At 72.3% G+C, this 110,812-nt stretch carries 107 protein-coding genes and 2 riboswitches (1 of these 109 running past the window's edge); of the genes, 64 read left to right on the top strand and 43 right to left on the bottom strand.

Annotated features, from left to right (window positions below):
* From FED44_RS30745 to FED44_RS30735, 3 genes are all read right to left on the bottom strand, one after another.
* Positions 1-320 (bottom strand): biotin/lipoyl-containing protein (locus FED44_RS30745; protein WP_341868639.1); only part of this gene is annotated, 320 nt, incomplete at its 3' end.
* Between the two features lie 31 nt (positions 321-351).
* Positions 352-1,731 carry a dihydrolipoyl dehydrogenase gene (lpdA, locus tag FED44_RS30740; protein WP_138462869.1) on the bottom strand — a complete coding sequence of 460 codons (1,380 nt, stop codon included), beginning with the start codon at positions 1,729-1,731 and terminating at the stop codon, positions 352-354.
* A gap of 146 nt (positions 1,732-1,877) precedes the next feature.
* The gene (locus tag FED44_RS30735; protein ID WP_138462868.1) at positions 1,878-3,386 is read right to left on the bottom strand and encodes a leucyl aminopeptidase; all 1,509 of its coding nucleotides are present in this window, start codon (positions 3,384-3,386) and stop codon (positions 1,878-1,880) included.
* 135 nt (positions 3,387-3,521) lie between these two features.
* Between FED44_RS30735 and FED44_RS30730 the strand changes: the two genes are divergently transcribed.
* The 3 genes from FED44_RS30730 (at position 3,522) to FED44_RS37810 (ending at position 6,049) form a co-directional block, all read left to right on the top strand.
* On the top strand, positions 3,522-3,872 hold the full coding sequence (locus FED44_RS30730) for a GntR family transcriptional regulator (protein WP_244302415.1): 351 nt from the start codon (positions 3,522-3,524) through the stop codon (positions 3,870-3,872).
* The gene (locus FED44_RS30725) at positions 3,869-4,870 is read left to right on the top strand and encodes a DUF1648 domain-containing protein (RefSeq protein ID WP_138462867.1); all 1,002 of its coding nucleotides are present in this window, start codon (positions 3,869-3,871) and stop codon (positions 4,868-4,870) included. Before FED44_RS30730 ends, FED44_RS30725 begins: the two co-directional genes overlap by 4 nt.
* Before the next feature lie 93 nt (positions 4,871-4,963).
* Positions 4,964-6,049, top strand: coding sequence for a CPBP family intramembrane glutamic endopeptidase (locus tag FED44_RS37810; protein WP_244302414.1), 1,086 nt, complete (start codon positions 4,964-4,966; stop codon positions 6,047-6,049).
* Positions 6,050-6,155: 106 nt separating this feature from the next.
* On the opposite strand, the gene FED44_RS30715 is transcribed toward FED44_RS37810, so the two are convergent.
* Both FED44_RS30715 and FED44_RS37805 read right to left on the bottom strand, forming a co-directional pair.
* Positions 6,156-7,103 carry an adenosylcobinamide-GDP ribazoletransferase gene (locus FED44_RS30715; RefSeq protein WP_244302413.1) on the bottom strand — a complete coding sequence of 316 codons (948 nt, stop codon included), beginning with the start codon at positions 7,101-7,103 and terminating at the stop codon, positions 6,156-6,158.
* A gap of 88 nt (positions 7,104-7,191) precedes the next feature.
* Positions 7,192-8,472, bottom strand: coding sequence for a bifunctional adenosylcobinamide kinase/adenosylcobinamide-phosphate guanylyltransferase (locus FED44_RS37805; RefSeq protein ID WP_138462865.1), 1,281 nt, complete (start codon positions 8,470-8,472; stop codon positions 7,192-7,194).
* Positions 8,473-8,603: 131 nt separating this feature from the next.
* Here FED44_RS37805 and FED44_RS30705 point away from each other — a divergent pair, with 131 nt between their 5' ends.
* Entirely contained in the window at positions 8,604-8,810 is a 207-nt protein-coding gene (locus FED44_RS30705) for a hypothetical protein (RefSeq protein WP_117409166.1), read from the top strand.
* A gap of 74 nt (positions 8,811-8,884) precedes the next feature.
* On the opposite strand, the gene FED44_RS30700 is transcribed toward FED44_RS30705, so the two are convergent.
* Positions 8,885-9,883: an aldo/keto reductase family protein gene (locus tag FED44_RS30700; protein WP_117409167.1), complete on the bottom strand. Its 999-nt coding sequence runs from the start codon at positions 9,881-9,883 to the stop codon at positions 8,885-8,887.
* 63 nt (positions 9,884-9,946) lie between these two features.
* Here FED44_RS30700 and FED44_RS30695 point away from each other — a divergent pair, with 63 nt between their 5' ends.
* The gene (locus FED44_RS30695; RefSeq protein WP_138462864.1) at positions 9,947-11,083 is read left to right on the top strand and encodes an SMI1/KNR4 family protein; all 1,137 of its coding nucleotides are present in this window, start codon (positions 9,947-9,949) and stop codon (positions 11,081-11,083) included.
* A 98-nt stretch (positions 11,084-11,181) separates the two neighbouring features.
* Here the strand turns inward: FED44_RS30695 and FED44_RS30690 are convergent, their stop codons facing one another.
* Positions 11,182-11,799, bottom strand: a complete 618-nt coding sequence (locus tag FED44_RS30690) for a DUF3043 domain-containing protein (RefSeq protein ID WP_138462863.1) — start codon at positions 11,797-11,799, stop codon at positions 11,182-11,184.
* 148 nt (positions 11,800-11,947) lie between these two features.
* On the opposite strand from FED44_RS30690, the gene FED44_RS30685 reads away from it, so the two are divergent.
* From FED44_RS30685 to FED44_RS30665, 5 genes are all read left to right on the top strand, one after another.
* Positions 11,948-12,748 (top strand): PspA/IM30 family protein, encoded by an 801-nt coding sequence (locus FED44_RS30685; RefSeq protein ID WP_117409170.1) that lies wholly within the window; start codon positions 11,948-11,950, stop codon positions 12,746-12,748.
* Entirely contained in the window at positions 12,745-13,023 is a 279-nt protein-coding gene (gene pspAA, locus FED44_RS30680) for a PspA-associated protein PspAA (protein ID WP_117409171.1), read from the top strand. The genes FED44_RS30685 and pspAA overlap by 4 nt, the downstream gene beginning before the upstream one ends.
* Entirely contained in the window at positions 13,023-13,913 is an 891-nt protein-coding gene (gene htpX / locus FED44_RS30675; protein WP_117409172.1) for a zinc metalloprotease HtpX, read from the top strand. Before pspAA ends, htpX begins: the two co-directional genes overlap by 1 nt.
* An 82-nt stretch (positions 13,914-13,995) precedes the next feature.
* The gene (gene pspAB / locus FED44_RS30670) at positions 13,996-14,544 is read left to right on the top strand and encodes a PspA-associated protein PspAB (RefSeq protein ID WP_117409173.1); all 549 of its coding nucleotides are present in this window, start codon (positions 13,996-13,998) and stop codon (positions 14,542-14,544) included.
* A 24-nt stretch (positions 14,545-14,568) separates the two neighbouring features.
* Positions 14,569-15,315 (top strand): maleylpyruvate isomerase family mycothiol-dependent enzyme, encoded by a 747-nt coding sequence (locus tag FED44_RS30665; RefSeq protein ID WP_138462862.1) that lies wholly within the window; start codon positions 14,569-14,571, stop codon positions 15,313-15,315.
* 47 nt (positions 15,316-15,362) lie between these two features.
* On the opposite strand, the gene nadA is transcribed toward FED44_RS30665, so the two are convergent.
* On the bottom strand, positions 15,363-16,517 hold the full coding sequence (gene nadA / locus FED44_RS30660) for a quinolinate synthase NadA (protein ID WP_138462861.1): 1,155 nt from the start codon (positions 16,515-16,517) through the stop codon (positions 15,363-15,365).
* Positions 16,518-16,713: 196 nt separating this feature from the next.
* On the opposite strand from nadA, the gene erpA reads away from it, so the two are divergent.
* Both erpA and FED44_RS30650 read left to right on the top strand, forming a co-directional pair.
* On the top strand, positions 16,714-17,067 hold the full coding sequence (erpA, locus tag FED44_RS30655; protein WP_117409175.1) for an iron-sulfur cluster insertion protein ErpA: 354 nt from the start codon (positions 16,714-16,716) through the stop codon (positions 17,065-17,067).
* 170 nt (positions 17,068-17,237) lie between these two features.
* Positions 17,238-18,224: a carbohydrate kinase family protein gene (locus FED44_RS30650; protein ID WP_117409176.1), complete on the top strand. Its 987-nt coding sequence runs from the start codon at positions 17,238-17,240 to the stop codon at positions 18,222-18,224.
* A 70-nt stretch (positions 18,225-18,294) separates the two neighbouring features.
* Here the strand turns inward: FED44_RS30650 and FED44_RS30645 are convergent, their stop codons facing one another.
* Both FED44_RS30645 and FED44_RS30640 read right to left on the bottom strand, forming a co-directional pair.
* Complete coding sequence (locus tag FED44_RS30645) at positions 18,295-18,597, bottom strand: sulfurtransferase TusA family protein (protein WP_117409177.1); 303 nt, start codon at positions 18,595-18,597, stop codon at positions 18,295-18,297.
* Entirely contained in the window at positions 18,597-19,730 is a 1,134-nt protein-coding gene (locus FED44_RS30640; RefSeq protein WP_138462860.1) for a cysteine desulfurase family protein, read from the bottom strand. Before FED44_RS30640 ends, FED44_RS30645 begins: the two co-directional genes overlap by 1 nt.
* A 188-nt stretch (positions 19,731-19,918) precedes the next feature.
* Between FED44_RS30640 and ctaC the strand changes: the two genes are divergently transcribed.
* The 5 genes from ctaC (at position 19,919) to FED44_RS37800 (ending at position 24,645) form a co-directional block, all read left to right on the top strand.
* Positions 19,919-20,749, top strand: coding sequence for an aa3-type cytochrome oxidase subunit II (gene ctaC, locus FED44_RS30635; protein ID WP_117409179.1), 831 nt, complete (start codon positions 19,919-19,921; stop codon positions 20,747-20,749).
* Entirely contained in the window at positions 20,746-22,410 is a 1,665-nt protein-coding gene (gene ctaD, locus FED44_RS30630; protein ID WP_244302410.1) for an aa3-type cytochrome oxidase subunit I, read from the top strand. Before ctaC ends, ctaD begins: the two co-directional genes overlap by 4 nt.
* A complete protein-coding gene (locus tag FED44_RS30625; protein ID WP_117409181.1) occupies positions 22,407-22,802 on the top strand; it encodes a cytochrome c oxidase subunit 4 in 396 nt (131 codons plus the stop codon). The genes ctaD and FED44_RS30625 overlap by 4 nt, the downstream gene beginning before the upstream one ends.
* Positions 22,803-22,965: 163 nt before the next feature.
* Entirely contained in the window at positions 22,966-24,135 is a 1,170-nt protein-coding gene (locus tag FED44_RS30620) for a L,D-transpeptidase (protein WP_117409182.1), read from the top strand.
* 333 nt (positions 24,136-24,468) lie between these two features.
* Positions 24,469-24,645 (top strand): response regulator transcription factor, encoded by a 177-nt coding sequence (locus FED44_RS37800; protein ID WP_396698904.1) that lies wholly within the window; start codon positions 24,469-24,471, stop codon positions 24,643-24,645.
* Positions 24,646-24,756: 111 nt separating this feature from the next.
* Here the strand turns inward: FED44_RS37800 and qcrB are convergent, their stop codons facing one another.
* The 4 genes from qcrB to ctaE are packed head-to-tail and all read right to left on the bottom strand — an operon-like array spanning position 24,757 to position 28,908.
* Positions 24,757-26,388: a cytochrome bc1 complex cytochrome b subunit gene (gene qcrB, locus FED44_RS30605; protein WP_117409183.1), complete on the bottom strand. Its 1,632-nt coding sequence runs from the start codon at positions 26,386-26,388 to the stop codon at positions 24,757-24,759.
* Positions 26,388-27,464 (bottom strand): cytochrome bc1 complex Rieske iron-sulfur subunit, encoded by a 1,077-nt coding sequence (gene qcrA / locus FED44_RS30600; RefSeq protein ID WP_117409184.1) that lies wholly within the window; start codon positions 27,462-27,464, stop codon positions 26,388-26,390. Before qcrA ends, qcrB begins: the two co-directional genes overlap by 1 nt.
* On the bottom strand, positions 27,461-28,273 hold the full coding sequence (gene qcrC, locus FED44_RS30595; protein ID WP_117409185.1) for a cytochrome bc1 complex diheme cytochrome c subunit: 813 nt from the start codon (positions 28,271-28,273) through the stop codon (positions 27,461-27,463). The genes qcrA and qcrC overlap by 4 nt, the downstream gene beginning before the upstream one ends.
* Positions 28,274-28,290: 17 nt before the next feature.
* Entirely contained in the window at positions 28,291-28,908 is a 618-nt protein-coding gene (gene ctaE, locus FED44_RS30590) for an aa3-type cytochrome oxidase subunit III (protein ID WP_117409186.1), read from the bottom strand.
* Positions 28,909-29,070: 162 nt separating this feature from the next.
* Between ctaE and FED44_RS30585 the strand changes: the two genes are divergently transcribed.
* From FED44_RS30585 to FED44_RS30575, 3 genes are all read left to right on the top strand, one after another.
* Positions 29,071-29,466 (top strand): response regulator transcription factor, encoded by a 396-nt coding sequence (locus FED44_RS30585; RefSeq protein WP_117409187.1) that lies wholly within the window; start codon positions 29,071-29,073, stop codon positions 29,464-29,466.
* 64 nt (positions 29,467-29,530) lie between these two features.
* Positions 29,531-30,583, top strand: coding sequence for an anthranilate phosphoribosyltransferase (gene trpD / locus FED44_RS30580; protein WP_117409188.1), 1,053 nt, complete (start codon positions 29,531-29,533; stop codon positions 30,581-30,583).
* Positions 30,584-30,841: 258 nt separating this feature from the next.
* Positions 30,842-31,558: a sensor histidine kinase gene (locus FED44_RS30575; RefSeq protein ID WP_167521634.1), complete on the top strand. Its 717-nt coding sequence runs from the start codon at positions 30,842-30,844 to the stop codon at positions 31,556-31,558.
* A gap of 24 nt (positions 31,559-31,582) precedes the next feature.
* On the opposite strand, the gene FED44_RS30570 is transcribed toward FED44_RS30575, so the two are convergent.
* Positions 31,583-31,870 carry an Lrp/AsnC family transcriptional regulator gene (locus FED44_RS30570; RefSeq protein ID WP_117409190.1) on the bottom strand — a complete coding sequence of 96 codons (288 nt, stop codon included), beginning with the start codon at positions 31,868-31,870 and terminating at the stop codon, positions 31,583-31,585.
* Positions 31,871-32,005: 135 nt separating this feature from the next.
* Here FED44_RS30570 and FED44_RS30565 point away from each other — a divergent pair, with 135 nt between their 5' ends.
* Positions 32,006-32,200 carry a helix-hairpin-helix domain-containing protein gene (locus FED44_RS30565; protein WP_138462857.1) on the top strand — a complete coding sequence of 65 codons (195 nt, stop codon included), beginning with the start codon at positions 32,006-32,008 and terminating at the stop codon, positions 32,198-32,200.
* Positions 32,201-32,331: 131 nt separating this feature from the next.
* On the opposite strand, the gene FED44_RS30560 is transcribed toward FED44_RS30565, so the two are convergent.
* From FED44_RS30560 to FED44_RS30535, 6 genes are all read right to left on the bottom strand, one after another.
* A complete protein-coding gene (locus FED44_RS30560; protein WP_138462856.1) occupies positions 32,332-34,254 on the bottom strand; it encodes a caspase family protein in 1,923 nt (640 codons plus the stop codon).
* Complete coding sequence (locus tag FED44_RS30555; RefSeq protein WP_138462855.1) at positions 34,241-34,600, bottom strand: effector-associated constant component EACC1; 360 nt, start codon at positions 34,598-34,600, stop codon at positions 34,241-34,243. Before FED44_RS30555 ends, FED44_RS30560 begins: the two co-directional genes overlap by 14 nt.
* A 257-nt stretch (positions 34,601-34,857) precedes the next feature.
* Entirely contained in the window at positions 34,858-36,579 is a 1,722-nt protein-coding gene (locus FED44_RS30550) for a DEDD exonuclease domain-containing protein (protein ID WP_138462854.1), read from the bottom strand.
* Between the two features lie 125 nt (positions 36,580-36,704).
* Complete coding sequence (locus FED44_RS30545) at positions 36,705-37,550, bottom strand: right-handed parallel beta-helix repeat-containing protein (RefSeq protein WP_244302408.1); 846 nt, start codon at positions 37,548-37,550, stop codon at positions 36,705-36,707.
* Positions 37,447-38,328, bottom strand: coding sequence for a cellulose-binding domain-containing protein (locus tag FED44_RS37795; RefSeq protein ID WP_244302406.1), 882 nt, complete (start codon positions 38,326-38,328; stop codon positions 37,447-37,449). Before FED44_RS37795 ends, FED44_RS30545 begins: the two co-directional genes overlap by 104 nt.
* 247 nt (positions 38,329-38,575) lie before the next feature.
* Entirely contained in the window at positions 38,576-39,160 is a 585-nt protein-coding gene (locus tag FED44_RS30535; RefSeq protein ID WP_138462853.1) for a GNAT family N-acetyltransferase, read from the bottom strand.
* 298 nt (positions 39,161-39,458) lie between these two features.
* Here FED44_RS30535 and FED44_RS30530 point away from each other — a divergent pair, with 298 nt between their 5' ends.
* The 5 genes from FED44_RS30530 (at position 39,459) to FED44_RS30510 (ending at position 45,381) form a co-directional block, all read left to right on the top strand.
* Positions 39,459-40,775: an NYN domain-containing protein gene (locus FED44_RS30530; RefSeq protein ID WP_138462852.1), complete on the top strand. Its 1,317-nt coding sequence runs from the start codon at positions 39,459-39,461 to the stop codon at positions 40,773-40,775.
* A gap of 153 nt (positions 40,776-40,928) precedes the next feature.
* Entirely contained in the window at positions 40,929-41,870 is a 942-nt protein-coding gene (locus FED44_RS30525) for a C40 family peptidase (RefSeq protein ID WP_244302405.1), read from the top strand.
* Positions 41,871-42,178: 308 nt separating this feature from the next.
* Positions 42,179-42,339, top strand: a riboswitch (cyclic di-AMP (ydaO/yuaA leader).
* Between the two features lie 70 nt (positions 42,340-42,409).
* The gene (locus tag FED44_RS30520; protein ID WP_244302403.1) at positions 42,410-42,961 is read left to right on the top strand and encodes a C40 family peptidase; all 552 of its coding nucleotides are present in this window, start codon (positions 42,410-42,412) and stop codon (positions 42,959-42,961) included.
* Positions 42,962-43,038: 77 nt separating this feature from the next.
* Positions 43,039-44,148: a hypothetical protein gene (locus FED44_RS30515; RefSeq protein WP_138462850.1), complete on the top strand. Its 1,110-nt coding sequence runs from the start codon at positions 43,039-43,041 to the stop codon at positions 44,146-44,148.
* A 123-nt stretch (positions 44,149-44,271) separates the two neighbouring features.
* On the top strand, positions 44,272-45,381 hold the full coding sequence (locus FED44_RS30510) for a glycosyltransferase family 4 protein (RefSeq protein ID WP_138462849.1): 1,110 nt from the start codon (positions 44,272-44,274) through the stop codon (positions 45,379-45,381).
* Positions 45,382-45,554: 173 nt separating this feature from the next.
* Here FED44_RS30510 and FED44_RS30505 read toward each other — a convergent pair whose 3' ends face one another.
* The 3 genes from FED44_RS30505 to FED44_RS30495 form a co-directional block, all read right to left on the bottom strand.
* Positions 45,555-46,973, bottom strand: coding sequence for an Nramp family divalent metal transporter (locus tag FED44_RS30505; RefSeq protein ID WP_244302402.1), 1,419 nt, complete (start codon positions 46,971-46,973; stop codon positions 45,555-45,557).
* 125 nt (positions 46,974-47,098) lie between these two features.
* Positions 47,099-47,998, bottom strand: a complete 900-nt coding sequence (locus FED44_RS30500) for a manganese catalase (protein WP_117409201.1) — start codon at positions 47,996-47,998, stop codon at positions 47,099-47,101.
* A 577-nt stretch (positions 47,999-48,575) separates the two neighbouring features.
* The gene (locus tag FED44_RS30495) at positions 48,576-50,366 is read right to left on the bottom strand and encodes an AMP-dependent synthetase/ligase (RefSeq protein ID WP_138462848.1); all 1,791 of its coding nucleotides are present in this window, start codon (positions 50,364-50,366) and stop codon (positions 48,576-48,578) included.
* 282 nt (positions 50,367-50,648) lie between these two features.
* On the opposite strand from FED44_RS30495, the gene FED44_RS30490 reads away from it, so the two are divergent.
* The 7 genes from FED44_RS30490 to FED44_RS30460 all read left to right on the top strand — a co-directional run bounded on the left by FED44_RS30490 (position 50,649) and on the right by FED44_RS30460 (position 56,605).
* Entirely contained in the window at positions 50,649-51,416 is a 768-nt protein-coding gene (locus FED44_RS30490) for a metallophosphoesterase family protein (protein ID WP_117409203.1), read from the top strand.
* 15 nt (positions 51,417-51,431) lie between these two features.
* Positions 51,432-51,869, top strand: a complete 438-nt coding sequence (locus FED44_RS30485; RefSeq protein WP_117409204.1) for an SRPBCC family protein — start codon at positions 51,432-51,434, stop codon at positions 51,867-51,869.
* On the top strand, positions 51,866-53,026 hold the full coding sequence (locus FED44_RS30480; RefSeq protein ID WP_117409205.1) for an ArsA family ATPase: 1,161 nt from the start codon (positions 51,866-51,868) through the stop codon (positions 53,024-53,026). The genes FED44_RS30485 and FED44_RS30480 overlap by 4 nt, the downstream gene beginning before the upstream one ends.
* Entirely contained in the window at positions 53,023-53,514 is a 492-nt protein-coding gene (locus FED44_RS30475; RefSeq protein WP_117409206.1) for a DUF5304 family protein, read from the top strand. The genes FED44_RS30480 and FED44_RS30475 overlap by 4 nt, the downstream gene beginning before the upstream one ends.
* Positions 53,515-53,611: 97 nt before the next feature.
* Positions 53,612-54,553 carry an ROK family glucokinase gene (locus FED44_RS30470; protein ID WP_117409207.1) on the top strand — a complete coding sequence of 314 codons (942 nt, stop codon included), beginning with the start codon at positions 53,612-53,614 and terminating at the stop codon, positions 54,551-54,553.
* Positions 54,531-55,436, top strand: coding sequence for an endonuclease/exonuclease/phosphatase family protein (locus FED44_RS30465; protein ID WP_244302401.1), 906 nt, complete (start codon positions 54,531-54,533; stop codon positions 55,434-55,436). Before FED44_RS30470 ends, FED44_RS30465 begins: the two co-directional genes overlap by 23 nt.
* Positions 55,433-56,605, top strand: a complete 1,173-nt coding sequence (locus FED44_RS30460) for a hypothetical protein (RefSeq protein WP_138462847.1) — start codon at positions 55,433-55,435, stop codon at positions 56,603-56,605. Before FED44_RS30465 ends, FED44_RS30460 begins: the two co-directional genes overlap by 4 nt.
* Positions 56,606-56,639: 34 nt before the next feature.
* Here the strand turns inward: FED44_RS30460 and FED44_RS30455 are convergent, their stop codons facing one another.
* Together FED44_RS30455 and FED44_RS30450 are read right to left on the bottom strand one after the other, a co-directional pair.
* Positions 56,640-57,161, bottom strand: coding sequence for a hypothetical protein (locus tag FED44_RS30455; protein ID WP_117409209.1), 522 nt, complete (start codon positions 57,159-57,161; stop codon positions 56,640-56,642).
* A 12-nt stretch (positions 57,162-57,173) separates the two neighbouring features.
* Positions 57,174-57,938, bottom strand: a complete 765-nt coding sequence (locus FED44_RS30450; protein WP_138462846.1) for an alpha/beta hydrolase — start codon at positions 57,936-57,938, stop codon at positions 57,174-57,176.
* A 116-nt stretch (positions 57,939-58,054) separates the two neighbouring features.
* On the opposite strand from FED44_RS30450, the gene FED44_RS30445 reads away from it, so the two are divergent.
* Both FED44_RS30445 and FED44_RS30440 read left to right on the top strand, forming a co-directional pair.
* Positions 58,055-58,753, top strand: a complete 699-nt coding sequence (locus FED44_RS30445; RefSeq protein WP_117409211.1) for a lysophospholipid acyltransferase family protein — start codon at positions 58,055-58,057, stop codon at positions 58,751-58,753.
* Between the two features lie 93 nt (positions 58,754-58,846).
* Positions 58,847-60,448, top strand: coding sequence for an MDR family MFS transporter (locus FED44_RS30440; RefSeq protein ID WP_244302399.1), 1,602 nt, complete (start codon positions 58,847-58,849; stop codon positions 60,446-60,448).
* A 69-nt stretch (positions 60,449-60,517) separates the two neighbouring features.
* Here the strand turns inward: FED44_RS30440 and mmuM are convergent, their stop codons facing one another.
* The 3 genes from mmuM to FED44_RS37790 all read right to left on the bottom strand — a co-directional run bounded on the left by mmuM (position 60,518) and on the right by FED44_RS37790 (position 65,228).
* A complete protein-coding gene (mmuM, locus tag FED44_RS30435; RefSeq protein WP_138462845.1) occupies positions 60,518-61,372 on the bottom strand; it encodes a homocysteine S-methyltransferase in 855 nt (284 codons plus the stop codon).
* 392 nt (positions 61,373-61,764) lie between these two features.
* Positions 61,765-64,392 (bottom strand): VIT domain-containing protein, encoded by a 2,628-nt coding sequence (locus FED44_RS30430; RefSeq protein WP_138462844.1) that lies wholly within the window; start codon positions 64,390-64,392, stop codon positions 61,765-61,767.
* On the bottom strand, positions 64,389-65,228 hold the full coding sequence (locus tag FED44_RS37790; RefSeq protein ID WP_138462843.1) for a helix-turn-helix domain-containing protein: 840 nt from the start codon (positions 65,226-65,228) through the stop codon (positions 64,389-64,391). The genes FED44_RS30430 and FED44_RS37790 overlap by 4 nt, the downstream gene beginning before the upstream one ends.
* A gap of 487 nt (positions 65,229-65,715) precedes the next feature.
* Here FED44_RS37790 and FED44_RS37785 point away from each other — a divergent pair, with 487 nt between their 5' ends.
* Positions 65,716-67,140 carry an alkaline phosphatase PhoX gene (locus FED44_RS37785; RefSeq protein WP_244302397.1) on the top strand — a complete coding sequence of 475 codons (1,425 nt, stop codon included), beginning with the start codon at positions 65,716-65,718 and terminating at the stop codon, positions 67,138-67,140.
* A 63-nt stretch (positions 67,141-67,203) separates the two neighbouring features.
* On the opposite strand, the gene FED44_RS30415 is transcribed toward FED44_RS37785, so the two are convergent.
* Entirely contained in the window at positions 67,204-67,809 is a 606-nt protein-coding gene (locus FED44_RS30415) for a trypsin-like peptidase domain-containing protein (protein ID WP_167521633.1), read from the bottom strand.
* A 244-nt stretch (positions 67,810-68,053) separates the two neighbouring features.
* Positions 68,054-68,950: a bifunctional helix-turn-helix transcriptional regulator/GNAT family N-acetyltransferase gene (locus FED44_RS30410; RefSeq protein WP_244302396.1), complete on the bottom strand. Its 897-nt coding sequence runs from the start codon at positions 68,948-68,950 to the stop codon at positions 68,054-68,056.
* A gap of 277 nt (positions 68,951-69,227) precedes the next feature.
* On the opposite strand from FED44_RS30410, the gene FED44_RS30405 reads away from it, so the two are divergent.
* From FED44_RS30405 to thiI, 4 genes are all read left to right on the top strand, one after another.
* Positions 69,228-70,253, top strand: coding sequence for a 6-phosphofructokinase (locus FED44_RS30405; RefSeq protein WP_117409215.1), 1,026 nt, complete (start codon positions 69,228-69,230; stop codon positions 70,251-70,253).
* A gap of 228 nt (positions 70,254-70,481) precedes the next feature.
* Positions 70,482-71,777, top strand: coding sequence for a MacS family sensor histidine kinase (gene macS / locus FED44_RS30400; protein WP_138462840.1), 1,296 nt, complete (start codon positions 70,482-70,484; stop codon positions 71,775-71,777).
* Between the two features lie 216 nt (positions 71,778-71,993).
* Positions 71,994-72,644: a response regulator gene (locus FED44_RS30395; protein ID WP_138462878.1), complete on the top strand. Its 651-nt coding sequence runs from the start codon at positions 71,994-71,996 to the stop codon at positions 72,642-72,644.
* A gap of 146 nt (positions 72,645-72,790) precedes the next feature.
* Positions 72,791-73,987 (top strand): tRNA uracil 4-sulfurtransferase ThiI, encoded by a 1,197-nt coding sequence (thiI, locus tag FED44_RS30390; protein ID WP_138462839.1) that lies wholly within the window; start codon positions 72,791-72,793, stop codon positions 73,985-73,987.
* Between the two features lie 46 nt (positions 73,988-74,033).
* Here thiI and aroF read toward each other — a convergent pair whose 3' ends face one another.
* On the bottom strand, positions 74,034-75,134 hold the full coding sequence (gene aroF / locus FED44_RS30385) for a 3-deoxy-7-phosphoheptulonate synthase (protein WP_138462838.1): 1,101 nt from the start codon (positions 75,132-75,134) through the stop codon (positions 74,034-74,036).
* A gap of 342 nt (positions 75,135-75,476) precedes the next feature.
* Between aroF and FED44_RS30380 the strand changes: the two genes are divergently transcribed.
* Positions 75,477-76,097, top strand: coding sequence for a sulfite oxidase-like oxidoreductase (locus FED44_RS30380; protein WP_117408377.1), 621 nt, complete (start codon positions 75,477-75,479; stop codon positions 76,095-76,097).
* A gap of 27 nt (positions 76,098-76,124) precedes the next feature.
* Positions 76,125-77,405: a sensor histidine kinase gene (locus FED44_RS30375; RefSeq protein ID WP_244302394.1), complete on the top strand. Its 1,281-nt coding sequence runs from the start codon at positions 76,125-76,127 to the stop codon at positions 77,403-77,405.
* 16 nt (positions 77,406-77,421) lie between these two features.
* On the opposite strand, the gene FED44_RS30370 is transcribed toward FED44_RS30375, so the two are convergent.
* The gene (locus FED44_RS30370) at positions 77,422-78,831 is read right to left on the bottom strand and encodes a sensor histidine kinase (RefSeq protein ID WP_138462837.1); all 1,410 of its coding nucleotides are present in this window, start codon (positions 78,829-78,831) and stop codon (positions 77,422-77,424) included.
* Between the two features lie 317 nt (positions 78,832-79,148).
* On the opposite strand from FED44_RS30370, the gene FED44_RS30365 reads away from it, so the two are divergent.
* Complete coding sequence (locus FED44_RS30365; RefSeq protein ID WP_117408382.1) at positions 79,149-79,877, top strand: LytR/AlgR family response regulator transcription factor; 729 nt, start codon at positions 79,149-79,151, stop codon at positions 79,875-79,877.
* A gap of 476 nt (positions 79,878-80,353) precedes the next feature.
* Here FED44_RS30365 and FED44_RS30360 read toward each other — a convergent pair whose 3' ends face one another.
* Positions 80,354-81,193: a deoxyribonuclease IV gene (locus FED44_RS30360; protein WP_138462836.1), complete on the bottom strand. Its 840-nt coding sequence runs from the start codon at positions 81,191-81,193 to the stop codon at positions 80,354-80,356.
* A gap of 147 nt (positions 81,194-81,340) precedes the next feature.
* Here FED44_RS30360 and uraD point away from each other — a divergent pair, with 147 nt between their 5' ends.
* The 10 genes from uraD to FED44_RS30310 all read left to right on the top strand — a co-directional run bounded on the left by uraD (position 81,341) and on the right by FED44_RS30310 (position 90,343).
* The gene (uraD, locus tag FED44_RS30355; RefSeq protein ID WP_138462835.1) at positions 81,341-81,814 is read left to right on the top strand and encodes a 2-oxo-4-hydroxy-4-carboxy-5-ureidoimidazoline decarboxylase; all 474 of its coding nucleotides are present in this window, start codon (positions 81,341-81,343) and stop codon (positions 81,812-81,814) included.
* Positions 81,811-82,158, top strand: coding sequence for a hydroxyisourate hydrolase (uraH, locus tag FED44_RS30350; protein ID WP_111700290.1), 348 nt, complete (start codon positions 81,811-81,813; stop codon positions 82,156-82,158). Before uraD ends, uraH begins: the two co-directional genes overlap by 4 nt.
* A gap of 2 nt (positions 82,159-82,160) precedes the next feature.
* Entirely contained in the window at positions 82,161-83,057 is an 897-nt protein-coding gene (pucL, locus tag FED44_RS30345; RefSeq protein WP_138462834.1) for a factor-independent urate hydroxylase, read from the top strand.
* A gap of 3 nt (positions 83,058-83,060) precedes the next feature.
* Positions 83,061-83,969 carry an FAD binding domain-containing protein gene (locus FED44_RS30340; protein WP_138462833.1) on the top strand — a complete coding sequence of 303 codons (909 nt, stop codon included), beginning with the start codon at positions 83,061-83,063 and terminating at the stop codon, positions 83,967-83,969.
* Positions 83,966-84,535 carry a (2Fe-2S)-binding protein gene (locus FED44_RS30335; protein ID WP_138462832.1) on the top strand — a complete coding sequence of 190 codons (570 nt, stop codon included), beginning with the start codon at positions 83,966-83,968 and terminating at the stop codon, positions 84,533-84,535. Before FED44_RS30340 ends, FED44_RS30335 begins: the two co-directional genes overlap by 4 nt.
* A gap of 67 nt (positions 84,536-84,602) precedes the next feature.
* Positions 84,603-85,970 (top strand): 8-oxoguanine deaminase, encoded by a 1,368-nt coding sequence (locus tag FED44_RS30330; protein WP_244302393.1) that lies wholly within the window; start codon positions 84,603-84,605, stop codon positions 85,968-85,970.
* Between the two features lie 64 nt (positions 85,971-86,034).
* On the top strand, positions 86,035-87,195 hold the full coding sequence (locus FED44_RS30325) for a glycerate kinase (RefSeq protein WP_138462831.1): 1,161 nt from the start codon (positions 86,035-86,037) through the stop codon (positions 87,193-87,195).
* A 48-nt stretch (positions 87,196-87,243) separates the two neighbouring features.
* Positions 87,244-88,602 carry an allantoinase AllB gene (gene allB / locus FED44_RS30320; protein WP_244302392.1) on the top strand — a complete coding sequence of 453 codons (1,359 nt, stop codon included), beginning with the start codon at positions 87,244-87,246 and terminating at the stop codon, positions 88,600-88,602.
* On the top strand, positions 88,599-89,588 hold the full coding sequence (alc, locus tag FED44_RS30315) for an allantoicase (protein ID WP_138462830.1): 990 nt from the start codon (positions 88,599-88,601) through the stop codon (positions 89,586-89,588). The genes allB and alc overlap by 4 nt, the downstream gene beginning before the upstream one ends.
* A 167-nt stretch (positions 89,589-89,755) precedes the next feature.
* The gene (locus tag FED44_RS30310; RefSeq protein WP_165900627.1) at positions 89,756-90,343 is read left to right on the top strand and encodes an NYN domain-containing protein; all 588 of its coding nucleotides are present in this window, start codon (positions 89,756-89,758) and stop codon (positions 90,341-90,343) included.
* A gap of 145 nt (positions 90,344-90,488) precedes the next feature.
* On the opposite strand, the gene pknB is transcribed toward FED44_RS30310, so the two are convergent.
* From pknB to thiO, 4 genes are all read right to left on the bottom strand, one after another.
* On the bottom strand, positions 90,489-92,495 hold the full coding sequence (pknB, locus tag FED44_RS30305; protein ID WP_138462829.1) for a Stk1 family PASTA domain-containing Ser/Thr kinase: 2,007 nt from the start codon (positions 92,493-92,495) through the stop codon (positions 90,489-90,491).
* 155 nt (positions 92,496-92,650) lie between these two features.
* Positions 92,651-93,439: a thiazole synthase gene (locus FED44_RS30300; protein ID WP_138462828.1), complete on the bottom strand. Its 789-nt coding sequence runs from the start codon at positions 93,437-93,439 to the stop codon at positions 92,651-92,653.
* Positions 93,436-93,636 carry a sulfur carrier protein ThiS gene (gene thiS, locus FED44_RS30295; RefSeq protein ID WP_138462827.1) on the bottom strand — a complete coding sequence of 67 codons (201 nt, stop codon included), beginning with the start codon at positions 93,634-93,636 and terminating at the stop codon, positions 93,436-93,438. Before thiS ends, FED44_RS30300 begins: the two co-directional genes overlap by 4 nt.
* Positions 93,633-94,769: a glycine oxidase ThiO gene (thiO, locus tag FED44_RS30290; RefSeq protein WP_244302390.1), complete on the bottom strand. Its 1,137-nt coding sequence runs from the start codon at positions 94,767-94,769 to the stop codon at positions 93,633-93,635. Before thiO ends, thiS begins: the two co-directional genes overlap by 4 nt.
* A riboswitch (TPP riboswitch) is annotated at positions 94,758-94,867 on the bottom strand. Its footprint overlaps the gene before it by 12 nt.
* A 173-nt stretch (positions 94,868-95,040) precedes the next feature.
* Between thiO and FED44_RS30285 the strand changes: the two genes are divergently transcribed.
* Genes FED44_RS30285 through thiE form a run of 3 tightly spaced genes read left to right on the top strand, consistent with a single transcriptional unit; the run spans position 95,041 to position 97,319 of the window.
* Positions 95,041-96,219, top strand: coding sequence for an NAD(P)/FAD-dependent oxidoreductase (locus FED44_RS30285; RefSeq protein WP_138462826.1), 1,179 nt, complete (start codon positions 95,041-95,043; stop codon positions 96,217-96,219).
* Between the two features lie 43 nt (positions 96,220-96,262).
* A complete protein-coding gene (locus FED44_RS30280) occupies positions 96,263-96,640 on the top strand; it encodes an Rv2175c family DNA-binding protein (protein ID WP_111700302.1) in 378 nt (125 codons plus the stop codon).
* A 28-nt stretch (positions 96,641-96,668) separates the two neighbouring features.
* Complete coding sequence (gene thiE / locus FED44_RS30275) at positions 96,669-97,319, top strand: thiamine phosphate synthase (RefSeq protein ID WP_244302388.1); 651 nt, start codon at positions 96,669-96,671, stop codon at positions 97,317-97,319.
* A gap of 160 nt (positions 97,320-97,479) precedes the next feature.
* Here the strand turns inward: thiE and FED44_RS30270 are convergent, their stop codons facing one another.
* Positions 97,480-98,547 carry a polyprenyl synthetase family protein gene (locus FED44_RS30270; protein ID WP_111700303.1) on the bottom strand — a complete coding sequence of 356 codons (1,068 nt, stop codon included), beginning with the start codon at positions 98,545-98,547 and terminating at the stop codon, positions 97,480-97,482.
* Between the two features lie 165 nt (positions 98,548-98,712).
* Between FED44_RS30270 and metF the strand changes: the two genes are divergently transcribed.
* Complete coding sequence (gene metF, locus FED44_RS30265; protein WP_138462825.1) at positions 98,713-99,639, top strand: methylenetetrahydrofolate reductase [NAD(P)H]; 927 nt, start codon at positions 98,713-98,715, stop codon at positions 99,637-99,639.
* 16 nt (positions 99,640-99,655) lie between these two features.
* Here the strand turns inward: metF and FED44_RS30260 are convergent, their stop codons facing one another.
* Positions 99,656-100,228, bottom strand: a complete 573-nt coding sequence (locus FED44_RS30260) for a GNAT family N-acetyltransferase (protein ID WP_138462824.1) — start codon at positions 100,226-100,228, stop codon at positions 99,656-99,658.
* Between the two features lie 42 nt (positions 100,229-100,270).
* On the bottom strand, positions 100,271-100,747 hold the full coding sequence (locus FED44_RS30255; protein WP_138462823.1) for a YbaK/EbsC family protein: 477 nt from the start codon (positions 100,745-100,747) through the stop codon (positions 100,271-100,273).
* A gap of 124 nt (positions 100,748-100,871) precedes the next feature.
* Here FED44_RS30255 and FED44_RS30250 point away from each other — a divergent pair, with 124 nt between their 5' ends.
* Both FED44_RS30250 and FED44_RS30245 read left to right on the top strand, forming a co-directional pair.
* The gene (locus tag FED44_RS30250) at positions 100,872-101,756 is read left to right on the top strand and encodes a L,D-transpeptidase family protein (protein WP_244302386.1); all 885 of its coding nucleotides are present in this window, start codon (positions 100,872-100,874) and stop codon (positions 101,754-101,756) included.
* Positions 101,757-102,147: 391 nt separating this feature from the next.
* On the top strand, positions 102,148-102,585 hold the full coding sequence (locus FED44_RS30245) for an SAV_6107 family HEPN domain-containing protein (protein WP_117408560.1): 438 nt from the start codon (positions 102,148-102,150) through the stop codon (positions 102,583-102,585).
* 46 nt (positions 102,586-102,631) lie between these two features.
* Here FED44_RS30245 and FED44_RS30240 read toward each other — a convergent pair whose 3' ends face one another.
* Positions 102,632-103,876, bottom strand: a complete 1,245-nt coding sequence (locus FED44_RS30240) for an arginine deiminase (RefSeq protein ID WP_117408561.1) — start codon at positions 103,874-103,876, stop codon at positions 102,632-102,634.
* Positions 103,877-103,993: 117 nt separating this feature from the next.
* Complete coding sequence (bldD, locus tag FED44_RS30235) at positions 103,994-104,488, bottom strand: transcriptional regulator BldD (RefSeq protein WP_117408562.1); 495 nt, start codon at positions 104,486-104,488, stop codon at positions 103,994-103,996.
* A 403-nt stretch (positions 104,489-104,891) separates the two neighbouring features.
* Between bldD and pyrR the strand changes: the two genes are divergently transcribed.
* The 5 genes in view from pyrR to carB are tightly spaced (at most 26 nt apart) and all read left to right on the top strand, a layout consistent with a single transcriptional unit that may run on beyond the window.
* Positions 104,892-105,449 carry a bifunctional pyr operon transcriptional regulator/uracil phosphoribosyltransferase PyrR gene (gene pyrR, locus FED44_RS30230; RefSeq protein WP_117408563.1) on the top strand — a complete coding sequence of 186 codons (558 nt, stop codon included), beginning with the start codon at positions 104,892-104,894 and terminating at the stop codon, positions 105,447-105,449.
* Complete coding sequence (locus FED44_RS30225; protein WP_117408564.1) at positions 105,446-106,381, top strand: aspartate carbamoyltransferase catalytic subunit; 936 nt, start codon at positions 105,446-105,448, stop codon at positions 106,379-106,381. The genes pyrR and FED44_RS30225 overlap by 4 nt, the downstream gene beginning before the upstream one ends.
* Before the next feature lie 26 nt (positions 106,382-106,407).
* Positions 106,408-107,709, top strand: coding sequence for a dihydroorotase (locus tag FED44_RS30220; RefSeq protein ID WP_117408565.1), 1,302 nt, complete (start codon positions 106,408-106,410; stop codon positions 107,707-107,709).
* The gene (carA, locus tag FED44_RS30215) at positions 107,706-108,821 is read left to right on the top strand and encodes a glutamine-hydrolyzing carbamoyl-phosphate synthase small subunit (RefSeq protein ID WP_117408566.1); all 1,116 of its coding nucleotides are present in this window, start codon (positions 107,706-107,708) and stop codon (positions 108,819-108,821) included. The genes FED44_RS30220 and carA overlap by 4 nt, the downstream gene beginning before the upstream one ends.
* On the top strand, positions 108,814-110,812 hold the 5' portion of the coding sequence (gene carB / locus FED44_RS30210) for a carbamoyl-phosphate synthase large subunit (RefSeq protein WP_117408567.1). 1,280 nt of this gene lie beyond the right edge of the window; only the first 1,999 of its 3,279 coding nucleotides appear in the window; it begins with the start codon at positions 108,814-108,816; its stop codon lies off the right edge, out of view. Before carA ends, carB begins: the two co-directional genes overlap by 8 nt.

Below are 110,812 nucleotides of genomic sequence, written 5' to 3'. Positions count from 1 at the left end.
GCGGGCTGCGGCTCGGGTTCGGGCTGCGGGGCCGGCTCGGGCGCGGCCGGCGCCGGCTCGGCGGCGGCCGGAGCGGCGCCCGCCTCGGAGTCGATCAGCGCGAGCTCGGCGCCGACCTCGACCGTCTCGTCCTCAGCCACAATGATCTTGGTCAGGTAGCCGGCGGACGGCGAAGGGATCTCGGTGTCGACCTTGTCCGTCGACACCTCGAGCAGCGGCTCGTCGGCCTCGACGCGCTCGCCTTCCTTCTTCAGCCAGCGGGTGACGGTGCCCTCGGTAACGCTCTCGCCGAGCTGGGGCATGGTTACGGAGACCGGCATGGTTTCTTCTCTCGCGTTCGCTAGGAGGGCTTCAGTTGTGGACGTGCAGCGGCTTGCCGGCCAGGGCCAGCATCGCCTCGCCGAGGGCCTCGGACTGGGTCGGGTGCGGGTGGATCAGCTGGGCGACGTCGGTGGCCGTGGCCTCCCAGTTGAAGATCAGCTGGGCTTCCGCGATCAGCTCGCCCACCCGGCTGCCGACCATGTGGACGCCGAGCACCCGGCCGTCGCGCTCGGCGACGACCTTGACCTCGCCCTGAGTCTGCAGGATCTTGCTCCGGCCGTTCCCCGCGAGGTTGTAGTTCAGCTCGACGACGTCGTGGCCGCGCTCGCGGGCGACCGACGTGGCGACGCCGACCGACGCGACCTCGGGCTCGGAGTAGGTGATGCGCGGGACGCCGTCGTAGTCGATCGGGACCGGGTTGAGCCCGGCGATGTGCTCGGCCACCAGGATGCCCTCGGCGAAGCCGACGTGGGCGAGCTGCAGCGTGGGGATCAGGTCGCCCACGGCGTACACGCCCGGCACGCTGGTCTGGCAGAACTCGTCGACGAGCACGTAGCCGCGCTCCGTCGAGACGCCGTTCTCCTCGTAGCCGAGACCGGCCGAGACCGGGCCGCGGCCGACCGCGACGAGCATGATCTCGGCGTCGAGGGTCTTGCCGTTCTCCAGCGAGACGACGACCCCCGTGCCGGTGGTCTTGACGCTCTCGAACCGGGCGCCCAGCTCGTACTTGATGCCCCGGCGGCGGAAGGCGCGCTCCAGCAGCTTGGAGCTCGACTCGTCCTCCAGCGGCAGCAGGTGCGGCAGCGCCTCGACGATCGTGACCTCGGCCCCGAACGAGCGCCACACGCTGGCGAACTCGACGCCGATGACGCCGCCGCCCAGGATGACCACCGAGGACGGCACCCGGTCCAGGACCAGCGCGTGGTCGCTGCTGATCACCTTCTCGCCGTCGATGTCGAGGCCGGGCAGCGACTTCGGCACCGAGCCGGTCGCCAGCACGACGTTGCGGCCCTCGAAGACCTGGTCGCCGACCGCCACGCGGTTGGGGCCGGCCAGGCGGCCCTCGCCCTCGACCACGGTGATCTTCTTGCTCTTGATGAGCCCGGCGAGGCCCTTGTAGAGGCCCCCGATCACCTTGTCCTTGTACGCGTGGACGCCGGGGACGTCGATGCCCTCCAGCCGGGTGCGCACACCGAACGACTCGCCCTCACGGGCCTGGTCGGCCAGCTCGGCCGCGTGCAGCAGCGCCTTCGTGGGAATGCAGCCGCGGTGCAGGCAGGTGCCCCCGACCTTGTCCTTCTCGATGAGGACGACGTTCATGCCGAGCTCGGCCGCCCGCAGGGCACAGGCGTAACCACCGCTACCGCCACCTAGGACGACGATGTCGTAGGGGCCGCTGCCATCAGCCACTGGAATGCTCCTTGGTCGTATTCACTCCGCCGGATGAGTCCGGCGGCATCTTCTCACTAGTCCCAGGCGATCATGGCCCCGGCCCGCGGGCACGCCGCCACACGCCGTCTTCTGTCGGTCCGGCCTGGTGTCAGGCCGTCTTCCTGTTAAACAGCCCGCTCGGACGTGCCGTTCCCGGCGTACCGCTCCGCGATCGCGACGAGCGTGCGGGTCAGCGCGCCGGTGCCGCCCTTGGGGGTGTAGCCGTGCGGCTCGCCCTTGTTGAACGCGGGCCCGGCCATGTCCACGTGCGCCCACGGGACGCTCTGCGGCACGAACTCCCGCAGGAAGATGCCCGCGGCGAGCATGCTGCCCCAGCGCTCGGGCTGGAGGTTGGCGATGTCGGCGACCGCGGAGTCGAGCCCCTTGCGCAGCTCGGCGGGCAACGGCATGCCCCAGGCGCCCTCGCCCTGCTCGCCGGCGATGCGGACGACCTCCTCGCGCAGCGCGTCGTCGTTGGCCATCACCCCGGACGTACGCCAGCCCAGCGCGACGATCTGGGCGCCGGTGAGGGTGGCGACGTCGATGATCACGTCGGGCGCGTCCTCGATGGCGCGGGCGATGCCGTCGATCAGCACCAGGCGGCCCTCGGCGTCGGTGTCGAGCACCTCGACGGTCTTGCCGCTGTAGGTGTGCAGGACGTCGGAGGGGCGCTGGGCGCTGCCGGAGGGCATGTTCTCGGCCAGGCAGAGGTAGCCGACCGCGTTGACGGGCAGGCCCAGCCGGGCGATCGCGAGGAGCGCGCCGAACACGGCGCCCGCGCCGCCCATGTCGGACTTCATCCAGTCCATCGCGGCGCTGGGCTTGAGGGACAGGCCGCCGGAGTCGAACGTGATGCCCTTGCCGACGAAGGCCACCTTGCGGGAGGCCTCGGGGTGGCTGTAGGCGAGACGGACCAGGCGGGGCGGGTTGACCGAGCCCTGGCCGACGCCGACGATGCCGCCGAACCCCTCCTCCTTGAGCCGGACCTCGTCCCAGACCTCGACGGAGAGGCCGGCCTCGCCGCCCTTCTCCTGCGCGATCTCGGCGAAGCGCGCGGGCCACAGGTCGGACGGCGGCGTGTTCACCAGGTCGCGGACGAGGGTGACCGACTCGGCGACCGTCGCCGAGCGCTCGGCGGCCTCCTCGGCCCCGGCCGCGCCGGACAGGACGACGATCTCGCCGACGGGCGGCTTGCGGTCGCCGCCGGTGCGGTATCGCGTGAAGTCGTAGGCGCCCAGCAGGCCGCCCAGCGCCACGGCCGCCGCCTCCGCGGCCGTGCGGGCGGGCAGGGCGAGCGCCGCGGACGGCGTGCCGGCGAGCGACCGTACGGCCGCTCCGGCCGCCCGGCGCAGGGTTTCCTGGTCGTAGTCGCCTTCGGGCGCCTCGCCGAGGCCGACGGCGACGGCGACGGGCGCGGGCAGCGCGCCGAAGGTCGGAATCTTCACGACCTCCTCGGCCTTGCCCGTGAACCCCATCGTCGTGAGGATCTCGGTCAGCCGCCCGTTCAGGGCCTGGTCGAGGCCTTCGCCGCCCGGGGCCGTGCGTGGGCCGTCGGGGGTCGTGTGGATGCCGACTATGAGGGCGCCGGTCTCGGTCGAGACCGCGTCAGACGCGTTGATACGCACTGTGGTCACGTGAGCCGATGCTAGCTGGGCTTACTCGGCTACGCATAAACGAGGGTTCATCCCATCTATGGGCGCGCTCGATGGTGCTGATGGAAACAGCACCAAACGGCAGATAATGCTAATGTGGTTAGCACCATGTTGCTCATGCTCGATCTCAACGACCCGCGTCCCCTGCACGAGCAGGTGAGCGCGGCCATCAAGCGCGCCATCACCACCGGGGACGTCGCGCCGGGCGACCGGCTGCCACCGGCCCGGGACCTGGCCGCCGCGCTGGGAGTCAACGCCAACACGGTCCTGCGGTCGCTGCGCGAACTGCGTGACGAGGGCCTGCTGGAGTTCCGCCGGGGGCGCGGCGTGTCCGTGCTCCGGCGGCCCGACGGGCGTGCGGCGCTCCGCGAACGCGTGCGTGACCTGCTCGACGAGGCCGCCCAATACGGGGTCGGTCCCGAGGACGTCCTCGGCATCGTCAAGGAACTCATGAAGGAATCGCCATGACCCACCCGCACCGGACCTCCGACACGGGCGTGCGCGCCCGCTTCCTCCTGGCCACCGCGGCCTGGACCGTCCTGGTCGCCGCCGTGCTCGTGGCGGTGCCGCTGGCGTTCGCCGGCCGGCTCCCCGATCCCGTCGCGAGTCACTGGGGGCCGTCCGGACAGCCCGACCGGTCCATGCCGCCGGCCGCGCTGACGCTCTTCGCCCTGGTGTGGGCCGTCGTCGCGGGGACGAGTCTCGTCGGGCTGGCGCGGACGCGGGGGGAGATCCGCAGGGCGACGCGCGTGTGGTTCGCCGCCGGGCTGGGCTGGACCGGCGCCTTCCTGATCGGCGTCCAGGCCGTGACGGTCGCCGCCAACCTCGGCCGGGACGACTGGAGCCGGGCGGCCTCGCCGAGCTGGGAGATCGTGGTGGTCGTCGGCGTCGCGTTCGCGGTCGGGGCGCTGGGCCGGTTCGCCGGGCGGCTCGGCCCGGACGACGCGCCGCCGGAGCGGGAGCGGCCGGGTCCGCTGATCGACCTCGACACCCGGAAGCGGCCGGTATGGGTGTCCACCGCGACGGCGCCCTGGGCGGTGGGACTGGGGGTCGTGGCGTTCGCCGCGGCGCTGTCGTTCGCCGCGGCCGCCTTGTGGGGCCTCGCCCCCGCGGGCTGGTCCACCGCCCTGCCGCTCGCCCTGGCGGCCGTGATCGGGCTGGCGGTGTCGTCGGTCTCGGTACGGATCGCGCCCGAGGGGCTGACCATGGCGTTCGGCCCGCTGCGGTGGCCCTCGCGCACCGTGCGGCTGGACCGGATCGAGCGGGCCTGGGTGGAGTGGAGGTCGCCTGTGCAGGTGGGCGGATGGGGTGTCCGCGGCCTGCCCGGCCGGGCCACCGTCATGATCCGCGGAGGTGACTGCCTGGTCGTGCGCTACACCTCCGGCGGGCAACTCGCCGTCAGCGTGGACGACGCCGAGACCGGCGCCGCCCTGCTCAACGCCCTCGCCGCCCGCAGGACCGCCTGACCATCGCCGCGCCGCCCGACCGCCTCGCCGTGCCTGCCGCGCGGCGGGACCGGGGTCCGCCTACCGCCCGTCCTCGTTCGAAAGGTGATGACCGTGGTCCGCCGTAACGCCGATGTCTGCCTCTTTCTCCTCGTCGCGTTCGGGGCCTCGTGGCTGATCGCGCTGCCCGTCTGGCTGGGGGCCGTACGGCTCGCCACGCCGGCCTTCGCGCTGGTCGGAGGATTGATGATGCTGACGCCCTCCCTCGGCGTACTGGCCGTGTGCGCCCTGCGGCGGCGCGGCACGCCGCTGAAGGAGTGGGCGCGGGCGACGGGGCTCACGCTCGGACCGGACCGGGGGAGGACCGCCGCACTCCTGGCGACGGCCCTGCTCGGCGTGCCGCTTCTCGTGGCCGTCGCACTCCTGATCAGTGCTGCCGTCGGCGTGGTGAGCCTCGATTTCGCCGGGCTCAGCCTCTTCCGCGCGCAACTCGGGGCGGTCCTGGGGCAGGTTCCCATGGACCCGCGGATCCTGTATGTCGTGCAGGCCGTACAGGCCGTGCTGATCGCCCCGTTCCTGAACGCGATTCCCGCGCTCGGAGAGGAGTGGGGCTGGCGGGGCTGGCTGCTGCCGCGCCTGCTCGGCGATCCCGCCGTCACGCCCCCGGCCGCCGCCGATCACGAAAACGCTGAGGTCGCGCACGCCGGGAACGTCAACGCGGAGGTCGCGCACGCTGGGAACGCTGACGCGGAGGTCGTCGGTGCTGGGGGCGTGAACGCCGGGGGCGCGGGTACCGGGGGCGGGAACATTGGGGCTACGGGGGAGCGGCGCGGGCGCCGGGTATGGCTCGCGCTGGCGCTGTCCGGGGTGATCTGGGGCCTCTGGCACGCACCCCTGACGCTGAAGGGGTACAACTACCCGGCACTCGGCGCCTGGGCGGCGGTGCTGTTCGTCGGCTTCTGCGTCGTCTTCGGGGCGCTGCTCGGCTGGATGCGGCTGCGCTCGCGCAGCGTGTGGCCCGCGGTCATCGCACACGGCTCGCTGAACGCGGTGACGGGGCTGGCGCTGCTCCTCGGTGACGCGGACGCCCCGCCGAACCCGGCGCTCGCCGGTGTCACCGGGGTCGTCGGCTGGGCGCTGCTCGCGGTCGTCGTGTTCGTCGCCTTCCGGCTGCGTCCCGTAGTGTCCGCGCCGCGCTGACCCGCCCGGTCGCCGAGGCCGCCGGGGGTCCGGCGGCCGAGCCCGTCGCGGGCTGCCGGGCCCCCTGCCGGCGAGCCCCTGTCGAATCGGCACGTGCCGGACGATGTCAGACGAGGACGGCGGCGGCCAGCAGCGTCGCCGTCGTGGCCGTCTCCACCAGGGCGCCGAGCACGTCGCCCGTGATGCCGCCCAGTCGCCGTACGGCCCGGCGGCGCAGCAGGGCGGCGGACACCAGCCCGGCGGCCATCGCCAGGAGCAGACCGGCGGTGACGCTCAGACGCGAATCGCCCGAGAGGCGGTACAGCAGCCCGGCGGGCCGGACTCCCACGTCGGCGGCCGCCACCGCGACGCGCTCGGCAGCGATGGACGGGCCGGAGTGGTCGCTGGGAGAACCCTGCGCGAATCCGATCAGGGCCGAGACCGCGTCCAGGTGCGGCAGGCTGATCGCGACGAGAGCGAGGAGGCTCACGACGGCAGCGGTGACGACGGTCGTCGCGACGGCCGCGCCCCGCCCCACGGTGCCCGCGACCAGAGCGCCGAGGCCGCCTGGCCGGGCGGCGGGCACCCCCGGGCGGCAGGCCCAGGTGACGGCCAGCCTGCCGGTCGCGGCGGCCGTCACCAGCATGGCCCAGGCGAACGGGCCGGCCCGCTGGAGGGTCGCGACCTGGAGGAACAGGGTGATCAGGATGGTGACGACTCCGAACGGCCCGATGTCGGAGCGCTTCATCACGTCGAGCGCCCCCTGGGCCGGCTTTCCGCTGCCGAGCCCGTCGGCGAGGTCCGCGAGGCCGTCGAGATGCAGGGCCCGGGTCAGCCACGCGAGCGTCCCGACCGCGAGGACGGCGGCGATCAGCGACGAGCCGGACGCCGCCCAGGCGGCCACGAACACGGCGGAGCCCGCCACGCCGAGGGCCATCCCGACGAACGGCGCCAGGGACATGGCGCGGCCCACCACGGAGCGGTCGGCCCGTACGGGCGGCACCGGGAAGATCGTGAGGGTTCCCACGGCGAACCACCAGGCCGCACCGGGACTCACACGGGGGTCAGAGGGCACGGGGGACGATCGTAGTGGCCCCCGCTCCCCGGCCCTCCGGCTCGCGGGTCCTGGCCTTCTGCGGGTGAGGGCGGTGGCGCTGTGGCGATCAGATCGGCAGGGGGACGACCCGGCCGGCGACCACGAGGGCGACCTCCTCGGACTCCCGGGCGAGGGCCTGGTTGAGGCGGCCGAGCGCGTCGCGGAACAGCCTGCCGGCGGCGGTGGCCGGAATCACCCCCAGGCCGGTCTCGTCGCTCACCGCCACCACCCGGGCGCGGGTGCCTCGCCAGGCGTCCACCAGCGCCGCACACCGCGCTTCCACCCGGTCGAGGGCGAGGCGGCGAAGGTCTTCCGGGCGGGCGTCGTCCGGCCAGGCGCCGCACTCGTCGAACACGGCGGCGAGCCAGGTGCCGATCCCGTCGACCAGGAACGTCCCCCGGCCGCCGGACAGCACCGCCGCGAGATCGGTGGTCTCCAGGGTGCGCCAGTGTGCCGGGCGCCGGTTCCGGTGAGCCCGTACGCGGGCCAGCCAGTCCGGGTCGTCGCCCCCGGAGGGCCCGGTGGCGACATAGGTCACCTCGGGCTCGGCGGCCAGGCGGAGTTCGGCCTCCTCGGACTTGCCCGACCGGGAACCGCCGAGCAGCAGCGTGCGGCGGGGCCGCCCGCCCCGTTGTGCGGCGCGGACGCCATTCGTCATCGTGACGTCCGGGGCCGGAGATCCGGCCGCGGGGTCACCCGCGCAGTTCTGGTCGCCGGCGCCGGCGGATCCGGCCGTGGTGGGAGAAGGTCCGTCCACGGTGTGCCGGACTCCGGTGACGTGGGCAGGACCGCCGGTGATCGGTGTGCTCGCCGTGTCGACGACGGCTCCGTCGGGGACGGTCTCCGCTCCCCAGAAGCCGAGCCTGCGGGCGAGTTCGCCCTCCGAGGGGATGCGGTGGCAGAGGTGCACCGCGACGATCCGGGTGCTCGGCGTCACCCGCCCCCGCCGGCGCAGGTCGCCCAGCCGTTCCGGCCGGTCCGGCAGATCGATGAGCACCACGTCGAAGGGCGCGTCGGGAGGCGAGCCCGGCTCGCCGCGGCCGGACGGCGGGCCCACGGCGTACAGCAGCCTGCCGCCGTCGGGCGTCGTGACCTCGCAGCCGTCCGAGGTGCGGAGTTCCCGGTATCCCTCGACCCCCGCGTGCGGCCCCGCTGGAGCGTTCGGCCTGGTCGCGGCGGCCGCCTCCGGCGCCTGCCCCGGCGCGGCCGGAGCGAGCCGTACGCGGTCGTCGACCAGGACGGACGCGGGCCGCCGGTGGCCGGGATCGAGGCGTCCGCAGGACGCGCAGGCGCAGCCGGGGACAGGCCAGCCCTGGAGCCCGCCGGTGCCCTCCACCCGGACCTTCATGTCGCCCCCCTTCCGCGCTCCGCCGAGATCGGGTAGCCAGGATAGGGTCCGGCTGCACGGCCGTCGCGTCGCGGCGGCCCGGCGTGCGTCCCGGGCGCGGGGACGGCGAGGAAGCGAAGGAGCGGGTGCGGATGATTTGGCGGTGGCGTTACGAGGACGCGAACGGCGGCGAGGTCACGGACCGCCCGCTGCCCCGGGAGATCTTCTCCAGCCAGTCGGACGCGGAGTCGTGGCTGGGGGAGAGCTGGCGCGAACTCCTGGAGGCCGGCGTCGAGCAGGTGTCGCTGCTGGAGGACGAGCGGGTCGAATACTCGGGGATGTCCCTGCGCGCCGAGTGAGGCGCGCGGCGCTCGCCGCCCGGACCCCGTGAACGCGGGAGCCGGGCGGCGCGCCGACGTGATCGGGCTGAGCCTCAGGGACGGCTGGACGGGCTGACGGTCTTGGCCGGGTCACGCTCGACGACGGGCTCCAGCACGTCGTCGATCTTCTTGAGCACCTCGGCGTCGAGCTTCACACCGGTGGCCTTGACGTTGTCGCGCACCTGCTCCGGCTTGGTCGCCCCGACGATGGCCGACGACACGTTGGGGTTCTGCAGCACCCACGCCACGGCGAGCTGGGCCATCGACAGGCCGAGGTCGGCCGCGATCGGCTTGAGGTCCTGCACCCGCCGCAGCACGTCGTCACGCATCAGCCGGTTGATGAAACCCGAGCCGGTGGAGTCGGTGGCTCGCGACCCGGCCGGCGGCGGCTGGCCGGGCAGGTACTTGCCGGTCAGCACGCCCTGCGCGATGGGCGACCAGACGATCTGGCCGAGGCCCTCCTTCTCGCACAGCGGCACGACCTCGGACTCGATGACCCGCCACAGCATCGAGTACTGCGGCTGGTTCGACACCAGCCGGTCGAACCCCATCTCGTCGGCGATCTTCAGTGCCCGCGCGATCTGGTCGGCCGACCACTCGCTGACGCCGACGTAGAGGACCTTGCCCTGCCGCACGAGGTCGTCGAACGCGCGCAGGGTCTCCTCCAGCGGCGTCTCGACGTCGAAGCGGTGCGCCTGGTAGAGGTCCACGTAGTCGGTCTGCAGGCGGCGGAGCGAGCCGTTGATCGACTCCGTGATGTGCTTGCGGGACAGGCCCCGGTCGTTCTTCCCCTCACCCGTCGGCCAGTAGACCTTCGTGAAGATCTCCAGCGACTCGCGGCGCACGCCTTTCAGCGCGCGGCCGAGCACCTCCTCCGCCCGGGTCCCGGCGTAGACGTCGGCGGTGTCGAAGGTCGTGATCCCCTCGTCGAGGGCCGCGCGGACGCACTCGACGGCGGCGTCCTCCTCCACCTGGGAACCGTGGGTGATCCAGTTTCCGTAGCTGATCTCACTGACCATGAGGCCGCTGCGGCCAAGATGACGGTATTCCATGTCCTTGACATTAGGTCATGAGTCACGGCACCCCGGTGATCGGATCGCGGTAAGGTGCCCGGCGTGCGCCGGTTGATCTCTTCTCGTCCCGTACGGCTGGCACTGCTGGCCGCGCTGGTCGCGGGGGCCGCCGCCGGGCTGGTCCTGGCCGCGCGGCGACGCCGGGCCGCCACGCCTGTACGGCCGTTTCGGGCCACCACCTCGCCGTCCCAGGGGGAGAGCGGGGACGCGGAGGCCCGGCGCGGCCCGGAGCCGGTGCTGGGGTGGGCCACCGAGGAGGACCTGGAGCGGTACCGGCGGCCGGAGGGCGGCGCTCCCGTCGCCCGCCTTCTGGGGGGCCTCCCGCCGATCAAGGGGATCGTGCCGCCGCGCGGGACGAGGGCGCGCCGCTGGACGGCGGCGGCGGTCGTGTCGATCGGCCTGCTGGCCCTCGGCGCGCAGGTGCTGGAGAACGCCGTGTTCGCTCCGGACGCCTGGACGTCCTACGAACCGTGCCCGGCGGACGCCTGCGAGCCGGGGCAGGGCCCCGGCATCCTCTACTCGGTGGCCGACTGCACGGCGGACGAGTGCGGAGGCGAGGTACCCGCATACCCGGAGGACGGGGAGCCCGTGACGGCGGAGCCGGACACGTCTCCCGGCCCCCAGTGCGTGCTCCATCCGGTTTCCCGGGCGCCGGTCGTACGGCCGGTCTCCCGCCGTGTGACCGCCGGGGTCAACCGGCAGTGGCGGCGGATCGAACGCTGGCTCAGGGCGCACGCGCCGCGGACGTACGCCTCCCTGAACGGCCCGGCGGCCCCGCGACTGGTGGCCAGGGCGGAGGAACGGCTCGGGACCCGGCTGCCCGACTCCCTGCGGGCGTCGCTGCTGCGCCACGACGGTTCCCGTGGCGGCGCGAGCTTCCGGTTCCCGACGTCCGACCCGATGATGAGCACGCGGGAGATGGTCTCCGCCTGGCCGGAGGCGTGTGGGATGGGCGGCGTCCCCGTCGCCCGCGCCGTGGACCTCGGCGGCTACCTGGTGTCCGACGCCGCCACCGGCGGGGTCGGCGCGGCGTCGCCGGAGTTGCCGTACTACCAGGCCCGCTGGTCCTCCTACTACGCGCTGCTGCGGGCCACTGCCGACGCGCTCACCCGTGACGCCGCGTCCGGCGGTTTCCGGCCGGTGGTGCGTCGCGGCGTGCTGGACTGGACGTCCGCCTGATCCACCCGCGGGTGGCACCAAGCGGGCGTCGCCGTCCGGTAATCACCGTCCGGGGATCACCGTCCGGGGATCACCGTGCCGGGATCAGCGTGCGGGCGTCACTTCTTCAGCTCGACCGGGATGCCGCCGGGCAGGACGGTGGGCTTGGGGAAGCGCAGGCGCCGCATCTGCGACGACCGCATCGCCGCGTAGAAGCCGATGCCCTTGAGGCTCTCGCCCGGGAACTTCTCCGCCGCCTCCTTCTTCACGCGTCCGGCGACGTAGAACGAGCCGGCCAGCACCAGCACCATCACGACCGGCAGGGACAGCGTGTAGACCAGGAGGACCGCCGAGCGGACCTGGATCGGGAACGGCACCATCGACAGCAGCATGATGACGAAGACGACGGGCAGGAAGTACTGCCCGGGCAGGCGCCGCGAGTCGACCCAGTCACGGGCGAACTTGCGCACCGGGCCACGGTCGCGTACGGGGAGCGCCCGCTCGTCTCCGCGCAGCATGGCCTCACGCTGCCGCGCCCGCAGCGCCTTGTCGCGCTCACGGGCCAGGCGATAGGCCTCCTTGCGGTTGGAGGGCGCGGTCACCGGGGAGCGGCGGCGGCCCTGCGCCTCGCTCCGTTTGGGAGTGGGACGGCCCTTGCCCGGGGTGCCGTGGGGCTTAGGATCCTCTACAGGGACGGGGGAGTCCTCCGCAGAGGTCTGGGTGCGACGTCGGAACACGTCGCCCAGCCTACCGGGAGTGCAACTTAGTGACGCCCTCGCGCGTTATGCGTAGGGTGAACCCAGGCGGTTCCGCCGCCTGGGCAAGGGGCTTTAGACGGCTGGGGTCACCCACGCAGGACCTTGGAGAAGGGGACGGCCGACGCGCATGAGCGTGATGAAGAGACTTTCCATGATCTTCAAGTCCAAGGCCAACAAGGCCTTGGACAAGATGGAGGATCCGCGGGAGACGCTGGACTATTCCTATCAGCGGCAGCTTGAACTGCTGCAGAAGGTCCGCCGTGGCGTGGCCGACGTGGCCACCAGCCGCAAGCGGGTGGAGTTGCAGATCAACCAGCTCGAGAGCCAGACCTCGAAGCTGGAGAACCAGAGCAGGCAGGCGCTGTCGGCCGGGCGCGAGGACCTCGCTCGCGAGGCGCTGACCCGCCGCAACGGTCTGAACGCCCAGATCGCCGACCTGCGGCTCCAGTACAGCAACCTCCAGGGCGAGGAGGAGAAGCTCACTCTTGCCAGCCAGCGGCTCCAGGCCAAGGTCGACTCCTTCCGTACGAAGAAGGAGACCATCAAGGCCACCTACACGGCGGCCGAGGCCCAGACGCGGATCAACGAGGCGTTCTCCGGCATCTCGGAGGAGATGGGCGACGTCGGCCTGGCCATCCAGCGGGCCGAGGACAAGACCGCGCAGATGCAGGCCCGTGCCGGCGCGATCGACGAGCTGCTGGCCAGTGGAGCGCTGGACGACTTCACCGGGCAGCGCGACGACATCCAGGCGGAACTCGACCGCATGGGCGGCGGCCAGGACGTGGAGCTCGAACTGGCCAGGATGAAGGCCGAGCTCGGTCAGGGCCCGGCGCCGCAGAGCGCCATCGAGGCGGGGCAGCAGGGCCAGGCGGCCCCGGCCGCCCAGCAGCACACGCAGCAGCTCCGTAAGCCGGGGGAGGGGTTGTGATAGTCCGGATCATGGGCGAGGGGCAGGTGGAGATCGCCCCCGCCGACATCGACGTGCTGAACGAGCTCGACGGCGAGCTTGAGGCCGCCATCGAGACGGACGACGAGACGCAGTTCCGTGCCAAGCTGCACGCGCTGCTCGACAAGGTCCGCGACGTGGGCAGGCCGCTGGCGGACGACTCCCTGGAGCCGTCCGAGCTGATCCTGCCGCCGGCCGACGCCTCGATCGAGGAGGTGCGGGAGATGCTCGGGGACACCGGGCTCATCCCCGGCTGATGACTTCCACGCGGTTCGCCCCTGATCGCGGCCTCAGCGTGCGGATGACCGTGACGATGTTCCTGCTCGGGCTGCTCTACGTGGCGTTCATGGCCGTCCTGGTCGCGGTGGGCGTCCGGGCGGTCATGGTCCTCGTGATCGCCGCGGGCCTCCTGCTGGTGCAGTACTTCCTCTCCGACAAGATCGCGCTGTTCGCGATGAACGGACGGGAGGTCTCCCCGCAGGAGGCTCCTGAGCTGCACGGGATCGTCGACCGGCTGAGCGCGCTGGCGGGGATGCCCAAGCCGCGGGTGGCGATCGCGGACTCAGACATGCCGAACGCGTTCGCCACGGGGCGCGACCAGAAGCACGCGGTGGTCTGCGTGACCACCGGCATCCTGCGCCGGCTCGACGCGCAGGAGCTGGAAGGGGTGCTGGCGCACGAGCTGTCGCACGTCGCCCATCGGGACGTCGCGGTGATGACGATCGCCTCCTTCCTCGGGATCGTGGCCGGGCTGATGACCCGCTTCTCGCTGTACGCCGGGCTGGGCAACCGCAGGGACAACAACGGCCCGCCGATCGGGCTGATCATCTTCGCGGTCTCCGGCCTGGTCTACGCCGTCAGCTTCCTGCTGACGCGGGCGCTGTCCCGGTACCGGGAGCTGGCCGCCGACCGCGCGGGAGCGCTGCTCACGCAGCGGCCGAGCGCCCTGGCCAGCGCCCTCACCAAGATCAGTGGGGATATCGCCCGGATCCCGACCCGGGACCTGCGCGAGGCCCAGCCGTTCAACGCCTTCTACTTCGCGCCCGCCCTGTCGGGCCAGAGCGTCGCCTCGCTGCTGTCGACCCATCCGCCGCTGGAGCGCCGGCTGGAGCAGCTCGCCAAGATCTCCGCGGCCCTGGGCCGCTGATGACGGGCCGGCTGATGGTTGCGACGGCTGATGATCGGGACGGGGCTGATGGCCGGGGGCCGCTGATGGGCCGGGAGCGCTGATGGGCTGGTTCGACGCCCTGCTCGGCCGGTCCAAGGCCGCGAGACCGAACCTGGACGCGTTGTTCGCCCTGCCGTCCGCCGCCGTCACCCTGCGCGCCGCCACCGGGTTCGCCCCGGCGGGCACCGGCTCGGTCTGCTTCCGGGCGGCCGAGGGAGGCGCGTTCGCCCGGCTCCAGCAGGAGATCGAGGCCCTGATGGGCGAGACGCAGGTGTCGCAGGACTCGTACGGGTACACCTGGGTGTCCGTGCGCAACCCCGACGTGGCCGGGCTCGTGACCGACCTGCACGCCGCGAACTCGTCGCTGGAGTCAGCCGGGTTCGGGCCCTCGCTGCTGTGCACGCTGGTGACGTTCGCCGATTCCTCGCAGCGGAAGCTGGCGATCGTCTATCTCTACAAGCGCGGCACGTTCTACCCGTTCGCTCCCGCCGGGGAGCCGCGCCGCGACAACGCGCTGGAACTGCAGGTGCGGGGCGTCCTCGACCAGGAACTCAAGATCGAGCCCGATCTCGCGAGCTGGTTCCCCGTCTGGGGCGCGCCGGGCCTGTGAGTGTCGTCGGCCACCGGAGGCAGCATGAGTGACTGGACCCACCTGAGACACACCGAGGCGGCGGCCCGGGAGATCGGCCTGATGGCCGACGCCGTACGAGGACGGGACGGCGGCACGCCGGTCCCGACCTGCCCCGGATGGGACCTCCGGGCACTGGCCGAGCACACCGGGGCGGTCCACCGGTGGGCGGCCGCGATGGTCCGCGACGCCGCGGCGCACCGCTATCCCCGCGAGGAGATGGACCACGGGTATCCCACCGACTTCACCGGCTTCGCCGACTGGCTGCGGGCCGGAGCCGTGCTGCTGACCGAGGCCATGAAGAGCCGCGACCCGGAGACGGAGGTCTGGGGCTGGGCGGGGGAGCGGAGCGCGGCGTTCTGGTCCCGGCGGCAGTTGCACGAGACCGTCGTCCACCGCGCCGACGCGGAGATCGCCCTCGGCATCGCGCCCGAAGTCGACGAGGACGTCGCGGCGGACGGGGTGGCGGAGTTCTTCGACGTGCTTCCGTACGCCCGGTGGCGGCCCCTGCTCGCCGAGCTGAAGGGCGACGGGGAGTCGATCTCCTGGCGGGCCGGTACGGGCCGGTCCTGGCTCGTCCGGCTCACGTCCGCCGGATTCGCGTACGAGAGGTCGGACGTAGCCGGCGACGTGACCGTGCGCGCGGAGACGACCGGGGATCTGATGCTGACCCTGTGGGGGCGGCGCGAACCCGCCGCGGTCGAGGGAGACGCCGCACTGATGCACTGGTGGCGCGAACGCGCCCAGATCTGAGCGAGAGGCGCCCCCGAAGTGGCTTCGGGGGCGCCTCTCGCGTCTCGTTACGGCAGGGCGAGCATGCGGTCGAGGGCGACCTTGGCCCAGTGGGTGGTGTCCGGGTCGACCGTGATCTGGTTGACGACCTCGCCCGCGGCCAGCGACTCCAGCGCCCAGACCAGGTGCGGCAGGTCGATGCGGTTCATCGTGGCGCAGTAGCACACGGTCCGGTCCAGGAACGTGATGGTCTTGTCGGGGAACCGGTCCGCCAGGCGGCGCACCAGGTTCAGCTCCGTGCCGACGGCCCAGGAGGACCCGGCGGGAGCCTCTTCCAGCTTCTTGATGATGTACTCGGTCGAGCCGACGAAGTCCGCCTTGTTGACGACCTCGTGGCGGCACTCGGGGTGGACGAGCACGTTGACCCCCGGGATGCGGGCCCGCACCTCGTCCACGCACTCCGCGGAGAAGCGGCCGTGGACCGAGCAGTGGCCCTTCCACAGGATCATCTTCGCGTTCTCGAGCTGTTCCCGGGTGAGGCCGCCGTTCGGGCGGTGCGGGTTGTAGACCACGCAGTCGTCGAGCGACAGGCCCATCTCCAGCACGGCCGTGTTGCGCCCAAGGTGCTGGTCGGGCAGGAACAGGACCTTCTCGCCCTGCTCGAAGGCCCAGTCGAGGGCACGCCGGGCGTTGGAGGAGGTGCAGACGGCGCCGCCGTTGCGCCCGCAGAACGCCTTGATGTCCGCGCTGGAGTTCATGTACGTGATCGGCACGACGCGGTCGGCGATCCCGGCGTCTTCCAGGGCGTCCCAGCAGTCCTCCACCTGGGAGAAGGTGGCCATGTCGGCCATCGAGCAGCCGGCGGCCAGGTCGGGGAGGACGACCTTCTGCGTGTCGCCGGTCAGGATGTCGGCCGACTCGGCCATGAAGTGGACGCCGCAGAAGACGACGTACTCGGCCTCCGGCCGGGCCGCGGCCTCGCGGGCGAGCTTGAACGAGTCGCCCGTCACGTCGGCGAACTGGATGACCTCGTCACGCTGGTAGTGGTGACCGAGCACGAACAGCCGGTCGCCCAGCCTCTCCTTGGCCGCGCGGGCACGCTCCACCAGCGCCGGGTCGGACGCGGGAGGCAGCTCGCCCGGGCAGTCGACGCCGCGCTCGCTGTGCGCGTCGGTGCCCTGGCCGAGGATGAAGAGCGGAAGGCCGGTCTCGGTGATCGTCACGACCACACCCCCTAGGGGACTTATCGTCTAACTGACGACTAATCATTACACATCGTTTCGCCCTGTTCGTCCGTGGGGTTGCGGGTACACCCGTGGAATGTGTAGGGACCGGCGGGTGTTGGTAGCGTCTAGGTAGGACGTCAGAACCATTCGACCGCTCCGGGTGGGCGGTTGGCGCAGACGCGGGAGTCAGCACATGACGGTTGAGAGCAGCGAGACCACGCAGCAGGGCCTGATCCTGACTGACGCGGCCGCCGGGAAGGTCAAGAGCCTGCTCGAGCAGCAGGGCGAGGAGGGGCTGCAGCTCCGGGTGGCCGTCCAGCCGGGTGGCTGCTCGGGTCTTCGCTACCAGCTCTTCTTCGACGACCGTTCCATGGACGGCGACGTGGTCTCCACCTTCGGCGGCGTGAACGTCGTCACCGACCGGATGAGCGCGCCGTACCTCGTCGGCGCCACGGTCGACTTCGTGGACACGATCGAGAAGCAGGGGTTCACGATCGACAACCCCAACGCGACGGGCTCGTGCGCCTGCGGCGACTCGTTCAACTGACGGCGCCGCCGCGCCCGGCGGCCGGGAACTGAGCGCCCCGCACGGACATCGTCTGTGCGGGGCGTCGTCGTGCCCGAGACGGTACGCTCGACAGGTTCGGCGGGAGCACCGTCCCCGCCCCCTGTCTTCCTGACTGTCTCCCTGATGCTGACAACGAGGAGAATGGCCCCGTGCGCATCGCCGTCACCGGCTCCATCGCCACCGACAACCTGATGACGTTCCCCGGCCGCTTCGGCGACCAGCTGATCGCCGAGCAGCTCGACCGGGTGTCCCTGTCGTTCCTCGTGGACGACCTGCAGATCCGCCGCGGCGGCTGCGCGGGCAACATCGCCTTCGGGATGGGCTGCCTGGGGCTCACCCCCATCCTCGTCGGCGCGGTCGGCACCGACTTCGCCGACTACCGCTCCTGGCTGGAGCGGCACGGCGTCGACTGCGACTCGCTCCACGTCTCCGAGCTGCGCCACACCGCGCGCTTCCTGTGCACCACGGACGAGGACCACAACCAGATCGCGTCGTTCTACACCGGCGCCATGGCGGAAGCCCGGGAGATCGAGCTGGGACCGATCGCCGAGCGTGTGGGCGGGCTCGACCTGGTCCTCATCAGCCCCAACGACCCGGAGGCGATGCTGCGGCACACCGACGAGGCGCGCACCCGCGGCATCCCGTTCGCGGCGGACGTGTCGCAGCAGCTCGCCCGGATGCCCGGCGAGGAGATCCGCAGGCTCGTCGACGGCGCGGCCTACCTGTTCAGCAACGACTACGAGCTCGGGCTCATCGCCCAGAAGACCGGCTGGTCGGACGAGGAGATCCTCGACCGGGTCGGCGTACGGGTGACCACCCTCGGCCCCAAGGGCGCCAGGATCGACCGCAAGGGCGAGCCCTCGATCCACGTCCCGCCGGCTCCCGAGCTCGGCAAGGCCGACCCCACCGGGGTGGGCGACGCCTTCCGCGCCGGGTTCCTCGCGGGCCTCGCCTGGGGGCTGTCGCTCGAACGCTGCGGCCAGATCGGCAACCTCATCGCCACCCACGTGCTGGAGCGGGTCGGCGGCCAGGAGTACGAGCTGCGCCAGGGCGTCTTCGTCGAGCGCTTCGCCTCGGCGTACGGCCAGGAGGCCGCCGACGAGGTGGCCGCCCACGCCCGCTGCCACTACGCCTGACGCTCCGCCTCTCCACACCGTCGTGACCCGTGGTTCGCCCCGGCAGTGCCCGCGGCGAACCACGAGGTCGCTAGTAGTTGCGGCGGACGTGGATGGACCAGCCGCCCTGGGGGAGTTCGTGGCTGGCCACGTGCTCGTGTGACTTCAGCCGGCACCAGGCCGGTACGTCGGTGAAGGCGGCGGGGTCGTCGGCCAGCACGGCCACCACGGCGCCCATGGGCACCTGGTTGATCCGCTCGGCGAGCATGATGATCGGGATCGGGCACTTGCGGCCCAGCGCGTCGACCGTCAGCGCGGGGACCTCCGCGGGCCGGGGCGGTGCCTCCGGCTCCTCTGCCCGGGTGTCCCGGCCGTCCGGCCGTCTGCGCCACATCACCGCACCCCCAAGCTCGACCGGATCCGCCGCACTATCCCCGGCAGCACCGCGAGGAACCGATCGACGTCGTCCTCGGACACGCCACGGGGCAGCGATACCCGGACATTCCCATGTGTAAGCACGCCCATCGCTTCGAGGACGTGCGATGGACGAAGCGTACTCGCCGTGCAGGAACTTCCTGACGAGACGGCGAAACCGGCCTTGTCGAGCTCGGTCAGCAGCGCCTCGCCCTCGACGTACAGGCAGGAGAAGGTCACGATGTGCGGCAGGCGCAGGTCCGGGTCGCCGACGACCTCGACGTCGGGCACCAGCCGGGGCACCTCGGCGCGGATCCGGCCGGTCAGGGCCGCCAGCCGCCGCCCCTCGGCCTCCGCCTCCGCCGACCTCGCGCGCAGCGCCGCCGCGGCGGCCACGATCGCGGGCACGTTCTCGAACCCCGGCACGCGCCGCCGTTCCCGTTCGTCCTCGGGCAGCGGCGAACGCCAGCGGACGCCCTTGCGGACCGCCAGCACGCCCACCCCCGCCGGGCCGCCCCACTTGTGGGCGCTCGCGGTCAGCACCGACCAGCCTCCGGGGACCGGCAGACGGCCCGCCGACTGGGCGGCGTCGACCAGCAGCGGCACACCGGCCTCCCGGCACGCTTCCGCCGCGTCCTCGACCGGCTGGAGGGTCCCGACCTCGTGGTTGGCCGTCTGCAGGCACGCGAGGGCGGTTCCGGGGCGCGCGACGGCAGCGGCGAACGCCTCCGCGTCCACCCGGCCGGTACGGCCGACGCCCACGATCTCCACCTCGCCGCCGTCGCGCTCGTGGACCTCCCCGGCGTGCAGGACGCTGGAGTGCTCGACCGCGCTCGCCACCAGGCGGCGCCCGGCCCGGCGGCGGCCGGCCAGCGTGCCGAGGACCCCGAGGTGGACGGCCTGCGTCCCGGAGGAGGTGAACGACACCTCGTCGGCGCGGGCGCCGATCAGTTCGGCTACCTCTGCCCGCGCGCGCTCGAGTAACATCTGGGCGCGGCGCGCCGTGCCGTACAGGCGGGCGGGATCGGCCCATCCGGCGTCGATCGCCGCCAGCAGAGCGTCACGGGCCGCGGGATGGAGAGGTTCGGTCGACGCCGCGTCGAGGTAGGCCACAGTTAGGACATTAACGGGGGCTGCTCAGAGGGGCGGCGCCGGTCCGCGCTAATGTGTCCCCCAGCGTGAACTCAACCAAGTAAAGGGCAGACCGGCGGAAACACCACAGCCGGTCGCACCTTTGGGTCAAATTGGAAAACCCGCCCAAGGGAGGAACTCTTGGGCTTCATCTGTGGGGTAGGCGATCCGTGAGTCCGACCCGCCGTACGACACGGCGACCGTGGGCACGCCGCCGGTTGCCCGGAGCCGCCGCCCTGGCGCTGCTGGTGGCGTCCGGGACGGCGTGTAGCAGCCAGGCGATCGATCAGTGGTCTCGTGGGGGCATGCCGGAAGGCGCCACCAAGCAGGCCGGCATCGTCCAGACGCTCTGGAACGGGAGCTGGATCGCGGCTCTCGCCACCGGCGTGGTCGTCTGGGGCCTGATCCTGTGGGCGTGCGTGTTCCACCGCAAGAAGAAGAACAGCCCCGACGAGCTGCCTCCGCAGGTGCGTTACAACCTGCCGATCGAGATCCTCTACACGGTGGTCCCGGTCATCATGGTGGCGGTCTTCTTCTACTTCACGGCCCGTGACGAGACCGAGATCACGCGGATCACCAAGGCCGCCCCGGTCAAGGTGGCCGTCGAGGGCTACCAGTGGAGCTGGCGCTTCACGACCGACTACCAGGGCCAGAAGGCCGTGGTCGCGGGCGTGCCGGTGGACCTGAGCAAGCAGAGCGTCGAGAACCCCCAGGGTCCGCAGCTCGTGCTGCCGGTCAACACCCAGGTGCAGTTCGACCTGCACTCGCCCGACGTCATCCACTCGTTCTGGGTGCCGGCGTTCCTGTTCAAGCAGGACGTCTTCCCCGGCAATGTGGAGAACCACTTCCAGATCACGACGCTCGACAAGCCGGGCGTCTTCGTCGGCCGATGCGCCGAGCTCTGCGGCACCGACCACAGCAAGATGCTGTTCTCCGTGAAGCTCGTCCCCCAGGCCGAGTTCGACCAGTACATCAAGAGCCAGGCGGGGAGTGCGCAGTGACCGCCATCCAGGAACCGGCCGGCATCGCCGCGCGGCCGAACACCAAGGGCACGGTCATCGCCAAGTGGCTGTCCTCGACCGACCACAAGGTGATCGGGCACCTCTACCTGATCACGTCGTTCGTGTTCTTCCTCATCGGCGGCGTCATGGCGCTGGTGATGCGGGCCGAGCTCGCCCAGCCCGGGCTGCAGTTCGTGTCGTCGGAGCAGTTCAACCAGCTCTTCACGATGCACGGCACGATCATGCTGCTGATGTTCGCGACGCCGCTGTTCGCAGGCTTCGCCAACGAGCTGATGCCGCTGCAGATCGGCGCCCCCGACGTGGCGTTCCCGCGGCTCAACATGGTGAGCTACTGGCTCTACCTCTTCGGCAGCACCATCGCCGTCCTCGGCTTCTTCACCCCGGGCGGGTCCGCCTCCTTCGGCTGGACGGCGTACGCGCCGCTGTCGAACGCGGTGACCTCGCCGGGCCTCGGCAGCGACCTGTGGGTGATGGGCCTGGCGATGTCCGGCCTCGGCACGATCCTCGGCGCGGTGAACTTCATCACCACGATCCTCACCATGCGGGCCCCCGGCATGACGATGTTCCGGATGCCGATCTTCACCTGGAACATCCTGCTGACCAGCATCCTGGTGCTGCTGGCCTTCCCGGTGCTGGCGGCGGCGCTGCTCGCCCTGGAGGCCGACCGCAAGCTCGGCGCGCACATCTTCGACTCGCCCACCGGCGGGGCGATGCTGTGGCAGCACCTGTTCTGGTTCTTCGGCCACCCCGAGGTCTACATCATCGCGCTGCCGTTCTTCGGCATCATCACGGAGATCCTTCCGGTCTTCAGCCGTAAGCCGATCTTCGGGTACATCGGCCTGGTCGGCGCGACCATCGCCATCGCGGGCCTGTCGGTCACCGTGTGGGCGCACCACATGTTCGTCACCGGCCAGGTGCTGCTGCCGTTCTTCTCGTTCATGACGTTCCTCATCGCCGTGCCGACCGGGGTGAAGTTCTTCAACTGGATCGGCACGATGTGGCGGGGACACCTGTCGTTCGAGTCGCCGATGCTGTTCGCCGTCGGCTTCCTGGTGACCTTCCTGTTCGGCGGCCTGACCGGCGTCATCCTGGCCTCGCCGCCGCTCGACTTCCACATCAGCGACACCTACTTCGTCGTCGCCCACTTCCACTACGTGGTCTTCGGCACCGTGGTGTTCGCGATGTTCGCGGGCTTCTACTTCTGGTGGCCCAAGTTCACCGGCAAGATGCTCAACGACAAGCTCGGCAAGGTCCACTTCTGGATGCTGTTCTTCGGCTTCCACCTGACCTTCCTGGTGCAGCACTGGCTGGGCGTCATCGGCTTCCCGCGGCGGTACGCCGACTACTCCCCGGTCGACGGCTTCACCGACCTCAACATGATCTCCTCGGCCGGCGCGCTCCTGCTGGGCGCGTCCACGCTGCCGTTCTTCTACAACGTGTGGCGGACCTGGCGCTTCGCGCCCAAGGTCACCGTGGACGACCCCTGGGGCTTCGGCGGCTCGCTCGAATGGGCGACCTCCTGCCCGCCGCCGCGGCACAACTTCCTGTCGCTGCCGCGGATCAGGTCCGAGCGCCCGGCGTTCGACCTCAAGTACCCGCACATCACGGCCAAGCCCGAGCTCGTGGAGGAGGCCCGATGAAGATCCAGGGCTGGATGTTCCTGCTCTGCGGCGTCTTCTTCGCCGCGGCCGACGTGGTCTACTGGTTCTGGTCCAAGGAGCCGACCGGTACGACCGCCATGGCGATCTCCGTCGGCCTGGCCCTGATGATCGGCTACTACCTGCTGTTCACGGCGCGGCGCATCGGCGACCAGCCCGAGGACAACAAGGAGGCCGAGATCAGCGACGGCGCGGGCGAGATCGGCTTCTACAGCCCGCACAGCTGGTGGCCGCTGTTCGTCTGCCTGTCGGCCGCGCTCACGTTCTTCGGCTTCGCCGTCGGGATGTGGCTGTTCTTCCTCGGCGTGTTCTGCACGCTCATGAGCATGATCGGGTTCGTCTTCCAGTACTACCGGGGCAACTTCTCGCACTGAGCCCCTGACCCGGCGGCGGCCGGTCGGCGATCTCGCCGGCCGGCCGTTCGCGTTCCTCCCGGTCTCCGTGCCGGTGGTTCTTTGCCGACCTTCGGTACGGTGCCTGCCCGCTCGGGACGCGGCCCGGGAATAACTCCCGGAAAGCGACTTGAGGGAGACGGACGTGCGTGCTCGTGCGGGGGCGCTGGCCCTTCTCGTGGTGGTGGCCGGGTGTTCCCTCTCCGAGAGAGGGGGCGAGGAGCGCCGGTCAGGAACGCCGATCAGCGTCACCCCGCTGGACGGCTCCGGGGAGCTGCCGCCGGAACTGCCCATCCTCGTCGGCGCAGCGGGCGGCACCCTCACCCACGTGGTCGTACAGGCCGCTGGGCGGCCCGTGGAGGGCGTGTTCAGCGCCGACAGGTCCCAGTGGCGCAGCGCCCGTCCCATGACCCCTGGCACGTCCTACAGCGTCGAGGCGACGGCCACCGGACCGGACGGCCCGGGGAGCAGGACCGTCCGCTTCTCCACCAAGCCGGCGGCCAAGACGTTCGCCGTCACCACCCTGGTGCCGAACAAGGAGGACACCGGCCTCACGGTCGGCGTCGGAATGCCGATCATCCTGACCTTCGACAAGCCCGTCACCGACCGCGTGTCGGTGGAGCGCAACCTCTTCGTGCAGGCGTCTAAGCCCGTCGACGGCGCGTGGCACTGGCTGGACGCCAAGAACGTCGTCTTCCGCCCCCGGCACTACTGGCCGCCGTACACGAAGGTCCGGGTGACCGCCCGTCTCGCCGGGATCAGGGGCGGCGACGGCATGTACGGCAAGCAGGACTACACGCGCGACTTCAAGATCGGCCGGTCGCAGATCAGCGTGGCCGACACGCAGACACACCATATGAAGATCGAGCTGGACGGCAGGCAGATCAAGGACATGCCGATCAGCGCGGGCAGCGGCGACGTCTTCCGCCACCACACCACCAGCGGCATCCACGTGGCGATGTCCAGGGAAGACGTCACGGTCATGACCTCCCCGGACGCCGGTCCCGGCCAGGCCGGTTACTACGAGACGACCGTGTACAACAGCGTCCGGATCTCCAACACCGGCGAGTACGTCCACGGCGCTCCCTGGTCCGTCGGCGACCAGGGCAACTCCAACGTCAGCCACGGCTGCGTGAACGTCAGCCCGGAGAACGCCAAGTGGTTCAAGAACAACACCCTGGTCGGCGACCCCATCGTGGTGACCGGGACTCCGCGCAGGCTGGACGCGGACAACGGGTGGAGCTACTGGCAGGACGACTGGCCGGCGTGGCTCAAGCGCAGCCGCCTGCGCGCCGCCCTCTCCGACCCGCTCTGAACCGCTCCGACCCGCTCTGAACCGCTCCGACCCGCTCGAGTTCGCCTCTCCTCTGGACCGGCCTTCTGGCCGGACCCCTTCCGACCGGTTCCGCCGGGCGCTCCACCGAGGCAGGGACCCGTGCGGGGGGCGGCCAGGCCGCCTCTCGTAGCCGCGGAAGGCGGCCCAGCAGACGGCCAGGGCCGCCGCGAACGCCGGCAGCCAGGCCAGGCGGGCGGCCACCCAGCCGGGATCACCGGGGACGGTGTGCAGACCGGACAGCGCCCGATCGGCGAGCGGGGTCGCCGCGAAGACCACCGGGAACCACATCGGCGACCACACCAGCTTGCTGAGGTGCTGACCCTCGTCGGACGCGGACTGTCCAACGCCGAGATCGCCGCCGAGCTGTTCATCAGCCCCGCGACCGTCAAGACGTACGTGACGAGGCTGCTGGCCAAGCTCGACGCCCGCGACCGTGTGCGGCTCGTCATCATCGCCTACGAGACGGGCCTCGTGTCACCCCGCGCCTGAGCACGAGAGCGCCCCGATGAGCGAAGCGGGAAACACAGCGGCCCGGCGGGGGAGTGGGTCCCCCTGCCGGGCCGCTGTGTGCCGGTCAGTTCGCGCCGGTCGGGTTGTGCGTCAGTGGAGTTCCTTGCGCTCGCCGGCGCCGACGGCGGCGGGCTCCTCCTCGTGGTGGCCGTTGTGGTGGCCGTCGGTCAGCGGGACGTGGTCGGTGCCGTACGCCTCGCTCATCCTGGTCCGGAGCCGGCCGATCGCGCTGCGGGCGCCCTTGGGCGGGATGCCGTCGCCGTCCGCCGAGCCCGTCAGGACCGGGATCTCCTTCTTGCCGCGGATGTGCTCGGCGATGTCCTCCGCCGGCGGCGTGTGGACCTCGATGTACTGGCCGTTCGGCATCCGCTTGATGACCCCGGACTCGACGCCGTGCGACAGCACCTCGGCGTCCTTGCGCTGGAGGCCGATGCAGGTCCGGTAGGTGATCCAGTACGCGATCGCCGGGCCGATGAAGACGGCGAACCGTCCGAACCAGGTGGTCGTGTAGAGGTCGATGTGGAAGTTCGCCGAGATCTCGTCGTTGGCGCCGAGCAGCCACAGGATTCCGTAGAACGTGATGGCCGAGATGCCGATCGAGGTGCGGTGCGGGTTGTTGCGCGGCCGGTCGCACACGTGGTGCTCGCGCCGGTCGCCCGTGACCCACTGTTCCAGGAACGGATACAGCGCCAGGCCCGTCATGATGATGCCCATCGGCACCAGGGCCGGGATCAGCACGCTGAACGTCACGGTGTGGCCGAGGAAGTTGATCTCCCACGCCGGCATGAGACGGAGCGCGCCCTCCAGGAAGCCCATGTACCAGTCGGGCTGGGAGCCGGCCGAGATGTTTGCCGGGTTGTACGGCCCGAACAGCCAGATCGGGTTGATCTGGGCGAACGTGCCGAGGAGGGCGATGACCCCGAACGTGAACAGGAAGAACGCGCCCGACTTGGCCATGAAGGCCGGGTAGAACGGCGCGCCCACCACGTTCTTCTCGGTCCGCGCCTTGCCCGGCATCTGCGTGTGCTTCTGCACCCACATCAGGATCATGTGGGCCGAGATCAGCGCGAGCAGGATGCCCGGGATCAGCAGGATGTGGATCGTGTAGAACCGCGGGATGACGTCGTGGCCCGGGTACTCCCCGCCGAACAGGAAGAACGAGATGTAGGTGCCGACGATCGGGATCGACTGCGCGACGCCCTGGGTGATCCGCAGACCCGCGCCGGAGAGCAGGTCGTCGGGGAGGGAGTAGCCGGTGAGGCCCTCCAGCAGCGCCAGGGTGAGCAGGCCGACGCCGATGAGCCAGTTGAGCTCACGCGGCTTGCGGTAGGCGCCGGTGAAGAAGATGCGCAGCGCGTGCGCCGTCATGCCGGCGACGAACAGCAGCGCCGCCCAGTGGTGCATCTGCCGGACCAGCAGGCCGCCGCGGACGTCGAAGCTGATGTGCAGGGACGAGGCGTACGCCTCCGACATGCGGACGTCGTACAGCGGGGCGTAGTTCCCCAGGTAGTTGACCTCGCCCATGCTCGGCTTGAACCAGAACGTCAGGAACGTGCCGGTCAGCAGCAGGATGACGAACGAGTAGAGCGCGATCTCCCCCAGAAGGAACGACCAGTGGTCGGGGAAGACCTTGCGCAGGTTGCGCTTGAGGAAGTTCCCCGCGCCCAGCCGGTCGTCGAGGAACGTCGACGGGCCCGTGATGGCCTTCGGAGGAGCGTTCATCACGCCTTCTCTCTTACTTCAGCTTCGGCGTCGCCGCGCTCCCAGAAGCTGGGGCCGACGGGGACCTTGAAGTCGGACTTCGCGACGAGGTACCCCTCCTCGTCGATGCCGAGGGGCAGCTGCGGCAGCGGCCGGGCCGCGGGACCGAAGATGACCTTCGCACCGTCGGCCGCGTCAAAGGTCGACTGGTGGCACGGGCAGAGGATGTGGTGCGTCGTCTGCTCGTACAGCGCGGCGGGGCAGCCCACGTGGGTGCAGATCTTGGAGTAGGCGACGATGCCGTCGACGGTCCAGTTCTTGTTCGTGCCGGACTTGATCTCCTCCGGGCGGAACTTGAGCAGGATCAGCGTCGCCTTGGCCAGCGCGTTCAGGTCCTCCTCGTAGCCCTCGGGGACCACGGAGAGGATGCCGCCCGGCGAGTTGAAGTCGGCGGCGCGGATCGGCTGGCCGGTGCCCTCGACGACAAGCCGGCGCGGCTTGCCGTTCTTCATGGCCTCTCCCCAGACGGTGTGCCGCAGCGAGGTCCCCGGCAGCGGGCCGAGGTCCTTCAGCAGCACCAGCGGGGCGAGGCCGAGCGGCGCCGCGGCCAGCAGCAGCGTGCGGCGCAGCAGCCGGTGCTTGACGAAGCCGCTCTCGTCCGCGCCCTGGAGGAAGGTCTCCTTGACGTACTCGCGCGTGTCCGAGTCGGAGGCCATCAGGTGGCGCTCCTGGACCAGGTTGTACTTCGGCATGATCTGCCGCACCCACACCGTGACGCCGGCGCCCAGCGAGAGCAGGGCCAGCGCCAGGGTGCCGCCGAGCGCGTAGTTCGACGTGGCCGTCTTGTCGATCGTGCCGACCTGGAAGATCACGTACGCGGCGATGAAGGCCGCGCCGGCCAGGAAGGTGATCAGGAAGAGGAACGCGACCATGCGCTCCGCCTTGCGGACCTTGACCGGGTCCTGCGGGATCACGCCTTCGACGCCCGCGGGCTCGTGGATCGGGTCGTGCTCCTCGATGGGCGCGTCGGCGGGCGGCGTGCCGATGACGCGCGTCGGCACCCGGCCGCTCTCGGGATACTCGTTCTGCTCTGTCATGCCTGCGCCCGTCGCTTCTTCGCGGTGATCCAGATGGAGGCCAGGATCAGGAGGCTGAGACCCACGACCCACGCCACGAGGCCCTCGGTGACGGGGCCGATGCGGCCCAGGCCCGACCCGCCCGGGTCGACCTGCGACCTGACGTGGGTGATGTAGGCGATCATGTCACGCTTCTGCTCCGGCGTGATCGTGGAGTCGTTGAACACCGGCATCGCCTGCGGGCCGGTGACCATCGCCTCGTAGATCTGCGTCGGCGTCGCCGGGTTCAGCGGCGGCGCGTACTTGCCGTAGGTGAGCGCGCCGCCCGCGCCGACGAAGTTGTGGCACTGGATGCAGTTGGCCCGGAACAGCTCACCGCCCTTGGCGGGGTCGCCCAGCGCGGGGTTCACCTGCTCCTCGGTCGGCCGCGTCGGGCCGCCGCCCAGGGACTGGACGTACGCCGAGAGCTGGTCGATCGCCTGGTCGGTGGCCCAGTCGGGCCTGGGCTTGCGCGGGGCCTGGGGGCCCGCGTCGGCGGCCGGCATGCGGCCGCTGCTCACCTGGAAGTCCACGGCGGCCGCGCCGACGCCGATGAGCGTCGGGGCCTTGTTGGTGCCCTCGGCGTTCAGGCCGTGACAGCTCGCGCAGTGCGCGACGAAGAGGCTCTTGCCCTCCGCCGCGTCGTCGGCCTTGCCGGACGCGATCGCGGCGTCGGCGGTGCTGCCGTTCGGCGCGGCGAGCGCGTACCCGCCGCCGAGCAGGCCCAGCGCGAGCGCCACGACGGCGACTCGCGCGAGGGGATGGCGCCGTCGGGCGGTGATGGAGTTCACCGAAATCCCCGTTCCGATCATTTGATGATGTAGATGGTCGCGAAAAGGCCGATCCAGACCACGTCGACGAAGTGCCAGTAGTAGGACACGACGATCGCGCTGGTCTGCTGCTCATACGTCAAGCGCTTCGCGGCGTACGTGCGTCCCAGGATGAACAGGAACGCGATCAGACCACCCGTCACGTGCAGACCGTGGAAGCCCGTGGTCAGGAAGAACACCGAGTCGTACGGGGAGTGCGAGAGGACGTGACCCTCACGCGCCAGGTTCCCGTACTCGTAAAGCTGACCGCCCACGAAGAAGGCGCCCATCAAGAAGCTTACGACATACCAGAAGCGCAGCTTCTTGACCTGGCCTCTTTCCACAGCCCACACGCCCAGCTGGCACGTGACACTCGACAGGACCAGAACGGTCGTGTTGAAGGTCGCGAACGGGACTTCGAGGTGCGCCTCGGGCCAGTGCGTGCCCTGTCCGAGGCTGACCGACCGGATGGTGAAGTACATCGCGAACAGCGCCGCGAAGAACATGAGCTCAGAGGACAACCACACGATGGTGCCGACCTGGACCAGGTTCGGCCGGTTGGACCCGTGCGGTCTCGTCGTCGTAGTAATTGCGGATGCTGTCGCCACGCCCAGCATTATTGCGGCTCCCCAGGTCGGGTCGCCCCACGACCCCCCGCTAGGGTCCGTCCGCGCCATCGGAACGGGCATGTCATGGCAGGAGCCCCGGGGCTGCGAGCCTGGCAGCCGCGCCGGTAGCATCACGATGACCATACCCCGCGATTCGACAGTGAGCGTGTAATGAGGGTTCTCGTCTACAGCGACGACGCAGGCACCCGGGAGAAGGTGCGGCTGGCCATCGGGCGGCGCCCGGCCGCTGACGTGCCCCTCGTCGAGATCGTCGAGTGCGCGACCCAGCCGGCCGTGCTCAGGCACCTGGACTCCGGCGAGATCGACGTGGCCGTGCTCGACGGCGAGGCGGTGCCGGCCGGCGGCATGGGAGTCAGCCGCCAGGCCAAGGACGAGGTGCACGACTGCCCGCCGATCCTGCTGCTCATCGCCCGCAGGGACGACCGCTGGCTGGCCAACTGGTCCCGCGCCGACGCGGTGGTCGCGCACCCGCTCGACCCCGTCGTGCTCGCGGAGGCCGTCGCCGACCTCATGCGGCGCCGCCTGAGCGTCACCCGGGCGCACTGAGTCCTGCCCGGAGTTCCACCCCGCACCTTCTCCGACCTGACACCGACATATCGCGGAGCCCACGATGGACACGCGCACCACTTGGCCCTCGACGCTGCACGCCCTGCTCGCGGGTGAGAACCTGACGGCCGACGAGACGGCCTGGGTCATGGGGGAGATCATGTCGGGGGCGGCGACCCCGGCGCAGATCGCCGCCTTCGCCGTCGCGCTCCGGGCGAAGGGCGAGACGGTCGCCGAGGTGACCGGCCTCGTCCGCACCATGTTCGAGCTGGCCACGCCGCTCACGGTCGAGGGCCCGGTGCTCGACATCGTCGGCACCGGAGGCGACCGGGCGCACACGGTGAACGTCTCGACGATGGCGGCGATCGTCGCGGCCGCCGCCGGGGCGAGGGTCGTCAAGCACGGCAACCGCGCCGCCTCCTCGCTGTGCGGGGCGGCCGACGTGCTGGAACGCCTGGGCGTCGCGCTCGACCTCGCGCCGGAGACCACCGCCAGGGTGGCGGTGGAGGCGGGCATCGCCTTCTGCTTCGCGCCCCTCTACCACTCCGCGCTGCGCTTCACCGGCCCGCCGCGCAAGGAGATCGGCGTGCCGACGGTCTTCAACTTCGTCGGGCCGCTGGCAAATCCGGCGCGCCCCGCCGCCCAGGCGATCGGCGTCTTCGACGCCCGGATGCTGCCGGTCATGGCCGGCGTGTTCGCCGAGCGTGGTGTGTCGGCGCTCGTGTTCCGGGGCGACGACGGTCTCGACGAACTGTCGACGGCCGCGCCGTCGACGGTCTTCGTCGTCCGGGAGGGCACCGCGACCCAGACCGTCTTCGACCCGGCCGACCTCGGCATCCCCCGCTCCGAGCCGGGCGACCTGCGCGGCGGCGACGTGGATTTCAACGCGGCGGCGGTGCACGACCTGCTGCGCGGCAAGACCGGGCCCGTACGGGACGCCGTGCTGCTCAACGCGGCGGCCGGCCTGGTCGCCTACGACGGCCCCGGCGACGACCTCGTCGCCGATCTGCGCGCGGCGTACGCCCGGGCGGCGGAGGCGGTCGACTCGGGCAGGGCGGCGCAGACCCTGGAGCGGTGGGTGGAGCTGAGCAGCGCGCTCCGCTCCTCCGGCGCCTGACCAGGCCGGCCCGGCTACCGGCTTCCGGGCCGCCGGCCGCCCGGTTCCGGCCGCCGTCCCGGGATGATCGACTGATCGCTTCCGTGCCGGGGGCTGACCGGTTCCGGCCGCCTCCGCCGCTGGAGGGACCACGCGTCCGCCTGTATGGGGACGTGCCGGGTTCCGCCTGAGCCGTACCGTTCGGGCATGATGCGCCTGTTCGTTGCCCGAGCCCTCCGCCGCTGGGCCACCCTCACCCACGGCAGAATGGCCTCTCTCGTGCCCGTTCGCTCCGCCGGTCTCCGGCCCGGCGGCGCAGGTCACGTCCCCGGGACGGCCGGGAGACGGGGGCGGGAGACGAGCGCGGAGAGCGCGGCCCCCGCCATGGCGGAGGACCACCCCCGCCCGGATGACGCCGCGGCCTGGGAGCGGCTGCGCATCGCCTCGGAACTGCACGACCTGGTCGCGCACGACCTGAGCGTGATGACCCTCGGGGTGGGCGCCGGCCGGGTGATCATGGACAAGGACCCGGAACGGGCACGGCAGACGTTCCGCGACGCCGAGGAGTCCGGCCGCCGGGTCCTCTCCGATCTGCGGCGGATGATCGGCCTGCTCCGCATGGACGGGCTGTCACGAGGGCCCCAGCCGGGGCTGGGCGAGCTGCCGGGCCTGCTGGACGACTTCCGGGCGAGCGGGCTCGCCGTCTCCCTCACGGAGAACGGCACGCGAGGTGGCGGGCCGACGCTGGAGCTGTCGGCGTACCGCATCGTGGAGGAGGCGCTGGGCAACGCCCTGTGGTACGGCACGGCCCGCACGGCGACGGTCACGCTGCGGTGGCTGCCCGCCATCCTGGAGGTCGTCGTCCACGACGACGGGCTGCCCCGCGACAGCCTCGTCGGCACCTGGGAGCGGGCGGCGCTGTTCGGCGGCTCGGTGGCCGAGCACCCGCTGCCTGGCGGCTTCGAGGTCCGCGTCCGCCTCCTGCGCCCCGCCTGAGGCGCGATGGGCGGCCCGGCCGGATCAGTCGGCGTCGCTGAGGCCGATCGAGAAGGCCGCCTCCAGGTCGTGGCGGGAGTAGGTCCGGAAGGCGATGTGGGTCTCGGTGTGCCGCACTCCGGTCACCTTGTTGATGCGGCCCGGCACGACCTCGGCCACCTCGTCGTACCTGGCGACCCTGACCATCGCCAGCAGGTCGAACTCGCCGGTGATCGAATACACCTCGCTGACGCCCTCGACCTCGGCGATGGCCTCGGCGACCTCGGGAATCCGGTCGACATCCGCCTTGATGTGGACGATCGCGGTGACCATTCGGGCCTCTCCTGCTGTGTCGGGGCTTCGCTGTCGCACCCGACACTAGTGCCCTCCTCGGCGCCTTCTATTTCCGGCCGGTGCTCCGATGTCGCCCTGGCTGCGGCGTGCGCCGGACGCGGCATCATGAGGAGCGTGGACTCCTCTCTCGACACCCTGCCGAAGATCGGTGCGCCGGCGACGCGGGCCCTGGGCAACGCCGGTTACACGGCCCTGCGTGACCTTGTGGGGGTGCCGCGTGCCGAGCTGGCCAAGCTGCACGGCATGGGGCCGAAAGCGCTCGACATCATCCAGAGTGCGCTCGAGCAGCACGACCTGAGCCTGGGCTAGCCGTCGCTGGAGTAGCAGCACCCCGTCCCCGGCGTCAGGCCGGAGCCTCCCGCGGCCACAACCGGACCAGGAACCGCTCCCGCGGATCCGCACAGGGATCACCTTCCGTCGTGATCGATCTGAGGTGTGGGTCAGGCCGGTGCGAATCCGAAGATGATGTGGCCCTCCTCGTCGGGTAACCGGCCGAGCAGGGTCGTGCGACCGGCCACTGTGCCCGGCTCCGGGCCGGCGATGTCCAGGGTGGCGGCCGCCCACCATTTCGTCTTCGCGTCCCAGGCGGTCATGAGCAAGGATTTCTCGTCGTACCAGCCGACATTGCCGTACGGCCGATCAGTGTAGAGGCGGTTCGCGGGGTACGCCCCGAGGAGTTCTCCCTGCCGCGAGCCCCAGACACACACCTGGTCGTCATCGCGGCCTCGGGGACAGTGGGTCACCATTCGTTCTTCCGATGGCGAGAATGCGCCCATTCCGTACTGCCCGAGCAGTCCGACCCGTTCGAACGCCCGTTCCTTCCGGCCCTTGACGCTGAAGAACCGGACGTCGAGCGGATCTTCCTGCCCGAAGTTACCGGCTACGCTGCCGTCTGGTCCCCACTGGTAGGGAGCGGTGGCGCCCAGAGCGAGAACCGTGGGCTTCAAGGCGGGCAGGCTGACCATCACGGCGTCCGCCCCGCGCGGATAGTTGTACTTACCTCTCGCGTCGACCGGAGCCTCCGTGAAGAGCAATGTCGTGCTCGTCCTGTTCCATTGCAAATTTGTGGCGAATACGGTGCCCGGTACGTCGATGACCTTTCTCTTCGCGCCTGCTCGGTCCATGACGACCACGTCGGCGCCGGGCACCGTGCGCATGTCGACGCCCGCGATCCACCTGCCGTCGGGGGAGACCGCGACATCCAGGTAGTCGCTCCCGAAGCCCACGGGAGTCGCGAAGCACCGGCGATCGGGCTGCCACAGATATGTCCTCGGATTCGGGCGGTCCCCTTTCGGAGGTTCGAACCCGATCACCGTCGTCGGCCCGGTGAGGTCGTGGAGCAGACTGATGCGGGACTCGGGGAACCGGGTGGCCCTGCCCGGCCGTCCGGTCCGCGAGACCTCGGATCCTCCCCGTTCCCCGGCCGGGCACGCGCCGGTGGTCGAGAGGCGAGCCGTCATCGCCGGGAGGAAGGTGACGGCAAGGACGACGACGAGAGCGGCGGTGACGACGGCCGCACGTCGCGTGAAGCGCGGGCGGGATCGACGGAATCCCGGTTCCGCCCTCGACGGCGGGACCTCGGCACCCTTCGGCGGAGTCTCCGCGGAACCCCGGTACGCGCGGTTCCGCCCCAGAACGAGTGCGCCGCCGTCGTCCCGGGTGCTGAGGTGCGGCTGCGGCAGGCCGCGGCTGCGCATCTCTCGCCGGACGCTCGCGAAGACGGAACGCACGTCGAGGTACGGCCCCGCTCCGGGAATCCCGTTCTCCAGAGCCGAGATCAGGGCCCCGCTGAACGCCGTGTGGCGGTCCCCGGGATTCGCCCGGGCCCTGGCGTAGTCGGAGGTCGCCGTGAGCACGCAGGCGCCTTCGATGGGAGCCTGATGCGCGAGTTCCCGGTCCTCCTCCGAACCGTCGAGGTAGGCGTTCGAGTGCGCGCGGCCGGAATAGCAGCAGTCCAGGATGACGACCTTGCGCCGCGAGCCGGCGCCGCGCACCGCACGGCGGACCTCCTCGTACGGGAGCGCCGTGAAGTGTTCCCGTCTTTTCGTTCCCGGTAGGGCGAGCAGCAAGTTGTCGTTGTCGTCCTCGTCCAGAAAGCCGTGTCCGACGTAGTAGACGACCAGGGTGTCGGTGGCCTGGCTCGCCACCTCGTGGATCTGGCTCAGTACGGCGTTGCGGCTCAATCCGCGCTTTCCATCCAGGACCGCGACATTGCGGTCTGGGATTCCCCAAATCATCTCATCGCAGAAGATGGCCATCAGTCGCCGTAAATTGGTGGGTGCGGCGGGAATCCGCGCGAAATCCACAAATGAGGAGAATCCAATGAGAATCAGACGGGACTGGGCGGGATCAGGTATCGCCACCTCGGGGCCCCTCGAGCGCGCGTACGACCCGTTCCAGCTCTTCCCTCGAACTGCCCTGCAGCTCGACGCGCACTCCCTCTCTCTCGACGGAGACCGTCCACTTCGTCGACCGGCCGTCCCTCCAGGCGGCGATCGAGACGAGTAACGCGCCGAGCGCACCGGCGCCGTCGACGACCGCCAGGATCGCGTCGAGACCGGGTCCGAGCTCGTCAGCCGCCGGAGGATCGCCTTCGCAGGCCGACAGCTTCGCCAGCCGGCTCAGGTCGGGGTCATGCCTGAGGGCCCGGTACAGGGCCCTGGTCTCCGCGCCGGTGTCGGCTTCGACCCGAATGAGTACATTCGCCATAGCCGGGGACCCCCCTTTTCATCTCACACCCCGTTCACACGGCCTCTCCACGCGTGGCTGTCGCCCGGACGAGTAAAACAGAAGAAATGACCCCGCGTCTGCTCTCCGGAAATCCCCGTCGTCGAAATTCATGCATCACCAGATATCGCGGTGAACCAGGACTTGGTCGCTTTTCCAACCGATTGGTGAGCGCTCGGCCGCATCGCGTGCCGGTCGGCGCCGACGGCGGGACCGGTGTACGCGGGTGGGGCGGGGGGTCACCGGAGCGGGCGGCCTTCGCGGCGGTCGCCGCGCAGGTGCAGGTAGGCGCGCTCGATGCGGCCGACCAGCCGCCCCGCGCCGTACGCCGGGAGGCTCCAGACGCCGTCGACCTGGACCAGGCGCACCCCGGGGGAGTCGAGCCACCTCAGCACGCACTCGGTCTCCTCGGCGCTGGCGGCGGGGGTCGGGCCGGGGCCCGGCGTCACCGTCTCGGCCGTGGCGACCAGCGCGTCCACGTACGGCGTGGGGTGGGCGCCCCGCGGCATGACGCCGGCGGCGGCGAGCCTGCCGTACCGGACGACGTGGATGTCCCAACCACCGCCGAAGGCGGGGCTGGCCGCGACCATCTGGGGGATGCCGGTCAGCGAGCGCAGGCGCTGCATGCGCGCCGCGGCCCGGACGTAGGCCGCGAGCCGGTCGCGGTCGACGGCCGCCTCCTCGTACCGCTGCTCGGCCGCCAGGCGCCGCATGCGCGCCTCCATCGCGGAGAAGACGACCTCGGCGTCCTGCTCCATGGCGTGCCTGGCGCGGCCGGCGTGCCGGGAGTAGGTCTCCTCGCTCTCCCGTCCCTCGCAGGGCGCGCCGCAGCGGCCGATCTCCGCGAGCGCGCAGGCGGGCCGCCGCACCCGGGCCGACAGCCGTTCGGTGCACTGGCGCAGCGGCAGCGCCTCGTGCATGGCCGTGCGCGCGTCGTCGGCCGTGCGGCTGCTGCCGAACGGCCCGAGGTAGGCCGCCCCGTCGTCGCGCACCTCCCGGACGACGCTGAGCCGCGGGAACGGCTCGTTCGTCAGCTTCAGCCAGACCACCCGCTCCGGGAAGCGTGACCTCCTGTTGTAGCGGGGCTTGGTCGCCCCGATCATCCGCAGTTCCCGGATCTCCGCCTCCAGCGCGGTCGCGCACACGATGGTCCTGACCCGCTCGGCGATGCCGACCATCTCGCGGATGCGCGACCGCGTCTCGCTCGCGGTGAAGTAGCTGCGCACCCGGTTGCGCAGGTTGGAGCTCTTGCCGATGTACAGCGCCTCGCCCCTGGCGTCCTCGAAGACGTACACGCCCGGCGCGCCGGGCACGCCGTCGGCGAGGTGCCGCTTGCGCTGCTGCTCCTGCGTGGGGGCGCGCACGAAGCCGCGCAGCTCCTCCAGTGTGTGCACGCCGAGCGAGCCGACCCGGGCGATGAGGCCGTGCAGCACGTCGACCGTGGCCTTGGCATCGGCCAGCGCCCGGTGGCAGGGCTCGGTGGAGCTGCGGAAGACCCGTGCGAGGGTGCCGAGCTTGCAGTTGGGGGTCTCGTCGCGGGTGAGCACCCGGCGCGCGAGGTCGGCCGTGTCCACGACGGGGTTGGCCGGGGGCGGGTAGCCGCCCGCCTGGCAGGCCGCCTTCAGGAACGACATGTCGAACGGCGCATTGTGCGCCACCAGCGCCGCCCCCGCGATGAACTCCAGGAAGCTCGGCAGCACCTCGGGAAACTTCGGCGCGGCCATGACCATCGCGTCGGTGATGCCGGTGAGTACGGAGATGAACGGCGGGATCGGTCCGCCGGGGTCGACCAGCGTGGCGAACTCGCCGATCACCTCGCCGCCGCGGACCTTCACCGCCCCGATCTCCGTGATGGCGTGCTCCGCGGCCGATCCGCCGGTGGTCTCCAGGTCGAAGACGACGAACGTCACCTCCCGCAGGGGAGTGCCGAGCTCGTCCAGCGTGCCCTGTACCGCGTCCACGCAAAGACCATAAAGATTCCGACCGACATTTGCCCTCCCGGGCGGTGCGGGAGCGGGCCTCGGGGCGGTCCGGCCGTCCGGTCCGCCTGGCCGGACCGCCCCGGGAGGGGGCTAGCCGGATGGGGCTAGCCGAAGGTCACGACGAGGCGGCCGTCGGAGGCGAAGGACCAGCGCGGGGCGCCCCGGTAGGAGGAGCAGCGGGACCCGTTCGAGCCGGACCAGAACTGGTTCGAGCTGTCGGAGTTGCCGACGATCTTGTCGTTCGATCCGCTGCCGCTGCGGCACGAGGTGTTGTTGCGGAACACCGAGGTGCCCGCGTCGAAGGAGTAGTTGCGTTCGGCGTTGTCGACGCCGACGTTGTCCGAGATCGTCATCGTGCCGGGGTTGCGGTTGTAGGTGAACCCGTGGTGGCCGTTGTGATAGGCGATGTTGCGGCGGATGACGTGGTTGACCCCGATGTCCTCGCCGCCGAGCTTGTAGCCGTTGCGGTCGCCGTTGCCGGCCTGGCTGCCGTCGGTGAGGGTGCCGTTGTTGTAGGCCAGCGAGTCCTCGATGGTGACCGGCCCGATGGCTCCGGTGTCCGTCTTGGTGTAGAGGTCCCAGCCGTCGTCGATGTTGTTGTGGGACACGTCGTAGCGGAAGACGTTGCCGTTGCCGACGGTGAGCTTCGCGGCGAAGCCGTCGGCGTCCTCGCCGTCGGAGTCGGCGTTGTCGTGCGACTCCGAGCTCACCACGAGGTTGTTGGACGGCCACTGGGCGCGGGGGGTGTCGGAGGCGATCCGGCCGAGCTGCAGTCCGGTGTCCCGGTTGAACCGCGTCACCGTGCGCTCGATGATGTTGTTGCTGCCGCCGACGTAGATCCCGTTGTCACCAGCGCGCTGGACGACGATCCCGTAGACGTGCCAGTACGACCCGTTCAGGGCGAGTCCCCGGTTCGACGAGGACTGGCTCTGCGCCGAGAAGTTCAGCACCGGGGTCTCGCCGGGGTAGGCGGACAGCTTCTTGCGGGCGCTCGACGTGCCGTTGTTCCCCCCCCGCGATGGTGACCGTCTGCGAGAGGTTGTACGTCCCGCCGCGCAGGTAGATCGTCCCGCCGGCGGGGACGCGGGTGATCGCCGAAGCGAGCGTCGTCGGGTCCGAGATCGTCCCGGACGCGCCGGCGGAGCCGCTCGGCGACACGTACAGCGCGGAGCCGGACGGCCCCGTGGGCGTGGACGTCGGAGTCGACGTGGGGGTCGAGGTGGGCGTCGACGTCGGGGTCGACGACGGCGTCCATGTGGGGGTGGCCTGGGGGGTGCGCGTGGGGGTCGCGCTCGGGCTGACCTTGATGGTGGTGCAGGTGACGCCGTTCAGGGTGAACGAGGTCGGGTTGGGGTTGGCGCCGGACCAGGTGCCGTTGAAGCCGATCATCACCGAGTCGCCGGTGGCGATGGCGGCGTTGTAGTCCACGTTCGTGGCGGTGACGTTCTGCCCGCTCTGGCTGTAGGTGGCCGACCAGCCGACGTCGACCTTCTGGCCGGGGTCGAGGAAGGCGAACCCGAGGGTCCAGCCGTTGATCGCGCTGCCCGAGTTCTGGATCGTGATGCTCGCGCTGAACCCGTGCCACCACTCGCCGGCGGTGTAGGTCACGGCGCAACCGGTCGCGGCCTGGGCGGGCGCCGTGGCGACCAGCGCCGCCGCGGCGAAGGTGACCGCCGCCGCCCCGGCGGCCAGGCGAGCCACACGGGCCCGGGGGATGGTGGGGCGCATCGAATCTCCTCAGTGACGTGTGACGCCGTGTCGAGGCCCGGGAGATGCCCGCCCCGGCCGGCGACGGCCGGTCGGCCCCCCGCCGCCGCGGAGCCGCGTTCGAAGTGCCCGTACCGTAAGTTTCACCGGGGAGTTAGTCAACGCGTCAAACTTATTCCGCGCAGTGTGCTGCGGGAACGCCTGAAACGAGCGGCCCGTTCTTTCATTTCCCGCCCGCCCGCCCGGGCCGAAGGCGGGCGGCCGCGCGTCAGGCTCCGGGCACGGGGGAGGCGGCGGGGGACGCCCGCCACTCGCGCGCCAGCATCCCGTAGATCAGTTCGTCGCTCCACGCGCCGGCGAAGAACTCGTTCTCGACCAGACGGGCCTCCAGGCGCATGCCGAGCCGTTCCATCAACCGGGCGGACGAGGTGTTGCGCGCGTCGCAGTTGCCGTGGATCCGGTGCAGCCCGAGGCCCTCGAACCCGATGCGGAGAATCTCCCGGGCCGCCTCCGTCGCGAGGCCCCGGCCCTGGCAGGCCGGGTTGAAGACGAAGCCGATCTCGCCCTGGCGGTGCTCCCGGCTGCGCAGGAACAACGTGAGGTCACCGATCACCGGCCCTCCGCCGCTCAGCGCGGCGGCCACGCTGAGCGCGTCGCCGTCCGCGCCGAGACCCGCGCAGGCGATCTTCCGGTCGAGCGCCGCCTTCGTCTCCTCCCGCGTACGGGCGTCCCAGTAGAGGTAACGCGTGACCTCGGGAAGCGAGTGGAAGGCGTGCAGGTCGTCGAGGTCCGCCTCCGTGAAGGGACGCAGGACCAGCCGGGGGGTGACGATCGGGTAGGGCGGGGTGAACACGCCGACGAGCGTACGGACCGGACCGCGGCACGCGCCAGCGGACCGCCGCCCGGCCCGGTGACAGATCATGAACAGGACATGGACACGGTGCGACGGCCGTACCCTTGAAGAAGGACAAGAACAGAGGACTGTCTCGCAGATCTTGCCGCGTGAGGGGCGCCGGACCGGCGCGTCGCGAGGCCTCGCCTCGTGGAGCCCGGTCCCGGATTCTCACACCCGGGGGCGACAGCACCGCGAGGCGCCGCCGGGCGATCCCGGCCGGCGACAGGTCTGCAGGACACGGCCGAGGAGCGACGAGATGAGTTCAGCCGGAGAAGGCCTCTCTCGTCCGTTGCCGGAGCAGGTCCGCTTACACGTGGTGGAGGTCGCGGCGCAGGTGCTGGGCACGATGCCCGCCGCGTCCGTGCCGCCGCCGCTGCGCGGCATCGCCAGGTTCGACCCGCGCAAGCGCGCCCGCCTGGGCAGCGCCCCGATCGCGGCCCAGCTGGAGAACGACAAGGAGTTCCGCGAGCAGGTCGCCGAGGCGCTGGAGGCGGCCTGGCCCGAGCTGGTGGCGAGTCTCGCCGAGGGGACGGTGCCGCCGGCGGCCGAGCCGGTGCTGGTCGCGGCGGCGGCCTATCTGACCCGGCCGCCCGGCTGGCCGGACCTGGTCGAGCAGGCGCGGGCCGACCTGGAGCAGTCGGCCGCGGCGGGTACGCAGCGGGAGCAGGCGGAGACGCGGCTGCGTGAGCAGCTCGCGGCGCAGCGCGCGTCCGCCAAGGAGGAGATCGACCGGGTTCGCGAGCAGCTCAAGGCGGCCCGCGCGGAGAACTCCGACCTGAGACGCAAGCTGCACGACGCGCGTGAGCGGGTCAAGGCGGCCGAGGCCAGGGCGGCCGAGCTGGAGGCCGAGACGGCCGAGGCGCGAGCCAGGTCGGCGAGCGCCAACGGCGCGGCGGAGACCGAGCTGCGCAGGCTCAGGGAGCGCCTGGCGGACACCGAGCGCCAGCTGGAGGCCAACCGCCGCGCCGCCCGCGAGGGCCGCAGCATGGAGGACGCGCGCGTACGGGTGCTGCTGGACGCCCTGCAGGACGCGGCCGCGGGGCTGCGCAAGGAGCTCGGCCTGCCGACCACCATCAACAGACCGGCCGACTACGTGAGCGCGGTCGTGCCGGGCGAGCCCGGCGTGACGGCGGTGCCCGCGCGGGCGCTGGCGAACGACGACCCCCAGCTCCTCGACCAGCTCCTCGCCCTCCCCAACCTGCACCTGATCGTCGACGGCTACAACGTGACCAAGACCGGCTATCCGTCGCTGACCCTCGCCGACCAGCGCGCCCGCCTGCTCACCGGGCTGGGCGGCCTCGCCGTGCAGGCGCGCGTGGAGGTGACGTGCGTCTTCGACGGCGCCGAGCTGAACGGGCCCGTGCAGGTCTCCGCGCCGCGCGGGGTGCGGGTGATGTTCAGCGCGCCCGGCGAGATCGCCGACGACCTGATCCGCACGCTCGTGCGCGCCGAGCCGCCGGGGCGCGGCATCGCGGTCGTCTCCTCCGACCGCGAGGTGGCCGAGTCCGTGCGCCGCATGGGCGCCCGGCCGGTGCCCTCGCTCCTGCTGCTGCGGCGTCTCGGCCGCGGCTGATCCCGTCCGGCACGCTCCGTACGAGAGCCGATCCGGTGAGTGATGACTGCCGCGAATAGCTGCGAATAGGTTGAAGCGTCAAGATCGCCTAGATAGAGTCGCGCCGCAGGTTTCGTTGATCCCGAGGGGGCCCGAGTGCAAGGGCGTGTGCCGGTGGCCGCCGTTTTGGCCGCCGTGGTCCTGCTGACGCCGCTGACGGGCGCGCAGGCCGATCCAAAGCCCACCCTCGCCCAGGCCAAGGCGAAGCTGAACCGGCTGAACTCGCAGGCGGACAAGCTCGTGGACCGCTACAACGCGGCCAGTGAGAAGTGGAAGTCGGCCAGGAAGAAGTACCTGGCGCTGAACGACGACTACAAGAAGCAGAACGCGCGGGTCGAGGCGCTGCGCTCGGGGCTGGTGACGATGGCGGTCAGCAGCTACCAGGTGGGCGGCATCGGGACGTGGGGCGTCTTCTACAACCCCGATCCCGACACCATGCTCAGCGGTCTCGCCACGTACAACCACATCTCCGCCGAGCGCATCGGGCGGCTCCAGCAGTACGAGGGCGCGATCCAGGGCCTCAAGGACCGGCGGGACGAGACGAAGACCGTCTACGCCGAGGCCACCAAGGTCAGGGGCGAGCTCGCCGACGAGAAGAAGAAGGTCGACAAGCTCGTCAACGAGCAGATGAAGCTGCTCCGCTCGCTCGGTACCTACAACCCCGGCAACCCCAACAGCGCGGGCGTCGCCTACAAGGGCCCGGCGTCGGGCAACGCCCTGTCGGCGCTCCAGTTCGCCTACAAGCAGGTCGGCAAGCCGTACCGCTACGGGGGCAGCGGGCCGGACTCCTGGGACTGCTCCGGCCTCGTCCAGGCCTCCTGGGCGGCGGGAGGGGTCAGCCTGCCGCGTACGAGCTACGAGCAGTGGGCGTGGGGCGCGAGCCGCCGCGTGTCGCTCGACGCGCTCCAGGCGGGAGATCTGCTCTTCCACGCGGGCTACGGCCACGTGGGCCTGTACGCGGGTGACGGCAAGGTCGTCCACGCCCCGCAGACCGGCGACGTTGTGAAGATTGTCACACTGGCGGACTACCACGCGATCGGCGCCGTCCGCCCCTGAAGCCCGCGATGTGATCTTTGTTCCGGCTGTGAGCTAAGTGCCTTATTTGGACATTGCGATGGCTGATGTGAGCAGAGTCACACATGGTCTTTTGTGACGTGGGTAAGCTGCGGTTTCTCGCGCGCGGCCGTCGTTATCCGATCTTTATGCGCCGGGATGGCTTTGCCGGGAGCCGCCTGATCTGGGTAGCTTCTGGGCCGCGGTGAGCACGCCTCGCCGCGGCGAGCCCGGTCCGGCCGGCCGGGCCCGCGTCATCCACCGTCGCCGGCGCCGTCCGTCTACTTGCTCCCCCCAGGGGATTTCCGGGCGCCGACGACCTGCCGAGTCCGTGCAGTCAGGAGGCACGGAGCCGGGGAACCATCGACCTTCCTCCCGAAGGTCCGGGGTGAATCGGCGCGTCCACGCGCCGTAGGGCGACTTCCCCGCCCGAACCCGTCAGCTAACCCGGTAGGCGTACGCGGAAGATCCAAGGAGAGATCCTGTCTACCACCCCCGCTAGCCTGTCCCGTCTTGCCCGAATTGCCCTCGGAGGTGCCGCTTTGACGGCATCCGTGGGAGTCGCCGGTGCGCAGCCGGCGTCGGCAGACCCGGTGACGGTCACGGTCATCAAGGTGACCACGCAGACGAACACGAGGTCCGCCACCACCGCGGCGGCCAAGAAGGCCACGAAGAAGTCCACGAAGAAGGCGGCGGCCAAGCGGAAGAAGCTCAGCCGGGCCGCGCTCCAGCTGGCCAAGGCGCAGCGAGCGGTCAGGACCGCGAGGAAGCACATCGGCGACCCCTACCGCTACGGGGCCAGCGGTCCCGGCTCGTTCGACTGCTCGGGCCTGGTCACCTACGCCTGGCGCAAGGCCGGCGTACGGCTGCCGCGCACGACGTGGTCCATCCGCAGCGCCGTGCGGACGAAGGTGTCCTGGGGCCACTTCAAGCCCGGCGACCTCATCTTCACCAGCGGCGGCGGCCACGTCGGCATGTACGTCGGGCACGGCAGGATGATCCACGCCCCGCACAGCGGCACGCGGGTCAGGATCGACAGGCTCGACTCCTACCGCAGGGCGACCTTCGTGGGCGCCGTACGCCCCGGCGCCTGATCCGTCCCCCCGGTGCCGAGCCCGTCGTCGCCGGCACCGCTCCACGGCTCCGTCCCCTCTCACAGGTGGGCGGAGCCGTGGCGTTCCCTCGTTACGATGCTCCCCATGGCCTCGGTCCCGCCGGCGCCGCGCCCGCCCATCCCGTACGGCAGGCCCTCGCGAGCGCCGAGGGCCCGGTGAGAACGCGCGGCGGACGGTCGGCGTCCGTGGCCGTCGTGCTGGCCGCGCTGCTGGCCGGTACGGCCGCCGCCGCGCCGCCCGACCCCCTGTCGCCCCTGCTGTCCCAGGCCCGTGCCGCCGTGCGCGAGCAGCCCGGCATGTGGACGGGGGCCTCCGTCGCCCGCGGCGAGCGCGCCGTCGTCGTCGGCGCGCCGCGAAGGCTGGTCGCCGAGGTCGCCCGGCTGGCCGGCCGGGCCGACCGCACGGTCACGAGGGTCTGGGGAGAGCACGGCGGCGCGGTGATCCTCGTGCCCCGCACGGAGGAGCAGGCGGCCGTCCTGGCCGCCCCCGCGGTGGTCGGCGGCCTGGCGGCCGTCGCGACCGGTGACCGGGTGATCGTGCAGCCCGCCGCGTTCGCCCGCCTGTCCGCGATCGGCCGCCAGGTCGTCGTGACCCACGAGCTCACGCACGTCGCGGCCTCCGGGCCCCGCGCGGTGCCGATGTGGCTCCTGGAGGGCTTCGCCGACTACGTGGGTTACCTCGACAGCGGCCTGCCCGTTCATGTGGTCGCGGCCGAACTCGCCGCGGAGCTGGCCGCCGACCCGCGGGCCGGCGGCGGAGCCGGAGCGGAAGGCGCCCCGCAGGCCGGCACCGAGGCCGGTACTACGCCCGGTACCGATGCCGGTACCGATGCCGGTACCGATGCCGGTACCGATGCCGGTACTGGGGCCGGTACCGGGGCCGGTACTGGGGCCGGTACCGGGGCCGGCGCGGCGGCCGGGGCGCCCCTGGCCCGCCTGCCGGAACCCGCCGACTTCGCCGCCAGGCCCGCCCAGGCGTACGAGGAGGCCTGGCTGGCCTGCCGTTACATCGCCGCCCGCTTCGGCGAGCGGAGGCTGGTCGCTCTCTACCGCGCCGCGCTGCGCGAGGACGCCGACGCCGCGCTGCGGAACGTCCTCGGGCTGACCACCGCCGAGCTGACCCGCCTCTGGCGGTCCTCCGTACGGGCCGAGCTGGCCCGGTCCTGATCACGGCCCTGATTCCGGTCCTGGTTCCGGGGCGGGCGAGCGGCGGAAGGGGCCTGCGAGAATGCGATCTCGGGCGGGCCGCGTGGCCGTGGACCGTCCGCCGCGCCGATACCGGGGGTGAGGATGGCGAACAGGACGTTGATCGTCACGAACGACTTCCCGCCCAGACCGGGAGGCATCCAGGCGTTCGTGCACGGCCTCGCCTCCCGCAGGCCGCCCGGCTCGGTCGTCGTGTACGCGCCGCGGTGGAAGGGGTGTGAGGAGTTCGACGCCCGCCAGCCGTACGAGGTGGTCCGTCATCCCTCGACCCTCATGCTGCCGACGCGCGCGGTGGCGGGCAGGGCTGCGGCGCTGGTCGAGGACGGCGCCACCGTCGTCTTCGGCGCCGCCGCGCCGCTCGGCCTGCTCGCTCCCGCCCTGCGTGCCGCCGGCGCGGCGCGGATCGTCATGCTGACGCACGGGCACGAGGCGTCCTGGGCGCGACTGCCCGGTGCCCGCGGCGTGCTGCGCCGGATCGGGACGGGCGCCGACGTCGTGACCTACCTCGGCGAGTACACCCGCGGTCTGCTCGCCCCGGTGATCCCGGCGCCCCGGCTCGTACGGCTCGCTCCGGGCGTGGACACCGGCGCCTTCCGTCCCGGCGCGGGCGGCGGGCGGGTCCGGGCGGCGCTCGGCCTGGGAGACCGGCCGGTGGTCGTCTGCGTCTCCCGGCTGGTGCCTCGCAAGGGGCAGGACGTCCTGCTGCGGGCCTGGCCGCACGTCCTGCGCCGGGTGCCCGGAGCGGTGCTGCTGCTGGTCGGCGGGGGGCCTTCGCGGCGGTCGCTGGAGCGGGCGGTCGCCGGCGCCGGGCCGCGCGGGTCGGTGGTGATCACCGGGTCGGTCCCGTGGGCCGATCTCCCGGCCCACTACGACGCAGGGGACGTGTTCGCCATGCCGTGCCGCAGCAGGTTCGGAGGGCTTGACGCCGAAGGGCTCGGCATCGTCTACCTGGAGGCGTCGGCGACCGGGCTGCCGGTGGTCGCCGGTTCCTCGGGAGGCGCCCCCGACGCCGTACTGCACGGCGAGACCGGCCTGGTGGTCGACGGAAGGTCGCACACGGCGGTGGCCGGCGCGCTGTGCGACCTGCTGTCCGACCCGGCCCGCGCCCGCGCGATGGGTGAGCGGGGCCGGGCCTGGATCGAGGAGGAGTGGGGCTGGGAACGCGTCGCGGCCCGGTTCGCCGCGCTGCTGTGACAGGCCCCTTGAGAAGCCCGGTGTGAGAGCCGCCGCGACGGCCACCCGCGGCCGGTGAGGGTCGGCGGGGTCCGTGCGCGTGTCCGTGGTTCGTGCCGGTGGTTCGTGTCGGTGGTTCGTGTTCGCGGCCGGTGAGTGCGGCCTGCGACCGGGGCTGTCGGGCGGGGGAGCCCTCAGCCGGTGAAGACCTCCACCAGCAGGAACCCGTTCAGCGCGCTGATCACGGCGGCGACGGCGACACCGGCGGCGGTGGTCGCCCGGCGGTTGACCAGATCGCCCATGAGGGCGCGGCGGGCGGTGAACACGACGAGCGGGACCAGGGCGAACGGGATGCCGAAGGACAGCGCGACCTGACTCAGGACGAGCGCACGGGTGGGGTCCATCCCCACGGCCAGGATCGCCATGGCCGGAAGGACCGTGACCAGGCGGCGCGCCAGGAGCGGCACGCGGCGGCGCAGGAAGCCCGCCATGATCACCTGCCCGGCGTACGTGCCGACGCTGGAGGAGGCCAGGCCGGAGGCGAGCAGGGCGAGCGCGAAAGCCACCGCCGCCCCGGGGCCGAGGATCTCGCCGAGCCCGGCGTGGACGGCCTCCAGCCCCGCGAGATCGCTCCCGTCGAAGGTCGCGGCGGCGACGGTGAGCATCGCCATGTTCACCAGCCCCGCCGTGCCGAGCGCGACGGCGATGTCTACGCGGCTGGCCTGGAGGGCCGCCCGGCGCGGGTCCCAGGCACCGCGGTTCCGGGCGAGGGCTCGGGGCCGCTCGGTGCGAGCCCCGTGGTGTTGTGTGACGGGCCCGTGGTGTTGTGTGACGGGCCCGTGGTGCTGTGCGAGAGCTCTTCCCTGGTGCTGGGTCAGTGCGGAGTGCAGGTAGACGACGTGCGGCATGACGGTCGCTCCGACGATCCCGGTCGCCAGCAGCAGGCTGTCCGGCCCGGCGAGGCGGGGCACGAAGCCGCCCGCCACGCCCGCGAGGGACCCCGACAGCATCACCTGGTAGGCGAAACCGGCCAGCACCACGGCGAGCATCACCGCCACGGTCACCTCGAACCGGCGGCGTCCCCGCGGCGCCATCAGGAGCAGCAGCGAGGAGACCAGCGCGGTGATCGCGGCGGCGGGCAGCAGCGGCACGCCGAACAGCAGGTTCAGCGCGACCGCCCCGCCGATGAACTCGGCCAGGTCGGTGGCGACCGCGACCATCTCGGCCTGCGCCCACAACAGCAGGCTCACCGCCCGCGGCAGGTGGTCGCGGCACAGTTCGGGAAGGTTGCGGCCGGTGGCGATGCCGAGCTTGGCCGACAGCGCCTGCACGAACATGGCCAGCACGTTCGCGACGGCGATCACCCAGAGCAGCATGGTCCCGTAGCGCGCCCCGCCGGACATGTTGGTCGCGAAGTTGCCGGGGTCGACGTACGCCACGGCGACGACGAACGCGGGACCGCACAGACCGGCCAGCCGCGCCAGGCGTCCCGGCGACGGCGGCCGTCCCGCCGCCGTTACGGCGGAGACGGTCTGTACGGACCCTGACCCGGACCCGGGCATCGACGCGGGAGCGGGAGCGGGCATGGGCGTGCTGCGGCGGTGGTCGGGCAAGGGAAGCCTCGCTGAGGAGAGGTTTGGACGGTGGCGACGCTCACCCGTCCCGGCGTCGCGCCGGGACGGGCGGAAGGCGGTTCTGGCGGGTCCGCCGGGAGGCCGGGCGGGAGCGGCCCGGGGCTTCAGGTGAGCTTGTCCTTGAGCTTGCCCATGGGGCCGACCTCGGTGCCGAGGGCGGGGCCCTGGGGCTCGCCCATGCTGCCGTCGTAGGTGTCGTACAGCTTCGGGTCGGGCGGCGGGGCCTGGGCGAGCCCGCCGAGCGGTTCGGGGTTGAGGAGATACGAGAACTGGTGGCGGCCGTCGGGCTGCGGCCCGCTCGCCCAGCCGCCCGCCTGCGCCTCGATGCCGTCGGAGAGGTCCCAGATCGTCTCCGCGTGCTCGGCGTGCTCCTCGTCGAACAGGTCGTCGGGCACGACGACGTCCTCCAGGCCGTCCGACTGGAGTTCCTCGATGGCCTTCAGCCACAGGTTCTGGTGCAGGGTGTCGCGGGCGAGGTTGAACTTCAGCATGTCCTTGACGCCGGGGTCGTCGGTCATGTGGTAGAGCCGGGCGGTCTGCAGCCGGCCGTGCGCCTCGGCCGCGACGTTGGCCCGGAAGTCGGCCAGCAGGTTGCCGCTCGCCACGATGTAGCGGCCGTTCCAGGGATACCCGTTGGCGTCGGCGGGCAGCGGCCCGCCCCCGGCCACGATGGCCTGCTGGGGGTCCATCCCGCCCAGCACCGCGCCGACCACCGGGTCGGCGGTCGCCATCTTCGTGACCGCCGTCGCGGGCGCGCCTTCCAGCAGGCGCGCGACCATCGTGGCGAGCATCTCGACGTGCCCGATCTCCTCGGTCGCGATATCCATGATCAGGTCCTTGTACTTGCCGGGCATCCGGCAGTTCCAGCCCTGGAACAGGTACTGCATCGTGACCGTCATCTCGCCGAACGCGCCCCCGATCAGTTCCTGGAGCTTGCGCGCGTACACCGGGTCGGGCTTTTCGGGCTTGGCCTCGAACTGGAGGTGCCGGGTGTGCCGGAACATATGACTCCTCGCGTCGGAAATCGCAGGGAGCCGCAGGCCTTACATGGGTTAAGGGCGCGCGACCCCGCTGGTGCGGTGGGTTGTTGGTGCGATGGGCCGGGGGGTCACGCATAAATCCCAACACGGGCCGCAACGGGACAGCAGGAGCGACACCTAACGAAGGACCAATGGTTGGGCAGGTGCCACCTATTGCCTACTCACACCGGCTCACACCGGCCTGTCAGCGGCTTCACGGGCACGCCGGCTTCGGGGGACCGCAGGCGTGCGGCGCCGGCCCAGGGCGCGTGAACGAGGCTCCGGTAGGTCGACTGCCGACGTACGCGGACACGGTCCCGGCGGCCCAGGGCGCGCGGAGGCGGGCCCGGCAGGTCGACGCCGACGTACGCGGACGCGGTCCGGGCGGGTCCGCGCGCGCGGACGCGGCGGGTAAGGGTGTGCGGAGGCGGCCCCGGCGGTTCGGCGGGCGCGGACTCGCCCCGGCGGGCCGAGTAGAGGGCATCCGCCGGGGCACGGTGGCGCGGGCGCCGCTGTCAGTGGCGCCTGTCGGTGGCGCCTGTCAGCAGCGCTCGGGGGCCTGTCAGTGGGCGTAGAGTTCGTCGATCTGCTTGGCGAAGTCGCGCATGACGAGGTTGCGCTTGACCTTCAGCGAGGGGGTCAGGTGGCCGCTCTCCTCGGTGAGGTCGGTGTCGAGGATCACGAACTTCTTGATCTGCTCGGCCTTGGAGACCATCCGGTTGGCGCCGTCCACGGCCTGCTGCACCTCGGCGAGGATTTCCGGGTCGGTGGTCGGGACCTCGCTCTTCCCGTTGGCCTGCTTCCACTGCTCCAGGGCCTCGGGGTCGAGCGTCACCAGCGCCCCGACGAACGGCTTGTCGTCGCCGACCACCATGACCTGGCTGACCAGGCGGTGCGCCCGGATGGCGTCCTCCAGCGGCGCCGGCGCCACGTTCTTGCCGCCCGCCGTGACCAGGATCTCCTTCTTGCGCCCGGTGATGCGCAGGTAGCCGTCGTCGTCGAGGCTGCCGATGTCCCCGGTGTGGAACCAGCCCTCCGGGTCGATGGTCTCCTTGGTGGCGCGCTCGTTGTTCCAGTAGCCGTCGAAGACATGGCGGCCCTTCACCAGGACCTCGCCGTCGTCGGCGATGCGGATGCTCACCCCGGGGAACGGCTTGCCGACCGTGCCGATCTTGTTGGCGCCCGGGATGTTGACCGTCGACGGCGCGCTGGTCTCGGTGAGCCCCCAGCCCTCGAAGACCTCGATGCCCACGCCGCGGAAGAAGTGGCCGAGCCGCTCGCCGAGGGCCGAACCCCCGGAGACCGCCGCCGTCAGCGCGCCGCCCGTCGCCGCCCGCAGCTTGCCGTACACGAGCCGGTCGAAGACCGCGTGCTTCAGCCGCACGCCGAGACCGGCCCCGCCGGAGCTTTCCGCCTTGCTCCACTCCACGGCGGCCCGTACGGCGGCGTGGAAGATCTTGCCCTTGCCCTCGTTCACGGCCTTCTGCTCGGCGGCGTTGTAGACCTTCTCGAACACCCGGGGCACGCCGAGCAGGAACGTCGGCTTGAACTCCCGCAGGTCGGGGGCGACGTTCTTCATGTTCGGGCTGTGCGCGAGCACGGTGCCGGTCTCGATCAGGACGATCTCGATCAGCCGGGCGAAGCTGTGCGCCAGTGGCAGGAACAGCAGGGCCGCCCGTCCCCGCACGTCGAACAGCGCCTCCAGCGGCCCCTGCGAGACGTTGCGGGCGGTGAAGAGCAGGTTGTCGTGGGTGAGGCGGCAGCCCTTGGGCATGCCGGTCGTGCCGGAGGTGTAGATGATCGTGGCGAGGTCCCGGCCGCCCCGGCTCGCCCTGCGCTCGGCCAGCGCGTCGTCGTCCACCTCGGCCCCGAGGCGCTCCAGTTCGGCGAACGCGCCGCCGTCGATCCGCCACAGCGACGGCAGCGCGGGCACGGCCTCGCGTACGGTCTCCTCGTGCGCGGCCGTCTCCACGATCGCGGCCTTGGCCCCGCTGTCGGTCAGGATCCACTTCACCTGGTCGGCGGAGGAGGTCTCGTAGACGGGCACCCCGACCGCGCCTGCCGCCCAGATCGCGTAGTCGGCGACCGTCCACTCGTAGCGGGTGCGCGACATCAGCGCGACGCGGTCGCCGGGCTCGATCCCGGAGGCGATCAGGCCCTTCGCGACGGCCGCGACCTGGTTCCTGAACTGCGCGGCGGTCACCGGCGTCCACGGCGCGTCCGCCGCCGCCCCGTCGTCCTTGCGGCGGATCACGACGGCGTCCGGCTCGTCCACGCCGCGCTGGAACACCACGTCGGTGCAGTTCGCGGACGGAGGCACGTCCACCAGCACGGGAACGCTGAACTCGCGCACGGTCACTCCTTCGCGCACGGCCCCGCGGCCTCCGCCGGACAGCGCCGGGACCGCGTGCGGACCATCACTCTTTGGGTCTCACTGGACGCTACCGTCCGAAGTTACGCAGGGGTAGATCCGTCACCCAGGCGTTATCCAGGGCGTCGTCCGGGCGTCGTGGCGAACGACATCCGGATCGAAAACGACGCTATCAGGGTTACTGACAGTGTCCCCGGCGCGGCGGGCCGGACACCTTTCCGTGACCTCGGCGGCGCCCGGTAAAGCCGCCGTTATCATCTCGTCATGCGAATCCACGTCGTCAGCGACGTCCACGGCCGGGCCGACGCGCTCGCCCGCGCGGGCGACGGGGCCGACGCGCTCGTCTGCCTCGGCGACCTGCTCCTCTTCGTCGACTACGCCGACCACTCCCAGGGCATCTTCCCCGAACTGTTCGGCGCGGAGAAGGCGACCGAGTACGTGGGGCTGCGCACGGCCGGGCGCTTCGACGAGGCGCGGGCGATGTCGGCGGGGCTGTGGGCGGCGCTCGGCGGCGACCCCCGGGAGCACATCGAGACGGCGGCCCGCCGTCAGTACGAGCAGATCTTCTCGGCCATGCCGACACCGGCCTACCTCACGTACGGCAACGTGGACCTGCCGCGCCTGGGGGCCGACCACCTGCGCCCGGGGCAGCGGGTCCTGGACGGGGAGGTCGTGGAGATCGGCGGGCTGCGGTTCGGGTTCGTCGGCGGCGGCCTGCGCACGCGGTACCGCACGCCGAACGAGATCGACGACGAGGAGTTCGCGCGCAAGGTCGAGGCCGTCGGCGAGGTGGACGTGCTGTGCTGCCACATCCCGCCGGCCATCCCCGAACTGCTCTACGACGTGGTCGCCCGGCGGTTCGAACGGGGGAGCGAGGCCACGCTGGAGGCGATCAGGAGGACGCAGCCGCGGTTCGCGCTGTTCGGTCACGTGCACCAGCCGCTCGCCGGGCGGGCCCGGGTCGGCCGTACGGAGTGTGTCAACGTCGGCCATTTCCGCGGCCGTGGCACGCCTTTCGCCTTGGAATGGTGAAGTACGGTTGGCCACATGGCTGATCGCACTTCGTCGAGCATCACGATCGGCGCCGGCCGGTCGACAATCATGGCCGTCATCGCCGACTTCCCCGCGTACCCGCAGTGGGCGGGTCAGGTGAAGGCGGCGGAGGTGCTGGAGACGGGCGAGGACGGCCGCGCCACCAGGGTCCGTTTCGTCCTCGACGCGGGCGTGATCAGTGACGAGTACGTCCTCGGCTACGACTGGACCGACGACGCGGGCGTGAGCTGGCGGATCGTGGACGCCGGCCGGATGGTCTCGGGTCTGACCGGCAGCTACCGCCTGACCGAGAACGGCGGCGGCACCGAGGTCACCTACGACCTCGCCGTGGACCTGAAGGTCCCCATGATCGGCATGATCAAGCGCAAGGCCGAGAAGGTCATCGTCGACACCGCGCTGAAGGGGCTCAAGCGGCGCGTCGAGGGCCGATGAGGGTCCTCCTCTTCACGGGGAAGGGCGGGGTCGGCAAGACCACCGTGGCCGCCGCGACCGCCACGCTCGCCGCCGGTCGCGGGCTCAAGACGCTCGTGGTCTCCACCGACACCGCGCACTCGCTCGCCGACGCGCTGGGCGTGCCGCCTTCGGACGCCCCGGTCGAGGCGGCGCCCGGCCTGCACCTGCAGCAGGTGGACACCCAGAGGTCGCTGGAGCGGCACTGGGGCGAGTTACGCGACTACGCCCGCGACGTCCTGGCGGAACTCGGCCTCGACGAGGTCACCTCCGAGGAGATCACGGTCCTGCCGGGCGCCGAGGAGGTCATCGCGCTGCTCGAACTGCGCGAGCAGGCCCGTTCCGGCCGGTGGGACGTGATCGTCGTCGACTGCGCGCCGACGGCCGAGACGCTGCGCCTGCTGGCCCTGCCCGAGGCGCTCGACTGGCACGTCAACCGGCTGCTTCCGGCGGGACGGCGGCTGCTCGGGGCGCTGTCGCCGGTCATCCGGCACGTCGCGAAGGTGAGCGTGCCCCAGGCCGAGGTCATCTCGGCGGGCGAGCGGCTGCACCGGGGCCTGCTGGAGGTGCGGGCGCTGCTCGCCGGCGACGACGCGTCCGTGCGGCTCGTCCTCACCCCCGAGGCCGTGGTCGTCGCGGAGGCCCGCCGCACGCTCACCTCGCTCAGCCTGTACGGCTACCGCGTCGACGCGGTGATCGCCAACCGGGTCTTCCCGGCCGAGGGCGCCGACGAGTGGCGGCGGAGCTGGGTGGAGGCCCAGGCCAGGCAGCTCGCCGGCGTGCACGAGTCGTTCGCGCCGCTGCCCGTCCTGACCGTTCCCTATCTTCCGGGCGAGCCCGTCGGGACCGACGCGCTCGCGCGGGTCGGCGAGGAGCTGTACCGGGACCGCGACCCGTTCGCCCGCCCCGGCGTGGAACCCCCGCTGCGGATCTCCGCCGACGAGCTGTCGCTCAGCCTGCCGCTCGCCGACCGCGACGACCTCGACCTCGCCCGCAAGGGCGACGAGCTCATCGTCACCGCCGGTTCCCACCGGCGCGTCATCGCCCTTCCCGCGGCCCTGGCCAGACGGGAGATCTCCTCGGCCGCGCTCCGGGACGGCCGGCTCCGGGTACGGTTCGAGACAGGAGGGGCGAGATGACGGATTCGAACGAGAGCACCGCCCGCCGTCAGGACCCGGTCGGGTCGGCGGCGGAAGAGGCGATGAAGCTGCTCGACGCCGTGCAGCGGCGGATGGGCCGCGAGTTCGGCAAGGGCCTGGTGAAGGGCGGGGTGAGCGGCATCGGGTCCGCCTTCGCCGGCGCGAGCGGCATCGGGTCCGCCTTCGGCGGCGCGAGCGGCGGCGCGGGCCGGTCAGGCGACGTGTGGAGCGAGGCCGTGTCGGAGGACCACGACGAGTACGTCTGCCGCGCCTGCCCGGTGTGCCGGGTGATCGCGGCGCGCCGGGAGGCCGGCGGGGACGTCACCGGTCATCTGATGGCGGCCGGCGGTGAACTTTTCGCGGCGTTCCGGGAGGCGGTCGACGCCCTGCAGCGGCCCCAGTCGTCACCCCAGTCGCCGCCCCGGTCGCGGCCTGACGGGGAGCGGCGGTCCGGTGAACCTGCGGTGGAGCACATCGATCTCGCATGACGGGGCTGTAAACGGCCCGCGTCGGCGGAATTGCCACAACCCTGCGCGATCGGCTTCAATCAGCGCGGCGTAGCGGATCGGGCGGAAGGACGACAGCATGGCGCTGACCATCGGCGTGGACGTCGGCGGCACCAAAATCGCGTTCGGGGTCGTGGACGAGAACGGCGGCATCCTGGAACGCGGCCTGCGGCACAGCCCCGCGGGCGACCCCGAGAAGATGGCGCTCACGATCGCCGATGTGGTGAACGAGCTCGCTGCGCGGCACGAGGTCGAGGCGGTGGGCATCGGCGCGGCGGGGTTCGTCGACGAGACCCGGTCGGTCATCCGGTTCGCCCCCAACCTGGCCTGGCGGGAGGAGCCGCTGCGCAAGAAGGTCGGCGAGCTGGTCGGCCTGCCGGTCGTCGTGGAGAACGACGCGAACGCCATGGCCTGGGGCGAGTACCGCTTCGGCGCGGGCCGGGGCGAGAGCCACGTCGTGTGCGTGACCGTGGGCACGGGCATCGGCGGGGGCATCGTGCTCGGCGGCGACCTCTACCGTGGGCGGTGGGGGATGGGCGCCGAGCTCGGCCACATGCAGACGGTGCCCGGCGGACGCCCCTGCGGCTGCGGCAACAACGGGTGCTGGGAGCGGTACGCCAGCGGCAGCTCGCTGCTGGCGGAGGCCAAGGCGAACGCCGAGGCCGACCCCGCCGCCGCCACCCACCTGCTGCGGCTCGGCGGCTCGGTCGAGGGCGTCCGGGGCGAGCACGTGACCGAGGCGGCGCGCCTGGGCGACCGCGCGGCGCTGGACGCGTTCGAGTCGCTCGCCGACTGGCTCGCGCAGGGCCTCGCGGACCTGGCCGCGATCCTCGACCCCGGGTGCTTCATCCTCGGCGGGGGCGTCTCCGGAGCCGCGGACCTGTTCGCCGACCGGGTCCGCGACGAGTTCGCCGCGCGGCTGACCGGCCGGGGCCACCGTCCGCTCGCCGACATCCGGGTGGCCGAGATGGGACCGTCCGCCGGTCTGGTGGGGGCCGGTGACCTCGCCAGGCTCCGCTGAGGACGTGCCGGAGGCCGGCGACGGCACCGCCCGGAAGGGCGAAAGCGTGTTGCGGGTCGCGACCTACAACGTCCGCGGGCTGAAGGACGACCGGAGGGCGCTGGTCCGGGTGATCAGGGCCCTCCGGCCGGACGTGCTGTGCCTGCAGGAGGTGCCGCGCCTGCCGGCGCGGCGGCACGGGCGGCCCGTGTTCAGCCGCGCCGTCCCGGTCTCCCTGGCCGCCCTCGCCCGCGCCGCCGGGCTGTCCGTGGCCGCCGGGGGCCGGCTGAACGGCACGGCCGTCCTCACCTCCCCGGCCGTACGGCTGCTGCGGGGCGAGGGGCGGCGCCTGCGGTGGTTCACCGGCCTCGAACGGCGCGCGGTCGCCGTGGCGGTCGTGGAGAAGGGCCGGGACAGGTACGCCGTGTGCTCGGTCCACCTCGACCTCCTGGCCGGGGCGCGGCTGAGCCACGCCGCCGAGATCGTGCCGATCCTGGAGGGCGCCGCCCGGGAGTTCGGGGCCGCGCCCGTGCTGGCGGGCGACCTCAACGAGCCTCCCGGCGCCCCGGTCTGGCGCTTCCTCGGGGCCCGGTACGCCGACTGCTTCGCCGCCGCGCCGGACGCCGGGGGTTCCCGTACGGCCACCGGCGCGGCGCCGGGTGGCGGGACCTTTCCGGCCCGCGACCCCCGGGTGCGCATCGACGCGGTCTTCGCGGGGCCGGGCCTGACCGTGCTCTCCTGCGGAGGGGCGGACGTGCCCTCCGGCGATCTGACCGCCGCGAGCGACCACCGGCCGGTGGTCGCCGAGATCGCGTCCGGGCGTCACGCCGGGCGTCGCGTCGGGCTCGGAATCGCGACCTCTGCGACGGAGAGGGCGCCGTTCCCCTTACGATCTGTTCCATGACCCGACGCCGCATCCGGCGTGCGGTGCCGTTGTGTGTGCTGTCCGCCGGTCTGCTGGCCGGACTCCTCCCGTGCGCCACATCGGTCGCGCACGCGCAGACAGGGACCGCCCGCCCCCGGGCGGAGCGAGGCCCGTCGGGAGACGAGGTCGCGCAGGGCCCGGGGCTCCCCACCGGGCGCCTCAGGGCCGACGCCTCGCTGTCCGACGTCGCCGGCCTCTCAGCCGGGGACGTCTGGGCGGTGGGCCAGCAGGAGGCCTGGGACTTCTGGCGCAACCGGGGAGTCATCACCCACTGGGACGGCTCATCCTGGAGCGAGGTGCCGATCAGGGGCGACGCCACCGGCGCCGGGCACCTGCGGTCGGTCGCCGCCGCGTCCCCCAGGGAGGTCTGGGTGGTGGGCGACGGGCACGACGGCCTGCCGTACCTCGCGAAGGGGTCGGCCGACGGGTTCGACCGGGTCGGCGTGCCGCGCCTGCGCACGGGCGACTGGCTCGGCGGGATCGCAGCCTCCTCCGGCCGGGTGGCCGCCGTCGGCAGCCGCGACGGCCAGGCGTTCCTGCTGAGCAGCGGCGGCGCAGGCAAGGGGACCGCCTGGAGGACCGGCCAGGGGCCCGGGGGAGCCCTCTACGGCGTGGCCCTGGCGGGCAAGTCGGACGGCTGGGCGGTGGGCGACTCGGGTGACGGCCCCCTGGCCATGCGGCTGACCGGCGGCGGGTGGAAGCGGGCCGAGCTGCCGCGGATCAGGGGCGGCTTCCTGCGCGACGTCTACGCGGAGAGCCGCAAGCGGGCGGTCGCGATCGGCGGCGTCTACCGGGACGGGAAGATCTCCCCGCTGGTCCTCGACTGGGACGGCAGACGCTGGAAGCGGGCGACGCCGCCGGAGCGGCACGCCGAACTGTACGGCGTGACCGGCGACGGCGAGGGCGTGTTCTGGATCGCCGGCTACGACCCCGCCCACGCGGCGGACGGGTTCCTGCTCCGCTACGACGGGTCGCGCTGGACCAGGCTGCGCGGCCAGACGTCCGGCGCGGACCGCAAGGTGCGGTTGCAGGCGGTCACCCACACCGGTGAGCTGACCATGGCCGTCGGCCACGTGCTGGACGGCAAGGAGCGCTACACCGACCTCGTCGAGCGGTTCGGCCCGCCGCACGCCCTCGCCGCCCAGTGAGGCGCGGCAGGTGTGACGAGAGGCGGGCGCCGGGTCAGACGACCGCGCCGTCGTCCCAGCCGGAGTCGGTGGGCGGGCCGTCGCCCATCCGTACGACGAGGACCACGAACCCCGCGATGAAGGCCGACACGGCGGCGAACACGATCCAGCCGTCCCTGGGCCAGTCGAGCAGGGCGGCCAGCAGCAGATAGGCCGGGCCGCCGAACAGCGCCAGCCACGACGCCCGGGTGACCGCGTCCGCCTGGGGGAGCGGCGGCGGGGGCGGCGGGACGTAGTGGTCGTCGTCCTCGCTCACCGCGACGGGGGCCGTCTGGCCGTCCGGCTCGTCCGTGTCCTCGCCGGCGGCGTCGTCACGCTCGCCGCCGGTGTCCCGGGCGCCGTCGTCAGCGCCGTCACGGTCGGTGGCGGTGGAGCCGTTGGCCGCGCCGGGGCGGGGCTCCTCGGTCACGTTCTCGCGATCAGGCCATGGCTGATCGGCCGAGGCGTCCTCGGCTTTTTCGTTGAACGAGGCGACGATCTGGCGCCAGACCTCGTCCTCGTCACTTTGCGGTGTCACGTCGATCCCTGGTCACAGGTCCTTCGTCAAGGGTACCGAGGCGTGGGAGCGGATGAACTCCAGACTCCCCTCGAAGATCGCGGGCGCGTCGTTGTCGAGGGTGGCGACGTGATAGCTGTCCGTCAGCTCCCTGACCTCGAGATTGTCCCCCAGCCTCGCCTGGAGGAACGCCACGCTCGCCGGCTTCACGACGTGGTCGTCCCTGCTGTGGAACACCAGCAGCGGCTGCGTCACCTCGCCGATGTCCCGCTGGACCAGCTTCCACAGCTGGGGCAGCGTGGCCGCGGCACGCACCGGGGTGCGCGCGTAGCCGAGCTCCGTCATGCCCTCCTTCTTGATGTCGCCCGCCACGCCGGGGACCGAGGGCATCACGTACTTCAGCGCCGGGGCGAGCCGCAGCAGCGGCGCGTCGCTGACCACCGAGGGGTTGACCACTACGACCCCGCGTACGGAGTCGCCGTGGACCTCGGCCAGGCGCAGCGCCATGCAGCCGCCGAGGGACAGCCCCGCCACGAACACGTCCGAGCACCGGCCGCGCAGGTCGGCGAACGCCTTGCCCAGCTCGGCGTACCAGTCCTCCCAGCGCGTGCGGCTCATCTCCTGCCAGCTCGTGCCGTGGCCGGGCAGGCGCGGCAGGGAGACGGTCAGCCCGGACCGGGCCAGGTGCTCGCCCCACGGCCGCAGGGACTGCGGCGAGCCGGTGAACCCGTGGCAGAGGAGGACGCCGATCTCGCCGCCGTCGTGGTGGTACGGCTCCGCACCGGGCAGCACTGGCATGGGAGACCTCCGTCCGACGGCGGCGTGTTCCGCCCGATACTCGCACGTTGGTCAGCGTTAGTGCGAGAGGGCTGGGCGTGCGAAGATGACTTCACATCTGAGCCGAGGGAGTCCGCGTGTTGTACTGGGTGGTGAAGGCCATCCTCTGGCCGCTCCTCCACTTCGTGTTCCGCCCCTGGGCGGAGGGCGTGGAGAACGTCCCGAAGGAGGGTCCGGTCATCCTGGCCGGCAACCACCTGTCGTTCGCCGACCACTTCTTCGGGGCCGGGTTCCTGCCTCGCAAGGTCATCTCGCTCGGCAAGGCGGAGTACTTCACCGGCAGCGGCATCAAGGGCCTCTTCAGCCGGGCCTTCTTCTCGGCCGTCGGCACCGTGCCGATCGACCGCTCGGGCGGCAAGGCGAGCGAGGCGGCGCTGCGCACCGGGCTGCGCATCCTCAACGAGGGCAAGGTCCTCGGCATCTACCCCGAGGGCACCCGGTCGCCCGACGGCCGCCTCTACAAGGGCAAGACGGGCGTGGCGCGGCTGGCGCTGGAGTCCCGGTCGCCGGTGATCCCATGGGCGATGGTCAACACGTTCGAGATGATGCCCCCCGGGCGGCCCGTGCCGAGGTTCGGCATCCGTCCCGGCGTGCGGTACGGCAAGCCGCTCGACTTCTCCCGCTACTACGGCATGGAGAACGACCGCCTGGTGCTCCGCGCCGTCACCGACGAGATCATGTACGCGCTGATGGAGCTGTCGGGCCAGGAGTACGTCGACAAGTACGCGGCGGCGGCGAAGACCGAGATGACACGGGCGGCTCGCGAGAATTCCTAATACTTCCGGACTGGACGGGTAACGTGGCGATGTCCGCCGCGCACGTGATCCAGACGTTCAGATCGGAAGGCGCATGCCCAAGCCAGCACACAGGTGCCGCACGTCGACGTCACCCACCTCGTGGGGGTCCGGCCCGCGGGGGCGCGCGGCATGAGCGTCCGCGAGGAGCAGCAGGCCGCACCGGGATACCTGCCCCACCGTCAGATCCTGATCGTCCTGTGCGGAGTCGCCGCCGGGATGCTGCTGGCCGCGCTCGACCAGAGCATCGTCGGCACCGCCCTGCCGCGCATCGTCAGCGAGCTCGGCGGCCTCGACAAGCTCTCCTGGGTGGTCACCGCCTACCTGCTCACCTCGACCGCGGCGACCCCGCTGTGGGGCAAGATCTCCGACCTGTACGGCCGGCGGGTGATCTTCCAGACCGCGATCGGCATCTTCCTGCTCGGCTCGGTCCTGGCCGGGCTGAGCCAGAACATCGGCCAGCTCATCGCGTTCCGCGCATTGCAGGGCCTGGGCGGCGGCGGCCTGATGTCGCTGGCGTTCAGCATCATCGGCGACGTGATCCCGCCGCGTGAGCGCGGGCGCTACCAGGGATACTTCGGCGCCGTCTGGGGCACCTCCAGCGTGGCCGGGCCGCTGCTCGGCGGGTTCTTCACCGACGGCCCTGGCTGGCGGTGGATCTTCTGGATCAACCTGCCGATCGGGGTGGTCTCGCTCGTCGTGACCTCGGTGGCGCTGAAGATGCCCACCGTGCGCCGCAGCCACCGCGTCGACTACCTCGGGGCGACGCTGATCGTGGCCGCCGTGTCGTGCTTCCTGCTCTACCTCGACTGGGCGGGCAACGAACTCGGCTGGACGGCCCCCGGCGCGCTGGCCCTGCTCGCCGCCTTCGTGGCGTTCGCGGCACTGTTCGTGCTGGTGGAGCTGCGGGCGCCCGAGCCGATCCTGCCGATGCGCCTGTTCCGCAACGCGGTCTTCAGCGTGGGGAACGGCTACAACTTCCTCGCGGGACTCGCGATGTTCGGCGGCATGATCTTCCTGCCGGTCTACCTGCAGGCGGTGCAGGGCATGTCGCCGACCGTGTCGGGCCTGGCACTGCTGCCCGCCGTGGTCGGCATCTTCTCCACGTCGATCACCTCCGGCCAGCTGATGAGCCGCACCGGACGCTACAAGGTCTACCCGATCCTCGGCGCGGCGGTCCTCCTGGTGGCACTGTGGCTGCTGTCCACGATCCGGGCGGACTCGCCGTACTGGCAGGTGGCGATCTACGCCTACCTCTTCGGCGCCGGGCTCGGGTTCACCATGCAGACGGTCGTCACCGCGATCCAGAACGCGGTGGAGCGGGCCGACATGGGCGTGGCGACCAGTTCGGCGACGTTCTTCCGGATGATGGGCGCCGCCATCGGTACGGCGATCATGGGCGCGGTCCTCACCAGCCGGCTCGCCCACCATCTGGCCGCGGAGTTCGGCGGCAGGATGCCTCCGGGACAGGTGAACGCCGAGAACGTGCAGGCGATCCAGCGGCTGCCGCAGCCGGTCAAGGAACACGTGCTGGTCGCGTTCACGAACGCGATCGACGACGTGTTCCTCGCCAGCCTGCCCTTCGTCGCCGCCGCGCTGGTTGTGGCCCTGTTCCTCAAGGAGATCCCGCTGGCGTCCCGGGGCGGCGAGGGCCAGGCCCAGGCCGAGATGGGCTGACAGCGCCCGCTCGGGCCGGCCCGGGCGTGGGCTTCGCGGTCCAGGAGGTCTGCCCCGGGTCAGGGCCGGTCAGGTGAGGTGGGAGCGGATCTCGCGGATGTGGGCGGGAGTGGTGCGGCAGCAGCCGCCCACATGACGGGCGCCGAGCGAGACCCATCCGGCGGCCGCCCTGCCGAACTCCACGGGGTCGGCGAGGCCGAGCCAGCGGCGGTTCACGGCGTCCCACCTCTCACCGGAGTTCGGATAGACGACGGTGGCACCCCGCTTGACCAGGTCGGGCACGAACCGTGGTGGGGTGCAGTTCACGCCGACGGCGATCACCTGGGGAAGCCCGTCGAAGATCGCGCGGCACTCCTCGAAGGGCGTCCCGTCGCTGACGTGCTCGCCGTCCCGGCAGGAGAAGGCGACCCAGGCGCGCACGGACGGTGTCTCACGCAGGAGCCGTGCCAGCGCCCGGGCCTCGGCCAGCGAGGGAATCGTCTCGCACGCCAGCAGGTCGGCTCCGGCGCCGGCGAGGATGCCGAAGCGTTCGCGATGCCACTCGACCAGGCCGTCCTCGTCCAGGTCGTAGTCGCCCGTGTACTCGGCGCCGTTGGCGAGGTAGGCGCCGTAGGGCCCCACGCTCGCCGCGACCAGTCCGTGCCCGGCCTCGTCCCTCGCCTGCACGGCCAGCGTCACCGACAGCCGGATGAGGTCGCGGGCCTCCCGCGGCGACATGCCGTGCCGTACGAACCCGGGGACGCTGGCCTGGTAGCTCGCCGTGGTGGCGACGTCGGCCCCGGCGCGGAAGTAGTCGAGATGCGCGCGGCGGATGACGCCGGGATCGTCGGCCAGCAGCCGGGCCGACCACAGGTCGTCGCTCAGATCGCAGCCGAGGGACTCCAGATGGGTCGCGAGACCGCCGTCGAGGACCACGGGATGCATACCGGCACCCTACGTGCTTCAGGTCCGTGAGCTGGCCGGAGGGGATGGTTCGCCCGGAGCGGACGCCGGTTCTCTGTCGGAACCGCTCGTGGATCTACTACGTTCGCCAGGTATGGGGCTTAAAGAGCTCGTCAATCGGTTGCTGCGCCGCCGGTCTCGCGTCTCCGCAGGTGGACGCGACGATCGGCCCGACGCGGGAGGGGTGCGGGAGCCTCGGCGTCCCGTGCCCACCCCGCCGTCCGATGTCATCCGCCTACCTGAACCCTCGTAGGGCTTCGCTCACAGCGGCAGCGGACCCTCTGTGGCCGGGCCCGGCGTTTCCGCCGGTGTCCCGGCCACAGCCGTCCGTCCCGAGACGCTCATGGCGACGCGCCCCGGAAGGCGGGGAAAGGTCAGGACCGCTTCCAGAAGGGGCGTCGGCGCTCCCTCTCCGTCGCGGAGCTGTGCCTGCCCCCGCCGTCACCGGCGCCGTGCTCGCCTTCGCCGTGACGGGCGCCGTGCTCGCCCCGCCCGGAGCCGCCGACCAGGCCGGTCAGCAGATCGACGGCCCGCCGCCAGAGGTCGTCGAGCGAGCTTTCGGCCCACTCGGCCTTGTCGAGGTCGGCTGCCAGCGCGAGAAGGCCGGGGTGACTCCCCACCATCTGGGCGACGACTCGCAGGCGGCTGGCGAGATCCGCCAGGTAGCGCCGGCGCTCCCGCTCCGGCAGCGACTCCGCCTGGCCCAGTCTCGTGAGCTCCTCGGTCAGCAGGGGCCGTACGCCGTCGAGGTCCGTCAGCGCCGCGGGCTCGGAGCCACGACGCGACAGGAAGCCTCCGGCGGAGAACCCTCGGGACGGACGCGCCCCGCCGCCCGGTGCGCCCGGAGCCGGAGCCAGAGGTGGGGGCGGTGCGGCGGCGAAGGGCGCGCTCGGCGCGACAGCCCCGGAGACCGCTCCGATGGGCGCGTCCGCCGCCGTGCCGGGTGCGGCCTCCGCGCTGCTGGTGACGGAGGCCATCCTGGCCATCATCGGCGCTCCGGCCACCATCATCGGCATCGCGGCGGGTATCTCCCACCCGCTCGGCGGTTCGACCGGCTGGAGGACGCGATGCTCCGGAGCGCCTTCACTAGTCACATGGGTGTCGACGGCCACGAACGCGGTGAACCGGCACAGCACACCGAAGCGGAGCGAGATGTCGATGATCTGCTGCTCCAGCGAGCGGTCGCCCACCGCGTATCGGTCTTCCAGGCTGCGCAGATGCGCCCGCGCCCACACGGCCCGCGCCGCGCCGTCCCGGGCGGGACGGCCCTCGACGCGCTCCTCCCAGGCACGCCCGTCGGCCGTGCGGCCGTGCACGGTGAGAGCGCCCGCCGTCCGGCCCCGGTAACGCCCGGTCACGACCAGCGGGACCCCCGGGTAGAGCGAACCGGCGTGCGTGACGGTGCCCGGCACCAGGTCGACGTCCTCGGCCCGCACGGAGACGTCGGTCACCAGCGGTGAGCCGATCCGCCGGTGGATGTGCTCCATCGCCTCGTCGAGACGGTCCTCCGACTCGACCAGTTCGCAGCGGCCGGAGCCGAGCAGGGCCAGCCGGCCGAGGAACCCCGCGTTCACCGCCCTGTCGATGCCCACGGTGTGGACGCGGGTGCCGCCCAGCCGGGGGCCGACGCGTTCGAGGATCTCGTCCTCGTTGCCCACCTGGCCGTCGGTGACCAGCACGAGCACCCGATCGCGTGCGGGCTCGCCCGGGAGGTCGTCGTCCCGCTCGCCCAGCAGGCGCAGGGCCTCCTCAAGGGGGGCGAGCATTTCGGTGCCGCCCCGGGCGCCGAGCCGGGCGAGATGTTCGACGGCGCGGTACCGGTTGCGGTCGGTGCCCTCCACCAGGCCACCCGGGAACGCGCGCTCGACCACGGAGTCGAACGAGAGCACGGCGAACCGGTCGTGCCGGGTGAGTGTGTCGACGATGCGGGCCGCGGCGCGGCGCGCCGCCACCATCTTCCATCCGGTCATGCTGCCCGAGCGGTCGAGCAGCAGGACGACGTCCCGGGGCGCGGACCGTGCCGTGTCCTCCGGCGGAGGCAGCAGGGTGAGCACGAAGGTCCCCTCCGGGGTTCCCGAGGCATCGCCCGCCTCCCCTCCGGCCGTCGTCTCGCCTGCCCGCGGCCCGCGGCCCGCGGGTCCGCCGGGGACGCGTTCCGGCACGCCGCCCGGCGCGTCCGGCACACCGCCGGACAGGGTGTCCGGGACGAGGGCGAGGGACGAGGAGGCGTCGAACGCCAGGCGCAGGATGAAGTCGCGGTCGAGCCGTTCGCCGGGCCGCAGTGTGATCGTGTCGCCCTCTCGCTCGACCTCGTGCAGGCTGGAGCGGACCTCCCGCAGGCCGAGCCCGGCGGAGTCGACGGTCGTCGTGAGCGACAGCCGTACCGGAGACGGGAACCCGGGCAGCAGGACCGGCGGTGAGATGCGGGAGGCGTCGGGCACGGCGTCCGTGTCGGGCGCGACGCCGTCACCCGCGGCGGGCCCGGACAGGGGAGCCCCCGGTATGTAGCGGGGCGCCACGACCAGCGGGAAGCGGAACTCGGCCGCGCCGTCCTCGTAGGGGAGCGGCTGGCTCATCGTGAGCCGGACGACCACGCGCTCCCGGGGGACGATGTTGCCGACCCGGATCGTGAAGACGTCGGGCCGGTCCTCCTCGGCGATCGCCGCGCGCCTGCCCTCGGCGAGCGCGCGGTCGTAGTCGGCCCGCGCCTGGCCGCGCTCCTTGAGCACGCCGTCGATCACCCGGTCGTCCGCCTCCATGCGGAAGGCGGTGACCGCCGCTCGCGGCGGCAGCGGAAAGACGTACGTCGCCTCAAGCGACACGTCGAACGGGTTGCGGAAGGTCTGGACGACCTCGACGCCGGCCACCAGCCCGGTGAGACGCGCGGTGACGTCGACGCTCTCCAGAGGGAGGTTGCCCTTCGCGGTTTCGAGCGCGCCGAGCCCGGCGTGCGGCTCGGGCCGGCACTCCTCCGGCCGCAGAGGTGTGATGGGAACGGTCATGAGGTCATCCCCTTGCGTGTCTCGGAATCCGTTGAGTCCCAGGGCGTCGTGGTCTCGGTGTCCTCGAAGGGCCCGGCCAGGCCGAGCGCGCCGAGTGCCGCGAGGAGCGGAGCGGCGGCCCGGCGCAGCGCGGCCGCCTCGTCGCCGTCCGGCGTACGGTGGGCCGATTCGAGCAGGACCGTCACCCCGGGCGCGAGACGGACGCCGAACAGGACGTCGCCCCGAAGGTCCCCCGCCGGTCCGCCGGTGGAAGCCGTTGTGACGGTGCGCAGGTCTGGCATGCCGAAGGAATCGGGTGCCGCGCCGGGACGCGGCGCCGGGACGGGATCGCCGGGGCCGGCCCCCACAGGGCCGGAGCCTGCCGGATCGAAGTGGGTGGAGCCGGCCGGCCGGGCCCAGAACCGCTTCCGGTCCGTCGGCCGCGCCACGTCGGGGATTGCGGCGGCCGAGGGCCGTTCCGGCTCTGTCGCTCCCGGCTGGGACGGCTCGCCGAGGGCGCGACCGGGGCCGCCCTGCGGGTGGGGCACCTCGGGAAGGCCGGCGATCCGCTGGAGCATGGCGTCGGTCGCGCCCGCGAGTTCCGCCTGGATGGCGGCGATGGACAGCCCCTCCGCCTGGCGGCGCTTGACGGCCACGAGCTGAAGCAGGTGGCGGCGGCCGTAGAGAGCGAGCCTGCCGCGCCGGGCGGCGGGCGGGTCCAGCAGGCCGATCGTCGTGTACCAGCGGATGAGCCGTTCGTTGGGCACCTCCCGGACCCTTCCGTTGACGCGCGGCTCGGATCCGAGCAGGTCCGCCGCCCGCTCCGCCAGCTCACCGATCGTCCAGGTCCCGCTCATGCCTCCACGATGACACTGTCACGATGACACTGTCAACGTTCTGCCGATAAAGGTTCCCGTCAGGGGTGAAGGGCCTCGTCCCGGCGTGCGGCGGCAGGGTTAGTGGAGCGTTCGCCTCGATGAGAGATGTCCCTTTCCTCGGCGTTCACGTGTTCCCGATCCACTGGGCGTCCACGTGTGCGACCCGCCGTCCTGGAGAGAAAGACCCGGTCAGATGTGTTCCGGACGGGGTAGGGGAGCGGGCGGCGCCAGGCGGCGCGGGCGGTCTCGGGCCGAGGGCGGTCCGGGCGGCAGTGTGAGAAGGCGTCCAGGTGAGAAGGCGGCCGTCCCGGGCGGCCCGCAGGCGAAGCGGCACCCGTCCGTACGGGGCGGACCGCAGGCGAAGCGGCACCCGTCCGTACGGGGCGGACCGGAGCGACCACAGGCGTGACCAGAGGCATGACCAGGGGCAGGTCAGGAAGGCGGGTCAGCGGTGCGGGGTACTTCCTTGTCGGCGGCTGTGTCGGCGTCGCCGGGATCGCTCTGGCGCACGGCGTTCCCTCGCGGAGCCGACCCACACGGGCCGGGCGGCGGCGTCGGCCACGGCGAGCGGGACGAGCCGCCGGGGGAGCGGAACCCGCACGGGCACACGGGCCGCCCCGGACAGGCCGAGTCGCGCCGGAAGAGGGCTCTCGCCGGGCGCGCGGACCGGTCTGACGGGAACGAGTCTCCCGAACAGAGCGACGCGGACGACCTGCCGGCCCGGCACCTGTCGCGTACCCTCCCGCCGGGCTTCACCTGCCGGATCGTGGCGTCGTCGGGGGAGCGTACCGGCGGCGTGGTGTGGCACGCCGCGCCCGGCGGCGGAGGGTGCTTCCCGGACGGTGACGGCTGGATTTACGTCTCCAACTGCGCGCTGCCGCTGCTCGGCGGCGTGACCGCGCTGCGGTTCGCGCCGGACGGGAGCCTGCGCGGCGGATATCGCGTGCTGTCCGGCGCCGACCGCGTCGACTCCGGCGCCGTGACCCCGTGGGACACCTGGCTGTCGGGCGAGCGGACACCCCAGGGCACGGTCTTCGAATGCGACCCGTACGGCCTGCGCGCTCCGATGCCCCGGCTGGCGATGGGCCTGTTCACCCATGGAGGCATGGTCTGCGATCCCGACCGGGGGTTCGTCTACCTCACCGAGGGGGAGCCGGACGGGTGCCTGTACCGGTTCCGCCCCGGCGACTGGGGCGACCTCACCACCGGCGTCCTCGACGTGATGACCGGAGCTCCCGGCGACGAGGCCGTGCGGTGGGAGCCGGTGCCGTCCCCGGCCGCGTCCCGCGTGCCCGTACGCGACCAGGTGAAGGGTGCCCGGCGGTTCGCGGGCGGCGGCGACTGTCACTACCGCGACGGCGTGTTGCGGTTCGTCAGTGACGGCGATGGCCGCGTGTGGGCCTACGACGTCAGGTCGGAGCGTCTCGGTGTTCTCCACGACCCCGCCACCCCTGGCACCCCTGGCAGCACCGAGACCTCCGGTATCGCCCCCCGCGCCCCTGGCAGCACCGGCACCCCCGGCATCGCCCACGCCCCCGGCACTCCTGCCGCCCTCAGCGCCCTCGGCACCGCGGCCGCTCCCGGCACTCCTCCCACGCCCGGTGCTCTCAGCGCCCCCACCCGGTCGAGCGGCCCGGGCTCCGCGACGGCCGGGGAGCCGGAGGCACGGCCCGGCGTCTGGGACGACGGCGAGGAGATCGTCCTCGTCGCGGGGGACCGGGTGGTGCCGTTCCTCCGGATGCCGGACGGCTGGACGGTCACGGGTCCGTCCATGTCCCCGGCGGGCGACAGGCTCTATCTCTCCTGCCGCCCACCCGCCGGCGCCCGGTCCGGTGTGGTGCCCGTCACCGTCGAGATCACCGGCCCGTTCGAGGACCTCGTACGCGCCTGAGCCACGCGCGGCAAGCCCCGTCCGTCCCGCCGAGCCCGGTGACATCGGGCCGGGCAGGCGATGTCAGCAGGGGCCGTGGGACACCGCACGAGTGGCGTTCCGGCCGGCCGTGGCGGCCGGCGCGAACTCGCCGGCGGCGAGCGCGTAGCCGACGCTCGCCTTGTCCGTGTCCTTCGCGAAGACCATGCCCATCACCCGGCCCTCGCCGGTGAGGAGGGGCGCGCCCGACATGCCTTTTCCGATGTCGGCGCCCTGGAAACGGTGAACCTGCCGCGACACCCGGACGCGGTTGTAGATGTCGTACGTCTCGGCGGGCACGCCCGCGCGGACGGTGACGGGCAGCGCGACCGGGGACCTCTTCCCGTCCCGATAGCCCACGATCACGGCCGTGGTCCTCACGGCGCGGGCGGGCGGCAACGGCCGGGCGGGAAGCCCCGGCACCCGCAGAACGGCGGCGTCCGCCCGAGGGCCGAAGGCGACCACCCGGGCGCCGAACCGCCGTCCGTCGTCGAGGACCACTTCGAGATCCTTGTCCACACCCGCGACGGCGTGCGCGTTGAGCAGCACTCTTTCGGGTGCGTAGACGAAGCCCGTCGCCTCCGTCCGGCGGTCGCACGCGGAGGCGAGGCCCCGCACCCGCACCACGCTGTGGGCCGCTTCGGCATGCACGCGCCGCACGGGGGCCGCGCTCAAGGCCGGTACGCCAGCGGGCGGCGTGACAGGCGGCGTGACAGGCGGCGTGACGGGCACAGCGACAGGCGGCGGACGGGCACAGCGACGGGTGGGGACTGCTCACGCGGCTCACGCGTGGCGGCGCATCCCGCCACGCCCCCCGCCGCGCACCCTGCCAGGGCGACCGCTCCCGCGATCCGCCGTACCGCTCCGCGCATGGCGATCACGCTAGGGCGGGGGGTCAGAGGTCGCGCGTCCACACCTCTTCGACGATGGGGACGCCCGACTCCTCGCCCGGATAGCGATCGGCCAGGGTGAACCCGGCGGCCTGGTAGATCCGGCGGGCGCCGAGCAGCACGTCCCGGGTCAGGAGCGTGATCCTGCGATACCCGGCCGCGGTGGCGAAGCGCAGGCACTCCTCGACCAGTCGCCCGCCGATCCCCATGCCCCGCGCGGACGGCTCGACCAGCAGCAGTCGCAGCCGCGCCGTGGTCTCGTCCTCGCATGCGCAGAAGACGCACCCGACGGGCTCGCCCGCGACCTCGGCGATCCAGCCCGCCTCCCGCCGGGGGTCGTGGTCGTCGAGGTAGGCGGCGAGGATCCTGATGACGTACGCCTCGAACGACGCGCCCCAGCCGTACTCCTCGCTGTAGAGGGCCCCGTGTCGTTGCACCACCCAGCCGAGGTCGCCCGGCCGCGGCGGCCGGATCACGTACGGTTCGCGCCGTTGCGCCGGTGGCTCCAGCAGGCGCTTCACCGTGTCCATCGCGGAGACGAGCCGGCGGCGTTCGGGGTCGGCGAGCTTCTCGACCAGGGCGTCGATCTCGGCGGCCGAGCGCCGGTCGATCATCGCGAAGGTCTCCCGGCCCTTCGGGGTGAGCCGTATGACCTGGCGGCGGGCGTCCTCCGGGGACTTCTCGCGGGAGACGAGCCCGTCGGTCTCGAACCTGGACAGGATCCGGCTCAGATAGCCGGCGTCGAGACCGAGCATGCCCCTGATGTCCGCCGCGTCGGCCGCCTGCTCCCGGGTGCCCAGTTCGAACAGCACCCGCGCCTCCGTCAGCGAGTAGGGGGTGTCGTGCATTCCCGCACCGAGCACCCCGATGACGGAGGTGTAGAAGCGGTTGAATGCCCGCACTTGCGGCACTATGTCCATTTTGGTTGCCCACCTCAAGGAAACGTTTGACTGAGTCAAACATAGAGCCGCCGCGTACGGTTGGGAAGACGGGTCTCCCGGCGGGTGCGGTCTCGCCGTGCGAGACTGTTTTGGTCGTGGTCGGCCGGGTGGCGTAGCCTCTCTTGTTGGTCTAGACCATTGTCGCGAGGCTTGGGCAGAATGCGGTGCGGTGAGCACCGGGGTCTGCGTTGGGCCCGGCCGCGCCATTCCGCGTATCCAAGATGGAGGAATACCCGTCATGCGTATTGGAGTCCTGACCGGAGGCGGCGACTGCCCCGGTCTGAACGCGGTGATCCGCGCCGTCGTCCGCAAGGGGATCGGCGTGTACGGGCACGAGTTCGTCGGATTCCGCGACGGCTGGCGTGGGCCCCTCGAGGGCGACACCATGCCGCTCGACATCCAGGCCGTCCGCGGGATCCTGCCGCGCGGCGGCACGATCCTCGGGTCCTCCCGCACCAACCCGATCAAGATCGAGGGCGGTGTCGAGCGGATCAAGGAGAACCTGGCCGCGCAGGGCGTCGACGCGCTCATCGCGATCGGCGGCGAGGACACCCTCGGCGTCGCCAAGCAGCTGTTCGACCGCGACGTCAAGGTCGTCGGCGTGCCCAAGACGATCGACAACGACCTCAACGCGACCGACTACACCTTCGGCTTCGACACCGCGGTGAACATCGCGATGGAGGCCATCGACCGGCTCCACACCACCGCCGAGTCCCACCACCGCGCGCTGATCTGCGAGGTCATGGGCCGTCACGCGGGCTGGATCGCGCTGCACGCGGGCATGGCCGCCGGCGCCAACGTGATCCTCATCCCGGAGAAGCCGTTCGACATCGACAAGGTCTGCTCCTACGTCGAGTCGCGGTTCAAGACCCGCTACTCGCCGATCATCGTCGTCGCCGAGGGTGCCCACCCGATGGAGGGCCAGATGGCGCTCCAGGCCGGTGAGCTCGACGCGTTCGGCCACGTGCGTCTCGGCGGCATCGGCGAGCTCCTGGCCAAGGAGATCGAGAAGCGCACCGGCAAGGAGGCCCGCACCACGGTCCTCGGCCACATCCAGCGCGGCGGCACTCCGACCGCCTACGACCGGGTGCTCGCGACCCGCTTCGGCCTCGGCGCGATCGACGCCGTGCACGACGGCGACTTCGGCAAGATGGTCGCGCTGCGCGGCACCGATATCGTCCGCGCCGGCCTCGACGAGGCGACCTCCGAGCTCAAGACCGTCCCCGCCTCCCGCTACTCGGAGGCCGAGGTCTTCTTCGGCTGATCCGCCGGCCACACCGGTCGGCCGGGCCATGTCGACCCGCCGATCCGTGATGACGGCCCGCTCGCTGCGGGCGGGCCGTCCACCGTCCGTCCGTACGGCTCCCGCGTCGTTTCGCGGGAGCCGTACGCGTGTGAGAGGCCGGAACCCGCCGGATCGCCACCCGGAATCGCCCAGTATGTGAGCGGAGGGATCGGCCCTCCCGGCTCAGCCACGAGGGGGCGCCGCGCGATGGGCATCGAGGGACCGTTCTGGCGGGCGATCGCGGTCTACCGCGTCGCGTCGCTCGCGTACGCGGCGCTGTTCGTGCTCGGAGCGGGCGGATACGCCCGTCCGGTCGTGTCCTGGACGGTCATCGGGGTGATGGCCGCCTGGACGGTCGTCACGCTCGTCCGGTATCCCGCCACCCGGCGCGTGCCGCTGCTGGCCGCCGACCTCCTCGTCACGGTCGCCTGCCTGCTGGCCACGCCGTACGCGCAGGGCCCCGCCGCCGCGGCGGCCGGCGTGATGCCGCTGACGGCGACGTGGGTGGCTGGGCCGGTCCTCGCGTACGGCGTGGCCGGAGGACGCCGCGCGGGCGCCGCCGCCGCCGCGGTCATGTCGGCGGCCGACCTGTGGCTGCGCGGTGGGAGCGGGGTCGAACTCGCCTCGCTGCAGGTGAACGGCGCGGTGCTCCTGTTCCTGGCCGGAGTGGTCGTCGGGCACGTCGCCCGGCTCGCGCGGGAGGCGGAGGAGCGCATGCGGCGCGCCGTGCTGATGGAGGCCGCGGGCCGGGAGCGGGAGCGCCTGGCGCGCGGCATCCACGACTCGGTGCTCCAGGTGCTCGCCCTCGTGCAGCGCAGGGGCGCGGAGATCGGCGGCGAGGCGGCCGAGCTCGGCAGGCTCGCGGGCGAGCAGGAGGCGGCGCTGCGGGCACTGGTGCAGGCCCCGCCCATCACCCGGGCGCCGGATCTCACCCCCACCGGCCTGCGCGACCGCCTGCGACCGGCCTTCGCGGCGCGCGGCACCCGCGCCGGGCGCGGCCCGGGCTCCGCCGGCCGCCTCCGTCGCCCCGCCCGCCCCGGCGCGGAGCCCGCGCCCGAATTCGCGCCCGAGCCCGGGGCCGATCCCGGGGTCGATCCCGGGGCAGAGCCGTACGCCGACCTGCGTGACCTCCTCCGGCCGTTCGGCACGGCCCGGGTGACCGTGTCGGCGCCCGCGACGCCGCTGCCGCTGCCCGCCGCGACGGCACGGGAGGTGGCGGCGGCCGTCGGCGCGGCCCTCGACAACGTCGTACGGCACTGCCCGGAGGGCACGCGGGCGTGGATACTCGCGGAGGACGACGACGACGCGGTGGTCGTCACCGTCCGCGACGAGGGGCCGGGCATCCCCGACGGACGGCTGGAGCAGGCGGCCCGCGAGGGACGCATGGGCGTCGCCCGATCGATCCGGGGACGCCTGGCCGACCTCGGCGGCACGGCGGCCATCACCTCCTCGCCGTCGGGGACGGAGATCGAGCTGTCGGTTCCGGCGGGGGAGCGGGCGTGACCTCGGCCCGCCGGCGGAGGGAGTATGCGGGCGGGGCGGGCCCTGGACCTGATGAGGGTGGAGCGTGCGGCTCGGCGTGAACGGTCACCGGACGCGGGCAGGGCGGAGCTCGCGGGCGGGTGTGAAGGTGGTGAACAGGCCCTGGACGTGGTGAGGGCGGAGGAGGGCGTGAACGTGGCCGGAGGCGAGGGGGCCGAGCGGTCCCCGGTGCGGGTCATGGTGGTGGACGATCACCCGATGTGGCGGGAGGCGGTCGCCCGCGACCTGACCGAGGCCGGATACGAGGTGGTCGCGGCGACGGGCGAGGGCCGGCAGGCGCTGCGGGTGGCGGCGGCGGTCCGGCCGGAGGTGGTGGTGCTGGACCTGCGCCTGCCCGACCTGCCGGGGGTGGAGGTGGCCCGCGGGCTGGGCGCGTCCGCGCTCCCTCCGCGCGTGCTCGTCCTGTCGGCCAGCGCGGAGGAGGCCGACGTGCTGGAGGCGGTCAAGGCGGGCGCCTCCGGATATCTCGTGAAGTCGGCCGGGCGGGAGGAGTTCCTCGACGCGGTCCGGCGGACCGCCGAGGGCGACGCGGTGTTCACGCCCGGCCTGGCCGGGCTCGTCCTGGGCGAGTACCGCAGGCTCGCCCACCGGCGGCCCGGCGCCCAGGAGGAGGAGCAGCGGGACGGTCCCCGGCTGACCGAGCGGGAGACCGAGGTGCTGCGCATGGTCGCCAAGGGCCTGTCGTACCGGCAGATCGCCGAGCGTCTGGTGCTGTCGCACCGCACGGTGCAGAACCACGTGCAGAACACGCTGAGCAAGCTCCAGTTGCACAACCGGGTCGAGCTGGTCCGCTACGCCATCGAGAAGGGCCTGGCCGACCTCGATTGAGGGAGTGCGCCGCTCGGCGGCGGCGTTACAGTGGGAAGCCCGCACGTGGGCGACGCGTTGTCCTCTCAGCGAACCAGCGAACCCTTTCCCGGCCGCGCCTCACCCCGGCGCCGTGGCCGTCCCTGTCCGTCCGGAGGTTTCCACCCATGACCATGACCGCCCTGGGAGAGCCCTGTGTGCTGCTCAAGTTAGGCGAGGTGGTCCTGAAAGGCCGGAACCGCGAGATCTTCGAGATGCGCCTGCGGGCCAACATCAAGCACGCGCTCAAGGACCACCGCGTCGACATCCGCCAGCGGCACGGCGTGATCGCCCTGTTCCTGCCCGCCGGCACCGACGTCGAGGTGGCCGAGACGGTGGCGGCCCGCGTGTCCGACGTGCCCGGCATCGTGCTGGTCCATCTGGCGTGGCGGATCCCGAAGGACCCGGACACGATCACCAAGGCCGCCATCGAGCTGATCAGGGACAGCGACGAGGTGGCGCGCTCGGCCCGCTTCGCGGTGCGCTCGCGCCGCCGCGACAAGCGGTTCCCGTTGCGCTCCAACGAGCTCGACCATCTGGTCGGCGGGGCGATCAACGACACCTTCGGCCTGCCGGTGGACCTGAGCCGCCCGGAGCTCACCGTGCACATCGAGGTGGACAAGGACGAGGCGTTCCTGTTCACCGACGGCCGGCCGGGCCAGGGCGGCCTGCCGGTCGGCTCCAGCGGACGGGGGCTCGTGCTGCTGTCCGGCGGCATCGACTCGCCGGTGGCGGCCTACCGGATGATGCGGCGCGGTCTGCGGGTCGACTTCCTGCACTTCTCCGGCATCCCGTTCACCACCTCCGAGTCGATCTACAAGGCGTACGCGCTGGTGCGCAACCTGGACAGGTTCCAGGGCAAGTCGCGGCTGTGGGTGGTGCCGTTCGGCAAGGCGCAGCAGTCGATCAGGAACTCCGGGCAGGACCGGCTCGCGGTGATCGCCCAGCGGCGGCTGATGCTCAAGACGGCCGAGGAGGTCGCCCACCGCATCCACGCCGAGGCGCTGGTCACCGGCGACAGCCTCGGGCAGGTCTCCTCGCAGACCCTCACCAACATCACCGCGCAGGACCACGCCGTGGACATGCCGATCATGCGTCCGCTGATCGGCCTGGACAAGACCGAGATCATGGCCGAGGCGCGCAGGATCGGCACGCTGCAGATCTCCGAGCTGCCCGACGAGGACTGCTGCACGCTCCTCGCGTCCCGGCAGGCCGAGACCCGCGCGAAGATCGAGGACCTCAAGCTGATCGAGCGGCGCCTGGACGCCGAGGACCTCGCCGCCCAGCTCGCCGACTCCATCCAGCCGTACAAGCTGGAGGTCTGAGCCCGGGTACGGCCCGCGGTCGCGGGCCGTACCGGACCCGGCGTGGTCAGGCGAGAGCGGGAGCGGCGGCCGCGGCTCCCCCGGTGGTGGTCGTCACGGTGGTAGTTCCTCCGGTGGTGGCCGCCACGGTGACGGCGGCGGTGCGGCCGACCAGCGGGGGGAAGTCGCGCATGATCGCGGCGAGCCGCTCCAGGTCGCCGTCGACGAGGGCCTGCGGGCCGTCGCAGAGCGCCTGCTCCGGATGCGGGTGCACGTCGATGATCACGCCGTCGGCGCCCACCGCGACGGCCGCGCGGGTCAGCGGCAGGACGAGGTCGCGCCGGCCGCCGGAGTGCGACGGGTCGACGATCACCGGCAGGTGCGACAGCCGCTGGACGACCGGGACCGCCGAGATGTCCAGGGTGTTGCGGGTGGCGGGCTCGTAGGTCCGGATGCCGCGCTCGCACAGCACGATGTCGAGGTTGCCTCGCTGGGCGACGTACTCGGCCGCCATCAGCCACTCCTCGATGGTCGCGGTCATGCCGCGCTTGAGCATGACCGGCTTCCCGGCGGCGCCCACGGCCTGCAGCAGCGCGAAGTTCTGCGCGTTGCGGGTGCCGACCTGGAGCATGTCGGCGTACGACGCCACGAGCGCCACGTCGTGGGCGTCCACGACCTCGGTGACGATCGGCAGCCCGGTCTGCTCGCGTACGTCGGCGAGGATGCGCAGGCCCTTCTCGCCCAGCCCCTGGAAGGCGTACGGCGAGGTGCGCGGCTTGAAGGCCCCGCCGCGCAGCAGCGTCGCGCCCGCCGCCTTGGCCATCAGCGCGGCCTCCAGCGTCTGCTCCGGCGTCTCCACCGCGCACGGGCCCGCGATCAGCGTCACGGTGTCGGGTCCGATGGGGACGCCGCGCACGGTCACCGTGGAGCGATCGGGATGGTTCTCGCGGCTCACCAGCTTGTACGGCGTGGAGACCCGCACCACGTCCGCGACGCCCGGCATGGCGCGCAGGTTGAGCGTGGCGAACTGCTCGACGTCGCCGATGAGGCCGATGATCGTGCGGTTCACGCCGCGGCTCGCGAACGCCTCCCCTCCGGCCGCGGCGACGAGGTCGGTGATCGCCTCGACGTCGTCCTGGGTGGCCTCGGGGGTCATGACGATGACCATGGTGTCTCCTCGTGCTCTCGATGGTGCGGACGGACGGTGTGGCCGGGTGTCTCCGGTCCGGAAAACGACGAAGGCCCCGGGTCCGTGGGACCCGGGGCCTTCGTTCTCCTTGGCTGTCAGCGCAGCGCTTGGAGGCGATCGGTCCTCACGGGTCCGTCGCCATACCAAAACGACCAAGCGGTACGCATGTGACGCAATATAGCGCACATCTCGACGCTCGCGTCCACCTCTCGTGTCCGTGGCGTGTTCCGTACGGCTCCGCGCGGGCGCGACCGGAGCGCGACCGGAGCCGGGCCGCGCGCCCGGGATCCGGTGCGGGCCGTCTTTCCGGCGGGTGGCAGGATGGCCTGCGTGCCGGAGATACCTGACGAGGAGACGCGACTGCCCCCGGGCCAGTACGTCCCGCGCGGACGGCCCGTCGTCCACTACGGCAGGGTGCCGGCGTTCCGCCCCGAGACGTGGCGTTTCCAGGTGTTCGGCGAGACGGCCACCGGCCGGATCCACGAGTTCTCGTGGGAGGAGTTCTCCTCGCTGCCGATGACCACCATGGTGTCCGACTTCCACTGCGTCACCAAGTTTTCGATCATGGGGAACGAGTGGAGCGGCTTTCCCGCCTCGGCCCTGCTCGCCCGCGTCCCGCCCGGGCCGGGCGTACGGCACGTGATGGTCTGGGCGGAGTACGGCTACAGCGCGAACCTGCGCCTGAGCGACTTCGACCGCCCGACGACGCTGCTCGCCACGCACCTCGACGAGAAGCCGCTCTCCGCCGAGCGCGGCTTCCCCGTCCGGCTCGTCGTGCCGCATCTCTACGCGTGGAAGAGCGTGAAGTGGGTGCGCGCCATCGAGTACCTGACCGAGGACCGGCGTGGTTTCTGGGAGGAGCGCGGCTACCACAACGTGGCCGACCCCTGGAAGGAGCAGCGCTACTCATACCAGGAGGAGCCGGGCGAGGGCCCACCGTGAGGCCGCCGAAGGGCTACGGTGTCCGGCGTGTCGACAGCCGTGTGGGTCACGCTGTGCGCGCTCTGCGGAGTCTGCGGCGGCGTGCTCGGCCGCGTCCTGCCCCGCAGGGAGCCGCCGTCCGGGGAACGTCCGGGGAGGTCCTGCGCCGGGCTGCCGTACGGGACGGCGGGCGCGGCGGGGCGTGACGCGCCGGATGACGCGTGGCGCGACGCGCCTGGTCGTGCGCGGAGCGACGCGTCTGGTCGCGTGCGGGGCGAAGGGCCGGGTGAGGCGGCGTTCCGCGCCCTGCGCGCCGCCGGTCTGGCCGCGCGTTCGCTGCGCGCCGCCGGGCTCACCCGGGCCTCCGCCCGCGGCGCCGTACGGCACCTGCGGACGCTGCTGGGCACCGCCGGGCTGGTCGTCGCGACGCCCGACCGGGTGCTGGCCAGGGGCGGCGCGGACGTTCCGGGGGACGAGGCCGTCCTCGCCGAGGTGCGGGCGGCGGCGGCCGGGGGCAGGCCCCGCGTCGTCCCGGCGTCCCGGGGAGGCGGCCGGCGCGGGGTGGTCGTCCCCCTGGTCGTGGAGGGCCGGGTGGTCGGGGCCCTGGCGGCGTACGACGCGCGGGTGGGCACGGCGCTCGTGCGCACCGCGACCGAGGTGGGCCGCTGGCTGTCGGGCCAGCTCGAACTCGCCGAACTCGACGCCTCGCGCAGGCGGACGCTGGAGGCCGAGGCACGGGCCCTGCGGGCCCAGATATCCCCTCATTTCATCTACAACTCGCTGACCACGATCGCCTCGTTCGTCCGGACCGATCCGGAGCGCGCCCGCGAACTGCTGCTCGACTTCGCCGACTTCATCCGGTACGCGCTGCGCCGGGCCGCCGACTTCACCACCCTCGCCGACGAGCTGACCTGCGTCGACCGCTACCTGCTGCTGGAGCAGGCGAGGTTCGGCGACCGGCTGCGGTTCACCGTCCAGGTCGCCCCCGAGGTGCTGCGGGTGGACGTGCCGTTCCTGTGCCTGCAGCCCCTGGTCGAGAACGCGATCAAGCACGGCATGCCGGGGGAGGTGCGGGTCGTGATCAGGGACGCCGGGTCGGAGGCGCACATCTGGGTCGAGGACGACGGCGTCGGGATGAATCCCGAGCAGCTGCACGCCGCGCTGCGGGAGCAGCGGACCGGCATCGGGCTGAGCAACGTCGACGTGCGCATGCGGCACATCTACGGCCCCGGTCACGGCCTGGTCGTCGAGACCGCGCCGGGCAAGGGGACCCGCATCGGGCTGCGGATCCCCAAGACCCGTCCCCGTACGAGCCCGGCCCGTCCCTGACCGGCCGCCACCGTCGTCACACGGCCGTGCTGCCCGAGGCCGCCTCCTGGCCGGGGGCGACGTCGGTGAGGAGCGGCAACCTCAGGACGAACCGCGCGCCGCGCGGGGACTCCTCGATGCGGAGGCTGCCCTCGTGGGCGACCGCGATCGCCCGGCACAGGGCCAGGCCGAGCCCGCTGCCACGGGGGTCGAGGCGCCGCCCCGCGTCGAGGCGGACGAAGGGCTCGAACACCCGCTCCCGGTCCTCCTCGGCGACGCCGTCGCCGTCGTCCAGCACCGTGACCAGCGCCTGGTCGCCGACGGGCTCCGCGGTCACGTCCACCTTGGAGGTCGCGTGCCGCTGCGCGTTCACCAGCAGATTCGTGACGATGCTGGCCAGCTGGACGCGGCTGCCGAGGACCCACAACCCGGGCTCCGTCCTGGCGTGCACCGGAACCTCTCCGCGGCGCGCCGCCACCTCGGCGCGTACGAGGGCTCCGAGGTCGACCGGCTCGGACACGCAGGGGGTGTTGCGGAGCCGGGCGAAGGCCAGCAGTTCGTCGATGATCTGCTGCAGGCGGTCGGCGACCGGCAGGGCCCCGGCGATCGCCTCGCGCGCGTCGACCTCCGGATAGAGCAGCGCCTCCTCCAGGCCGGCGCGGAGCCCGGCGAGCGGGGACTTCAGCTCGTGCGAGACCACGGCGGCGAAGTGCCGCTGCTGCGTGACCGCTGATTCGAGCCGGTCGAGCGTCTGGTTCGCCGTGCGGGCGAGCCGGGCGATCTCGTCCCGGCCGGGCGGCTGCGGCACCCGCAGGGACAGGTCGTGGGCGGTGATCTCGGACATCCGCTGCCCGATCGCCGTGATCGGCCGCAGGATGCGGCCCGCCGCCCGCCAGGTCGTCCACGTCCACAGCGCGGCCAGCACCGCCCCGCTGGCGCCGACGAGGAGCTCCAGCCGGCGCCCGCGCAGGGCGGGCGGCTGGTCCGTGCCGGCGTACACGTAGTGCGGCTCGCCCTGCCAGATCTCCGTCGCCTGCAGCGACGGGACCCGCGCGGCGGTGAGCACGACGCACCGGTCGCCGGAACACTCGGTCACATCCTGGAAGCGGTCGTCGCTGGTGGGCCGGACCGTGCTCAGCGGCTGCACGCCGGCCACGGGGTTGGCCAGCACCACCCGGCCCTGGGAGTCGGTGAGCTGGACGAGGGGGACGCGCGCTGTCGGAGCCGGTGGCGGTATGTGGTCGCGCCGCATCGAGCCGATCCATTCGCTCGCGACGCGGCGCGTCTCAGTGAAGATCTCGGTCTCGACCCGGTGACGGATCAGCAGGCAGAGACCGGCCGCGATCATGCCGGCGAGGAGGACGGACAGCCCGGCCACCGTCAGCGTCACCCGTGCCCGGATGGAGCCGGAACGGGGAAGAGGCAGGGCGCCCCGCCTGATGCCCATCGACGATCCTTGTTCGGCCTGTTCTCCCCCGCCATGGTAGGCAGCCGTGGGACGGAAAGGCGGATAACAGAATAAATGTGGATATATGCTCCCAAAACCTTCCCTCGGCTTGACCCGGTGTTCGTCGAGCCGGCGATTCGCCGGTGCGGGCGAGGTGCGGACAGGCGCCCGAGGCCGGCCCCGCAGCCGGGTGAACCGTCGCCGGAACCGGCGGGCTCCGCGCGCGGACACCGGCGACGCCCCAGCGTGACGGGTCCGTCACCTACCGTCCGGTCACCCCTTGCGCGGAGAGGCGGGCACACGGCACGGTGGACGCCATGCTGCGTGTGCTCGCGGTGGACGACGAGGTCCCCGCCCTGTCCGAGCTCGCCTTCCTGTTGCGCCAGGACACCCGGGTGGAGCACGTGAGCACGGCCACCGACAGCGGGGCCGCGCTCCGCGACATGGTCCAGATGATCGCCGACGGCGAGCGTCTCGACGGGGTGTTCCTGGACGTGCGCATGCCGGGGCTCGACGGCCTCGACCTGGCCCGGCTCATCGGCGGGTTCCCCACGCCGCCGAAGCTGGTCTTCGTCAGCGCTCACGACTGCGCCGTGCAGGCGTTCGAGCTGGAGGCGGTCGACTACCTGCTCAAGCCCGTGCGCCCCGAACGCCTGGCGGAGGCCGTACGCCGGCTGCTGACCGCCGTGGCGCCCCCCGGCGCGGACGAGGACCTGGAGACGATCCCGGTCGAGCTGGCGGGCCGCACGAAGTTCGTCGCCCGGCAGGACGTGTGCTACGCCGAGGCGCACGGCGACTACGTCCGCCTGCACACCGCCGGGGCCGTCTACCTCGTACGGATGTCCCTCGCGGCGCTGGAGCGGCGCTGGGCGGGGTCGGGGTTCGTCAGGGTCCACCGCAGCACGCTCGTCAACGTCAGGCACGTCAGCGAGTTGCGCTTCGACGCCGGGCGGGTGGTCCTTGAGGTGGGCGGGGAGACGCTGCCGGTGAGCCGGAGGCTGACCCGGCAGGTGCGGGAGCAGCTCGTCCGGCAGTTCCGCCCCTGATCTGCCCTGATCGCCCTTGATCTGCCCTGATCGGCCCCTGACCCGCGCTCGCCCCCGGCGCCCCGGGAGCGGGCCCGGGAACGGCTCGTCCCATGGCGCATGCGGGACCGTCCGAGGCCCGGGCCGCCGCGACGGGTCCGGGGCGACCGCTTGTCGCTCACGGGGCTCCGCTCGTCGTGTGAGGACGGGCCGCATGGCGCTGGCTAGGGACCGCTCGTCCGAAGGGCCACCCGGAGGCCCGACTACACCTCGTAGTCTTTCGCTCGTCGCAAGACACGCGGGGTAATCACAAAGTGAGTCGATTCTCACCAGGTGGTTATCAAGCGGGGCCCTACTCGGGGGGGAAGGGCCCCGCCCGCGCGTTACCGGGGGACGCGGCGATCCGGCCATACGGGGGCGCCGGATCGCCGCGAACGCCTCCGACCGGCCACGACGCGTGACGCCGGCAGTCGCGATCCTCGCGAGTCGGCCGCTCCTCAGGCGCTCCGGAGCTTCTTCAGCAGGTCGATGTCCTCGCGGTGCTTGTCCGCCTTGCCGGGGGTCTCGATGCAGAGCGGCACGCCGGCGGCCGCCGGGTGCCGCATGAGATCGCCGAAGGCCTGCGCGCCGATGTGCCCGGCCCCGATGTTCTCGTGCCGGTCCCTCTTGGACCCGCACGGGTCCTTGGAGTCGTTGGCGTGGATGAGCCTGAGCCGTCCCGGGGCGACCTCGTGCAGCGCGTCCATCATCTCCTTCACCCCGCCCGGCGCGGAAAGGTCGTGCCCCGCCGCGAAGGCGTGGCAGGTGTCCAGGCACACACCCGCCTTCGGATGGTGGTCGAGCGCCTCCAGATAGGGTCCGAGGTCCTGGACCGTGGCGCACAGCATCCGGCCCTGCCCCGCCATCGGTTCGAGCAGCAGGTCGGGGCCGTCGTCGGGCAGTTCGTCCAGCACCGGCAGCAGGTGCTCGTGGATCTGGCGCATCGCGGTCTCTCGCGACTGGCTGACGGCGGAGCCGGTGTGCACGACCACCCCCCGCGCGCCGGTCTCGGCGCCCCGGCGCAGCGTGTGGCGGACCACCGCGATCGAGTTCTCCAGGGTCGCCGGGGTCGGAGACCCGCAGTTCACGAGATAGGCGGCGTGCAGGAAGACCGGCACGCCCGACTCGCGCAGCCTGGCGTCCTCGGCGGGGTCGCCCGCGCTGAGCGCCCAGCCGCGCGGATTGGTGACGAAGACCTGGATCATCTCCGCGCCGATCTCGGACGCGTACTTCAGCCCGCCCTTGGCCAGGCCGCCCGCGACGAAGACGTGACCGCCGATGAGATTGCTGGGAGTCATGATGACCTCCAGGTTAGTCGCGCACCTCGTGGCCTCTCACGTGCCACCCCTTTGTCACAACGTACAAAGCGGCCCCCCGAGCAGGGCACGCGGTTCGGACCTCACGCCGCTGGACCCCGCCGCGGGCCCGGCGGTTGACTGACGGGCATGCGCGAACTCAGCCGGGAGGACCTGCGGTCCTGCTGCGCCTCCGCCAGATGGGTGGAGGAGGTGGCCGCGCGCGGGCCGTACCGGGATCTCGACGGGCTGCGCCGCGCGAGCGGCCCGGCGCTCGCCGCGCTGGCCTGGGACGACGTGCTGGAGGCGCTGGCGGCGCACCCCCGCATCGGCGAGCGGCCCGGCGGCGCCGGACGCGAGGCCGCGTGGTCGCGGTCCGAGCAGTCCGGAGCCGCGGACGCCGGCCGGGGCGTCCTCGACGCGCTCCGCGAGGGCAACGCCGCCTACGAGAGCCGGTTCGGCCACGTCTACCTGGTCTGCGCGACCGGCCGGGACGCCGACGACCTGCTGGCGCTGCTGCGCGGGCGGCTCGGCAACGACGAGGAGACCGAGCGCGGGGTCGTCAGGGACGAGCTGTCGAAGATCGTCGCGTTGCGGCTGGCCAAGCTCTGGGAGGGCCGGTGAGCCTCTCGACGCACGTGCTCGACACCGCCGCCGGGACGCCCGCCAAGGACGTGCCCGTACGGCTGTCGCGGCGCGCCGCGCACGGCTTCGTGCCGGTCGCGGAGGGCCGCACCGACGCCGACGGCCGCATCCGGGAATGGAGGCCGCTGGGCCGGGAGTGGGACCCGGCGCTCGACCCGCGTCCCGGGACCTACCGGCTCGTCTTCGACACGGCCGCCTATCTGGGGGACGACGCGTTCTTCCCGGAAGTGAGCGTGGTGTTCGCCGTCCGGGAGCCCGGCGGGCACTACCACGTGCCGCTGCTGCTGAGCCCCTTCGCCTACTCGACCTACCGGGGGAGCTAGCCGTGGCCGTTCTGGGACCCAACAGGTATGGCAAGGCCGAGACGAGGGTCGTACGGGTGACCCGGCACGGCGACGCCCACCGGATCAAGGACCTCACGGTGAGCACGGCGTTGGCGGGCGACCTGGCCGAGGTGCACCTGAGCGGGGACAACTCCGCCGTCCTGCCCACCGACTCGCAGAAGAACACCGTCTTCGCGTTCGCCAAGAGGCACGGCGTCGGGGCGATCGAGGACTTCGCGCTGCTGCTGGCGCGTCACTTCGTGGACTCCCAGCCCGCGATCCACCACGCCAGGGTCGCGGTCGAGGAGCACGCCTGGGAGCGCAACGGCGCGTTCGGGCACTCCTTCGTCCGCTCCGGCCGGGAGGTGCGCACCTGCGTGGCGCATCACGACGGGACCGGGTCGTGGGTGGTCTCCGGGCTGCGCGACCTCGTCGTGCTCAACACGACCGACTCCGAGTTCCGGGGGTTCGCGAAGGACGAGTACACGACGCTGCCGGAGACCCGCGACCGTGTCCTGGCCACCGCCGTCGACGTGTCGTGGCGGCACGCGGACGTCTCGGAGGACGTCTCCCCGGACGTCTTGCCGGACGTCTCGCCGGACTGGGACAAGGCCTACGAGAAGGCCCGGGCGGCTCTGCTCACGGCCTTCGCCGACACCTACAGCCTGTCGCTGCAGCAGACGTTGTACGCCATGGGCACGCGCGTGCTGGCCGAGTGCCCGGGGATCTGCGAGGTGCGGCTGTCGCTGCCGAACAGGCACCACTTCCTGGTCGACCTCGCGCCCTTCGGGCTGCCCAACGACGGGGAGGTCTTCTTCGCCGCCGACCGGCCGTACGGGCTGATCGAAGGGACCGTGCTGCGCGAGGACGCGCCCGACGCCGGCCCGGCCTGGGAGTAGCCGATGGACTTCCTGCGCCCGCGCACCTGGGCCGAGGCCCTGGACCTGAAGGCCGGACGGCCCGAGGCCACCCCGATCCAGGGCGGCACCGACGTCATGGTGGAGATCAACCTCGACAAGGGGCGCCCCGCCGCCCTGCTCGACCTCACCCCGATCCCCGGACTGCGGGAGTGGTCGCGGGAGGGGGACGTCGTCCGCCTCGGCGCCGGGGTGACCTACGCGCGGCTGATCGGGGAACTGGGAACCCGCCTGCCCGGCCTGGCCCAGGCGTCCCGCACGGTCGGGTCACCGCAGATCCGCAACCGGGGCACGGTCGCGGGCAACCTCGGCGCGGCCTCGCCCGCGGGTGACAGCCACCCGCCGCTGCTGGCCTGCGGCGCGGTCGTGGAGGCCGAGTCGGTGCGCGGCGCCCGGCTGATCCCGATCGGGGAGTTCTACACCGGGGTCAAGCGCAACGCGCTGGCGCCCGACGAACTGATCCGCGCCGTACGCGTCCCGGTGGCGCGCGGGCCGCAGTACTTTTCCAAGATCGGCACCAGGAACGCCATGGTGATCGCGGTGTGCTCGTTCTCGATCGCCCTGCACGCGGCGGAGCGGCGGGTGGGGACCGGCGTCGGCTCGGCCGCCCCGACGCCCCGCCGGGCCGTCGCCGCCGAGGAGTTCGCGGCCGCGCGGCTCGACTGGCAGGGGCGCTCGCCGCTCGATCCCGAGGTGGCGCGCCGCTTCGGGGAACTCGTCGCCGGCGCCGCCGCCCCGATCGACGACGTACGCGGCCGCGCCGCCTACCGCACGCACGCGCTGGCCGTGCTGGCCCGCCGCGCGCTCGGCTGGGCCTGGGCCGACTTCAGGGCCGATTCCGGGGCCGATTCCGGGGCCGATTCCGGGGCGGACGGCGACAGGGGGAGCGCATGAGGGTGAACCTCACCGTGAACGGCCGCGCGACCGCGGCCGACGACGTGTGGGAGGGCGAGAGCCTGCTCTACGTCCTGCGTGAGCGGCTCGGCCTGCCGGGCGCCAAGAACGCCTGCGAACAGGGGGAGTGCGGCTCCTGCACGGTCTATCTCGACGGCACGCCGGTCTGCGCGTGCCTGGTCGCCGCCGGCCAGGCGGAGGGCCGCGAGGTCGTCACGGTCGAGGGACTGTCCCACGGCGGCGCCCCGTCCTCCGGCGCCGGATCCGCGTACGGCGACGGCCCGGCCCCAGCCGGTGTGTCCGGTGGCTCCCGGACCGCCGACAACTCCGGGGAGGGGCTGCACGAGGTCCAGCAGGCGTTCCTCGACGCCGGGGCGGTGCAGTGCGGCTTCTGCACGCCCGGCCTCGTCGTCCAGGCGCACGCGCTGCTGGCCGAGGTGGACGGCATGCCGGCGGACGCCGACATCCGGGAGGCGCTGGCCGGCAACCTGTGCCGCTGCACCGGTTACGAGAAGATCCTCGACGCGGTCCGGCTCGCCGCCGCCCGCCTCCGGCCACCGCCGTGAGCGCGGCGCCGGCCGCACCCGGCCCGGCCGCCACCCGCCTCCGTCCCGCCTGACCAGGGAGTCTTCGTTGCGTGATCTCGCACCACGGCGAGTGGTCATCGAGAACGCCTACATCGTGCCCGTCACGGCGGAGGAGATCCCCTCCGGCCACCTCGTGATCGAGGGCGATCGGATCGCCGCGGTCGGCCCGGGACCCGCGCCCTACGCGCCAGGGGAGGCCGAGCGCGTCGACGGCTCCGGCTGCCTGGCCACCCCCGGCCTGGTCAACACCCACCATCACCTCTACCAGTGGGCGGCCCAGGGCGTGACGCCCGACGGCACCCTGTTCGAATGGCTGGTCGCGAGCTATCGGCTGTGGGCGCGGATGGACGCCGAGGTCGTGTCGGGCGCCGCGACGGCCGGGCTGGCCTGGCTCGCCCTGTCGGGCTGCACGACCTCGACCGACCATCACTACATCTTCCCCAAGGGCCGGGGCGACCTGTTCGAGGCGGAGATCGAGGCCGCCCGCGCGGTCGGGCTGCGCTTCCATCCCTGCCGGGGATCCATGGACCGGGGGACCTCGCATGGCGGGCTGCCGCCGGACGAGGTCGTGGAGGACATCGACGAGATCCTCGGGGCGACCGAGGAGGCGGTCCGGAAATATCATGATCCGTCCTTCGGGTCGATGCTGCGCGTCGCCGTCGCCCCCTGCTCGCCGTTCTCGGTCAGCGGCGAGCTCATGACCCGCTCGGCCGAGCTCGCCCGCTCCCTCGGCGTACGGCTGCACACGCACGGCGCGGAGACGGCGGACGAGGACGAGCACTGCGTGGAGCAGTTCGGCGTGCTCCCCGTCGAATACCTCGACCGGCTCGGCTGGCTCGGCCCCGACGTGTGGCTGGCCCACTGCGTGCACCTCACCGACAAGGACGTGCGGCGCTTCGCCGAGACCGGCACCGGGGTCGCCCACTGCCCCTCCTCCAACGGCCGTCTCGGCGCCGGCATCGCCCGGATCAGCGACCTGCTCGCGGCGGGCGCCCCGGTCGGGCTCGGCGTCGACGGCTCCGCCTCCAGCGAGATGACCCCGCTGGCCGGGGAGATCCGCATGGCCATGCTCATGCAGCGGGCGAGGTACGGCCCGCGCGCGCTCACCGCCCGCCAGGCCCTGGAGACCGCCACCCTGGGCGGCGCCCGCTGCCTCGGCCGGGAGGCCGAGATCGGCTCGCTGGAGCCCGGCAAGCTCGCCGACGTCGCGCTGTGGCGGCTCGGCGGCTTCCACGCCGCGATCGACGACCCCGTCGTCGCGTTCGCCTACGGCGCCACGCCGCCGCTCGCCCGGCTGCTGGTCGGCGGCCGGACCGTGGTGGACGGCGGCGAGCTGCGCACCGTGCCGGGCGAGGCCGCCGCGCGTGCGGGGGCCGACGCGCACCGCCGCTTGCGCACCGGGGATCATGTCTGAGAAGTTCGCAGACGACTATCGGAAGGCCAGGCATGACAGGGCACACGGCTACGGGGCACACGGCATGACAGGGCACGTCGTCATCGCGCCGGACAAGTTCCGGGGGTCGCTCACCGCACCGGAGGTGGCCGCGCACGTGGCCGCCGGGCTGGGCGGCGTCCCGGTCGTGTCGCTGCCGGTCGCCGACGGAGGGGACGGCACGGTCGACGCGGTCGTGGCGAGCGGGTTCACCCGGGTCGAGACGGAGGTGACCGGGCCGGACGGCACGCCGGTCCGGGCGGCCTACGCCGTGCGGGACGAGCCGGGCGGCCGGGTCGCGGTGATCGAGCTGGCCGAGGCCTCCGGCCTGCGACGGCTCCCGCGAGGCGTCACGGCGCCCCTCACCGCCACCAGCCGCGGCACCGGTGAGCTGATCGCCCACGCCGTACGGCACGGTGCGGCCCGGGTCGTGCTTGGGCTCGGCGGCAGCGCCTGCACCGACGGCGGCGCGGGCATGGCCCAGGCCCTCGGCGTACGGCTGCTCGACGCCGGGGGGAACGAGCTTCCGCCGGGCGGGGCGGCGCTGCGCGACCTGCACGCGATCGACGCCTCCGGTCGGCTGCGCGGGTTCGAGGTCGTGGTCGCGAGCGACGTGGACAACCCGCTGCTCGGCCCGTACGGCGCGGCGGCGGTGTACGGCCCGCAGAAGGGCGCGAGCCCCGGCGACGTCGCCGTGCTGGAGGCCGGGCTGGCCCGGCTGGCGGCCGTCGCCGCGCACACCCACGGCCTGGCCGGCGCCGCCGAGCACGACGGCGTCGTACGCGCGATGGGCGTGGCCGGGCGGGAGGGGGCGGGCGCGGCCGGCGGGGTGGGCTTCGGCGCGCTGGTCTTCCTCGGCGCCGAGATCCGGCCGGGTATCGGCTACCTGCTCGACCTGGTGGACTTCGACCGGCACGTGGCGGGCGCCCGGCTGGTGATCACGGGCGAGGGCGCGATCGACGAGCAGACCCTGCGCGGCAAGGCCCCCGTGGGCGTCGCCGCGGCGGCGGCCGGTCACGGCGTGCCGGTCGTGGCCGTCTGCGGCCGCCGCGCGGTGGGCGACGACGAGCTGAAGAAGGCGGGAATCGAGGCGGCGTACGCGCTGACCGACATCGAGCCCGACGTGGGCAGGTGCGTGGCCGAGGCCGGGCCGCTGCTCGAACGGCTGGCCCGGCGGATCGCGGCCGAGCACCTCACCAGGCGGTAGGCACGGCGCGGGACCACGACGGGAGGCGCCGGGATCGCGAGAGGAGCGGTGAGTTCTTTGCACGATCACTCGGGGGATGAGGGGGCCTCACCCGGCGGCCGGCAGGGCGACCTGGTGGTGCGGTCGCGGCGGGTCGTGACCCCGGAGGGGGAGCGGGCGCTCGCCGTCGCCGTGCGCGGGGGCCTGATCGAGGCCCTGTGCCCCTACGACGACCCGCCCGGCGCCGCCGAGCTGGTCGACCTCGGCGACCTGCCGCTGCTGCCCGGGCTGGTCGACTCCCACGTGCACGTCAACGAGCCCGGCCGCACCCACTGGGAGGGCTTCGCGACCGCCACCGCGGCGGCGGCGGCCGGGGGCGTCACCACCATCGTGGACATGCCGCTGAACTCGCTGCCGCCGACCCTGGACGTCGCCTCGCTGGAGGTCAAGCGGAAGGCCGCCGAGGGGCGGTGCCACGTGGACGTCGGCTTCTGGGGCGGCGCGGTCCCGGGGAACCTCCCCGACCTGCGCCCCCTGCACGAGGCCGGCGTCATGGGCGTCAAGTGCTTCCTGTCCCCGTCCGGGGTCGAGGAGTTCCCCGAGCTCGACCACGACGGGCTGCGGGCCGCGCTCGCGGAGGTGGCGGGCTTCGGCGGCCTGCTGATCGCGCACGCCGAGGACCCGGCGCTGCTGTCCGAGCCGGGCGGCCCGGCGTACGACGACTTCCTCAGGTCGCGCCCGCAGGAGGCCGAGCGGCGGGCGGTGGAGCGGGTGATCGCGCTGGCCGCCGAGACGGGCGCCAGGGCGCACATCGTGCACGTGTCGGCCGCCGCCTGCCTCCGGCCGCTGCGCGAGGCGCGGGCGGCCGGGGTGCGCGTCAGCGCCGAGACCTGCCCGCACTACCTGACCCTGGCGGCCGAGCAGGTCACCGGCCCGGCGTACAAGTGCTGCCCGCCGATCCGGGAGGCGGCCAACCGCGACGCGTTGTGGGAGGCGCTCGCCGAGGGGGTGCTCATGGGGATCGTCTCCGACCACTCCCCGTCGACGCCCGACCTCAAGGTGCCCGACTTCGCCAAGGCCTGGGGCGGGATCTCCTCGCTCCAGGTCGGCCTGCCCGCCGTGTGGACCGCCGCCCGCGCCAGAGGGTACGGCCTTACCGACGTCGTCCGCTGGATGGCCGAGGGCCCCGCCCGCCTCGCGGGCCTGCCGTACAAGGGGGCGATCAGGCCGGGCAACGACGCGGACCTGGTGGCCTTCGACCCCGACGCCGAGTTCACGGTCGACGTGGCGGCGCTGCACCACCGCAACCCCGTCTCGCCCTATGACGGGCGGCGGCTGTCCGGCGTCGTCCGCACCACCTGGCTGCGCGGCAGGCCCGCCGACCTCGCCACCCCGGCCGGACGTCTGCTGACCAGAGGAGCGCGGTGAACGCCTTCACCCGCCTGCCCGACCTCGCCCTCCGCACGTACGGCGGGTCGGTCGTGGCGGCCAACGACGAGTCGTTCGCCGAGCGGGAGGCCCTCATCAGGCCCGGACCGGCCGAGTTCCGGCCGCACACCTTCGGCGCCAAGGGTCAGGTCTACGACGGCTGGGAAACGCGCCGGCGGCGCGAGGCGGGCCACGACTGGGCGATCGTCCGCCTCGGCATGCCGGGGGTCGTCCGGGGCGTCGTCGTCGACACGGCGTGGTTCCGCGGCAACTACCCGCCGTACGCCTCGGTGGAGGCGTGCGCGGCCGAGGGTCATCCGGCGCCGGAGGAGCTGGACGGCTGGGTGGAGATCGTGCCGAAGAGCCCGCTCAGGGGCGACGCGACCCACGAGTTCGCGGTCACCGATCCCCGGCGGTTCACGCACGTCCGGCTGAACATCTTCCCCGACGGCGGGGTCGCGCGGCTGCGGGTGCACGGCCGGGTAGTGCCCGATCCCGCGTTCCTGCACGGGCTGACCGTCGATCTCGCGGCGCTGGAGAACGGCGGGTTCGTCACGGCGTGCTCCGACGAGTTCTACTCCTCGCCGAACAACGTCCTCGCGCCCGGCCTCGCCCGCAACCAGGCCGAGGGCTGGGAGACCGCCCGGCGGCGCGACGGCGGCAACGACTGGCTCGTCGTCGCCCTGGCCGGGCCCGGCCGGATCGCCGTGGCCGAGATCGACACCGCCAACCTGAAGTTCAACGCCCCCGGCTGGGCCTCCCTGACGGGCATCGACACCGGCCGGGCGCCCCAGCCGGACGACGGCCAGGCGCCCCCGCCGGACGACGACGCCTGGTTCCCGCTGCTGCCGAAGACCCGGCTCCAGCCGGACACCCGCCACCGCTTCCGCCTCGACGACGACCGCCGCGTCACCCACGTCCGCCTCGACATCTTCCCCGACGGCGGCCTCGCCCGCCTCCGCCTCCCCGGCACCCTCATCGCCTGAGCACCCGAACCGATGGAATCGCTGCGTATCGAGCATGTCGCGAAGTAGGGTGGCAAGGCGATTTCGGAGGGTAGCGAAACGAGTACGGCTCGTTCTGCTACACTGGGACCATTACTCCCCGCCGTCCTCCGGGACTGGCGGGGCTTTTTCATGTGGGAGACGACCTCGTGGCGGAACGTGTCGCGGTTTTCCTGGACTTCCAGAACGTCCATCTGAGCGGGCACGGTCTCTTCGAGAGTTACGGTCTCCCGCTGTACAGATGCGTGCCCGATCCCGCCGGGGTCGCCGATCTGATCGGTCAGCGGAGGTCGCGCGCGAGTGAGGTGACGGCGGTGCGGGTCTACCGAGGTCGTCCCGACCCCAACTTTCAGCCGTTACCGGCAGCGGCCAACGATGCGCAGACGGCCCGGTGGACACACGACCGCCGCGTCCAGGTGATCCGACGACAACTCAACTACCGCGGTTGGACGGATGGAATGCCTCCGCAGGAGAAGGGCATCGACGTCGCCTTGGCCGTCGATCTCATCCATCTCGCGCTGCGAGGGCAGTACGACGCTCTGGTGCTGTTCTCGAGTGATACCGACCTTCTCCCAGCAGTGGAGACGATCAAGGGGTTGCGACTCGGGCACATCGAGGTGGCCTGCTGGTCGGGGTTCAAGCCTCTCCGGATCAAAGGCACCAATCTTCCCTACTGCCACTTCCTGAACAAGGACGACTGGGCGGCGGTCATCGAGGACTGGACCGACCGCATCTGAGCAGAGGAGACGTCCAAGGCGGTACCGCTTTCGCGCCTCATGCCTTGGGCTCACCGGCAGTTCTCTGAACGAGAACCGCCTGTGACGATTTTTCCCAGGGGCATGGCATCCGTGCGGACATGGTCGACGAATGCGGCGGGGCGGGTCAGTGCCAGATCGTGATGGTGCTGCCCTGGGGTTGCTGGCCGAGGGGGTTCTCGCCGACGACGCGCTGGGTGCCGACGAGTTCGCGCACCCTGACCTTGAACCCGGCCGCCTTCAGCTCGGACACCGCGTCCCGCACCGCCTTGAAGCGCACGTCGGGCACGTTCACGAAGTCGGGCGCCGCCTGCGAGGGGTCGGTCTCCCACGGCCAGTGGAAGCCCTGGTCCGGGCCGCGTGACACGGTCAGGTGGACGGTCGCCCCGGCCACCACCTCCGCGCCGCCGGAGGGGTCCTGCGCGATCACGGTGCCCGGCGGGGCGTCGTCGGCCGTCTCGTCGATCTGGACGTTGAAGCCCTTGTCCCGCAGGAACTTCTCCGCCTGGTCGCGCATCATCTGTGTGACGTCCGGCATCAGCAGCCCGGCGCTGACCACGAAGTTGACCGAGCCGCCCTTCCTGACGCGCTTGCCCACCAGCGGGTTGGTACGGATGACCTGGTCGCGCGGGATGGTCTCGCTCGCGCTCCGGCTGACCCGCCCGGGCGTCAGCCCGGCCTCGGCGATCTTGGCCCGGGCGTCCGCGAGGCTGAGGCCCTCGACCTTCGGCACCGGGATGGTCTCCGGCCCGGCCGACGGGACCAGCTTGAGCACCGCTCCCTTGACCACCTCGGCGCCCGGCCCGGGCTCGGTGTTCAGGACGACGTCCTTGGGGATCTTGTCGTCGAACACCGGCTTGAGGACCTGGACCTCGAAACCGTGGTTCTGCGCCTCCTGCCGCGCGACCGTGAGGGGCTTGTTCACCAGGTCGGGCACCTTCGTGTAGCGCCCCTCGGAGAACCACCAGCCCGTGAAGGCGACGCCCGCGAGCATGACGAGGGCCAGCGCGGCGAGGAACCAGACCGGCCTGACCCTGCGGGTGCCGCGGCGCCCTCCCGCCTCCGCCGGGCCGGTCATGACGCCGGTCAGCAGGTCCGTGCGCGGCTGGATCATCGTGTGGCCGAGCTGCGCGTGCCCGGCCGTGCCGGACGCGGGGGTCGCGCCGGCCGGGGCGGCGGGCGCGCGGTGCGCCCCCGTGCCGGCCATGCTGTGCGCACCCGTCGTGGAGCCCGTCGCGGAGTCGCCCGCGACGCCGGGGCGGGCGTGCCCGCCGGTGTGCCCGGTCTTCGGCAGCGTGCGGTGGATCTCGACCGCGGCGACCAGCATGGCGGTCGCGTCGGCCGGGCGCCGGGCGGGATCCTTGTCGGTGGCCGCGGTGACGAGCGCGTCGATCTGCGGCGGGATGCCGGGCACGACCGAGGACGGCGCGGGCACGGTCTCGTGCACGTGCCGGTAGGCGATCGACATCGGCGTCTCACCGGCGTACGGCTGGCGCCCGGTGAGCAGTTCGAACAGCATGATCCCGGCGGCGTACACGTCGCTGCGCGCGTCGGCGAGGCCGGTCGTGACCTGCTCCGGCGACATGTAGCCGATCGTGCCGATCATCATGCCGGTCTTGGTCTGGTTGGTGGCCTCGATCGCCCGGGCCAGGCCGAAGTCCACGACCTTCACCCGGCCGTCGTCGGCGAGCAGCACGTTCTCGGGCTTGACGTCCCGGTGGATCAGCCCCGCCTGGTGGGCCGCGCCGAGGGCGGCGAGCACCGGGATGACCATCTCCAGGGCCTCGCGCGCCGGGAGGCGGCCACGCCGGCGCAGGATGTCGCGCAGCGTCCTGCCGGGGACGTACTCCATCGACAGGTAGACGTTCGCCCCGTCGGTGCCCTGGTCGAAGACCTGCACGATGTTCGGGTGCGAGAGGCTCGCCACCGACTTGGCCTCGCCGATGAACCGCTGGACGAACTGCGGGTCCTCGGCCAGTGAACGGTGCATCACCTTGACGGCGACCGTGCGGTCGAGCCGGACGTCCAGAGCCAGGTAGACGGAGGCCATGCCGCCCCGGGCGATCCGGGACTCGACGCGGTAGCGCCCGTCGAGCAGCTGCCCCACGAGCGGATCGGTTAGCGTCGTGTCCACCCGCCCGAGTTTACGGGTGATTTGCCGCCGGGCGTGTTCCCGAACCCCAAACCGAGACCTGACGCGGCCCTTTCCGCGCCACCCGGAAAGCCGTTCTCCATCCTAAAACCCGCCTTACCCGGCGTCCGAACCGGAGGGACGCCGGGCCGGTGCGGTCAGGCGGGGCGAGAGGGGGAGGACGCCTCGGCGTAACGGCGGCGGGGGATGCGCCCGGCCAGGCGGGCGAGCCGTCCGGCCGTGACCGCCTGCCGCATGGCGGCGGCCATGAGGCCGGGCCGGTGCGCCCGCGTCACGGCGCTGGCGAGCAGCACGGCGTCGCAGCCCAGCTCCATAGCGAGCGCCGCGTCGCTGGCCGTGCCGATCCCCGCGTCGAGGATCACCGGCACCGTCGCCGCCTCGGCGATCAGCTCGATGCTGTGCGGGTTGCGGATGCCGAGGCCCGAGCCGATCGGGGCGCCGAGCGGCATCACCGCCGCGCACCCGGCGTCCTCCAGCCGCCGAGCCAGCGCGGGGTCGTCGCCGATGTACGGCAGCACGACGAAGCCGTCGGCGACCAGCCGTTCCGCCGCGTCGAAGGTCTCGATCGGATCGGGCAGCAGGGTCCGCTCGTCGGCGATGACCTCCAGCTTGACCCAGTTCGTCTCCAGCGCCTCGCGGGCCAGCCGGGCGGTCAGCACGGCCTCGCCGGCCGTGAAGCAGCCGGCCGTGTTCGGCAGCACCTTGATGTTCCTCGCCCGCAGCAGGTCGAGCACCGAGCCGCGGGCGGCCGGGTCCAGCCTGCGCATCGCGACGGTCGTCAGCTCGGTGCCGGACGCCTCCAGCGCCTGGTCGAGCACCTCAAGCGACGGCGCGCCGCCGGTCCCCATGATCAGGCGCGAGGCGAACTTCTCCCCGCCGAGCACGAAGACGTCGCCGGACGCGTCCTGTTCCGTCATGCCTGTCATCCTCCCTGCACCGCCGTGAGCACCTCGACGCCGTCGCCGTCCTCCACCCGGGTGGATTCCCAGGCGCTGCGGCTCACCACCTCGCCGTTGACCGCCACCGCGACGCCGGACGTGAGCGCCGTGAGGATCCGTACGGCGTCGCCCACCGTCGCCCCCTCCGGCAGCTCGGCCGGGTCTCCGTTGATCGTGACCTTCATTCGCGGAATCTCCCTGGGTCGCAGGACAGGGCGGCCTCCGGCACCGCGCCGCCGGTGAGGAGGGCGGCGACGGCCTCGGCGGTGATCGGGGCCAGCAGCACGCCGTTCCGGCCGTGCCCGGTCGCCGCGAGGACGCCGGGGTGGCCGGCGGGGCCGATGAGCGGAAGGTTGTCCGGGGTCCCCGGGCGGAACCCGACGGCCGTCTCGGCCAGTTCGAGCTCGGTGAGGCCGGGCACCAGTTCGCGGGCGTCGCGCAGCAGCTCGTACACCCCGCCGGCGGTGACCCGCGCGTCGTATCCCAGCTCCTCGGAGGTGGCGCCCAGTGTGATCTCCCCGTCGCCCCGGGGGACGAGGTAGGCGGGAGAACCGTGCACCAGCCCCCGTACGCACCGGGTGAGGAACCCCCGGGGGCCCCGGAGCCGGAGGATCTGCCCCTTGACCGGCCGCACGGGCAGGCCGGGGAGCAGGGAGGCCGACCACGAGCCGGCGGCCACCACGACCCGGCCGGCCGGGACGGTCCCGCCGGACTCCAGCCGCACCGACGGGGAGCCCCGGCCGGGAAGGACGATCCCGGCGGCGCGCTCGGCCACCAGCGTGCCGCCCGCCTTCTCGAACGCGGTCAGCAGCGCGCGCACGACCCTGCGGGGGTTGACCCAGGCGTCGTCGCGGGCCAGCAGCCCGCCGCGCACCGAGGGGGACAGCATCGGCTCGAAGGAGCGGCACTCGCGTCCGGTCAGGCGTTCCACCCGCAGGCCGAGCGTGCGCTCGAAGGCCGCGAGGTCGTCGAGGAAGGCCATGTCGTCCGCGCCGCGGGCGACCTCCAGCGTGCCCTCGGTGCGGTAGTCGAGCTCGGCGCCGGACTCGTCCTCCAGCTCCGCCCGGAACGCCGGCCAGGCGGCCAGCGACGCCAGCCCGAGCCGCAGCAGCGGCTCCTCCGTGTAGGTCACCTCGCTGACCGGCGCGAGCATCCCGGCGGCGGCGTGGGTGGCGCCGCCTCCCGGCACGGGGTCCACCACCGCCACCGACAGTCCGCGCCGCGCCGTGCGCCAGGCGACGGCGAGGCCCGCCACGCCGCCTCCCACGATCACGACGTCGTGGCCGGGCTCGATTCCGGAGGGCCGTGTGGAGGACACCGCGCTCCCTTCGCCGGCATTACCCGGATCAGGTGGTGGGCGGTCGAGAGCCGTACGCTCTCCTCTCAGCCCGGTCCGCCGGGCTCCCGCGCGTCTTACGCCCAACAGCGTAGTACGTGGCCGATACCGGCGGATCGCCCGGTTCGGCGCTCACCCGGGCGGGCGTGACGTGGCTCACAACCGGGGCTGCCGGAGATGTGCGCGCTCCTTGCCCAACTCGTTATGGGGAGCCGGTTGGCCAGTTCCCCCGTTGACAATCTATGGTCAAGGCGTGGATCACGTCGTGGTGGTGGGTGCCGGCCTGGCCGGCGTGCGAAGCATCGAGGCGCTGAGGTCCCGGGGGTTCACCGGGCGCATCACGCTCATCGGCGAGGAACACCATCGCCCCTATGACCGCCCGCCGCTGTCGAAGGCGGTGCTGCTCGGCGACGCCGACTCCACCGTGGTCGACTCCGACCTCGACGCCATGGACGTGCGGCTGTGCCTCGGCACGGCCGCCAAGGGCCTGCGGAACGGCGTGCTGGAGACGACCGAGGGCGAGCTGGAGTACGACGGCCTGGTCATCGCCACCGGCGCGGCCCCGATCCGGCTGCGGGGAGAGGGCCACCAGCACGTGCTGCGCACGATCGACGACGCGCTCGCGCTGCGCGAGCTGCTGGTGCCCGGCGCCCGCGTGGCCGTCATCGGCGCCGGCTGGATCGGCGCCGAGGTCGCGACCGCGGCGGCCCGGGCGGGGTGCGCGGTGACGGTGGTGGAGGCGGGGGAGAGCCCGCTCGCCGCCGCGGTCGGTCCCGCGGTCGGCTGCCACACGATCGGCTGGTACGCCCGGGCCGGTGTCGAGCTGCGCCTCGGCGCGATGGTCGGCACGGTGGACGCCGACGGGCTCACGCTCATGTCCGGCGCGCGGGTGCCCGCCGACGTGGTGGTCACCGGCGTCGGGGTGCGCCCCTCCGTCGAATGGCTCAAGGGCTCGGCCGTACGGCTCGACGACGGTGTGGTCGTCGACGAGCACCTGCGCACGTCGCTGCCGAACGTGGTCGCGGTGGGCGACTGCGCCAACTGGTGGTCGCGCAGGTTCGGCACGCGGCTGCGGGTCGAGCACTGGGACACCGCGCTCCAGGCCCCCGACACGGCCGCCGCCACGCTGCTGGGCGAGGAGGCGGTCTACGACCCCGTGCCGTACTTCTGGTCGGAGCAGTTCGACCACATGCTGCAGTTCGCCGGCCACCCGACCCCGGACGACCGGGTGCTGCTGCGCGGCGACCCGCGCGCGGACGGGAAGTGGGCGGTGTGCTGGCTGACCCCCGAGGACCGGCTCGCCGCGGTGTTCACCGTGGACCTGCCGCGCGACGTGGTGCAGGGCCGCCGCCTGGTGGAGGGCGGCCGGAGGCTCGACCCCCGGCGGGTGGCCGATCCGGCCGTGCCGCTCCGCGACTGCATTATGACGTAATCGAGGTGTTTCCCGGCGGCTCGCATGTGGTAATGGTGGTTCCGTGACGCTTACTGTTGCGCAGATCGACCGGGAGACCGACCAGCTCGTAGGGGAGTGGCTCCCCCTCTCGCAGGCGGCCGAGAAGCTGGGGCTCAGCATCGGCCGCACCAAGCAACTCCTGAAGGACAAGAAGCTCGTCGGCGCCCGGCGGAGCGGAGGCGGCCAGCCGCAGATCCCGTCGGTGTTCGTCGCCCACGGCGAGGTGCTCAAGGGCCTGCCCGGCACGCTGACCGTCCTGGCCGACGCCGGGTACGACGAGGTGGAGTCGATCCGCTGGCTGTTCACCCCGGACGACTCGTTGCCGGGTGCGCCGATCGACGCGATCGTCAAGGGCCGGCACACCGAGGTCAAGCGCAGGGCCCAGGCGCTGGGCTTCTGACCGTCCGCCGCATGGCATTGTTGGTCGGGTGAACGACACCCGGCGACGGCTCGCGCAGGCCAGGCTCTACCTCTGCACCGACGGCAGGAGGGACCGCGGCGACCTGGAGGACTTCCTCGACGCGGTCCTGGCCGGCGGCGTGGACATCGTCCAGTTGCGGGAGAAGGGCCTGGAGGCCCGCGAGGAGCTGGACCTGCTGGAGGTGTTCCGCGCGGCCTGCGACCGGCACGGCGCGCTGCTGGCGGTGAACGACCGGGCGGACGTCGCGTACGCCGCCCGGCCGGACATCCTGCACCTCGGCCAGGACGACCTCCCGGTCTCCGTGGCCCGGGAGATCCTGGGTCCCGGCGTGCTCGTCGGCAGGTCGACCCACTCGGCGGCCGAGGCGTCGGCCGCCGCGACGGAACCGGGCGTGGACTACTTCTGCTGCGGGCCGGTGTGGCCCACGCCGACCAAGCCGGGCCGCCCGGCGCCCGGCCCCGCGTTGCTGGAGCACGCGGCGGGCCTGGGCTCCGACCGGCCGTGGTTCGGCATCGGCGGCATCGGCCCGGAGAACCTCGACGAGGTGATGGCGCACGGCGTGCGCCGTGTGGTGGTCGTCAGGGCCGTCACCGAGGCCGAGGACCCCGGCGCCGCCGCCTCGGCTCTCAAGGCGCGCCTGTCGGCCGTCCCGCTGTGAGCCGGCCCGCCGCCTGAACGGCCACGGCGGCCCGGGCCCGGAGCCGGGCCCGGGCACGCGGCCGATCGTCGCGGTCCCGGCCACGGTCGCCTTGCCCGCGCCGATCTGGAATCGCCCGGCACGGCGACTCGGGTGCCGGCGATCCCGGGCAGGGGCGTCGTCAGGTGCGGCGGGAGGTGGCGGCGACGGCCAGGGCGGCCAGCGCGGCGCGGGCGTCCTCCTCGATCGGCGCCTGTTCGAGGGCGTGCAGCGCCTCGTCCAGATAACGCTTGATCATGTCTTCGCAGTCCGTCAGCGCACCGGTCTCCTCGATCACCGTGCGCAGCCGCGCGACCCCGTCGGCGTCGAGCCCGGGGTCGCCCAGCAGGGTCCGTACGACGTCCTGCTGGGCGGGGGTGGCCCCGGCGAGCGCCCGCGCGATGAGCACGGTCCGCTTGCCCTCGCGCAGGTCGTCCCCAGCGGGCTTGCCGGTCTCTGCCGGGTCGCCGAACACGCCGAGGATGTCGTCGCGGAGCTGGAAGGCGATGCCCACCCGCTGGCCGTACTGCACGCACAGGCGGTCGATCCAGGAGTGCCGGGCCTGGGCGGCGAGGACCAGCCCGAGCCGCAGCGGCTGCTCGACGGAATATTTACCGCTCTTGTAAAGGGCCACCCGCAGCGCGCTGTCGAAGGTGCTCTCGCCCTGCGCCTGCTCCAGCAGGTCGAGGTACTGCCCGCACATCAGCTCGGTGAGCATGTAGTCGTGCAGGGGCTGGGCGGCGGCGATCGCCCGGGGGTCCAGGCCGCTGCCGCGCCACATCTCGCCGGACCACACCAGCAGCAGGTTGCCCAGCAGCACGGCCGAGCCCTCGCCGAACTGCCGCGCCGACCCGTGCCAGCCCGCGTCCGCGTGCAGGCGTTCGAAGCGCCGGTGCGCCGAGGGCATGCCGCGGCGTACGTCGCTCGCGTCCATGACGTCGTCGTGGATCAGCGCGCTGGCCTGGAGCAGCTCCAGTGACGCGGCGGCGAAGTGCAGTCCCGGCTCGTCGCCGCCCCCGGCGGCGCGCCACCCCCAGTGGCAGAAGGCGGGACGCAGCCGCTTGCCCCCGGCGAGGAAGTCCTCCGCGGCGGACAGCAGGACGGCGAGTTGCGGATCCTCGAAGTGTGGGCGTTGCCGGTCGAGGAACTCCCGGAGAACGCGGTCCACCTCCGTACGGATGTGGTCGAGCGAGGCGGCGGAAGTGGTCATGCTCAGAGAGTAACCGGGCCAGATCCCGACATCACAGCGCAGATCCCCTCTAAATTGGTCAGCTCGCGCTGTTAGGGCAAAACGTCCGGATGACCAGTACATGCGGCCGGTCCACATGGCAAGACCGCGAGGCCGGGGACCGGCCCGCGCTGTAATCTTTCCCGTATGGCTCTCGGTCTGCCCTCGCGGCTTCCCGATCGCGTCCCGACGGTCCGTGAACTGCTGGCCGCGGGCGAGCGCTCGTTCTCGTTCGAGTTCTTCCCGCCGAAGACCGACGAGGGGGAGCGCCAGCTGTGGCGCGCGATCCGCGAACTGGAGGCGCTGCGGCCGACGTTCGTCTCCGTCACCTACGGCGCCGGCGGCTCGACCCGCGACCGCACCGTGGACATCGTCGAGCGGCTGGCCCACGAGACGACGCTGACGCCCGTCGCCCACTTCACCGCCGTCGACCACTCGATCCGTGAGCTGCGCCACCTCGTCGGCCGGTTCGCCGACGCCGGGGTGCGCAACATCCTCGCCGTACGCGGCGACCCGCGCGGCGGCGACCCGATGGACGAATGGGTCAGGCACCCCGAGGGCGTCCTGTACGCCGAGGACCTGGTGCGGCTGATCCGCCAGGCGGGCGACTTCTGCGTGGGCGTGGCGGCCTTCCCGTACAAGCACCCGAGGTCGGCCACGGTCGAGTCGGACACGAGATACTTCGTGCAGAAGTGCCGGGCCGGCGCCGACTACGCGATCACCCAGATGTTCTTCCGCGCGGAGGACTACCTGCGGCTGCGCGACCGCGTGGCGGCCCAGGGGTGCGACACGCCGATCATCCCGGGCGTCATGCCCGTGACGCAGATGAGCACGATCGCCCGGTCCGAGCAGCTGTCCGGCGCGCCGTTCCCGCCGGAGGTGGCCGAGCGGTTCGCGGCCGTCGCCGACGATCCGGTGGCGGTCCGCCGCCTGGGCATCGAGCACGCCGCCGAGATGTGCCGGACGCTCCTCGACGAGGGCGCCCCCGGCATCCACTTCATCACCTTCAACCGGTCGAGCGCGACCCGCGAGGTGTTCCAGGCGCTGCACGGCGTGCCCGCCGTCGCCGGCTGACCCGCCCGCCCGCGTATCAGTCCTTCGGGAGCGGCGCGGGGCCGGGCAACGGCAGCCGCACCCCCGCGATGACGTACTCCTCGTAGCCGCCCGGGAAGACGAACCGGGTCATCAGGTCGGCGAAGCCCACGTCGCGGTAGAGATGGCGGGCCACCGTGGGGGCGTCGTGCGTGGACAGCACGGCGGTTCGCTCCGGGCGGCCCTCGCACAGCGCGTGGATCATGCGCCGCCCGACGCCCTTGCCCTGGTACTCGGGGCGTACGTGGATCTCGGCGATCTCCAGGGCGTCGCCGAACCACTCGTCGGCCACCACCGGCCCCGCCCGGTCCTGCAGGCCGCCGCGGACGACGTCGTGCCACCACTGGCCGGGGCCGCCGTGGAAGCCGTACGCGAAGCCGGCGATGCCGGGGCCCTGTGGGTCCTCGGCGAGGACGCAGGCGAAGTCGGGATAACCGGCGTGGTTGCGCATGATCGCCATGCGGCCCGCGAGCTGGTCCGACGGCGGCCGCATGGCGTCCGTGTAGATCTCCAGCACGGTGTCCAGCACCGCCCTGAACGTGTCGGGCCCCACCCGGCGCAGTCGGATCACGCGTCGCACACTAGCAAAGCGCCGCCAGGCCGGCCGCGGACGTCATTCGACCTCGGCGGGGGTGCCCCCGGTGATCCGTACGAGCTCGTCGAAGGAGGTGGGGAAGACCGAGTGCGGATGCCCGGCGGCGGCCCACACGACCTCGTGCTTGCCCAGCCAGGTGTCCACGAGCGTCCGCACGGGCGCCGGGTGCCCGACCGGGGCCACGCCGCCGATGGGCTGCCCGGTGTGCTCCCGGACGAACTCCGGCGTCGCCCTGCGCACCTTCGCCGCTCCGACGAGCCGCGCGATCAGGTCGGTGTTCACGCGATGGGCGCCGCTGGTCAGCACCAGCAGCGGCGCGCCGTCCGCGTCGAAGATCAGGCTGTTGGCGATCGCGCCGATCTCGCAGCCGAGCTGGGCCGCCGCCGTGGCGGCCGTCGGCGCGGCGTCGTCGAGCACGACGACCTCACCGGTCACCTGCCGCTCCCGCAGGGCCTGCTCGACTCGGGCGACGTTCGGATGCAACTTTTCCGGCACCCGGCCACTCTAAACGGATTGCCAGGACAGACGCGGCCGATTATCGCCACTTGTGATCACACGGCTCGCAATCGGACCGTAAGGTGAGTCCTTTGTTAGGAATCAGGCTTATGAGGGGTTGGTCATGATGAGAGGTCGACGGCGACCGGCCGCGGCCATGCTCGTCGCGATGGGGGCCGTGGCGTTCGCGACGGCCGGGGTCGCCGGCCCGGCGCGGGCCGGCGCCGCCGTTCCGGCGGGAGCCGTGACGTACGCGACGACCGGCCTCGCCGGCGCGGCGCCGGTGTCCGGCGCGCGGACGGTCGCGGCGCGGGTGGCCGGAGCGCGGGGAGCCCTGCCGGGACGGGCCGGATACCCGCCGTTCGAGGCGCCGGGCAAGACGCTCAGGCTCGGGGCGAAGGGCGCCGCCGTGAAGGCGCTGCAGGCCCGGCTCAAGGAGCTCGGCTACGTGCCCGGCAGCGCCGACGGCCGGTACGGCGGGGCCACGCTGACGGCGGTCTGGGCGTTCCAGAAGGTGCAGGGGATCAAGCCGACCAGCACGGTCGCCGCCCGCACCTGGAGGGCGCTGGAGAACCCCCGCGCGCCCCGGGTCCTCGTGCCCCGCGGAAAGGCCACCCGGGTCGAGGTGGACCTGACCAAACAGGTGATGGTTCTGTATCGTTCCGGCGTCCCGGTGCTGATCAGTCACATCTCCAGCGGCAGCGGCGTTCCCTACACCGAGTACGCCGTGTGGAACGGCAAGAGGCAGGTCTTCTCCGGCAGCGCCCGCACGCCGACCGGCGACTACAAGACCACATGGCGGGCCAGGGGCTGGCACCGGTCCTACCTGGGGCAGCTCTACAACCCGATCTTCTTCAACGGCGGGATCGCCCTCCACGGCGCGCTGTCGGTGCCGCTCTATCCGGCGTCGCACGGCTGTGTACGGCTGCCGATGAACGTCGCCGGGATCCTTCCGGGCATGCTCGGCAAGGGAGTTCCCGTGCACGTCAGAGGTGCTTTCCGGCGATAACCCGCGGACCCGAGGGCCCCGCGCGACGTGTTCGCGCGGGGCCCTTCGTCGTACGGGTCCCTGCCAGTCCTCGAACCCTTGTTCGTTGACATCCTTGACAGGGGGAATGGTCGAATCTATGTTCGATGGTGTGGGCGCGGGACTCGCGGCCTGCGCCCACACCGTCGGATCCGTGCCTACGTCGTCGGCGGAGACGGATGCGGCACGGCCCGCGGCGTGGGCCGGACGGGGAGAGGGGAAGCTCCTCGTCCGGCCGCCCACGGGAGCGTGAGAAAGCCGCGTGATCCCGGTGGTGCCCGGGATTACGCGGCCGATCGAAATTGTCGGTGCTGTCTGCGACTGTGAAGTCACCGGCGGCCTTCGCCGGATGCCACGACTCAAGGAGGCGGGCATGACTGAAGAGAACGGCGATCAGCGGACCGGGCCCCGGCTTCCGCAGGCGGTCCTGGCGCGTCTCGCGGACGCCAGGGCGTGCCTCGCCGACGCAACCGTCGGGCCCACGCCCGCGGACCGCTACGTGTCGGCCCATCTCGCGGCGCTGCGCGCGGCCGCCGGGATCCTCGCCGCGCGTCCCCGTCCGATGGACGGACGCAGGCGGCGGCTGCGCAGCGCCTGGGAACTGCTCCCCGAGGTCGAGCCGAAGCTCGCGGACTGGGCGGCCTACTTCGCGATGAGCGCGACCAAGCGAGCGGCGGTCGAGGCCGGAATGGTCCGGGCCGTCACTCAGAACGACGCAGACGAGATCATAGCGGAAGCGGACAGGTTCGTCGGCGAGGTCGAGTCGATCCTCGGCCTGCCCGGCCGCCCCACCCTCCCCATGGCCGGCTGACGGCGCTGCAAGGGCGCCCAGGGTCCGCCGGCGGCCGGGTGCGGCCTCAGACGGGATCGCGCTCCAGAGGGCAGCTCATGCAGCGGGGCCCGCCGCGCCCGCGGCCGAGCTCGCTGCCCCGGATCGGGATGACCTCGATGCCGTGCCTGCGCAGGTGGTTGTTGGTCGTGGTGTTGCGCTCGTAGGCGACGACGACTCCCGGCTCCAGGGCCAGCACGTTGCAGCCGTCGTCCCACTGCTCGCGCTCGGCCGCGTGCACGTCCTGCGTCGGCGTGAGGACCTTGATGTCGTCCAGGCCGAGGGCCCGCGCGATCGCTCGGTGCATGTCCTCGGGCGGATGGTCGGTGACCTTCAGTTCCTTGTCGGTGTCGCCCGGCTCCACCGTGTACGACGGCAGCATGCCGAGCCCGGCGTACTTGGTGAACACCCCCACGTCGACGTTGGTCATCACGGTGTCGAGGTGCATGAACGCGCGGGTCTTGGGGAGGTCGAGCGCCACGATGCGGGTCGCCGCGCCCGCCCGGAAGAGCTTGGTCGCCAGCATCTCGACCGCCTGCGGCTGGGTGCGCTCGCTCATCCCGACGAGCACGACGCCGTCGCCGAGCACCAGCACGTCACCGCCCTCGATGGTGGCGGGGGCCATGCGGGTGCCGTCGTACCAGACGTCGAACCCCCCGCCGGACGGGTCGCCGTAGCCCGGGGCGAACATCGGGTGCCACCGGTAGACCGCCTCGAAGTTGAGGGTCTCGCGCCTGCGCGCCTTCTTGCGCATCGCGTTGATGGACACCCCGCCGTACACCCAGCAGGAGGTGTCGCGGGCGAACAGGTGGTTGGGCAGCGGCGGGAGGACGAAGTCGTCCATGCCGAGCGCGTGGAAGACGACGGACCCCGGGTCGCAGCCCAGTTCCATGATCTCGCGCTTGGTGATCCCGCCGGTCAGGTACGGCGCGAGCGCGGCTCCGTCGAGGGCGTCCAGCGTGTTGCGGATCGCGTCGGCGGTCAGCGGGCCGAACCAGTGCTCGTCGACGCTGCCGTCCAGGATGTGCTTGCGCGCGTCGGGCACCTCGATCGCCTCCCGCAGGAGGTCGCCGAGGTGGTGCACCGTGACGCCGCGCGCCGTGAGCACCTCGCACCACTCCCGGTGCTCCTCCAGCGCGCGGTGCACCCAGAGCACGTCGTCGAAGAGCAGGCCGTCCTTGTTGCCGGGGGTGAGCCGCTTGAGCGCCAGTTCGGGGATGTCGACCAGGACCTGGCGGAGCCTGCCCACCTCCGAGCCCACGAAAAAAGTCATGTCCTGCCTATCCCCCTATGACAGGAATCACTCGTGACGCGGCTCCCCGGCGTGCGGAGGCCGATGGGGGGCCGCCGCGGCGGCCCGGTGGTCGGAGGGAACGGCCGGGAGGAGTGGTCAGAAGGACTCGACGGCGCGGCGGGCCTCGGCGTCGAGCACGCCCCAGTTGATGAACTCCTCGGTCAGCTCGACGGGTGACTTGTCGTAGATGACCGCCAGCGAGCGCAGGTCCTCCTGCCGGATGGACAGCACCTTGCCGTTGTAGTCACCACGCTGGCTCTGGATCGTGGCCGCGTAGCGGGCCAGCGGACCGGCCTTGTCCTTCGGCAGCTGCGACAGCCGCTCCAGGTCGATGACCAGCTTGGGAGCCGGGGCGAGCGGACTGGGAGCGGCCCCGCCCGGCAGCAACTCGGAGACCGGCACCCCGTAGAAGTCCGCGAGCTCGGCGAGCTTCTGCACGGTCACCGCGCGGTCGCCCCGCTCGTAGGAGCCCACGACGACGGCCTTCCACCGGCCACGGGACTTCTCCTCGACACCGTGCAGGGACAGCCCCTGCTGGGTCCGGATGGCGCGCAGGCGCGCGCCCAGCGACTTGGCGTAGTCAGACGGCATCGTGTGGCCCCCGGCTTTCTATGTCTCTTCTCACTTGATTGTGCGTCCTTGTCCCAAGCGTTCCGAACACCGGGGCTGGCACCGGCCCCGGCACCTTCGGTGACCGCTGCGTCGGGTTTTACCCAGGAAGGTCGCGTGTTGTGGTTACGGACAGTGACGGTAAAGCCGACACTCCCAAAGGTCAAGCTGATTGGAAAAAAGAGCGCCAAACAGTGCTCTCACCGAAATCCCCGACACCCGATGTGATGCGGCTTCCGATCCTCCGGGGATCCGGGGCGGACGCCGCCTCCCCGGCGTATCACCCCTGGCGGGAGGGGGGATGGCGGAGGGCCCTGATACTCTAAGCAGACCTGACACCCTTTTAAGACCCGTCCCGTGAGGCGGGAAAGGTGGTGACTTTTTCATGTCCGATGTCCAAAATCAGGCCCGTGCCGTCCTGGAGGGGCCCGACATCCACCGGGCGCTCACGCGGATCGCGCACGAGATCCTGGAACGGACGAGAGGCGCCGAGAGCGTCGTCCTGCTCGGCATCCCCACCCGCGGTGCCACCCTGGCCCAGCGGATCGCCGGCCGGATCGCGCAGTTCGAGGGGATCAAGGTCCCCGTCGGCGCGATCGACATCACGATGTACCGCGACGACCTACGCCTGCGTCCGGCGCGCCCGCTCGGCCGCACCGAGCTTCCCCCGGACGGCGTGGACGGCAGGACCGTCGTCCTCGTGGACGACGTGCTCTTCTCCGGGCGTACGGTGCGCGCCGCGCTCGACGCGCTGAACGACGTGGGCAGGCCCCGGGCGGTCCAGCTCGCCACGCTGGTGGACCGCGGCCACCGGGAGCTGCCGATCCGCGCCGACTACGTCGGCAAGAACCTGCCGACCTCCAAAAGCGAGAAGGTCAAGGTCTTCCTGGAGGAGACGGACGGGCGCGACGCGGTCGTGCTCATCAAGGGGGACGACCGATGAAGCCGCACCTGCTCTCGACCGGCGACCTCACCCGCGACGACGCCCTCCTCATCCTCGACACGGCGGAGGAGCTCGCCCGGGTCTCGCAGCGGTCGATCAAGAAACTGCCGACGCTGCGCGGCCGGACGGTGGTGAACCTCTTCTTCGAGGACTCCACCCGGACCCGCATCTCCTTCGAGGCCGCGGCCAAGCGCCTGTCGGCCGATGTGATCAATTTCTCGGCCAAGGGGTCGAGCGTGTCCAAGGGCGAGTCGCTGAAGGACACCGCGCTCACCCTGGAGGCCATGGGCGCCGACGCCGTGGTGATCCGGCACAGCGCCTCGGGCGCGCCGCACCGCCTGGCCAACTGGGTGCGCGGCAGCGTGGTGAACGCCGGCGACGGCACCCACGAGCACCCGACGCAGGCGCTGCTCGACGCGTTCAGCATCCGCCGCAGGCTCGGCCGGCTCGACGGACTGAAGATCTCGATCGTCGGCGACGTGCTGCACAGCCGGGTCGCCCGGTCGAACGTGCTGCTGCTGCACACGCTCGGCGCGGACGTCACGCTCGTCGCGCCGCCCACCCTGCTGCCGGTGGCGGTGGAGAGCTGGCCCTGCCAGGTCTCGTACGACCTCGACGCCGTGCTGCCGAAGTCGGACGTCGTGATGATGCTGCGGGTCCAGCTCGAACGCATGAACGCGGCCTACTTCCCCTCGGCGCGGGAGTACAGCCGCCGCTACGGCCTCGACCGCGACCGCTTCGCCCGCCTGCACGACGACGCGATCGTCATGCACCCCGGGCCGATGAACCGCGGCATGGAGATCTCCGCGGAGGTCGCCGACTCGCCGCGCTCGACGATCGTCGAGCAGGTCGGCAACGGCGTCACCGTCCGGATGGCCGTCCTCTACCTGCTGCTCGGCGGTTCCGAGCCCGCCATCGGAGGCGCCGAATGAACGCGTACGACCTTCACGAGGGAGCTGTGACCACCATCCTCATCAGGGGCGCCCGCATCCTGGGCGGCGCCCCGCGCGACATCCTGCTGCGCGACGGCGTCGTGGCCGAGATCGGCGACCTCGCGGGCGCCGAGGCAGGCCAGACGATCGACGCCGCCGGGCTGGTCGCCCTGCCCGGCCTCGTCGACCTGCACACCCATCTGCGCGAGCCGGGCCGGGAGGACGCCGAGACCGTCGAGACCGGCACCCAGGCCGCGGCGCGCGGCGGATACACCGCCGTCCACGCGATGGCCAACACCTCCCCGGTGGCCGACACCGCCGGGGTGGTCGAGCAGGTCTGGCGGCTCGGCCAGGAGTCCGGCCACTGCGACGTCCAGCCCGTCGGCGCGGTGACCTCCGGCCTGGAGGGCCGCCAGCTCGCCGAACTCGGCGCGATGGCCGACTCCGCGGCCCGCGTCCGGGTCTTCTCCGACGACGGGAAGTGCGTCTCGGACGCGGTGCTGATGCGCCGGGCGCTGGAGTACGTCAAGGCGTTCGACGGCGTGGTCGCCCAGCACGCCCAGGAGCCCCGGCTGACCGAGGGCGCCCAGCTCAACGAGGGGGAGGTGTCGGCCAGGCTCGGCCTGACCGGCTGGCCGGCCGTCGCCGAGGAGGCGATCATCGCCCGCGACTGCCTGCTCGCCGCGCACGTCGGCTCCCGGCTGCACGTCTGTCACGTCTCCACCGCGGGCTCCGTCGAGATCATCCGGTGGGCCAAGTCGAAGGGCTGGGACGTGACCGCCGAGGTCACCCCGCACCACCTGCTGCTGACCGACTCCTGCGCGGAGACCTCGCCGCTCGGGCCGTACAACCCGATCTACAAGGTGAACCCGCCGCTGCGCACCGCCGAGGACGTGCGCGCGCTGCGCGAGGCCCTCGCCGACGGCACGATCGACTGCGTGGCCACCGACCACGCCCCCCACCCGGTCGAGGACAAGGAGACCGAGTGGGCCGCGGCGGCGATGGGCATGATCGGCCTGGAGACGGCCCTGCCGGTGGTCCAGGAGGCCATGGTCGAGACCGGGCTGCTCGACTGGGCCGGCGTCGCCGACCGCATGTCCGCGCGGCCGGCCAGGATCGGCCGCCTGTCCGGGCACGGCCGGCCCATCGAGCCCGGCGCGCCCGCCAACGTCACCCTGTACGACCCGTCGGTCCGGCGGCCCGTCGACCCCACCGCGATGGCGTCGAAGAGCCGGAACACCCCGTACGAGGGGATGACCCTGCCCGGCCGCGTGGTCGCCACGTTCCTGCGCGGCCGCCCCACCGTTCTCGAAGGGAAGCTCGTATGACAGCCCTGCTGGTTCTCGAGGACGGACGCGTCTTCGAGGGAACGCCGTACGGCGCCGTGGGCGAGACGTTCGGCGAGATGGTCTTCAACACCGGCATGACCGGCTACCAGGAGACCCTCACCGACCCCTCCTACCACCGCCAGATCGTGGCGATGACCGCCCCCCACATCGGCAACACCGGCGTGAACGATGAGGACCCCGAGTCCCGCCGCGTCTGGGTCGCGGGCTACGTGGTGCGCGAGCCGTCGCGGATCCCGTCGAACTGGCGCTCCCGCCGGACGCTCGACGAGTACCTGCGCGAGCAGGGCGTCGTCGGCATCGCCATGTCCGGCACCCGGGCCCTCACCCGCCACCTGCGCGAGCGCGGCGCGATGCGCGCCGGTGTCTTCAGCGAGGGCGGCGACGTCGCCGAGCTGGTCGAGCGCGTGCGGCGCTCGCCCGGCATGGAGGGCGCCGACCTCGCCCGCGAGGTAAGCACGCCCGAGCCGTACGTCGTGCCGGCGCGCGGGCGCAAGCGCTTCACCGTCGCCGCGGTCGACCTCGGCATCAAGGCGATGACCCCGGAGCGGATGGCCGAGCGGGGCTGCGAGGTGCACGTGCTTCCCGCCACCGCCGGCGCCGCCGACATCCTCGCCCTCGGCCCCGACGGCGTCTTCTTCTCCAACGGCCCCGGCGACCCCGCCGCGGCCGGGTACGCGGTCGAGTCGCTGCGTGAGGTGCTGGACGCGAGCGTGCCGTTCTTCGGCATCTGCTTCGGCAACCAGATCCTCGGCCGGGCGCTCGGCCTCGGCACCTACAAGCTGCGGTACGGCCACCGCGGCGTGAACCAGCCGGTGCAGGACCGCAGGACCGGCAAGGTCGAGATCTCCGCGCACAACCACGGCTTCGCCGTGCAGGCGCCGCTCGACGGGCCCTTCGAGACGCCGTACGGCGCGGCCGAGGTCAGCCACGTCAACCTCAACGACGACTGCGTGGAGGGGCTGCGCCTGCTGGACCGTCCCGCGTTCAGCGTCCAGTACCACCCCGAGGCGGCGGCCGGCCCGCACGACGCGGCCTACCTGTTCGACGAGTTCTGCGAGATCATGAGCAAGAAGGGGGCCAAGGGTGCCTAAGCGTACGGACATCAGGTCCGTCATGGTGATCGGCTCCGGCCCGATCGTCATCGGACAGGCGTGCGAGTTCGACTACTCGGGCACCCAGGCCTGCCGGGTCCTGCGCAGCGAGGGCTTCCGGGTCGTCCTGGTCAACAGCAATCCGGCCACGATCATGACGGACCCCGAGTTCGCCGACGCCACCTACGTCGAGCCGATCACGCCGGACATCGTCGAGAAGATCATCGCCAAGGAGCGGCCCGACGCGCTGCTGCCCACGCTGGGCGGCCAGACGGCGCTGAACACGGCGGTGGCGCTGCACGAGGCGGGGGTCCTCGGCAAGTACGGCGTCGAGCTGATCGGCGCCGACATCGACGCCATCCAGGCGGGGGAGAACCGCGAGCGGTTCAAGGAGATCGTCGCGAAGGTGGCCGCCGAGCACGGCCTCAACGCCGAGTCGGCGCGCAGCGCGATCTGCCACACGATGGACGAGTGCCTGCGCGCGGCGGACGAGCTGGGCTACCCGGTCGTCGTCCGCCCGAGCTTCACGATGGGCGGCGCCGGGTCCGGCTTCGCGCACGACGAGGAGGAGCTGCGCCGCATCGCGGGCGCCGGCCTCGACGCGTCCCCGACCACCGAGGTGCTCCTGGAGGAGTCGATCCTCGGCTGGAAGGAGTACGAGCTGGAGGTCATGCGCGACCGCAACGACAACGTGGTCATCGTGTGCTCCATCGAGAACATCGACCCGATGGGCGTCCACACCGGTGACAGCGTGACCGTGGCGCCCGCGCTGACGCTGACCGACCGCGAGTACCAGAACATGCGCGACGTCGCGATCGCGGTCATCCGCGAGGTCGGCGTCGACACCGGCGGCTGCAACATCCAGTTCGCGGTCGACCCGGCGACCGGCCGGATGATCGTCATCGAGATGAACCCGCGCGTGTCGCGGTCGTCGGCGCTGGCGTCGAAGGCCACCGGCTTCCCGATCGCCAAGATCGCCGCCAAGCTGGCGATCGGCTACACCCTCGACGAGATCCCCAACGACATCACCAAGGAGACCCCGGCGTCGTTCGAGCCGTCGCTCGACTACATCGTGGTCAAGGTGCCGAGGTTCGCGTTCGAGAAGTTCGCCGGGGCCGACGAGACGCTGACCACCCACATGAAGTCGGTCGGCGAGGCGATGGCGATCGGCCGTTCGTTCCCCGAGGCGCTGCAGAAGGCGCTGCGGTCGATGGAGAAGAAGGGGTCGTCGTTCACCTGGGCGGGCGAGCCCGGCGACCTGGACGCGCTCCTGGAGGCCTGCCGCAGCCCCCACGACGGGCGGCTGCGCACGATGCAGCAGGCGATCAGGGCGGGCGCCACCCCCGAGCAGGTCCACGAGGCCACCTCGGTCGACCCGTGGTTCGTCGACCAGCTCTTCGCGATCGACGAGGTCGCCCGGTCGATCACCGCGCTCGACCGGCCCACCCTGGACACGGCCAAGCGGCACGGCTTCAGCGACGCGCAGATCGCCGAGATCCTCGGCGTGGCCGAGGCCGAGGTGCGCTCCACCCGGCACGAGCTGGGCCTGCGGCCCGTCTACAACACCGTGGACACCTGCGCCGCCGAGTTCGCCGCGCGCACGCCCTACCTCTACTCCACGTACGACGAGGAGACCGAGGTGCCGGTGGGGGACCGGCCCAAGGTGATCATCCTGGGCAGCGGGCCCAACCGCATCGGCCAGGGAATCGAGTTCGACTACGCCTGCGTCCACGCGTCGTTCGAGCTGGCCAAGGCCGGCTACGAGACCGTCATGGTCAACTGCAACCCCGAGACCGTCTCGACCGACTACGACACCTCCGACCGGCTCTACTTCGAGCCGCTCACGCTGGAGGACGTGCTGGAGGTCGTGCACGCCGAGCGGGAGACCGGGCCGGTCGCGGGAGTGATCGTCCAACTCGGCGGCCAGACGCCGCTGGGCCTCGCGCAGGCGCTCAAGGACGCCGGGGTGCCGGTGGTCGGCACCTCGCCGG

It is taken from the genome of Microbispora triticiradicis (genome assembly GCF_005864065.1).
Lineage (GTDB): Bacteria > Actinomycetota > Actinomycetes > Streptosporangiales > Streptosporangiaceae > Microbispora > Microbispora triticiradicis.
The sequence above is the reverse complement of the archived record's forward strand: the minus strand, read 5'-3'. Positions and strand labels throughout refer to the sequence as shown.

Excerpts from the sequence above, each read along its gene's own strand:
- FED44_RS30705 (WP_117409166.1), top strand. The coding sequence starts at position 8,604 with ATGATTTGGCGGTGGCGTTACGAGGACGCGAACGGCGGCGAGGTCACG.
- FED44_RS30460 (WP_138462847.1), top strand. The coding sequence starts at position 55,433 with ATGACCCGACGCCGCATCCGGCGTGCGGTGCCGTTGTGTGTGCTGTCC.
- FED44_RS37795 (WP_244302406.1), bottom strand. The coding sequence starts at position 38,328 with ATGCGCCCCACCATCCCCCGGGCCCGTGTGGCTCGCCTGGCCGCCGGG.
- FED44_RS30370 (WP_138462837.1), bottom strand. The coding sequence starts at position 78,831 with ATGGGCATCAGGCGGGGCGCCCTGCCTCTTCCCCGTTCCGGCTCCATC.
- FED44_RS30360 (WP_138462836.1), bottom strand. The coding sequence starts at position 81,193 with ATGACTCCCAGCAATCTCATCGGCGGTCACGTCTTCGTCGCGGGCGGC.
- FED44_RS30395 (WP_138462878.1), top strand. The coding sequence starts at position 71,994 with ATGGTGGTGGACGATCACCCGATGTGGCGGGAGGCGGTCGCCCGCGAC.
- erpA (WP_117409175.1), top strand. The coding sequence starts at position 16,714 with ATGACGGTTGAGAGCAGCGAGACCACGCAGCAGGGCCTGATCCTGACT.
- aroF (WP_138462838.1), bottom strand. The coding sequence starts at position 75,134 with ATGGTCATCGTCATGACCCCCGAGGCCACCCAGGACGACGTCGAGGCG.
- qcrA (WP_117409184.1), bottom strand. The coding sequence starts at position 27,464 with ATGACAGAGCAGAACGAGTATCCCGAGAGCGGCCGGGTGCCGACGCGC.
- FED44_RS30325 (WP_138462831.1), top strand. The coding sequence starts at position 86,035 with ATGACAGGGCACGTCGTCATCGCGCCGGACAAGTTCCGGGGGTCGCTC.
- pyrR (WP_117408563.1), top strand. The coding sequence starts at position 104,892 with ATGTCCGATGTCCAAAATCAGGCCCGTGCCGTCCTGGAGGGGCCCGAC.
- FED44_RS30555 (WP_138462855.1), bottom strand. The coding sequence starts at position 34,600 with ATGGCGAATGTACTCATTCGGGTCGAAGCCGACACCGGCGCGGAGACC.
- FED44_RS30665 (WP_138462862.1), top strand. The coding sequence starts at position 14,569 with ATGAGTGACTGGACCCACCTGAGACACACCGAGGCGGCGGCCCGGGAG.
- carA (WP_117408566.1), top strand. The coding sequence starts at position 107,706 with ATGACAGCCCTGCTGGTTCTCGAGGACGGACGCGTCTTCGAGGGAACG.
- FED44_RS30530 (WP_138462852.1), top strand. The coding sequence starts at position 39,459 with ATGAGTTCAGCCGGAGAAGGCCTCTCTCGTCCGTTGCCGGAGCAGGTC.
- thiI (WP_138462839.1), top strand. The coding sequence starts at position 72,791 with ATGACCATGACCGCCCTGGGAGAGCCCTGTGTGCTGCTCAAGTTAGGC.
- uraD (WP_138462835.1), top strand. The coding sequence starts at position 81,341 with ATGCGCGAACTCAGCCGGGAGGACCTGCGGTCCTGCTGCGCCTCCGCC.
- FED44_RS30430 (WP_138462844.1), bottom strand. The coding sequence starts at position 64,392 with ATGACCGTTCCCATCACACCTCTGCGGCCGGAGGAGTGCCGGCCCGAG.
- mmuM (WP_138462845.1), bottom strand. The coding sequence starts at position 61,372 with ATGCATCCCGTGGTCCTCGACGGCGGTCTCGCGACCCATCTGGAGTCC.
- FED44_RS37790 (WP_138462843.1), bottom strand. The coding sequence starts at position 65,228 with ATGAGCGGGACCTGGACGATCGGTGAGCTGGCGGAGCGGGCGGCGGAC.
- FED44_RS30380 (WP_117408377.1), top strand. The coding sequence starts at position 75,477 with ATGGCCTGCGTGCCGGAGATACCTGACGAGGAGACGCGACTGCCCCCG.
- FED44_RS30480 (WP_117409205.1), top strand. The coding sequence starts at position 51,866 with ATGAGGGTCCTCCTCTTCACGGGGAAGGGCGGGGTCGGCAAGACCACC.
- FED44_RS30335 (WP_138462832.1), top strand. The coding sequence starts at position 83,966 with ATGAGGGTGAACCTCACCGTGAACGGCCGCGCGACCGCGGCCGACGAC.
- FED44_RS30725 (WP_138462867.1), top strand. The coding sequence starts at position 3,869 with ATGACCCACCCGCACCGGACCTCCGACACGGGCGTGCGCGCCCGCTTC.
- FED44_RS30500 (WP_117409201.1), bottom strand. The coding sequence starts at position 47,998 with ATGTTCCGGCACACCCGGCACCTCCAGTTCGAGGCCAAGCCCGAAAAG.
- FED44_RS30585 (WP_117409187.1), top strand. The coding sequence starts at position 29,071 with ATGAGGGTTCTCGTCTACAGCGACGACGCAGGCACCCGGGAGAAGGTG.
- macS (WP_138462840.1), top strand. The coding sequence starts at position 70,482 with ATGGGCATCGAGGGACCGTTCTGGCGGGCGATCGCGGTCTACCGCGTC.
- FED44_RS37805 (WP_138462865.1), bottom strand. The coding sequence starts at position 8,472 with ATGAAGGTCCGGGTGGAGGGCACCGGCGGGCTCCAGGGCTGGCCTGTC.
- FED44_RS30405 (WP_117409215.1), top strand. The coding sequence starts at position 69,228 with ATGCGTATTGGAGTCCTGACCGGAGGCGGCGACTGCCCCGGTCTGAAC.
- FED44_RS30250 (WP_244302386.1), top strand. The coding sequence starts at position 100,872 with ATGATGAGAGGTCGACGGCGACCGGCCGCGGCCATGCTCGTCGCGATG.
- bldD (WP_117408562.1), bottom strand. The coding sequence starts at position 104,488 with ATGCCGTCTGACTACGCCAAGTCGCTGGGCGCGCGCCTGCGCGCCATC.
- FED44_RS30365 (WP_117408382.1), top strand. The coding sequence starts at position 79,149 with ATGCTGCGTGTGCTCGCGGTGGACGACGAGGTCCCCGCCCTGTCCGAG.
- FED44_RS30570 (WP_117409190.1), bottom strand. The coding sequence starts at position 31,870 with ATGGTCACCGCGATCGTCCACATCAAGGCGGATGTCGACCGGATTCCC.
- ctaE (WP_117409186.1), bottom strand. The coding sequence starts at position 28,908 with ATGCTGGGCGTGGCGACAGCATCCGCAATTACTACGACGACGAGACCG.
- FED44_RS30450 (WP_138462846.1), bottom strand. The coding sequence starts at position 57,938 with ATGCCAGTGCTGCCCGGTGCGGAGCCGTACCACCACGACGGCGGCGAG.
- pspAB (WP_117409173.1), top strand. The coding sequence starts at position 13,996 with ATGGGCTGGTTCGACGCCCTGCTCGGCCGGTCCAAGGCCGCGAGACCG.
- trpD (WP_117409188.1), top strand. The coding sequence starts at position 29,531 with ATGGACACGCGCACCACTTGGCCCTCGACGCTGCACGCCCTGCTCGCG.
- FED44_RS30245 (WP_117408560.1), top strand. The coding sequence starts at position 102,148 with ATGACTGAAGAGAACGGCGATCAGCGGACCGGGCCCCGGCTTCCGCAG.
- FED44_RS30490 (WP_117409203.1), top strand. The coding sequence starts at position 50,649 with ATGCGAATCCACGTCGTCAGCGACGTCCACGGCCGGGCCGACGCGCTC.
- FED44_RS30510 (WP_138462849.1), top strand. The coding sequence starts at position 44,272 with ATGGCGAACAGGACGTTGATCGTCACGAACGACTTCCCGCCCAGACCG.
- FED44_RS30270 (WP_111700303.1), bottom strand. The coding sequence starts at position 98,547 with ATGACCACTTCCGCCGCCTCGCTCGACCACATCCGTACGGAGGTGGAC.
- FED44_RS30485 (WP_117409204.1), top strand. The coding sequence starts at position 51,432 with ATGGCTGATCGCACTTCGTCGAGCATCACGATCGGCGCCGGCCGGTCG.
- FED44_RS30645 (WP_117409177.1), bottom strand. The coding sequence starts at position 18,597 with ATGTGGCGCAGACGGCCGGACGGCCGGGACACCCGGGCAGAGGAGCCG.
- FED44_RS30240 (WP_117408561.1), bottom strand. The coding sequence starts at position 103,876 with ATGACTTTTTTCGTGGGCTCGGAGGTGGGCAGGCTCCGCCAGGTCCTG.
- qcrB (WP_117409183.1), bottom strand. The coding sequence starts at position 26,388 with ATGAACGCTCCTCCGAAGGCCATCACGGGCCCGTCGACGTTCCTCGAC.
- FED44_RS30300 (WP_138462828.1), bottom strand. The coding sequence starts at position 93,439 with ATGACAGGCATGACGGAACAGGACGCGTCCGGCGACGTCTTCGTGCTC.
- thiS (WP_138462827.1), bottom strand. The coding sequence starts at position 93,636 with ATGAAGGTCACGATCAACGGAGACCCGGCCGAGCTGCCGGAGGGGGCG.
- FED44_RS30340 (WP_138462833.1), top strand. The coding sequence starts at position 83,061 with ATGGACTTCCTGCGCCCGCGCACCTGGGCCGAGGCCCTGGACCTGAAG.
- FED44_RS30625 (WP_117409181.1), top strand. The coding sequence starts at position 22,407 with ATGAAGATCCAGGGCTGGATGTTCCTGCTCTGCGGCGTCTTCTTCGCC.
- FED44_RS30700 (WP_117409167.1), bottom strand. The coding sequence starts at position 9,883 with ATGGAATACCGTCATCTTGGCCGCAGCGGCCTCATGGTCAGTGAGATC.
- htpX (WP_117409172.1), top strand. The coding sequence starts at position 13,023 with ATGACTTCCACGCGGTTCGCCCCTGATCGCGGCCTCAGCGTGCGGATG.
- FED44_RS30730 (WP_244302415.1), top strand. The coding sequence starts at position 3,522 with ATGCTCGATCTCAACGACCCGCGTCCCCTGCACGAGCAGGTGAGCGCG.
- FED44_RS30475 (WP_117409206.1), top strand. The coding sequence starts at position 53,023 with ATGACGGATTCGAACGAGAGCACCGCCCGCCGTCAGGACCCGGTCGGG.
- metF (WP_138462825.1), top strand. The coding sequence starts at position 98,713 with ATGGCTCTCGGTCTGCCCTCGCGGCTTCCCGATCGCGTCCCGACGGTC.
- FED44_RS30685 (WP_117409170.1), top strand. The coding sequence starts at position 11,948 with ATGAGCGTGATGAAGAGACTTTCCATGATCTTCAAGTCCAAGGCCAAC.
- FED44_RS30470 (WP_117409207.1), top strand. The coding sequence starts at position 53,612 with ATGGCGCTGACCATCGGCGTGGACGTCGGCGGCACCAAAATCGCGTTC.
- FED44_RS30225 (WP_117408564.1), top strand. The coding sequence starts at position 105,446 with ATGAAGCCGCACCTGCTCTCGACCGGCGACCTCACCCGCGACGACGCC.